The sequence below is a fragment of the Mesorhizobium sp. Cs1299R1N3 genome, assembly GCF_037179625.1.
Lineage (GTDB): Bacteria > Pseudomonadota > Alphaproteobacteria > Rhizobiales > Rhizobiaceae > Mesorhizobium > Mesorhizobium salmacidum.
This window is the reverse complement of sequence record NZ_JAPYKQ010000021.1, coordinates 1-85642: the sequence shown is the minus strand read 5'-3', so window position 1 is coordinate 85642 and position 85642 is coordinate 1. Positions and strand designations below refer to the sequence as shown.

The following is an 85642-nucleotide window of genomic DNA, read 5'->3' as shown; positions in this document are numbered from 1 at the left end:
TCTTGAATTTCGTCGAGGGCAGTCTTAGAAGCAAACTTCTTCGTCGCCAGCGGCGCACCGCCCTCGTTCGTGAGGCGTATATAGTCGCCACCCCGACAAACTGTCAACACCGATCTCAGATGTTTTTGAACTTTTTACGACAGAAATTTCGGCCGGGCCTTGTCGATAGCCGACTGCCGCAGGGGAACAGGGGATAACAGGAGGAGGAGGCCACGAAGGAGCCCTATTGCCGCCGCATTGCCGTTCGACACCAAGGCCAAACAAAGAGGCGCGAGCACAGCCGTGCAATGGCCTCTTTTACGAGCCTCGTAAGGAAGCGCGCGGCAAGCCTTATAGATGAAGGCACGCCGCCCGCTTTTCACAGTGCTCTATAAGAGAAGTGCACGAGGGGAATTCGACCGGGGCCTGAGGCTTCGTTGACTTAACCTGCCGTGACAGGCAAATGTCATGGCCACAACAAAAGCGACAAGCCGTTCCGCCCGGGGAAGAAGCAGCCTTTCTGGATGCCAGATACGGAAGATGTCATAGCCGAACTCGGCAATGAGCCGCCGCTTATCGCGGACGGCCGCAGCGGCCCGCCCGATCGGCGTGAGGTTTCTGCGCGCTGGCTGTCGGGAACATTTCTCACTGGCGTGACCTCGAGCGTGCTGATGGGCGTCGCGCTGTTTGCCGCCCTCGACGGGCGCCAGCAGCTGGCGACACCACCCGAGATCGCGGAACTAATCGGACTTGCCAGCAATGGCGATTCCGGCGAAGTGGCCAAGACCACCAGGCTGGTGGCGCCGCGCCAGATTGCCAAGGCCAAGGACCGTCGTCGCATGGAAGTGTCGATGGTCACCAAGGTGGGCGACCGCGACGTCATCCACACCATGCCTTTCGTGCAGATCAAGATGGCACTCGCCGCCGGCCACACGACCAGCCGGGCCTACCCGCCTTTCGACCCGATGCAAGTGTTCGGCGACGACGGCGACGATGCATCGGCGCAGCCGGCGACGGCCTCGGCCGCTTCCGGCCAGATCTACGGCGCCAAGGTCGAAAGCGAAATGAGCCTCAAGACGGTCGATTTCCCGATCGAGACGGCTTCCTTCGACGAAAAGAGCGACCTGTCAGCCGACGAAGTTGAAAAGGTGGTACGCGAAGCCGGCACCGACCTCAGCGACGGCGCCGTGCAGGTGGCTTCACTCCATTATGTCGATCCGCAGCGATTCGGCGAAGCCTTTGCCGAGAGCATGGCCGGCTCCTATGACGTGAAGATCGTGCCGGAAAACGTCTCGGTGTCGCCGCGTGCGAACGCTGACGACCAGGCGCCGGCTTTCGCCGAGGAAATCATCCCCTTCACCAAGGACACCGACCTCACCGAGGCCTTTGCCGATTCGGGCTATACGGGCGACGATGCCACCGGCATGGCCGAAGCGATCGCCAAGCTGCTCAACGCCCCGGCGCTCAAGGCAGGAACCGTGCTGCGCGTCGGTCTCGAGGTTCACGGCGATGCCGCCAAGGTCGTGCGCACCAGCGTCTACGACAAGACCACGCATATCGTCACCATCGCGCTCGACGATCGCGGCCAGTACGTGCCGGCGCAGGAGCCGGAGCCCAATCCCGAATTGTTGACGGCATTCGACGATTCATCGGCGCCGGTGGTGGTGCGCGGCAATCTGCCCAACGTCTATGACGGCATCTACCGCACCGCCTATTCCTATGGCATGTCCAAGGCGATGACCCAGCGGCTGATCAAGCTGCTGGCGTCTGGCGTCGACTTCCAGTCGCGACTCAATCCGTCGGATCGCCTCGAAGTGCTGTTCTCGCAGCCTGATGGCGACGACCAGACGTCGGACAATTCCGAGCTTCTCTATGTCTCGGCAACCTTTGGCGGCACGACGCGCAATTTCTACCGCTTCCAGATGCAGGACGGCAGCACCGACTATTTCGACCAGGATGGATCGAGCGCCCAGCAGTTTCTACTGCGCAACCCACTGCCCAACGGGAGATTCACCTCCGGCTTTGGTGCGCGCAAGCATCCTATCCTAGGCTATGTCCGCATGCACACAGGCACCGATTGGGCTGCCCCGATCGGATCGCCGATCATCGCCGCCGGCAATGGCGTCGTCGAGAAGGCGGGCTGGGCCGGCGGCTATGGCAAGCAGATCATCCTGCGCCATGCCAACGGCTACGAGACCTCCTACAATCACCAGAGCGCCTTTGCCAAAGGTATTGAGCCGGGCGTTCGGGTTCGCCAGGGCCAGGTCATTGGTTATCTCGGCCAGACCGGTCTCTCCACCGGTCCGCATCTGCACTACGAGTTGATCGTCAACGGCACCAAGGTCGATTCGATGCGCGTGCGTCTGCCGGTCGGCAAGGTGCTGAAGGGCGATGATCTCGTCGCCTTCAAGCGCGAACGCGAGCGCATCGACGATCTGCTGAAACAGGAAGACGGCAATTCGCTGAAGGTCGCCAGCGCCAAGATCGAAGGCTGAGTCAGTCGCGCGAATTCTCCGTTTGCGCCGGCCAGGGCGACGCTTGCCCAGGCACCGTAATCCAGGCGACGATCGCCGACAGCAGGCAAAGGAGCGCCGTGACCACGGCAACCGCCGCAAAAGCCGAATCGCCGGCGGCAACCCTTATTGCATTGATACCCGCTGCAAGCCCGGCCGGCGGCGGCTCGCCGAAACCGGGGATTCCGGACGCGTGGCCCACGCCCAGCGCATAAACCCAAGCGGCGAGCGAGCCCATCGCCGCCACCGCGATCAGGCCGCCGACGCGCGAGACGGCGTTGTTGATGCCGGACGCGGCACCCGTATCCTTATCCTCGACCGAAGTCATGATCGCTGTCGACAGCGGCGACACGACCAGCGCCATGCCAAGCCCCATCACCGCCATAAGCGGAAAGGTGCCGGTCCAGAAATTGTGGATGCCGGCATAGGTAAGCAGCGCAAGGCCGGCAAAAGCGATGGCGACGACGAGACTGCCGGCGGCGATCGGAAAGCGGGGGCCGATCCGGTCCGACCACTGCCCGATCGGCCCTGACAGCAGCGCGATCAAAGCCGACAGCGGTAGGAAGATGAAACCGACCTCGGCCGAACTCAGCCCCCAGCCGGCGATCAAGAGCATCGGCAGGTAGAACAAATTGGCCGACAGCGCAAAATAGAGGAAGAAGGTCGCCAGGTTGGCGCCGGCGAAAGCCTTGACGCGAAACAGGCTGAGATCGATCATCGGCTCGCGCTGCCAGCGCTCGTAGAGGATGAAGACGACAAGCAGCACCACGCCGGCAACGATCGCCGGGCCCGACATCAGCCCGCCCCCCTCGGCGCTCATCGCCGTCAGCCCGTAGGCCAGCGATCCGAAGGCCAGTGTCGCGAGCCCTGCGCCGCCGAGATCCAGGCTGCGCTTTTCGGCTGGCTGGTCCGCCGGGATCTTGGCCAACAGCAGATAGATCGAAACCAGCCCGAGCGGCAGATTGATGGCGAAGATGGCGCGCCAGACGCCGTTTCCGAAGGTCGAAAGCACGAAACCGCCCAGCACCGGGCCAAGCGCCGTCGTCAGCGCCGAGGCCGCCGCCCAGATGCCGATCGCGCGGCCGCGTTCCTTCTTCGGATAGGCCTTGGCGATGATGGCGAGACTGCCTGGCACCATGATCGCGGCACCGATGCCCTGGAGAGCGCGAAACGCGATCAGCACGACAGCGTTCGGCGCCAGCGCACAGGCAAGCGAGGTGGCGACGAACAGGCCAATGCCGGCCACGAACGCACGGCGCAGCCCGAACCGGTCGCCCGCGGCACCGCCGGCGAGGATCAGCGCCGAGAGCGTCAGCGCGTAGGCATTGGAAATCCACTGCGCTTCCGCCAGGCTGGCGCCAAGATCGGCGCGCAATGCCGGCATGGCGATCGCCAGGATGGAACCGTCGATGAAGCCGAGCGCCGAAGCCAGTATAGCCGCGATCAGCACGTACCTGCGCTGCGACTGCGGACAGAACGTACCGTTCGCGACCGGAGCGGTCAGCTGAACGGCGGCGGCTTCATTGGGCGAATGCATGCCACCCTAATTAGACCGCCGACGCGCCGGCAACAACCAGCCAGAAGCTTGTTGTCCTTGAAACCAGCCATATTGCTAGGGATCGCATCTGCCCCGATGCAAACCGCCGCAGTCATGCTAGATTTCCCAAGAGCCGCAGGCGGGAGAAATCGATGAAGCGTCCACTCGAAGCATCGGTTGAGGGGCGCGGCCGTATCGTCGGTATCACCGATGGCGTGTTCGCCATCGCACTCACCCTGATCGTGCTCGAGATCAGGGTGCCGGTACATGAGGCCATCCATTCCGAACACGATCTTCTCGTCGCCGTCGCTGCATTGGCGCCCCGCTTCCTCACCTATGCCTTGAGTTTCCTGACCCTGACCATCTTCTGGTTCGGCCAGCAGGCGCAGCATGGTTTGATCGCCAATCCGACAGACGGCTGGCCACGCTGAACCTCTGCTTTCTCGCCTTCATCGCGCTCTTGCCGTTCTCAACCGACCTTCTGGCCGACTTCCTCGAGTTCAGGACCGCGGTGCTGGTTTACTGGCTCAACCTGTTGATGCTCGGCATCACGCTGTTCGCCAGCTGGCGTTATGCGGAGAAGAGCGGCTTTGTCGCGGAGGATGTCGATGCGCAAACGAAGCGCACCGTCTACCTGCGCATCGTCAAGGCGCAGATCCTGTGGGCTGTCGGTGCCGCACTTTGCCTGATCACCCCGCTGCTGAGCGTCGGCTTCATTCTGGTGATGCAGTTGATCTATGCGGCAACGCCGAATGTGAAGTGGGTGCGCAGGATCATTGGTTGAAATTTGGCGAAGCTGACTTGGGATGCGTTGAGATTCAGGTCAGGCCGAGTCGAAAATGGTTGATACCGAGAACCGGAGCGGAGCGTATTTTCGGGTACGTGGACACCGGAAGTGCGGCCGGCATCACCTGACTATCGACATACCCTATTCGACGAACTCCACCGGCACGCCCGGCGAGACCAGCTTGGCGAGCTCCCGTGCATCCCAATTGGTCAACCGCACGCAGCCATGGCTTTCGGTCTTGCCGATCTTCGACGGCTCCGGCGTGCCGTGGATACCGTAGGTCGGCTTGTCCAGGGCGATCCACACCGATCCGACCGGACCATTGGGCCCAGGCGGAATGGTCAGGATCTTGTTGTTCTCGCCCTGTTTGAAGTTGATGTTGGGATTGTAGGTGTAGTTCGGATCGAGCGCGACACGCGACACGGCATGGATGCCGGTCGGGGACGGCGTGTCCGACGAGCCGATGGTGGCGGGATAGGCCGCGACCAGCTTGCCCGACGCGTCATAGGCGAAGACTTCCTTCTTGCCCTTGTCGGCAACGATGCGGGCAACCGGCGTCGAGACCAGTCTGCCGAAATTCGCGACCTTGACGATCGTGCCGGGACGATTGAAGTTGGCGTCCGGATTGAGCGCCTTGAGATAGTTCTCGTCCATGTGGAAGCGCTCGGCCAGCGCCTCGGTCACTGACGTATAGCCCATGCGGTCGAGCTGCGCCTTCTGGCTGTAGTCTTCCGGGATGGAGGCGACATAGGGACCGGCTGCGTCCTCCGCCGTGATGGTATAGTTGGCGAACGCGTCGCCGCCGGATTGCGAGAGTGCTGACTGGATGCCGACCGCATCGGTCGATTTGAGGCTGCTGCCGTTGATCTGGTTGTAGGCCGCCAGCGCCTTGTCGACATTCGAACCGAAGCGCCCGTCGATGACGCCCGGCGAAGCCCCACCCCGGTCGAGCAGCACCTGCAGTGCTGCCACATCCTGGCGTGCGCCCAGTGAAAGCGACGGATCGACCGACGTCTTGCCGCCAGCATTTGGCGGCAGTGCCGCCTGGTCGGAGGGCGCCGCCTCTTCCGTCGGGACTGTCGGCTGGACGGGGTTTATCGACGCCTCGTTCAGCGGTTGGCGCTGGATGGTGTTCGGCTGCGGCGCATCAGGATAATTGTTGTCGTAACTGCCGTCGTCCTGCGGCGCCGGCGGATAGGCATCGACGGAATTGTTGTTGTCGGGATCATATTCGTCGGCTGGCGGCGGGATGACCCGTCCTTCCTCTTCCAGCTGCTTGCGGCGGAAGCGGGCCATGTCCTGGGGATCGTCGAGATAGTAGCGGTCGTCGTCGGCGGGGGCACGGCCTAGTTGACGCAGCCTTGTTTCGCGGCGTAGCGCGCGTCGGTCAAGCCGTGTCTGCGGCGGCTGGATGGCGATCACCTTGCCGGTATCCGCATCGACGATGACGCGATTGCCCCTGGCATCGTAATAAATATCGAGATTGCCGTCCTGGGCGAGCAGAATGCCGCCGCTCCCGGCCGCGCGGACAGGCTGGGCTGCGCCGTCCCGCGTCGGCGCCGCGAACGCGTTGGAAAACACCAGTCCCGCAACAAGCGCCGAAAGGGTGAAGATAGTGCGCAGCATCGTGGCGAAACTCTCCGGTCCGTATGTGCCGCCGCCCGGCATTGTCCAGTTCGGCGAACCCCTTCGCCAGCAAACCAGTTACCCACCATATGGTTCCGATATGAACCGGGCATGAAGATGGCGGTTTTCCGGCGCCTAGAGGAATATTGGCTAGCCTGCGCCAAGCCCCAATTCCTTGCGCGCCTGCTTCGTCAGCTTCAGGGCAACCAGGCGGTGGCTCTCGCGCAGATAATCCTTCAGCGCACCATCATCCATGCTCTGGCTTGTCTGACGCTGGATCCATTTCATGCCGCGCGAGGCCAGATAGGGTGCGGGCCGCAGGCCCGGCTGCTCCTTGAGCACGTCATAGGCGATGTCGGAACATTTGAAGGTGACGAAGAGCTGCTGGCCCTGATCCCAGCCACCGATCGCAAACACCTTGGTCCCGACCTTCCAAACATGGGCGCCGCCCCATTGCACCACGTGGTTCGTTGCAGGCTGCGAGGCGCAGAAGCCGTTGTAATCGTCCAGCGTCAATCCTGCCCCCCACTTCTCATAGAAAACGCCGCGCATCCGGAATGGACGCGCGGCACTCCAAAGCGCGGCGCGCTTCAGATCTTTGTCTTGTGCATGTCGTTGTCCCAAAAGCGAGGTCACTTTTGGGCGACATGCATCGATCAGGCGGCCGCCTCGGCCGCCACGATCGTCGGCTTGGAGCGGAAATTCAGCCGGTCGGAACCGGCTGTGACCTTGACCGTCGAGCCGTCCAGGATCTCGCCGAGCAGGATCTTTTCCGCCAACGGATCCTGCAGTTCCTTCTGCATCACCCGCTTCAGTGGCCTCGCACCATAAGCGGGGTCGTAACCCTTGGCGGCCAGCCACTCGATCGCCTCGGGATCCAGCGACAGCGTGACCTTGCGATCGGTCAGCAGGCTCTCCAGCCGCTTGAGCTGGATCTCGACGATACGATCCATGTCCTTGCGGCGCAGCCGGTGGAACAGGATCACCTCGTCGACGCGATTGAGGAACTCCGGCCGGAACGATGCCCTGACCACGCCCATCACTTCGTCTCGCACGGCATCGACATCCTGGTCCTCGCCGAGATTGACCAGATATTCGGCGCCGAGATTGGATGTCATGATGATCAGCGTGTTGCGGAAATCGACGGTGCGGCCCTGCCCGTCGGTGAGCCGGCCGTCATCGAGCACCTGCAACAGAACGTTGAACACATCGGGATGGGCCTTTTCGATCTCGTCGAACAGCACGACCTGATAGGGCCGGCGCCGCACCGCTTCGGTCAGCGCGCCGCCTTCCTCATAGCCGACATAGCCGGGAGGCGCGCCGATCAGCCGGGCGACGGAGTGCTTCTCCATGTACTCGGACATGTCGAGGCGCACCAGCGCCGTCTCATCGTCGAACAGGAAGTTGGCCAAAGCCTTGGTGAGCTCCGTTTTGCCGACGCCGGTCGGGCCAAGGAACATGAACGAGCCGATCGGCCGGTTCGGATCCTGCAGGCCCGCACGCGCGCGCCGCACCGCCTTGGAAACCGCCTGCACCGCCTCGCCCTGGCCGACGACACGCTTGCCGATCTCGTCTTCCATGCGCAACAGCTTGTCGCGCTCGCCCTGCAGCATCTTGTCGACCGGAATGCCGGTCCAGCGCGACACGATATGGGCGACGTGGTCGGGCGTGACCACTTCCTCGACCATGCCGGCCTTGCCGTCCTGGGCCTCGGCCTCCTTCAGCTTCTTTTCCAGTTCGGGGATCTTGCCATAGGCAAGCTCCCCGGCGCGCTGGAACTCACCCTTGCGCTGGGCAATGGCAAGGTCGTTGCGCGCCTCGTCGAGCTGCTTCTTCAGGTCGGCGGCAAGCCCAAGCTTCTGCTTCTCGGCCTGCCACTTCGAAGTAATCTCGGTCGATTCCTCCTCCAGGCCGACAAGTTCCTTTTCCAGCCGGGCGAGCCGGTCCTTCGAGGCTTCGTCCGTCTCGACCTTCAGCGCTTCCCGCTCGATCTTGAGCTGCATGATGCGGCGGTCGATCTCATCCAGCGCCTCAGGCTTGGAATCGACCTGCATCCTGAGCCGCGAGGCGGCTTCGTCGACGAGGTCGATCGCCTTGTCAGGCAGGAAGCGGTCGGCAATGTAGCGGTTGGACAGCGTCGCCGCCGCCACCAGCGCCGAATCGGAGATACGCACCTTGTGGTGCTGCTCATATTTCTCCTTCAGGCCGCGCAGGATCGAGACCGTGTCCTCCACCGTCGGCTCGTCGACGAAGACCGGCTGGAAGCGGCGGGCGAGTGCGGCATCCTTCTCGACATGCTTCCTGTATTCATCGAGCGTGGTGGCGCCGACGCAGTGCAGTTCGCCGCGCGCCAGGGCCGGTTTCAGAAGGTTCGACGCATCCATGGCGCCGTCCGCCTTGCCGGCGCCGACCAGAGTGTGCATCTCGTCGATGAACAGGATGATGTTGCCACTTGCCGAGGTGACTTCGGAGAGCACGGCCTTCAGCCGCTCCTCGAACTCGCCGCGATATTTGGCGCCAGCGATCAATGCGCCCATGTCGAGCGCCATCAGCTGCTTGTCCTTCAGCGATTCCGGCACGTCGCCATTGACGATACGCAGCGCCAGGCCTTCGGCGATTGCCGTCTTGCCGACGCCCGGCTCGCCGATCAGCACCGGGTTGTTCTTGGTGCGGCGCGACAGCACCTGGATGGTGCGGCGGATCTCGTCGTCGCGGCCGATGACCGGATCGAGCTTGCCCGCGCGTGCGTCCGCAGTGAGGTCGCGCGCATATTTCTTCAGCGCGTCATAGCCTTGTTCGGCACTCGCCGAATCGGCGGTGCGGCCCTTGCGGACGTCGTTGATGACCTGGTTCAGCGCCTGTGCGGTGACACCGGCCTTGGCCAGGATTTCGGCCGTTTTTGCCGATTTTTCCATGGCAAGCGCCTGCAGCAGCCGCTCGACGGTGACAAAGCTGTCACCGGCCTTCTTGGCCAGGTCCTCGGCGGTCGAGAACACCTTGGCCAGCGGCTGCGCCAGATAGAGCTGGCCATTGCCACCCTCCACCTTGGGCATCGCCTCGAGCGCCGTCTCGACGCCGAGCTTGACGTCGCGGACATTGCCGCCGGCACGCTCGATCAGCGACGCGGCCAGGCCCTCGTCATCGTCGACGAGGACTTTCAGAATGTGTTCGGGAGTGAATTGCTGGTGGTTCCGGGAGAGCGCCATCGTCTGCGCGGACTGGATAAAGCCGCGCACGCGCTCGGAGTATTTCTCGAGGTTCATATTTGTCTCCTTCCATCACCGGCCCGCTTTGCGGCACCGGATCAGATTGCGGTGACGGACCCGCCCATTCGAGCCGGATCCTGTTCAGGCCAGATATGGTGCACGGACCCTGGCCCCTCAAGACGTCGCGACATGGCAGGTGCATAATATTCCACGTCAGCCCAAACGAAAACGGCGGAGATTTCTCTCCGCCGTCCAGTGCCTCGAAATGCCGTTCGCTCAATTGTCGATGTCGGAAACCACGGGTTCGGCACTGCCGCTGTCGACCGGAGCCGCCGCTGTCTCGCCCGCAGCCCCATTTTCGCTGCCGCTCTCGACTTGATCGGCATTGGTGCGCGGACGGCGCGGACGCCGTGGGCGGCGGGCAGCACCGCTCTCGGCGGCCGCCTCATTGAGTTCGGCCTGGGCGGCCAGACCTGCCGGTGAAAAATTCTCGAACCGTGGAGCCGGCTCGGCTGCCGCGACAGTCTCGGACGGCGAAGCGGGCTCTGCCTGAACTTCTGTCTGCCCCGAGGCCTCGTTGCGCTGCTGCTGGCCGCCTTGTTCGGCTGAAGAAGCATAATCGCGCTGGCCGCTCTGGCCGTAGCCGCCGTTAGGGCGGCGATCGCGATGACGCCCGCCACTGTTGTCGCGGCCGCTATTGTTGCGCCCGCCACTGTCGCGGTTGTCACGACCGCTTTCCCGGTTCAGCGCAACTTCCGCTGGCATGCCCTCGATCACTGGCTGAGGGCCGGCGCCATGGTTGACCACCGGAATTTGCGCATCGGAACCGGCATTGCCGCTGCTATTGCCCGCCCCGCTATTGCCTGCCCCGCTATTGCCTGCCCCGCTGTTGACGGCCCCGCTGTTGACGGCATTGTCAAACTCGTCGCGATCCTCATCGCCGTCCTCGTCGAACTCGTCGCGCGACTGCTGGACGTTCTGGATCGGCATCTGCGCCTGCGCGGCGGCGATGATGCGGTTGTAGTGTTCGGCGTGCTGGAGATAGTTCTCCGCCATCACCCGGTCGCCGGAGCTGTGCGCGTCACGGGCAAGGGTGGCGTATTTTTCGGCGATCTGCTGAGCCGATCCACGGATTTTCACGTCCGGGCCGTTGCTCTCGTAATTGCGCGTTAGCGGATTCGGGCCCTTGCGGTTGTTGTTATTGTTATTGTTATTGTTGTTCCCACCGCCGCCGCCATTGTTGTTGCGACCGCGCATGCGCCTGTTCTGCTGTTGTGGCCTCATTCGACTCTCTTCATCTTGAAATTTTCGAAAAACTCTTCACGAACGGAGGCGCTCATGCAGCCAACCGTTTCGTTTCTTCACCGGCGTTCGCCCGCATCGATTGCGTTGGCGCCACGTGTCATCCTGTTCCGGTTACATCACTTGCCGGACGATTCCCGCACGAAGCTTGGGCGTCGTTTGCGCAAGAAGGCAGCTATTTCCAAGGAAACCGAATCGCTAAGAGCACTGCCTGCTTCGTCTCATCCGGTAAGGCGACCCTAGCCGCATTCCCCGGTATTGCCAAGCGCTTTTTTTGCACTGCGTCAAGGCGTTGCCCGTTGAAAAACAAGAACCCTGTCGTTTCCGCCGAGATCGCCAAACACCTCGCCGCCCGTGTAACCGGCCGCGCGAAATATATCGTTGACGTCGTTGCTTTGTGTGTGGCCGATCTCGACCGCAATCCTGCCTTCGGCTTCCAGAAACCTTGCCGCCTCGGCGGCGATGATCCTGTAGGGGTTCAGCCCATCCACGCCGCCATCCAAGGCAACACGCGGATCGAAATCGCGGACTTCGTCCTGCAGATTTCCAATCTCTCGAGTTGGTATATAGGGAGGGTTTGCGGCAATTACATGGTACCGGCCGGAAACTTTTTCGAACCAGTCCGACTGAACCGTCGTGAACCGGCCGCCGAGCCCGAATTGCCCGGCATTGCGGGCTGCCATTGCCAGCGCGCCGGCGGAAATGTCGACACCGGTGGCGGTCGCGGCCGGCACGACGCTCAGCAGCGCCAGGGCGATCGCGCCGGTCCCGGTGCCGAGATCGAGGATGCGGCATGCCCCCTCCCGCGCGACCATCGCCTTGACGAAAGGCAGCACCGCCTCGACCAGCGTTTCGGTGTCCGGCCGCGGCTCCAGCGTCTCCGGCGACAGCGACAGGCGCAAACCGTAGAATTCGCGATAGCCGAGGATGCGATGCACCGGTTCGCCACCAGCTCGCCGTCTCAGGGCGCCGTCGATCGCGGCGATGGCGTCGCCGTCGATCTTGCGCCCGGGGTCGGCAATGGCCTGGGTGCGCGTCGTGCCGGAATAGTGCTCGACGATCAGCCGCGCATCGAGCGCGGGATCATCGATACCGGCTGCGGCAAGCCGGGTCCGCGCTTCCCGCAGCAGCGGCCCCAGCGCCTCGGGCAGATGGTCAGCCATCGAGGCCGATATCGGCCAGCAGCTTCGACTGGTGATCGGCAATCAGCGCGTCGACGATTTCGTCGAGTTCACCCATCATCACCCGGTCGAGCTTGTAGAGCGTCAGGTTGATGCGATGGTCGGTGACGCGGCCTTGTGGAAAATTATAGGTGCGGATGCGCTCCGAGCGGTCGCCCGAACCGACCTGCGACTTGCGCGATTCGGAACGCTCCTCGTCCGCCTTGCTGCGCTCCATGTCGTAGAGCCGGGCGCGCAGGATCTGCATGGCCTTGGCCCGGTTCTGGTGCTGCGACTTCTCCGCCTGCACCACCATGATGCCGGTCGGCAAATGGGTGATGCGGACCGCGGAATCGGTGGTGTTGACGTGCTGGCCGCCGGAGCCGGAGGCGCGCATCGTGTCGATGCGGATGTCTTCGGCCCTGATGTCGATGTCGACCTCTTCCGCTTCCGGCAGCACGGCGACGGTGGCGGCGGACGTGTGGATGCGCCCGCTGGCCTCGGTTGCCGGCACACGCTGGACGCGATGCACCCCGGACTCGAATTTCAGATGGGCGAACACCCCCTTGCCTGAGATCGTGGCGATGATTTCCTTGAAGCCGCCTGCATCGCCGTCGCTCGCCGATACCGTTTCGAACCGCCAGCCGCGTTCGGCGGCGTAGCGCTCATACATGCGAAACAGGTCGCCGGCGAAGAGTGCTGCCTCATCGCCACCGGTGCCGGCGCGAATTTCGAGGATGGCGTTCTTGTCGTCGGCGGCATCCCTGGGCAGGAGCAGGATCTGGATGTCCTTCTGCAGCGCCTCGATGCGCTCCTCGACGCCGGGCAGATCGGCTTCGGCGAGCGCCCGCATCTCGGCGTCGGTGCCTTTATCGGCGAGCATCGCTTCGAGATCGGCCTGCTCATGCTCGGCCGAGCGCAATTCCCTGACCTTGGCCACCATCTCCTGCAACTCGGCATATTCGGATGCCATCTTCACATAGGCATCCGGCGCCGGTCCGGCCGACATCTGCGCTTCGAGCATCTCGAAACGCTTGACGACTTGATCCATACGATCGCGGGGCAAATTGATCATGATGAGGGTGCTACAACGGGATCGAGCGGTCGTCGGCGAAGGCCTGCAGCAGCGCCCGCATCGGCAGCCCTTGCGCCGGCGCCATCAGATTGTCTTCGAAGAAAGCCTCCAACTCCTCCAGCGGCAGCTCCGTCAGCATCGCCTTGACCGGACCGATCGAGGCTGGCGACATCGAGATCGAGCGGAAACCAAGCCCGATCAGCGCCATCGCCGAAATCGGCTTGCCGGCGAGTTCACCGCACAGGGTGACGGGCGTATGATTGCGGACGCCGGCGTCGGCGATCTGCTTGAGCACGCGCAGGAACGGCGCCGACAACGTATCGAAGCGGTTGGCCAGTTGCGTGTTGCCGCGGTCGACCGCCATGACGAACTGGAAAAGATCGTTCGACCCGACCGAGACGAAGTCGACCGCCTTCATCAGTTCGTCGAGCTGGAACAGAAGCGACGGCACTTCCAGCATGGCGCCCAGTTTGAGACTGGTCGGCAGGTGGTGGGCGAAGCGTGAGAGATGCCGCACCTCGCGGTCAATGATTTCGCGCGCCTGGGCGATTTCGCCAAGCTCGGTCACCATCGGCAGCATCAGCTTGAGCTCGCGCCCGCCGCTGGCCTTGAGCAAGGCGCGGATCTGTGTGCGCAGCAAGCCCGGCCGGTCGAGCGTCAGGCGGATTGCCCGCCAGCCGAGCGCCGGATTCTCTTCCTGGATCGCGCCCTTGAAGTAGGGCAGCACCTTGTCGCCACCAATGTCGATGGTGCGGAAGGTGACCGGCTTGCCGCGTGCGGCCTCGAGCACGTCGCGATAGAGCTTTTCCTGGGCTTCGGCGCGTGGAAAGGTCGAGGCGACCATGAACTGCAGTTCCGTGCGAAACAGGCCAATGCCGGCAGCGCCCGCCTCCGCCAACTGCGGCAGGTCGACGGCAAGCCCGGCATTCATCAGCAGGTCGACCTGGACACCGTCCCTGGTCGTCGATGGCTTCTTGCGCAGCTCGCGGTAGACCTCCTGCCGGCGCGCCCGGAACCGTACTTTTTCGGCATAGGCGGCTTCGAGATCGGATTGCGGCCGCAGATGGATCGCGCCTTCCTCGCCGTCGACGATGATGGCATCGCCGTTTTCCGCCATGGAAACGGCGCCCTTCATCTGGCCGGCGACGGGAATGCCCATGGCGCGCGCGACGATGACGACATGACTGGTCGCCGCGCCATCCTCGAGCACCAGGCCACGCAGCTTGTCGCGGGGATAGTCGAGCAGTTCAGCGGCGCCCATCGAGCGGGCGACGATGATGGCGTCCTTCGGCAGCGAGGCCGCGACATCCTCGGGTCCGCGTCCCATCAGCTGGCGCAACAGCCGGTTGGCGAGATCGTCGAAATCGCTCATCCGCTCACGCAGGTAGGGATCGGTCATGTGCAGCATGCGGGCGCGCATGTCGCTCTGCACCTTTTCCACCGCCGCTTCCGCTGTCAGGCCGTTGCGGATCGCCTCTTCCAGCCGCCGGACCCAGCCGCGGTCGTTGGCGAACATGCGGTAGGCTTCCAGCACCTGGCGATGCTCGCCCTCGAAGGCGACATCGCGGCGCTCCAGCATGTCGTCGATCGAGAGCCTGAGCGAACCGAGCGAGGCTTCGAGCCGCCGGACCTCTTCCTCGCTGTCCTCGTTGAACAAATTGGTGACGACGATGCGCGGCTCGTGCAGCACGACATGGCCAAGCCCGACGCCGTCGTTGAAGGACAGGCCGGTGAAGCTCACAGGTCGGCGCAGGTCGAGTTCGAGGCCTGGCCGGGTCAGCCGCGCCAGATCGCCGGTGGCGATCATCTCGGCGATGACCATGGCCGTGGTTTCCAGCGCCTCGACCTCATCGTCGCGGTAGTGGCGCATGGTCTTGTTCTGCACAACCAGGACGCCCAGCGTGCGCCCTGCCCTGAGCACCGGGACGCCGAGGAAGGAATTGTAGATCTCCTCCCCGGTCTCCGGCAGATAGGCGAAGGCCGGGTGTTCCTGCGCGTTGGACAGGTTGAGCGGCCTGGCACTTGCTGCGATCGTGCCGACCAGGCCTTGCCCCAGCCGCAACTGCGCCAGGTGGACGGCGTTCGGGTTCAGACCTTCGGTGGCGTAGAGTTCGAGCACCGAATCGGCGCGCAGCACATAGAGCGAACAGACTTCGGCGACCATGTTGGAGGCGATGTCGCGCACGATCCGGTCAAGCCGCTCCTGCGGCTCCAGCGGCTCCTGCATGAGCTCGCGGAGCCGTTTCAGCAAAACGCGCGGGCCGCTGGCCTGGTCACGCATCGCGGCTTCTTCTCCAATAAACTTCTTGCCGGGCGCAGTTTCCGCCGCGGCCGGCATGCACGCAACAACTGATTCAGTCTTGCTACTGCTTATCCAGACCGTAGACGGAATGCAAAGTGCGAACCGCAAGTTCCGTATACGGACCGTCGATCAGTATCGAAATCTTGATCTCGGAGGTGGTGATGGCGCGGATGTTGATCGCCTTGTCGGCCAGCGCCTTGAAGGCGGTGGCGGCAACACCCGCATGGCTCCTCATGCCGATACCGATGACCGAAACCTTCGACATGCCGGCTTCCGACTGGACGACATCGTAGCCGATCTCGGCTTTCAGCCGGTCGAGCACGGCCAGCGCCTTGTCGACATCGCCCGACGGCACGGTGAAGGTCATGTCGGTCAGCTTGCCGTCCTCGGAGATGTTCTGGACGATCATGTCGACATTGATGTTGGCTTCGGCCAGGGGACCGAAGATGCCGGCGGCGACGCCTGGCCGGTCGCCGACACGGCGCAGTGAAATCTGCGCTTCGTCCTTGGCGTAGGCAATTCCGGTGACGACCTGCTGTTCCACGATCTCTTCCTCGTCGCAAATGAGCGTTCCCGGAGGATTGAGCAAATCCCCCATTCCGGGCGCATCGGGATCGTCGAAGGACGACCGCACGAAGGTACGCACCCTGTGCACCATGGCAAGCTCGACCGAACGCACCTGCAGAACCTTGGCGCCGAGCGAGGCCATTTCAAGCATTTCCTCGAAGGAGATCTTGGCCAGCCGACGCGCCTTGGGCTCGATGCGCGGATCGGTGGTGTAGACCCCGTCGACGTCGGTGTAGATGTCGCAGCGATCGGCCTTGACCGCGGCGGCGATCGCCACGGCGCTGGTGTCGGAGCCGCCGCGGCCAAGCGTGGCGATGCGGTTGTCCGGCCCGATGCCCTGGAAACCGGCGATGACAGCCACCTGCCCTTCGCCGAAGCGCTTGACCAGGAAGGCACCGTCGATGTCGAGAATGCGCGCCGCGCCATGCGCGTTGTCGGTCTTGATCGGGATCTGCCAGCCTTGCCAGGAGCGCGCATGCACGCCCATGTTCTGCAAGGTGATGGCAAGCAGGCCAGCCGTGACCTGTTCGCCGGAAGCGACGACCGCGTCATATTCGCGTGCGTCATGCATCGGCGAGGCTTCGCGCGTCCAGCCGACCAGTTCATTGGTCTTGCCGGCCATCGCCGAAACCACCACCGCCACCTCGTGGCCGGCGTCGACTTCGCGTTTGACGTGACGCGCCACATTGCGGATGCGGGCGATGTCGGCGACGGAGGTTCCGCCGAATTTCATCACGATACGCGCCATGGAAGCGAAATGCCTTTGACTGGAGCCGGCCCGAGGCCGAAAACGGAAGAAAAGCGCCCGGCTGGCGCCGGCCGCTCAATGCGCGGCCTCCTTAACCAAATGAGCAAGGTTTCGCAAGGCTGACGGCGGATTGCGTAACAACAGGGCATATTGCCTTCCAGGCCGGTGCCGCTTACCAAATGCTGCCCGCGGGAATTCCTCTTGGTTCGGCATAACAGATGATTGCTCGTCTTCGGCGCGCCATGCGACTGCAATCGCTCCCGATTATCGCCGGCTTCGCCGCGCTGGCGCTGATCGTCGGCGCCCGTGCCGTGCTCGTCGAGAGCCAGAGGGCCAATCGTGCCGCCGCGCGCGAGACAATCGAATACCAGGAGCAGCTTTCCGGGCTGCTTTCACTGGCGCAAGACGCCGAGAGTGGTCAGCGCGGCTACCTGCTGACAGGTGAAAAATCCTATCTGGAGCCTTATCGGAAGGCCATCGAGGCAATTCCTGGACAACTGGCGCGGATCGAGAGCGCGGCCGCTCCCGACGATCAGATCGTCCAGCAGATCAGCCACATCAAGCAAGCGCTTTCGCAAGAGCAGGCTGTCCTGTCCCAGACGATCGCCCTCTATGATCGAGGCGACGCGGCAAAGGCCCTGCAACTGGTCCGCAGCGGACAGGGCAAGTCAGCCATGGACGAAATCCGCGCCAGCATGGATACGATCCGGCGTATCGGCGCCGCCGCGGTGGCCGCGCGCGACGAGCATACCGATCGGGTCGAGGCCTGGTTGCGCATCGGCTCGCTGGGTGCGTTGCTGGGGATTTTCCTGCTTGGTGTCTACACTATCCGTCAATCCCGCCGCCGCTTCCGCGAGGTGCTCGTCGCCCAGGAAGAGCTGATGCGCAAGAACATCGAGCTCGGCAGTGAGATCCAGACGCGTGAAAATGCCGAATCCCAGATACGCCAGATGCAGAAGATGGAAGCCGTCGGGCAGTTGACCGGTGGGATCGCCCACGACTTCAACAACATGTTGGCGGTCATCCTCAGCGCCATGAACCTTGCCCAGCGCAAGCTGAAGCGGGGCGAACATGACATTGAAAAGCTCGTCGAGGCCGCGACGGACGCGGCCAGCCGTGCGGCCAATCTGACCTCCCGCCTGCTTGCCTTCTCCCGTCTGCAGCCTCTGGCGCCGCAGGTTGTCGACACCAACCGGCTGTTGACCGGCATGTCCGATCTTCTGCGCCGTGCCCTGGGTGAAGGCATCCGCATCGAAACCGTGCTGGCGGGCGGCCTGTGGAAAATCCACGCCGATCCCAACCAGCTCGAGAACGCGATCCTCAATCTGGCCGTCAATGCCCGCGATGCCATGGACAATGACGGCAAGCTGACCATCGAGACCGTCAACAGCCACCTCGACGAGGCCTATGCATCGACGCACGCTGACGTCGCGCCTGGCCAATACGTGATGATCGCGGTTACCGACACCGGGGCGGGCATGTCGCCCGAGATCATCACCAGGGCCTTCGAGCCCTTCTTCACGACCAAGCCGGTCAATAAGGGCACGGGGCTTGGGCTGAGCCAGGTGTTCGGCTTCGTCAAACAGTCGGGCGGCCACGTCAAGATCTACTCCGAGCCCGGCGAAGGCACGACAATCAAGATCTATCTGCCCCGACTTTTCGGACCTGAGGAGCCGGCGGTTCCAGCCGGGCGCGACAAGGGCGCCGCCACGGTCACCGAGACGATCCTCGTCGTCGAGGACGACGCCCGCGTGCGGGCTTCCACGACGGACGTCATGCGCGAACTCGGCTACACCGTCATCCACGCGGCAGGCGGACAGGAGGCCCTTCAGAAGCTCGCCGCGACACCCGGCATCGCCCTGCTTTTCACCGACATCGTCATGCCGGTGATGAACGCCCGCAAGCTCGCCGAGGAAGCGCTCGCGCGCCAGCCCGGGCTGAAAGTCGTCTTCACCACCGGCTTCACAAGAAACGCCGTGGTCCACAACGGCGTGCTCGACCATGACGTGCACTTCCTGGCCAAGCCATTCACCATCGATCAACTGGCAGCGAAGCTGCGCGACGTGCTGGACACGAAATAGGCGGCGCCGGAACTCGCATCATCCTGACCCAGTCCCGCTTGTCCATAGGCCGGGGTAGTCGACAACGAAGCCGTGCGGCGAGACGCCGAGGATTTCGTCATAGCCGAATAAGGGCGCGGCGTAGGCGTAGCGCGTCTCATCAAGACGCCGATAGGTCTGTTCGAGACGCACCAGTTCCAGTCTGGGAAAGGTCAGGTAAGCAGCCGGAGCGGGCGTCGTTGCGCCGATGCCAAGATCGAACCGGCGGATCGCAAGCAGATTCGACGCGGGCGTGAAACCGAGGTCAACGTCGATAAGACCGGTCACATCATGCTGCGGTTCGCCGTTCAGCATCCACCGGCCGTCGGAATCCCGTTCGATCGCGTGGTGCAGCCTGTTTCCGCCCAGAAAGCCGTCGACGCGCGCCGACTGGGTACGCCAACCGGTATCGCAGTCTACCCGATAGGCAAGGCAGCATGGCTTGTCGTCCTGGATGAAGATGGCCTGCCCCTCGAGGCTGTGACCGCTATCGGTCAGCGAAAGCAGGCATCCGTCATGCCCTTCGAGGTCAAGCCTCCGCCAAAGGATCGAAACCGGCGTCGCTGTCATCGCTCACTCACTCCTCTGGTTCAAAACGATGCTTCTCATTCGTCCGCGAGGCCGATCGTGTTTCATGGCGATGCTCGGCAGCTGACATGGCCTGACATGGAGCGCCGCGATGTCAGCAGGGGAAAATGTTGCCTTGACATTCGATGCCTCACGCCCGACTTCCTAGCGTCCGAGGAGACCGACCGATGCCTGAGCCCCGACGATCGACGATCGATGCCGGAGAAGTGGAACGCTTTTCCGCCCTTGCCGCCGAATGGTGGAACCCGAACGGCAAGTTTCGTCCGCTGCACAAATTCAACCCAATCCGGCTTTCCTATATCCGCGACCAGATCGCGGCGCGCTTCGGCCGCGATCCGCGCGCGGCGCGGCCGTTCGAGGGCCTGCGTATCCTCGACATCGGCTGCGGCGGCGGTCTTTTGTGCGAGCCGATGGCGCGGCTCGGTGCCGAGGTGGTCGGAGCGGACGCCTCCGAAACAAACATAGAAGTGGCGAAACTGCATGCCGCCGAAGGCAATGTGAGCATCGACTATCGCGCCACGACGGCAGAAGATCTCGCCGAGGCCGGCGAGAAATTCGATGTCATCCTCAACATGGAAGTGGTCGAACATGTCGCCGACATCGACCTGTTCGTCGCCAAATGCGGCGAGATGGTCAAGCCCGGCGGTATCATGTTCGTGGCCACCATCAACCGCACGCTGAAGGCGCTCGGCCTGGCCATCATCGGCGCCGAATATGTGTTGCGCTGGCTGCCGCGCGGTACCCATCAGTTCGGCAAGCTGGTGCGCCCGGAAGAGCTGGAAAAGGCGCTTGGCGGCGCCGGCCTGACCATCATCGACCGCACCGGCGTCACCTACAATCCGCTTGCCGACCGCTGGTCGCGTTCGAAGGACATGGACGTCAACTACATGGTGCTGGCGGAAAAGGGATCGGTCTGAACGGCCAATCCTCAGCCGCGCCGATACCCATAGCCCGAGCCCGGTGGCGACGCCGGCGACAATGCGAAATAAGCCCGAACCCGTCAGGCTTTCTGGCTTTGCGCCCTGGTGGTGATGAACACGCCGGCGGTGATGATGACGGCGCCGATCCAGGTCAGCAGCTGATAGTGTTCGCCAAGGAAGATCGTACCGGCAAACAGCCCGACGGCCGCCGCGACATAGCCGATCTGGCTGAGATAGACCGGACCGCCCACCGCCTGCAGCCGGAAGAAGAAAGCAAACATCGCCGATGCCGAGGCCATCTGCGCCACCACGGTGAGCGGCACGGTGCCGAGCTGGATGAAGGCCTTGCCGCCAAGCAAGATCAGGATGCCGACGAGCAGCATCGTCGCTGACGCCAGATGGCTGCCGACCGCGAGTTCGATAGGACCGGTTCCTTCCGGCCAGTCGATGGTGCGGTAGATGTTGCCGGCAGCGAGACTGACAGGAATGAGCAGGCCCAGGACGACCCAGAAGATTTCGGCCGCCTGGCCGGCCTCGCCGCGCGTCACCGCTACCATGACCGCGCCGACGAAGCCGACGGCGATGCCGATGATGCCCAGCATGTTGGGGCGCCGCACACCGAGCAGGATTGAAAACACCAGCGTGATGACCGGCGACAGCGTGAACATGATGCCGGTGTAGCCGGCGCCCAGATGCGGAATGGCCGAAAACATCAGGAGATTGGGGACGGCATAAGACACCGCGGCGGTGACGAAGAAATAGCGCAGTTTGTGCCCGGTGAGCCGGATGCGCTGGCCGCGCAGCAGCAATACGACGAGAAGCACACCGCCGGCGCCGAGCGAGATGACGAAGGCCCAGACCATGGCCGGCACGCCGGCCGCCGTGGCGAGCTTGCCGAAAGGCAGCGTCAGGCCAAGCAGGCCGCCGGTGACGACCAGCAGGCCGAGCGCCGAATCCCAGAGAAGCTTCATCATCGAGCCCTGTCGCGTGCGGCCCTTGGCCGGCATTACATCTTCGGGTAAGATAGCGGAAAGATTCTTAGCGTCAAGATACATTACGGTGAGATAGATGGACCGTGCAGGGAAAGCCATCGAGCAATGGCAGCGGGAACGACCGGACCTAGACGTGTCGCCGATGGCGGTGATCGGGCGCTTGAATGAGGTCTCCTCGCTGATCGCGCGCGAGCGCCTTGCGCCGCTCTTTGCCCGCTTCGGACTGCAGGCGGGAGAGTTCGATGTGCTGGCGACGCTGCGCCGCTCAGGCTCGCCTTACGCGCTGACCCCGACAGCGCTTTACGAGGCGACGATGGTGACCTCCGGCGCCATGACCAACAGGCTGGATCGGCTTGAAACATCCGGATTGATCCAGCGCGCGCCACACCCCAACGACCGGCGCGGCATCGTCGTGCGGTTGACCGAAAAGGGGCTCGCCTTGATCGACGAAGCTGTTGCCGCCCACGTGGCCAATGAGCACCAGATCCTGTCCGGCCTGACACAGACCGAACGAGAAACACTTTCGCGTCTGCTGGAAAAACTGATCGGCAGCGTAAGCTAATCGCTAGCTAATTGCGGTCGTCCGGGAACACCGGGATCGGCATGAAATCGACGCCGTCCTCGGCCAGGCCCTTGGCCTCTTCCAGCGTCGCCTCGCCATAGATACCGCGCGCATCGGTTTCGCCGAAATGGATCTTGCGCGCTTCCTCGGCGAACTTGTCGCCGACATAGTCGGCATTCTCGCGCACCTTCTCGGCCATCGCCTTCAGTTGTGCCATGGCCTGCTTCTGCGCCTCGCCCATGGCAAGGGCTATGGTTTCCTGCTTGCGGGCCGTGGAAACGGCGGGCGCCATCAGGGCCTTCTCGACCTTGTGCGAGCCACAGCTGGGGCAATCGACAAAGCCGCGCTTCTTCTGCGTATCGAAATCGTCATTGCTGCGAAACCAGCCCTCGAACTCGTGCTCGTTTTCGCAGATGAGGGAAAAGCGGATCAAGAGGCGGCACCCCTGAGACGCGGCGCCTCGCCGGCGTTGATGGTGAAATCCCGCGCATTTTTCAAATTGGGGATCTTCTTGCGCGCGGCAATCGACTGCGCCGGGTCGATCTCGGCGACGATCACGTCAGGTTCGTCATGCGCGGCTTCCGCGATGATGCGGCCCCACGGATCGACGATCAGCGAATGCCCATAGGTCTCGCGGCCGTCCTCGTGCAGACCGCCTTGCGCGGCGGCCACGACAAAGGCGCCGTTCTCGATGGCGCGTGCTCTGAGTAGCACATGCCAGTGCGCCTCGCCGGTCTGGCGGGTGAAGGCGGCCGGCACGGAAAGCAGGTCGGCGCCGGCCATCGCCTCGGCGCGGAACAGTTGCGGAAAACGCAGATCGTAGCAGACGGCAAAGCCGAGCTTCGCCCCCCCGATCCCGGTGACGACGGCCTCTGTGCCGGGCTCGTAGGCGGCCGATTCACGCCAGCTCTCGCCATTGTCGAGATCGACGTCGAACATGTGGATCTTGTCGTAGGTGGCGAGCGTCGCGCCATCGGGTCCGAACAGGAGCGCGCGGTTGGCGAGCTTGCCGTCGGCGCGCAGGATGGCGGTCGAGCCAATATGCAGGAACACGCCGAGTTCGCGCGCCAGTCTGCGCGCGGTCGAGACGATGATGTCCTTGTCCTCGGAGGTGAAGGAGGCGACACGCGCTTGCCTGTCGCGGATCAGCGCGCCGGTCATCTCCGGCGTCTGGATATAGGTCGCGCCCTGGACTGCCGCCTCGCGCACCATCCGCTCCATATCGGCCGCATTGCGCTCGGGGCTCTCGCCTGAACGCATCTGCACTGCCGCTGCCTTGAAGACACCCATTGTCACACCCTCAAATCGACGCGCCGTTGGCGAGCAGTTTGTCCAGCCGGCCTTCCGCCTCCAGTTCATGGAGGTCGTCGCAGCCGCCGACATGCGTGTCGCCGATGAAAATCTGCGGAAAGGTCGTGCGCCCGTGAGCCCGCGACATCATCTGCTGGCGCAGTTCCGGCGAGAAGGACGCGTCGTGCTCGGTATAGGCGACGCCTTTGCGCTCCAGCAGCCGCTTGGCCGCCGTGCAGTAGCCGCACATCATACGCGTATAGATCGTGACATCGACCATGACGAATTCCGCTTCCGTTGCCGACTTATATAGTCGCGGACTCGTCCGCCCGGAAGTCCCCCGGCAACACGCGGGCAAAGTCAGCACGTCGACGGCGGCGGCGCCTCCCTTTTTCAGCGCCTTGGTGGCGGCACGCACGGTTGCGCCAGTGGTGTAGACATCGTCGATCAGAAGCACCCTGCGGCCGGCAATCTCGATCTCGGCCTCGGCGGGCACGCGAAAGGCGGCGCGCACGTTCTCCTCGCGCTCGTGCCGCTCCAGCCCGACCTGCTGGCGGGTGAGTTTCACGCGATGCATGGCGGAAGGCGCGAAAGATAGCCCGCTGAGCTCGCAAACCGCGCGCGCCAGTTCCGCCGATTGGTTGAACCGCCGCCTGAAAAAACGGCGCCAATGCAGCGGCACAGGCACCACCACATCCGCGTCGGCGATGAGGTCGGCGCCCACGCGGACCATCCAGCGCGCCATCCAGGGAGCGAGATCGGTGCGATCCTGGTATTTCAGCCCTTGCACCATCTGGCGGGCGACGCCGGAATAGGCGACCGCTGCCCGCGCCCGCTCAAAGGGCGGCGGATCGGCGATCGCCTCCGCCGACAGGAAACCCTCGCCCATGTGATGGGTGAACGGCGTGCCCATTACCGGGCACCAGGGCCGCTCCAGGAGCCGCAGCTTCGGCCAGCAGGCGCCGCACAGCACGCCGGGCTGCGAGACCTGCCGGCGGCAACCGGCGCAGACCGGCGGAAACAGGATACGCGCCGGCCAGCCAAGAGCCGACCGGGCTGCCGACCCGGCCAGCTTCCTGATCTCGTCGGACTTGATCTTGCGCATCGGATCGGCCACGTGGTTGGTTTCTCGTCGCCACCATACGAACCATATCAGGGCGCGGATATACAAGGACCCATCCCTTGCAACCTATAATGGATACCTCTGTTTGGTTGGCGCACAAGCGGCGTGCGCTCATCCATCCGGTTGAGGGTGCCGACTTCCTCATGCATCGCGCCGTCGAGGACCTTGCCGACCGGCTGGGCGCCGTCGAGCGCAGGTTCGCCAAGGCGGCGGTGCTGTTTTGCCAGACCTCGGCCGCGGCCGACGTCCTTGCGCGGAGCGGCAAGGTAGCCGACATCGCCCGTGTCGAGGCGGATGCGGCTTTCCTGAATGGTGCCGCCGGCCTGATTGCGCCGCTGGAGACCGTGCCGTTCGAGCCGCAGGGTCTCGATCTGGTGGTGTCGCTTTTGTCGCTGCAGACGATGAACGACATCCCGGGCATGCTGATCCAGATCCGCCGCGCCCTGCGACCGGACGGACTTTTCCTTGGCGCCTTCGCAGGCGCCGGCACGCTTGCGGAACTGCGCGAAAGCCTGCTTGTCGCGGAGACCGAACTCTACGGTGGCGCCAGCCCGCGCGTCATCCCGTTCACCGATGTGCGCGATGCCGGCGCACTGCTGCAGCGCGCCGGTTTCGCACTGCCGGTCGCCGACGTCGAGACGGTGACGGTGCGCTATGCCAACCTGTTTGCGCTTATGGCCGATCTGCGTGCCATGGGCGAAACCACCGCGCTTGCCGACCGCAGCCGGCGGCCGGGGTCACGAAGGCTGTTTGCCCGCGCCGCGGAAATCTACGCCGAACGCTTTTCCGACCCCGATGGTCGCATCAGGGCAAGCTTCTCGATTGTCTGGATGTCCGGCTGGGCGCCCGACGCGTCGCAGCAAAAGCCGCTGAAGCCCGGTTCGGCCAAGGTTTCGCTAAAGACGATATTAGAGAAGCCCGAAGGACACTGACCCGTTCGCGGGCATCAGCCCCAGAGCAATCCAGGAAACTGCGTAGCGGTTTCCCCGGGAAAACGCGTAGCGCTTTCCCTTGCGGAATTGCGTGAAAACAGGAGTTAGAGCGGTTCGGCGGTTCTATCAAACAATGACCGCGCTACTGGGCGAAGGCGTTGGCGAGTCTACTGGAATTGTCGCTGAACAACCAAGTGATCGCGTTGAAGACCTGATTGATGCCGCCGACGATCGTCAGCGACAGCACGGCAATGATCAGACCATATTCGATGGCCGTGGCCCCGTTTTCGTCCTTCAGAAAGCGTAGCAGCACTGTTTTCATCACGTTCATCCCTCTTGCCGCAACCCTACCGCCGACCTGTTAAGAAAGGTTAACGGCACAGGCTTAACAGGCGATGAAATCGCCACCTTTCGGAAATGTCTTAACCTTGTCAGCACTCGCCACTGCTTTTGCCGTCGGAGCGGATAATGCAGACCCCGCCGGGCTCGGCCTGCAGCACGCTGCGGCGCACTGTATAGGTGCTGCGATGGCTGATCGAACCCGTAGCCGTCATGTCGAGGCCGGGGAAATCTTCGCGGGCCGATTGCGAGCGCGTCTGACTGTCGAGGAAGGGGGTCGCGATCAGCGCCAGCGCCACTGCGGCCGATCCGAACAGCAACGTGATCCGCAGGACGCTCATGCCGGCATCGGCGGCACGAAAACCGCGGTCGGGCCGAATCGTATCCCAATCCCTGTCCAGGCTCATTCTATCGCTCCCCAGCGCATTGCGGCCGTACCAGAACGGCCATCCATCAATTTTTCATGATGAGATAAATCTTCCATTAATGCTGGCTGATATGGACCGTGGTCCAATCAGCTCTCACAGGAGATCGATCAGGAACGGGATCAATGGCGCGTCGGCCGGCGGCATCGGATAGTCGCGCATCTGTTTCGGCCGCACCCATTTCAGCGCCTGCCCTTCCCTCGGCTGGGCGATGCCGCGGAAGCGGCGGCAGACAAACAGCGGCATCAGCAGATGGAAGTCGTCATAGGAATGGCTGGCGAAGGTCAGCGGCGCCAGGCATGGGATCTCGGTTTCGATGCCGATCTCCTCATGCAGTTCACGGATGAGGCATTGTTCCGGCGTCTCTCCGGCTTCGACCTTGCCGCCGGGAAACTCCCAGAGGCCGGCAAGTTGCTTGCCTTGCGGCCGCTGCGCCAGCAGCACGCGACCGTCGGCATCGACCAGTGCGCAAGCGGCGACCAGGAGCAGGCGCTTGCCGCTGGATATCACATCATTCATGTCCGGGCGGCCGGCGGTAATGATAGCGATAGACTTCCTCGAAGCCGAGCGCGCGGTAGAGCGCCAGCGCCGGCGCGTTACCCGCCTCGACCTGCAGCCAGGCTTCCCGCGCGCCGCGCAGCCTCGCCCATTTCAGCGCCGACAGGATCAGGTTGCGGCCGTGGCCCTTGTTGCGCGCCGTCTTGTCGGTGGCGACCTCGAACAGGCCGGCCAGATCGCCGTCATGCACGCAGATCAGCGTCGCCAGCGGCTCCGCCCCATCCTCGAGCGCAAACAGCCCGGCCTCGGGCTGGATAGCGCCGATGATCTCCGACAGGCCCGGCCGCAGCGATACGTCAGAGCCGCTGACCTTGAGCAATGCGCCGATGAAGCGGCTAATGTCCTTGAGCGGGATCTGGTCCATGGCGGCGTCGAGATGCGCGTCGGCCAACGGCAGCCGCATGACGAGCGATTCGTCGAACCGGCTCCAGCCCTCCTTGTCGAGATGGCTGGCAAGATCGGGCCCGGAGAGTGGCGACATGCGGAACGTCAACGGCCGGCCATAGGCATCGAAACGGCGGCTCGCGCGACCGATGCGGTCGGCGATGTGCTGGATGTCGCCGGGATCGAGCGGATTGACCGAGTTCAGCCGCTTGGCCGGATGGCCGGCGGTCAGGCGCACCACCCACGTGCCGTCATAATGAACGGCGGCCGCGGGCCAGGCGCGAAAGCCGGCCGCCTCGTAGCGGCGCACTGTCGCGAGCATGCTTGCAGGATGACGCGAACCCAAGGCAATCAGCTCCGGTAGTCGCCGTTGATGGCGACATATTCCTTGGTGAGATCGCAGGTCCAAACCGTCGCCTTGCCACGGCCGATGCCGATATCGGCGCGGATGCGGATGTCGTCGCGTTTCATGTAGGCCGAGGTCGCTTCTTCCGAATAGCCGGGGTCGCGCTCGCCCTCATGCGCCAGCCTGTTGTCGCCGAACCAGATCGACAACCGGTCGCGATCCGCGGGCTCGCCGGCCTTGCCGACGGCCATGACGACGCGGCCCCAATTGGCGTCCTCGCCGGCGACCGCCGTCTTCACCAGCGGCGAATTGGCGATCGACAGCGCGATGCGCTTGGCCGAGCGGGCCGACTTGGCCCCGGTGACGGTGACCTCGACCTGCTTGCGGGCGCCCTCGCCGTCGCGCACCACCTGCAGCGCCAGCGACTTCAGCACCTTGCCGAGCGCCCGGCGGAACTGGCCAAGGCGGGCATCTCTGGGATCGGTGATTTCAGGCGCGCCGCGCTTTGCCGCCTTGCCGGTAGCGAACAACAACAGCGTGTCGCTGGTCGAGGTGTCGCTGTCGACGGTCACCGCGTTGAACGTCTTGGCCGTGCCGCGCGACAACAGGTCCTGCAGGACCGGCGCCGCGATCGGCGCGTCGGTGGCGATGAAGGACAGCATCGTCGCCATGTCGGGCGCGATCATACCGGCGCCCTTCGAAATGCCGTTGATGGTGACATCGGCGTCGCCGAGCTTGACCGTCTGCGTCGCCACCTTCGGATAGGTATCGGTGGTCATGATGGCCTTTGCCGCCTCGGTCCACAGGTCCGGCTTGCCGTCGCTGACCAGCCCGGCGAGCAGATGGCTGAACTTGGTCGTGTCGAGCGGCTCGCCGATGACACCGGTCGAGGCGAGGAAAACCTCAGCTGCCGTGCAGCCGGCCGCCTTGGCCGCCGCTTCGCCCGTCATCGCGGTCGATTCGCGGCCTTTCTTGCCGGTGAAGGCGTTGGCGTTGCCCGAATTGACGACCAGCACCCGCGCCTTGCCGGTGCCAAGGTTCTGCCGGCAGAAATCGACCGGCGCCGAGGGACATTTCGACTTGGTGAACACGCCGGCGACCGCGGTACCGGCGTCGAACACCATGGCCAGGAGATCCGTACGGTTCTTGTACTTTATTCCCGCTTCGGCGGTGGCGATGCGCACCCCTTCGATTTCCGGCATTTTGGGGTATTTCTTTGGCGCGAGCGGCGAAATCGTCGTGGACATGGGACCTCGGGCGGGAAAATCGCAAGGGGAAGGCCGGTTTGCCCGATACGGCGCGCCGGTGCAAGCGCCGTTTTCGTCGCTCCCGCCAGGCAAACACGTTCAGGATCAAGCTTGCATTTCAAATCTGTTGGCGTCGCCAGGGTCCATGGCGCTATGATCCTCCCCATGGGCAGGCTTGCGATCCTCGCTTGGGCATTTCTGGGACTTTTGCTGCTACGCGCCGACGCCGAGCCGGCGCGGCGCGTGGCGCTCGTCATCGGCAACGGCACTTATGCCGAGGCCGGCACGCTGGCCAACCCCGTCAACGACGCGCTCGACATCGCCGACAAGCTGCGTTCCATCGGCTTCGAGGTCATCGAAGGCAACGATCTCGGCAAGCGCGAGCTTGAACGCAGCATTGGCGAGTTCTCAGATGCGCTCGAAGGTGCCGGCGTCGGGCTTTTCTATTATGCCGGCCACGGCCTGCAGGTCGAAGGCCGCAACTATATCGTGCCGGTCGACGCCAGGCTCGACATGCCGGTGAAGCTGCAGCTCGAAGCAGTGCCGATCGACGAAGTCCTCGACATCATGGAACAACAGACCAAGGTCAGCCTGGTCTTCCTCGATGCCTGTCGCAACAACCCGTTTGCCCGCGGCTTGAGCCGCACCGCCTCCACCCGCTCCGCGGCGGCGCTGGCGGGTCTGGCGCAGTTCGATTCGACGCGCGGCTCATTCATCGCCTTTTCGACCGCGCCGGGTGCTGTCGCCATGGACGGCAGCGGGCGCAACTCGCCCTTCGCCCAGGCCCTGCTGCGCCACATCGCCGAACCCGGCCAGAGCATCAACGACATGATGATCGCGGTGCGCCGCGACGTGGTTTCGCAAACCCGCGATGCCCAGCGCCCCTGGGAGCAGGGCTCGCTGCTCGAACGCTTCGAATTTGTGCCCGGCGAAGGACCGGAAAAAACGCCTGCGCCGGCCACGCCACCCGCGCCCTCGACGCAAGTGGCTACGCTCGAGCGTTCGGTCGGCGACGACAGAAGCGCGATCGAGAAATTCTTGCGCGACGACTACCTGTCGCCGGACGTCAAGGACATGCACGCGGCTGTCCAACGGCTTTACGGACCATCGGCCACCATCTTCGGCACGCCTTACGATGCCGAGACGCTTGTGAAGGTAAAGAGCGACTGGTTCGCGCAATGGGCCTCGTGGTCGCTCGGCCTGGAACCGGGCAGCCTGGAGGTCACACCGCATGGCGAGGGCAGCGCCCAGGCCGTCTTTGCCATGAACTACGACTACAGGCCAAAGGACAAGTCCGCGGCACCTGTGGCCGGCAAGGCGCGGGTGACGCTGGAATTGGTCAAGACCGACAAGGGATGGCGCATTGTGTCGGAGACATCGCGGGCGATGTGAGAGTCACCGCTTGATGACCGCGGCGCCCCTGCGTCACAAAACGGGTCGTTTCGTTTCATCGCCGGATCGCTTATCATTGCCAGCGAATTCAAATGAGGACCACAGGAATGGCCGAGGAGGCTGATACGGCGCGCAAATCGATCGGTGCGCGGCGCAATCCCGACAGTGCGGACGCCATACTGGAGGCGGCCGAGGCAGTCCTTGTCGAGGCCGGTTATGCCGGTTTCTCGATCGAAGCGGTGGCGCGGCGCGCACGCGCCGGCAAGCCAACTATCTACCGCTGGTGGCCAAGCAAGGCGGCGCTGCTGCTGGAGGTCTATCAGCGCCAGAAGCGCGTCGACGTTCCCGATACGGGAAAACTGGAGGAGGACCTCGTCGGCTTTTTGATGAACCTGTTCTCGCACTGGCGCGAGACATCGTCGGGCAGCGTGTTCAGGTCCCTGATCGCCGAGGCGCAGTCGGATGAAACCGCCGCCGAAGCCCTTGCCGATTATGCTGGCGGACGCCGGGCCCACACCCGCCAGATCATCGAACGCGCCAACGCAAGGGGCGAGATCGCCAGCGACATCGATCCGGCCGTGGTCGCCGATCTCGTGGCTTCCTACGCCTGGCGGCATCTCCTGACCAACCGGCTCGGCGAACCCGAAGCGACGATCCGCAAGGTGGTTCGATATCTCCTGCAAGGCATAGCAGCGCCCGGCAGGTAGGCACCGCTGGCACGTGCCAACGAAAAAGGGCGCGGCGCCTTTCGGCTGCCGCGCCCTTTTTCGAGCTGTTCGGGCTTACTTGGCGCTTTCCAGCGTATCGACGGCCTTCTTCAGCTTGGCGTCGGGGATCTCGACCTTGGCACCAGCGCGCAGCGACTTGACCAGCGCGAAATACTTGTCCCGGATGACAGCCTGCTTGGCCTGGTCCTTGACCTCGTCGAAGGCCGGCGGCTGCTTGGCGCGCTTGTCCTCGAGCTTGATGACGTGCCAGCCGAACTGCGACTGGACCGGCTGCTCTGTGTACTTGCCGACATCGAGCGCGAACGCCGCCTTGTCGAACTCCGGCACCATCTGGCCAGGTCCGAACCAGCCGAGGTCGCCGCCATTGGACTTGCCCGAGGGATCGCTGGTGTGTTCGTTGGCGAGCTTCTGGAAGTCGGCGCCGCCGTCGAGCTGCTTGATGATCGCCTCGGCCTCTTCCTTCGTCTTCACGAGGATGTGACGGGCATGCACCTCGTTGACCGGCGGCGTGTTGGCGATTTCCTGGTCGTAGCGGGCGCGAACCTCGGCGTCGGTGACCTTGTCGACGACGCCCTTCTCGACCATTTCGCCATGCAGCGCGCGCTGCTGCAGGAAGGCCATGCGGCGCTGGAAGTCGGGATCCTTGTCGAGGCCAGTGGTGACCGCCTGGGCGGCCATGACGCGGATTTCGATGGCCGCCGAAAGTGCCGCGGCGCGGCGCTGCTCGGGCGGCAACTGCGCGAACTGCTGCGACAGCTCGCCCTCGGCAAGCACCAGATCGGCTTCGGTCAAGGGCTGGCCATTGACGGTGGCGATCACGGTATTCGGGTCGACCGGCGCCGCGGCCGGTGCGGCCGCATCCGCCGGGGCAGCCGGTGCGGGAGCGGTCTCCTGCGCCATCGATGGCGACAGGCAAAGAGCCGACAGGCCGAGGGCAAGGCCAAGGCTGGCAAGCGACGCACGGCTGAACAACAAGGACATAAGGATGACTCCGGTGAGGGATTGTAAGGAGGGCGGCTTCCAGATCAGCCAGATTGTGGCGGAATTTGACGCGACCGGCAGGGCCAGCGCGGCGTTGACATCAGTTGAGCCCCCTCTTATCTGTCCATCGACTTGGCGTCCAGAACCGTTTTCCGGGCGCTTTTTGTGTTTGCCCGCATTCAGGCGGTGCGTTCACGTGGATGTGATGGGGCCGGCCGGCGCCTGTCTCAAGATTGAGAATTCTATCGAAAGGACCATTGGATGGTCAGTCTCGGCGGTCTCGCCCGTAAGGTTTTCGGTTCCTCCAACGACCGTCGGGTCAAATCGACCCGCCCCCGCGTCGAGGCGATCAACGCCATGGAAAACGAGATGCGGGCACTCTCCGACGCCGAGCTTGCCGGCCGCACGGAAAAGTTCCGCCAGGATATCGCCAACGGCGCCAGCCTTGACGACCTGCTGATCCCTGCCTTCGCGACCGCCCGCGAGGCGGCGCGCCGCGTGCTCGGCATGCGCCCCTTCGACGTCCAGCTGGTTGGCGGCATGGTGCTGCACAATGGCGGCATCGCCGAGATGCGCACCGGCGAGGGCAAGACCCTGGTCGCGACGCTGCCGGTCTATCTCAACGCGCTTGCCGGCAATGGCGTCCATGTCGTCACCGTCAACGACTATCTCGCCACCCGCGACTCCGAATGGATGGGCCGCGTCTACAAATTCCTCGGCCTTTCGGTCGGCGTCATCGTCCACGGCCTGTCGGACGAGGAGCGCCGCGTCGCCTACGCCTCCGACGTCACCTACGCCACCAACAACGAGCTCGGCTTCGACTATCTGCGCGACAACATGAAGTATGAGCGCGCCCAGATGGTGCAGCGCGGTCACAATTACGCGATCGTCGACGAGGTCGATTCCATCCTGGTCGACGAAGCGCGCACGCCGCTGATCATTTCCGGTCCGCTCGAGGACCGTTCGGAAATGTACAACACCATCGACACCTTCATCATCCAGCTGCAGCCGCAGGATTATGAAATCGACGAGAAGCAGAAGACCTCGATCTTCACCGAGGAAGGCACCGAGAAGCTGGAGAACATGCTGCGCGATGCCGACCTGCTCAAGGGCGAGTCGCTCTACGACGTCGAGAACGTCGCCATCGTCCATCACGTCAACAACGCACTGAAGGCGCACCGGCTGTTCCAGCGCGACAAGGACTACATCGTGCGCAACGGCGAGATCGTCATCATCGACGAGTTCACCGGCCGCATGATGCCGGGCCGCCGCTATTCGGAAGGCCTGCACCAGGCGCTCGAAGCCAAGGAGCATGTGGCGATCCAGCCGGAGAACCAGACGCTCGCCTCCGTCACCTTCCAGAACTATTTCCGCCTCTACAAGAAGCTTTCCGGCATGACCGGCACGGCGCTGACCGAGGCCGAGGAATTCGGCAACATCTACGGTCTCGAAGTCACCGAGATCCCGACCAACCTGCCCGTTATCCGCAAGGACGAGGACGACGAGGTCTACCGGACGGTCGAGGAGAAGTACAAGGCGATCGTCAGGGAGATCCGCGAAGCCAGCGCCAAGGGCCAGCCGACGCTGGTGGGCACGACGTCGATCGAAAAGTCCGAGCAGTTGGCCGAGCGCCTGCGCAAGGAAGGCTTCACGGATTTCGAGGTGCTGAACGCCCGCCACCACGAGCGCGAGGCGGCGATCGTCGCCCAGGCCGGCAAGCCCGGCGCCATCACCATCGCCACCAACATGGCCGGCCGCGGTACCGACATCAAGCTTGGCGGCAATGCCGAGATGCGCATCGCCGACGAGCTGGGCGACATGCCGGAGGGTCCCGAGCGCGAGGCGCGTGAAAAGGAGATTTATGCCGACATCGAGCGCCTGAAGGAAAAGGCGCTGGCCGCCGGCGGCCTTTACGTGCTCGCCACCGAGCGCCATGAGTCACGCCGCATCGACAATCAGCTCAGAGGTCGTTCGGGCCGCCAGGGCGATCCCGGCCGCTCGAAATTCTTCCTGTCGCTGCAGGACGACCTGATGCGCATCTTCGGCTCCGAGCGCATGGATGGCATGCTGCAGAAGCTCGGCCTCAAGGAAGACGAGGCGATCATCCACCCGTGGATCAACAAGGCGCTGGAAAAGGCGCAGAAGAAGGTCGAGGCGCGCAACTTCGACATCCGCAAGAATCTGTTGAAATATGACGACGTCTCCAACGACCAGCGCAAGGTGGTGTTCGAGCAGCGCATCGAGTTGATGGACGGCGAAGGCCTCTCGGAAACCATCGGCGAGATGCGCGAAGGCGTCATCGACGAGATCGTCGCCAAGGCGATACCCGAAAACGCTTATGCCGAGCAGTGGGACGTCGCGGGCCTGAAGGCCGAGGTCGCCGAATTCCTCAATCTCGACCTGCCGGTCGAGGACTGGGTGAAGGAAGAAGGCATCGCCGAGGACGACATCCGCGAGCGCATCTCTGCCGCCGCCGCCGACGCCGCCAAGGAGCGCGCCGACCGTTTCGGCCCCGAGGTGATGACCTATGTCGAGCGCTCGGTGGTGCTGCAGACGCTCGACCATCTGTGGCGCGAGCACATCGTCAATCTCGACCATCTGCGCTCGGTCGTCGGCTTCCGCGGCTACGCCCAGCGCGATCCGCTGCAGGAATACAAGAGCGAGGCGTTCGAGCTGTTCCAGGCGATGCTGGGCAATCTGCGCCAGGCCGTTACCGCGCAGCTGATGCGCGTCGAACTGGTCCGCCAGGCCGCCGAAGCCCCACCGCCCGAAGCGCCCGACATGTTCGGCACGCATATCGACGGCACCACCGGCGAGAACGATTTCGATGGCGGCGAGACCGCCCTTCTGGTGCGCCCCGACACAACCGCCATCGTCGCGCCCGAAGACCGCGACCCGAACAACCCCGCAAGCTGGGGCAAGGTCGGCCGCAACGAGGCCTGCCCCTGCGGCTCCGGCAAGAAATACAAACACTGCCACGGCGCGTTCGCCTAACGCGGCTCTTTCCTTCTCCCCGTGAATGGGGAGAAGGTGGCCAGAAGGGCCGCGATGGCTACCGAAATCAGCCAATCTTCCTGAAAGGAAAGGCGATTATCCGGTTGACAAACCCAAACTGATTACGTAGGGTAAGGGCATAGGAGATTTCCATGTCCATTCTGTCCCGCCCCGAATTCCACGACGAAGCCAAGGCTTTCGAGCATGTGGAATCCATACTGTGGCCGAACGGTCCGGTTTGCCCCAAGTGCGGTAGCGTTGATCGCCACTACGCCTTGAAGGGCGTTCGCACCAAGCCCTCCAAAAAGAACCCGCACGGTGTCGAGCGTCATGGCCTGTACAAGTGCAGCGCCTGCCGTTCGCAGTTCACCGTCCGCATGGGTTCGATCTTCGAGGAAAGCCATTTGCCGCTGACCAAGTGGCTACAGGCTATCCACCTTATGTGCGCCTCTAAGAAGGGTATCAGCGCCCACCAGATGCACCGCATACTCGAATGCACCTATGAGGCCGCTTGGTTCCTGTGCCACCGCATTCGCCTCGCAATGGCCTCTGGCGAGCTTGCTCCTATGGGCGGCAACGGCAAGACCGTGGAAGTTGACGAAACCTACGTTGGACGCCTTGCCAATACCCCGGTGAAGCGTGGCGGCGGCGCACACAAGAACACTGTTGTCACGCTGGTGGAGCGTGGTGGCCGTGCCCGTTCCTTCCACGTCGATACCGCCCGCATTGGCACCGTCATGCCTATCGTTCGCGCCAACATCGCCAAGGAAAGCGCGTTGATGACTGACCAGGCTGGCATGTATCGCCGCGTCGGCCAGGAATTCGCCTCGCATGATGTCGTGACGCATTCCAAGGACGAATATGTTCGCTACGAAGGCGAAAAGACCGTCCATACGAACACCGTGGAAGGCTTCTACAGCATCTTCAAGCGCGGCATGAAGGGCGTCTATCAGCATTGCGGTGAACAGCACCTGCACCGCTACCTTGCCGAATTCGATTTCCGCTACAGCAACCGCATCGCCATGGGCGTTGATGACGGAACTCGCGCTTTCATCGCCTTGAAGGGCGCCGCCGGTAAGCGCCTCACCTATCAAAGACCTGACTGACGCAAAGCGAACGCATTTCCGCAAGCCGGTGCAGTTGGAATTGCCACTGTGGCGTTACGCGAGGCACCGCAAGAAAAAGCCGGGGATCTAGTCCCCGGCAATCAGGTTGATCGGGCGGCTAAGCGGCTACGCCGCTGTTGCCGGTCTTATCGGCTGCGATAGTGGCCGCATACGGATTCGGTGCGGCCGAAGCGGAAACGCAAGTATGGGTCAACCCAAACCATAGCGAACCTCTTTCAGAGCGAGGGGCCTTGAAAAGAGGCGACAGAAGTGCGATTCTAAGGTGTGAACTCCAGTGATCGCGGGTCTTCTATCGCCCCTTGTTCGGTTGCTGGTCATTTGGGCCGCATTCCCGTTGAAGCCGGGTTTGCGGCCTTTAATTTTCCTGCCCGCTCGTACGCCAATGACCTGTTGCGTGAGGGGCAGCGCTATATTCTCGTCATCTTCGCCTCCGTGACGCGTTTCTGATGCGCGTGACACCTAATATATGCCGGTTCATCTGGATCGCGCAAGATACCCATGAATTCCACGCTTCGACGCGGTATGGTTAAGGAATCCTTTCCTTGCCCGCTTTGATACATTGTGATACCTGTCCGGCAAAGGATAGGAGGCGGCGATGGATCGCGCTTACGCTAATGCATTGAAACGCAAAGAAGAAATCGAGGCTGAGCTGGCGCGGATCGATTCATTCTTGGACCTATATAGGCACTTCGCAGGACCAGAAGGGGAACAAGTTGAACCCTTGCCGGATGGCATATCAAACGAGGAGCCGGCGCAGTCTCGCGTGACTCGTTTTCCAAAACCAAGCGAAATTGCTGATATGGCCGAACGCGTGATTCGTGGCGCGGACCATCCCTTGACGCGGGCCGACATTGTGTCCCGGCTGGAAAGCGCAGGAGTTAGTCTCAACAGCGATGACAAACCGCGATATGTAGGGACGATCCTTTGGCGGGAGAAGGCGCGTTTCACGAACATCCCCGGCCAAGGCTACGTTATGGCTGATATGGCGACACCCGAGCAACACGCAATGGATCTAATTGAACGCGGGAGCGGCAAGGAACCAGAGGATGAAAAAGAAAAGTCAGCCTTCGAGTGACGGGGCAAGCCAGATCGACAAGTTCCGCGAAGCCGCCCGTGCGCTGAAGAGTGTGGGAGACGAGGAGTATGACGACGCCGTTGCGAGGGTCGCGAAGGCCGAGAAGCTTTCGGATGAGCAGATAAAGGAATTGGTGCGGCGGAAGCGCGAAGAGGCTAAGCGCTAGGAAATTACGAAGTCGGCGTGAGCCCTTAACTCGCGGCGTGCGCCCTTATGTCCAAGGGTGCAAAGCATCACCTTGACGCCTTCGCGCCGGACGAACTTGAAGGCCGGGACAAAGTCACTGTCGCTAGTCACAACGACCACTGCTCGAACCATGTCCCGTAGCGCCAAACGCGCCATGTCTAAGCCGATTCGAATGTCCACACCCTTCTGGTTGATGTCTAGGGCAAAGTCGCCATCCACCAGGTCACGCGATTTTTTGATTAGTTGGGCCGCCTTTTGTGGCTTCAGCTTCCAGTGAAAGGGCGTCAGGCGGGTTTCGCCCATACGAAGCGCGAACCCTTCCGTAAGTTCGAGCTGGTCGTAAAGGCTTTGCGCGTGGCGCGCTCTGTCGGTCGCGGCTAACGGATGTTCCGTGCCGCTCACTGGTAACTTGACAGTTTCCAGTGAAGGCGGTGCGTCATAGTAGTAGATCCGCATAAGCTCGTAGCTGGCCAGATGCGGATTCGACCGAATTTCGTCGCATAGGGTGACGACATCTGCTGCTGTTGGGGGCGCCCCAAGCTTTTCGCTCAGCTTCCGGGTGACGAACCCGCCGTCTAGGAGAATGGCGTAGCGAGCTTGTAGCATCTATAAAACGGAACCAGCCCATCCAAGCACCGCGATCGCGGAAACTTATCGGATGGGCTGGCTCACTGTTTATCTCGTGGCCGCCGAAGCGGCTTGTATGGGGTTTAGGAGTCGGCGGTTACCAAGTCAATAACACCGATAGGCCGCTGACAAATAAATGTCCCAAAAGCGTTAATCGCTCAGCCAATCCTATAAATGGGAAGCGGTAGCGCCTTCGGAAAGGGCCTCGCGGCCTGTTTTTGGCTGTAATCGATTATAGCGCACCTCTTACCTTCAGAGGTTACCGCTACAGGGCCTGTAGCCATTCCCCTACGGCTAGGTAGCTATTCACCATTCCTTCACCATATCAGCACATGCTTATAAGCGGACATGCTCATGTAAAGCGTACATGTCAAAAGCCCCGGTGCAGACCCAAGCGCCGGGGCTTTTCTATGGCTGGCTATCGTCCGGCTCTCCGGTGATCTGGCTAATCGCCACTCCCGAAAGTTTGTGATCCGCCAGCTGTTGAATGAACCATTGGGCATGTTCGCCCCATTCGGCAGGCGAGACGTTGTTGTCGCGGACAGACTTCATGAAAGCCTCGCGTAGCGCGTCGAGATCGAAGATGGAAATGTCCCTACCTGGCATATACGGGGATATGCGGGCCGAAGCCGGGGCTGCAAGGGAGAGATTGCAAGATTAGTTAATGCCGGCCATTCCCCTACGGCTGGGGAGCGCTAGCGTGAAAGAACAGCGCCGCTCCAGCTATGGCTACGGCCACGAACAGCAGCACATAAGCGTAGGCGATCGTGGGTTCTGAAGCGCTCCGCCACGTCTTCCCGTCAAAGAGGTCGTAGCGCTCGACTAGGAAGACTGCCAAACCCGTAAGAACGATTACCGCCAAAATCAGCATGGATTCCCCGTCGCTTCCTGAAGGCACAGCCGCACCGGCAGTTTTGATTAAAGACATACCTTGTGGAAGGGCCGGTCATTCTGGTGCGGCTGGCCTGCTATAAGGTCGCCCGCAAGTTTGGGTTTGTCAACCGTATAATCGCCAAAGGAAATGGGCAGCGGGCGGCGAGGGACGCTGTCTCGCCGACTACGCCGCCTTCAGCCGCACCATTTCGGCCTCAAATTCGAACTTCAACTGCGCCGCTTCTTCCTCCGGCAGCCAAAGCGCCATCTGGGGCACGATCTTGCGATAGAGCCGGGTACTGTCCTGATCCCAAGGCAATGCGTCTGCGCTGCGTGCCTCAGCGATAAGCCTGTGCAATCGCGCACGCACTCTGTCCGCATCGCCATGATAATAAACGATCGGCGCATCTTCGTCGAACAGCTCGGATTGCTCTTCGGAACCAAAAAGGTCGAGTTGATTTCTTGCCATGTCCACGGCCGTACGAGTTCGATTCGAACTATGCCTCATCCGGTTTAGTGAAGCGACCATCCCCGACTAGCTTATCCCCGTATTCCTGACATGCGTGTCAGGGCTTTTCCACGCCGTCGGCTGCGAGCGCCGATTGGAGGTGCGCGACCTTGATCAACTCGGTATTCAGGATGCGCTCCATGAGATCGGCCTGTGCCGGTTCCAATGCGACTAGGCGGCCCAGCACGTTGAGCAGATCGATCAGATCCGACGTGTACTCGGCGAGCCAGTGATCCGGCTGGATGAAATCGAGCTGCGATGGCGGTCGCTTGTCGCCGATCTGCGGCCGGCTCCGATCACGCTTGCGGTAGCTGAACCAATGCCACACCACCTGCTTGCCCGAGACCTCGTAGTTCCACATCTCTGGGGAAACGTTGTCCACGAATCCCTTGCCTACATGAAGTCGGCGCTTGACGGGATCATATTCCATCGTGTCGGGCAGTTGCTCCGGTGCATTAGGGATCGCGCCACCGGCGGGAATCGTCGGTGCAGAGTCCTTGGCCATCTTAGGAGGCGCCTTTGCCCTGTTGGCGGTGGGGTCGGAAAAGCGCTCGCCATAAGTGTGCAGCCAGATCACCTCGCGACCGAGTGCGACGGCTTCGAAGAACATCGCCGGATCAGCAGTTAATGGTACACGCAGGCCGGGCTGCACGAGATCGGGCAGGAAGCGTTTTGTAAAAGCTGGATGAGCCATTACGGCGGCTAGATAGGCCATCACATCCTCGGCTGAGACGGGTTGGCCATAAGTATCCGCAAGCAATCCGAGTAGCTTCGTTGGAATGTTCGGCTGCTTGGCCATCCCATCTCGCCAAAGCGGACGGGCGCGACCAGCGAAAGAACCTTTGTAGTAATCGTGATCTGGCACGATACCAGAAAAGGTGAGTGCAGGGCCTGAGGACGGCGAGTGCCGTTCCAATGCAATCAGATAAATCTGTTTCGATGAATAGCAATTCCACAGCGCAGGGTTCGGTCTATTTACAAGCCGCGCGTCAGGAATAATCCATTGCCGGTCGAATGAGCGGAAGCCATAACGGGTCGGAGAGATCACAGGTTGCGGATCATTCCTGACTGCCTCCGGACGATATTCGTGTCCCACTAATCCGGCCTGCGACTTCTTGGAAACGGTCTTGTCGCCGCCAAGGTGCGGATGGAACAATTCCTCTTTCTTCGCCGCGTCCTTTTCTCCGATCAGCCTTGTCCAACGATCCAGCAGAGACTGCCGGTCCGGCGCGATAATCCATGTGCGTCCCGGCATGACACCAGAGCCGTCATACTCGAAAAACCATCTTAGCGGCGGGAATGTAGCCCAGACCCCGCTCGGGGCCGGGAAGAACGGCGCGCGCCAGTCGGATGGGCAGTCTTCCCAGTCGGCTGGATCGAGCGTCAGTTCTTCCAACGCCTTGAATTTCTCCTCCCGTCGGCCTTTCGGCAGAGCCCGAAAGCGCACCTGCGCAGGGTCTTCCTTGTTTTTGCCGAGCTTCTTGGCTGCCAGCACGATGCATACAGGCTGCTGAACGTCTTGGAAAATGCGTGTTCTAACCTCCGGCTGATGACCATCAGGTGAGCAGTCGATGACCCATATGTCAGAGCAGGTCTGCCGGAGGTCGTCGCGCATCCGTTCGAAGCCGGGACCGTTGAGAAAGCCAGCCACCGAGATGAAGCAAACGATGCCTTCTTCGTCCTTGTCGGGAAAACCGGTCGCCGCGTAGTTTCCTGTCCCGAACACTTTCCACGTCGCCCAACGCCAGAAGTAGACGTAAAGGTTCTTCAGGTGCTTAGTGTGCGCGCCTACGCCCCAGGCGCGCGGTGGCGTCCACCAATCCATTGGAGCGACCATCTTGCCGCCAGAGCCGGCCTCGATCCAGCCGCCGCGTCCCTTGGCCTTTTCCTTATAGGGTGGGTTTCCGATGACCACTGTGATCGGCTGTGTCTTCTTGATCGTGTTGGCGTCACGCCGCGATTTCGCCACCGCTCCTACCTGAGTGAATGTCTCTTCCTCGATGAAAGGATTACCCAACGTATTGGTGACGAACAGTTTGAGTTCAGGAATCGGCATTGCGATTCCTTTGGTCGTCATGAGCGCCTGAATTTCGGCTATCAGCCGCAGCTGCGCCACAGCGAACGGTCCAAACTGTAGCTCAAAGCCGATCAACCGTTGCGCTGCCGCCTCAATAGCACCGCGTACCGCGCCTTCACCCTGGTCGTTTGCCACAGTCACAGCAATGCGGCGAAGCACGCCCAGTAGAAATGTACCTGTACCGACCGCTGGGTCTGCCAGTGTCACATCGGGGGATGCGAGTCCGGCGTGGCGCTCAAACAAAGGGCCGCGCAGCGCCTCGTCCACGAGCTGTACCATCGCGCTGACCACTTCCGGCGGCGTATAGTAGGAGCCGGTCTTTTTCCGCAACGTGTTATCGTAGACCTCAAGGAAGTCCTCGTAGAAATACAACCACGCTTCCGGCTTGTCCTTGCTGATTGTGTGCCAGTTCACTTTGTCGAGCACGCGGGTCAGCGTTTGTAGCGATGTCTTCAATGCCTCCTGGTTGGCTTCGTCATCAGTCAGCAGTCCGAGCGCCGTTCCGATAAGAGAATTCGTTTTTCTCAGTTCGTGCGCCGCCTGATAGATTCCACCTGCCAATGGGATATCGAGAGCTCGCGCCACTAAAAGCCCGAACGTCACCGCCTGTGCATAGCCGTCAGCGAATTGGGCGTCATCCGCTTCAGGGAAAAGCAGTTTGCGCCAGTCTTTGGCCAACGCCGTCAGGCCTGCACTTTCCAAAGCCAGTTGTTCGGTGACCTCATCGCGCAAAAGCCGACAAAGCCGCGCGCTAACTTCCGCTAACCGCCTGGCGTTTGGAGGCGAGATCGGCGCCCAAGTCAGAAAGTTATTGATCAGCGGAAGAAGACTGCCCGGCGCAACCAGCTTAGCCCCTGAAGAGACGACATCCCCCTCCAGCGAGACAACTTTGCCCTGCAGCACTCCATCTTGCCAAAGGCTGAACGCATTCCCGTCGGTGTAAAGCAGGTTTGGCAGCGACTTCAGCTTGTTCCACTGGTCTTTATCGTGAGTGTCACTGAAATGGCGCGGGTCCGCACCCTTTCCAGGTTGCTTGACCTCGATGAAGCCGACGAGGGCATTGTTGACAGTGACGGCGAAATCCGGGCGCGTCTTGATGTCTGCAAGGCTTGTCTCGCCCACCAAATGAACTGATCCGGCGGCATGACCAGCGATTGCAGCAAGCTCACGGACCAGCGTTTCGAGCGGTCCACGCAATTGATCTTCCGGCGCACCACCAATCGCGGGGTTTGTCAGCTTCGGCTTCAGCGATGCGCCATATACGGATATGGCATCGGCGAAAGTCTTTTCCGTCATTTCTCCCCCGGCCGCGCAAGAGCTTGAATAGTTTTGTTCCGCTTCAAGCGCGAATCAAAACATAGCTGGGAAGTCTGCCCATGCCAGCAGATTATTCACTGGTCGCGCACCGGCGGCTCTGCCGACCTCTGCTACGGCGCACCCCACCCCCCACCCACGCTTTCTTAAGGTGTCTTCGCTACACCAAAGCCTGAAAAGAGGCGGAAAACGGAGAGAAATCGGGGTGCGCTTTTCCGCGGCCACGACTGCCGGGCGGTTCTTGCCGCAGCGTTTGGCGCTGGGGCCGCTGCTCGACCGCATCGACGCCGTGCTGTTCGTCGCCGACGAGCGCGTCGTGGCTCGCGCCGCCGTCGGTCCTTGCGAAAGCCTGCTCACCATGGGCGGCAACCAGAATGTCCGCGCAGCCGTCCATGCCGTGACACTGGCCTTCAACATCGGGCTCATCGTGGTGCTGATCCCGTTTTTCGGCCCGTGGGGCGCGGCCGTGGCCACCGCATTCGCCATGATCTTCGAGGCCGGCGCGCTGTCCTTCACGGTCCGGCGCAAGCTCGGCATCGTCATGGCGAGCTTCGTGCCAGCCAAAGGAGCCGCCTGATGGCCGCCATCCCCTTGCTCGAGGAAACCAGCGGCGGTTCCGCCGGCGCCATGGTGTCCGGCCTTGCCGGGCTGGCGCGCGACGCCGACCCGGCCCATATCGAGATCCTCGCCAACAACCGGCCCGAGCGCAAACTCGCCATCTACCCGGCATCGGCTGGCTTCGACCTGGTCGAGGAACTCGATTATCTCTGCGCCCGCACGATCGAGCCGAACGTCTTCTTCAACCCACGCTTTCTGGCGCCGGCCATGCCCCGGCTGGAAGACCGCGAGGTGCGCCTTGCAGTGATCCGCGACGGTGATGAATACCGCAACCGGCTGCGCCTGCTGGTGCCGATCTCGGTGGAACGGCCGGTGGTACCGCTGGGCGTGCCGGTCATGCGCACATGGTCGAGCCCGTTCGGCCCGCTCGGCACGCCATTGATCGACCGCGACGATCCGGTCGGCGTGGTCGAGGATTTCTTCTCGATGCTGTCGCGCCCGCATTTGAAGTTGCCGAAAGTCCTGGTCCTGCCCGACATCAGGCTGGACGGTCCGGTGGCGAGCCTGATCGGCACCGTGGCCGAGACGCGCAGCCTGATGCTGGTCACCACGGGCCAGACCTCGCGCCCGGTGCTGGAGAGCGAACTCGACGGCGACGACTATCTGAAGGCTTCGCTGCGCGCGCACCATTATCGCGAGTTCCGCCGCCTGAAGCGGCGCCTGGGCGATCTCGGCAAGCTCGAACATGTCGTGGCACGCGGCCCCGACGAAATCCGCCACGCCATCGAGCACTTCCTGACGCTGGAAGCGTCCGGCTGGAAAGGCCGCGAGCGCACCGCCATGGCGATCGACCGCTTCCGCGCCGCCTTCGCCCGCGAGGCGGTGCACCGGCTGGCCGAACAGGACATGTGCCGCATCCATTCGCTGACGCTCGACGGCCGCACCATCGCTTGCCTGATCGTCTTCGTCGAAGCTGGCGTCGCCTACACCTGGAAGACAGCCTATGACGAGACGCTGGCCGTCTATTCGCCCGGCACGCTGCTGATGATCGAGGTCACCAGGCAGCATCTCGAAGACCCCAACATCATGATGACCGATTCCTGCACCGTGCCCGATCACCCGGTGATGAGCCGGCTGTGGAGCGAGCGCAAGCCGGTCGGCACGCTGGTGATCGGGTTGACTCGCGACGCCGACCGCCTCGCCCGCCAGGCCGCCTCCCAGTTGCACCTCTACCGCGAGACCCGCAACATGGCGCGACTGCTGCGCAACCGGATGAAGAGTTTGCTGAAAAGGCGGTAAGGGGTCCGTCGAGACGAGCCTGGTAGCGGTCAATCAACCTGTCGCGCAGCCGGCGTATCGCGTTCTGCAATGGAGGTCGCGGTGTGTTGACAACAGCATTAATTCAGCTTGCCAAGAGTTGTGTCCAGCGACCACTCTCGAAGTGAAAAACAGATTCAGCCATTGAGTCGCCGATGACGAAACAAGATTCCGTCCCGATGAACGACCTCAAGCGACTGTATCAACGATACCAGGTCGAAATCGAACGTGAAGTAACAAGCACACTGCGCTCCGGATGGTGGCTCAATGGCGCGATGGGCAAGAAATTCGCCGCCAACTTTGCAGGCTTCATCGGCGTCTCGGATTGCGTTCTTGTGGCCAACGGAACGGACGCTCTCGAACTGGCCTGGCCGCGGTTGTCGCACGCAATGGCGCTCGGGGACGCGAAGTCATCATGGCTGCCAATGCCGGCGGCTACGCAAGTTGCGCCTGCTGGCACAACGACCTTGTCCCCCACTATGTCGACGTCGAGGCAGCCAGCCAGTTGATCAGCGTTTCATCGGTGCTGGCCGCGGCCGGCATCGATACCGCTGCCATCGTCGTCACGCATCTTTATGGCGGCGTCGTCGATGTCGGCGCCATCAAAAGCGCGCTTGCCGAGACCGGGCTCTCACATATTCCAATCGTGGAGGATTGTGCGCAGGCACATGGCGCACGTATCGGCGGGCGCGTGGCGGGTTCGCTCGCGGACGTGTCGACTTTCAGCTTCTACCCAACCAAGAATCTTGGCGCGGCGGGTGACGGAGGCGCCATTCTGACGTCGGACCCGGCGATCGCCGAACATGTGCGGCGGCTGCAGCAATATGGCTGGATTTCAAAATACCATGTCGGCGTACCGTATGGCCGGAATTCCCGCATGGATGAGGTCCAGGCGGCCATTCTTGATGTCCTTCTGCGCGATCTGGCCGATAGAAACGAACAGCGCCGTGCTATTCTGGGCCGCTACAAGTCGGCCGCCGGGCAGCGGCTGCAGTTCGTGGAAGGCGGTGACGGCGCGGTCGCGCACCTTGCCGTCGCCCTGTGCGACGAGCGCGATGCATTCAGGATTTTCATGAAGGAGCGTGGCGTCGACACCGAGATCCACTACCCCGTCCTTGACTGCGATCAGGTCGGCTGGGCAGGACTGCCGATGAAAGGAAACGAAAATCTGGTGGTCTCACGGGCCAGCGTCAACCGTCTCTGCACCGTGCCATGCTATCCCGACATGACGAATGACGAGGTCGGCCAGGTCTGTCTGGCGCTCGCCCAATGGGAGGCAATGTGACGACACGCTCGATCGTTTTTCCGATCTACCGCAATCAGGCGAATATCCCCTCCCTGATGCAGGCGGTCGCCAATTTTCATGCCAGATATGAGGGCGATATCGAATTCGTCTTCGTCATCGATGGGTCGCCGGATGAATCGGGGCCCCTGCTTCTCAATGCGCTGAAAACCTCCGGCTTCGACTACAAGATCATCTTTCACAGTCGGAATTTCGGCTCTTTCACCGCCATTCGAACCGGTCTCGAGCATGCTTCTGGCGATCATGTCGCCGCCATGGCCGCCGACCTCCAGGAGCCGCCGGAACTGATCGTGGAGTTCTTCTCGATCCTGGATAAGGATGGCGCCGACGTCGTATTTGGACGCCGGACCGGCCGCAATGATCCGCCGATCACACGGTTTTTGTCGAAAGCTTTCTGGGCGGCCTACCGCAAGCTCGTCCTGCCCAGCATGCCAAGCGGCGGGGTCGATATTTTTGCCTGCAACCGCCAGGTGCTGGAAGCGATCCTGTCCATCGAGGAGCCCAACTCCTCGCTTGTCGTGCAATTGTTCTGGGTTGGCTTCAGGCGGGAATTCGTGCCCTATCGCCGCCGCGAACGAGAGCACGGAACGAGTGCCTGGAGCATGGCCCGTCGCTTCAGATACATGATGGACAGTATCTTTTCGTTCTCCGACTTCCCGATAATTCTGACCCTTTGGGTGGGCTTTGCGGGCTGCCTGCTCAGCCTGCTCTTTGCCGCCGTTACCGTCGCGGCGCGGTTGCTCGGCAACATTGACGCGGCCGGGTACACAACGCTGGTGCTGCTGATCGTGGGCTTCGGATCGGCCAGTCTGATGGTCCAGGGCATTCTGGGCTGCTATCTCTGGCGGGCGGTTGAAAACACCAAGTCACGGCCCCTCCGGGTGATCAGCCGCGTCGTCGAGGGGACATCGAAATGACCGACAAGGCATTTTTTGTTCATGAGCAGGGCATCTGCGAAAGTCCGCATATCGGCCAGGGAACACGCATCTGGGCGTTTGCCCACGTTCTGCCGGGCGCCGTTATCGGTGCGGGCTGCAACATTTGTGATCATGTTTTCATCGAGAACGACGTGGTGATCGGTGATGACGTGACCATAAAAAGTGGCGTTCAATTGTGGGACGGCCTCCGCCTTGGGAACCGCGTGTTCGTTGGTCCAAACGCGACATTCACCAACGATCGTTTCCCGCGCTCGAAAGAGTATCCCGAGGCATTTCTTCTGACGACGGTGGAGGACGGCGCATCGATAGGCGCCAATGCGACCATCCTGCCAGGCATAGTCATCGGACGTCAGGCGATGATCGGCGCCGGCGCGGTGGTGACCAAAAACGTCCCCCCCAATGCCGTGGTGGTCGGAAATCCAGCCATCATCATCGGCTACCAGACCGGTCCGCAAATCCAGCCGACAGTGACCCAGACATTCCCCGATACGCCCGGCGAAAGAATGCCGCTTGGCATCGGCGGCGGCGAACTTTGGCGGCTGCCGCATTTTGGCGACCTGCGCGGCGAGATCGCACCGCTGGAGTTCGGTTCGAACCTACCCTTCAAACCGGCACGCTCCTTTCTGGTCTACGGCGTGCCTTCCGATAAGGTCAGAGGCGAGCACGCGCATCGCGAATGCCACCAATTCCTTATCGCCGCCCACGGCCGGCTTTCGGTTGTCCTCGACAACGGCCATGACAGAAAAGAGGTTTCGCTGGCCGAACCGTCGATCGGGCTCTACATGCCGCCAGGCATCTGGGGAATCCAGTACAAATTCCAGCCAGACACGGTCCTGCTGGTCATGGCTTCGCATCACTATGACGCCAGTGACTACATCAGGGATTATGCGGATTTCCTCAGCGTAGTCAGGCAGGACGGCCGCTGACCGAATGCGCGCAGACGCTGTCCGCTTCCTCGTCGCCGGTGGTCTCAACACAGCTTTGACCAGCCTCATCTATTTTGCCGGCCTCGTTGTCCTGCCTTCAGGTCTTTCCTATGCCATTGCCTGGCTGGCCGGTTTGTTGTTCGTCATGATGTTCTATCCCGAGCGTGTCTTTCCCGGAGGACGCACCGGTTTTGCCGATCGACTGGCGATGGGGGGCTCGATCATTGTCGTCTTCCTGATCGGATTGGCGAGTCTTCACTTTCTGCGAAGTATCCTGCAGAAGACCGCGGTCGCGTTCTTCCTGACCCTTGCCGTCACGACGATCCTCAACTTCCTGATTTCCCGATGGATACTTCGCCGACCATGCAGATAGGCAAACGCGCGACCAAGCCGGCGATCATCGCTGCCCACCTCCCGAAACGCTCAATGCGACACCCGTATGTGAATATAGGCTAGCTATTCCGGAACATTTTAGCAGAGCTGGATGTTGGATGTCATGACGGGGCGTGCTCGCCCTGCTTTCGACAGACCATCGAGGAGAGAACCATGGATTGGAACCGCATCGAAGGAAACTGGAAGCAATTCAAGGGCAAGGTGAAGGAACAGTGGGGCGACCTCACCGACGACGATCTCGACCAGATCGCCGGGAGGCGCGACCAGCTGGAGGGCAAGATTCAGGAACGCTACGGCATCGCGAAGGATCGCGTTCGCCAGGAGGTCGACGACTGGTATCGCCGCCAAAGCTGGTAGTTCGTTCAAACGTCCATTTTTTTGAGAGGGCGCCGGCATGGGCCGGCGTCCTTTCTGCGTCCTGGGCAGATGGCTGCGGTGTCCTCAGCTTGGTCTTGCGGATCGAGAACTGGCTAACGCTGGCAAACTCCGGCCACACGGGCGCCTTCCGCTTTGAAAGCCTTCCGCGCGCAACCTCCGGTGAATGCTTCCTGAACTTCAAACGGCGTGTTGGTCGCGATGATCAAAACAAACGGCCATGGTCCGACCAGTTGCGAATTTGACAACCGCCTCCACCAGGGCGTCATCGCTGCATGGCCGGTCCGGCGCCAGGCGTCGAACCTCCGCGATCACTTCCCGTGTGGAGATTGTCGCAAATGCCTCCCACCCCGATAGCGTCATGGAAACAAGCTCTTCGCTTGTCAGGCGGGGTAATATCCGATGCCGCGTCATGTTCACCGCGCTTCCTCCCAACGATGAACGTCAAAGATAGAGCCTAGCGCGAAGCCCCGAGGTCAGCGAGCTAAAATGTGGTCTGACCAAAATGGCTCACGCCCACGGTCTTGGGATTGGATTTGGACATCAAAGCGATCAAATGGTGCCCCTAGCCGGGATCGAACCAGCACTCCTTGCGGAACTCGATTTTGAGTCGAGCGCGTCTACCAATTCCGCCATAGGGGCTCAGGCCGGGCGGCCTGGATGGGCGCGGACTATACGGTCGGAGGCCCGTTCGTCAACTGGCCAATTTTCGGTATCGCACTGGATGCGACCAATCTTCGCCTTTCGATTTCGTGGCGGTGCTGCCATTGTGCAGCGCGGAAAATCTTTCTAGACAGGCGGCGAGACATGCTGCGGCGCGCTTTGCGTCCTTGCTTTCATCCATGCCCTTGTCCCAGGGCGGCCGTGCGGTTTTGGGTCACTTGCGCTAGGAGAGCCGATGCTTCGCGGACTGTACGACTGGACCCTGTCGCTGGCGGCCCGCAAATCGGCCGAATGGTGGCTGGCCTTCATCGCTTTCGTCGAAAGCTCGGTGTTCCTGGTGCCGGCCGACGTGCTCTATCTGCCGATGGCATTGTCGCGGCCGGATCGCGCCTATCGCTATGCCTTCATCGCCACCGTCGCCTCGGTGCTGGGCGGCATTGCCGGCTGGTTCATCGGCCACTACGCCTATGACGCGGTGGCGCGGCCCATCCTCGAATTCTATGGCAAGTATGACGAATTCGAGCAGTTGCGCTCCTCGGCGGGCGTAAGCATCGAATTCATCGCCCTGATGCTGGTCACCTCGGGTGCCGCGCATCTGCCGCCCATCAAGGTGGTGACGATCCTGTCCGGCGCCCTCGGCGTCAATCTGGCGCTGTTCATCGTGCTGGCCATCATCGCGCGCGGCGGCCGCTTCCTGCTCCTGGCATGGCTTTTGCGCCGCTATGGCGAGCCAATCCGCGAATTCATCGAAAAACGCCTGGGCCTGATCGCCGGCGCCGCCGCGGTTGCCCTGATTTTGCTCTATATCCTGATCAAATACGCTCTCTGACGCTTGTCGCTCAAACCGCGCAACGGTTTCGAGAGCGAGGCAAGCAGATCTGGCGGACGGCGAACACGATGGACGAGAGACCGATGACAGCGACCATGAATGCCGATACCGGACGCCAGCGGACACGAGCTGCCTTGTTTCTCGCGGTCGCGATGGCCGCGACCGTTGGTTCGGCGCTCGGTTTCCAGCACATCGGCGGCTACATACCCTGCCATCTCTGTCTGGAACAGCGCACCCCATATTACATCGGCGTGCCTTTGATGGTGCTGGCGGTGATCGCATCGATGCTGCGCGCACCGGCATGGCTGACGCGCGGCCTGCTGGCGATCGGCGGCCTCTTGATGCTCTACGGCCTCTATCTCGGCGTCTATCACTCCGGTGTCGAATGGGGCTGGTGGCAGGGCCCCGCCGATTGCACGGCGGGCGCCGGCCCGGTCGACACCGGCGGCAAAGGCGTGCTCGACGCGCTCGACAAATTCGTGCCGCCCTCCTGCGATAAGGCCGCCTTGCGCATTCTCGGCCTGTCCCTGGCCGGCTGGAATGCCATCGCCAGCCTGATCCTCGCCGCCGTCGCCTTCCGCGGCGCTCTGTCTCGTGACTGACACAACAGCGCCGTCGCGAGATCATTCAAGAATTCGGCAGATTGAGTGACCCATTGTGGTCGGAGAAGTGGGATTTATGCGCCGGTCTGCTTGTGGGCGAGCAGCATCGTTATCCGGCCGACCGCTCAGGATTGAACGTCCATGACACGATGCGGCGCTCGGTCGATATGCCTTCGCACTACCGGAATTTAGCGCACGAGGGAGCACCGATGGCGACGATGCGTGAAATCCTTTGCAGGTTTCTGCCCCGTTGCCGCTCAGGCCCAAAAAACACTTCAGGCGGCCAGCCTGCCGAATTCTCGAACGGACTCAAGGCTCCAGTTCGACATCCCAGTAGAGATAATCCATCCAGCTTTCATGCAGATGGTTGGGCGGGAAGAGGCGGCCGTTATTGTGCAGATCGTGCACCGTTGGCTGATACGGCTTCTGCAGCGGCCACATCTTTGCCTGCGACGGCATCATCCCGCCCTTCCTCAAATTGCAGGGCGAACAGGCGGCGACGACGTTCTCCCATGTCGTGGCACCGCCGCGATGGCGAGGGATGACATGGTCGAAGGTCAGGTCGTCGGGCGTGCTGCAATACTGGCACTGGAAACGATCGCGCAAGAAGACGTTGAAGCGGGTGAAGGCCGGATGCCTGGACGGCTTCACATAGGCCTTCAGGCTGACCACGCTCGGCAACTTCATCGAGAAGGTCGGCGAGGATACCGCATGCTCGTATTCGGCGACGATGTTCACCCGGTCGAGGAACACCGCCTTGATGGCATCCTGCCAGGACCAGAGCGACAAGGGGTAATAGCTGAGCGGACGGTAATCCGCATTCAGCACCAGCGCTGGAAGCCCATCCGGAGATACGGCAACCGTCACCTTGTTGACCTCCTTGGTTCGCACATGATCCCGAAAATCGAATTCGACTTTCGGAAAGGATCATGCGCTGCTTCAAAAGCCCGACCGTTCGGCGCGGATACTGTAAGCCTGACATGACAGGGATGTGAAGCGGATTGTCGCTCGCGCGACGTGCCAAAAACGCATGATTTTTATGCTTTTTTGCAAATTCAGGCCGGCGGTGCGGCGTCCCGGCCCCTGGTTTCGCGATAATAGGACCAGAAAAGCCGCGATGCGACACCTCGCCACGGGCTCCATGATTCGGCCAATGCGATCAGTGTTTTCTCCGCTGGACGCGGGTCGATGCCCAGCGCGTGGCCGACAGCGCTCTGCAGGGCGACATCGCGCGCCGGGAAAATATCGGGGTGCCCGGCGGCAAACAACAGATACACTTCCGCCGTCCAGGGACCGATACCGGGCACGGCCGTCATCCTGGTGATTGCCTCCCCAGCGTCGAGCGAACAAAGGTGATGCAGGTCGAGCCCGTCGGCTACGGCTTGGGCGACCGCGACAAGGCCACGCTGCTTGGGCCGCGACAGGCCGGCCTCGCGAAACATGTCCTCGCCGGCGGCCAGGATCGCCTGCGGCGTCAGCGGATCGACCAGTTTCGTCAGCCGGCCGAAGATGGCATCGGCGCTGGCCCGCGACACCTGCTGCGAGACGATGATCGAGGCCAGGCTCCGAAAGCCGGGCTCCGAAAGCCTGAGCGGCACCTCGCCAGCCATGCCGCGCACTTTTTCCAGGCGCGGGTCGATGAGGCAAAGCGCGTCCAGTCCCCGCTCAACGTCGTCCACTGTCGCGATGCGCTGCATGATATCCTTGTCCGAAAATGTGCTGCAAAGTAGCAACGGCCAAAACCGCAGCACAACCCGATTGCCGCCTGAGACATGACGCTCCTGACATTCCGCTTCGCGCCCAGCCCCAACGGCGAACTGCATCTGGGCCACGCCTATTCGGCGCTGCTCAATCAGAAGCTGGCGATGCATATGGGCGGCCGCCTGCTGCTTCGTGTCGAAGACATCGACACCACGCGCTGCACGCCGGAGTTCGAGGCGGGCATGTTCGCCGACCTGAAATGGTTGGGCCTGGGCTGGGAAGAGCCGGTGCGCCGGCAATCCGAGCATTTCGCCGACTACGAAGCGGTGCTGGAACGGCTGATCCGCGAGGAACTGGTCTATCCCGCCTTCATGAGCCGTGGCGAGATCAGGGCTTTCATCGCCGACAGCGAAAGGCGCGGACGCGACTGGCCGCGCGATCCCGACGGTGTGCCGCTCTATCCCCCGGCCGACAAGGCATTGCCGATGAAGGAACGCAAACGGCGCATCGCCGAGAACGCGCCTTTCGCCTGGCGGCTGGACGTCGGCGCCGCCATGGCGCGTGCCGGCAAGGACCTCACATGGGCCGAATTCACCGATGAGACGCTTTCCGCGACGCGCCCGGTCGAAGCCCGTCCGCAGGACTGGGGCGACGTGATCGTGGCGCGCCGCGACATCCCGACCAGCTACCATCTCGCCGTCGTCATCGACGATGCGCTGCAAGGCGTCAGCCATGTCGTACGCGGACAGGACCTGTTTTCCGCGACCGGGGTGCAGCGGCTGCTCCAGGAGACTCTGGGGTTGCCACGGCCGGTCTATTTCCATCATCGGCTGATCCTCGGGCCGGACGGGCGAAAACTGTCGAAGAGCCTCAGGGATACCGGTCTCGCCGCCTTGCGCGAAGCCGGCGCTTCGCCGGACGATGTCAGAAAGCTGGTCGGACTATAAGGGGCATGCCGACGTCATATCATCATGTCAAACTTCGTCGGGCCATTGCCGCGCACCATGCTGAACAAAGAGAACCTCGATCTCGTTGTCCTTGACGCGGTAAGCAACAATGTAGGGTGTGCTCGGGACCAGTTCGCGCGTACCATTGATTTCGCCGGTGCGGCCAATGAATGGGTTCACCGAAAGAAGGCGACCGGTTTTGCCATGGATTTCATTGACAATGCGGGCAGCGGCGCGTGGATTGCGTTCGCTGATGTAGTCTCCTATAGTTTCAAGCTCCGTCAGGTAGCGTCTGGTCCAGATGATGCGCATGATCGCCCGGCTTACGCCTGGCTGTATTTGTTGAGCACCAAAGCAATTTCTTCCTCCGTGGCGAACTCGCCACGGTCGGCCTCTTCAAGTCCGGATTGGACGCCAGCGATCCAATTTTCTTGCCAGGCGAGCGAGCGTCCGCGCGCAAGCGCGTCTTCAATGATCTGGGCACGCGTCAGCGTCGAGCGTGCCGTTAGCGCATCGATGCGCCGCATGAGGTCGTCTGAGATGCCGTCGTTCTTGTCCATACGGCTATTTTGCCACAGACGCGGCTGCCTCGCCAAGAAAATACCGTCCGGGCGTCGCCGCAGGCAGGGAGCCGTCGGGCTTTGATCTCAATCGCGATCGAAGATCGTCAAATCGATCGGGCACGTTGAATCCCCATGACGCATGGATCAATCGTTTCGTTTTGCGTGCAGGGTTGAACCGGATTAGAGCATCTCGACGGGTCAATTCTCACCAGCGCGGCGGTTTCCGGAAAATGTCCAGCCTCAAGCGGTTCATCCCCGCCACCTTCGTCGTCCTTTGGGCGACCGGCTTCATCGGTGCGCGTTACGCCATGCCTTGGGCGGAGCCGTTCACCTTCCTCGCGGCGCGTTTCGTGCTGGCCGCCATCCTGCTTGGCGTCCTGATGCTGGTGCTGGGCTCGAAACCAGCCACCCGCATCGAGGCGCTGCATGCCACCGGCGCCGGCGTGCTGATGCATGGCGTCTATCTCGGCGCCGTTTTCTGGGCCATTCATAGGGGCATGCCGGCCGGTTTTTCGGCCCTGATCGTCGGCCTGCAGCCGCTGGTCACCGCGGTGCTCGCTGGCAAGTTTCTGGGCGAGGCCATCCTGCCGCGCCACTGGCTTGGCCTTGTTATCGGCCTTGTCGGCATCGTCATCGTGCTGTGGCCAAAACTCGGGGCGCTCGGCGGCGGCGTGACGGCGGCCACGCTGATCGCCTCCCTGGTCTCCGTACTCGGCATGAGTGCCGGCACCATCTGGCAGAAGCGTTTTGCTTCCGGTGGTGATCTCGTGGCGGCCACCATGTGGCAATATGTCGGCGGCGCTTCGCTGATGATCCTGGCTTCGCTTGCCTTCGAAACGCAAACCGTCGTCATCAATGGCGAATTGATCTTCGCCATGGCCTGGCTGCTGCTGGTGCTGTCGCTCGGCGCCATCTTCCTTCTGATGGTGATGATCCGCGACGGCGAGATGTCGAAAGTGGCGTCGCTGTTCTACCTCGTGCCGGCGGTGACGGCCATCATCGCCTGGGCCCTGTTCAACGAACAGCTCAACGCACTTCAGATCGCCGGCATGGCGATCACCACACTCGGTGTCGGCCTGGCAACGGCTCGTCAGACCAAGGGAAGAATTGAGGAATTGAGGAATTGAGGAATTGAGGCCTATCTCGCGCCGTGTACTTCTCTTCAACTCTTTAATTCTCCAGTTCTTCAATTCTCCAGTTCTTCAATTCCCCATTTCTTCAATTCCTCAGTTCGGTCAACCGACCCGGGCGCGCGCCTCCAGATAGCGGCTGATCGCGGCGTTGAGCTCGCCGCCGAGGATGAAGATCGCGGAGACGATGTAGAGGAAAACCACCGCGATCATGATCGAGGCGAGACCGGCATAGGTCGTCACATAGGACGAGAAGTGGTCGAGATAGGTGGCAAACATCGTCGAGCCGATAAGCCATGCGGCCAGCGTGAAGATGATGCCGGGTATCAGCGATACGAAACGGCGCTTGCCGGCCGGCAGCCAGTAGTGGACGGCAAAAAGTCCTCCGATGATAACCGTTGAGGCAATGACGTAACGCCACAGTGTGCTCGTGCCCGTATAGGGTTTGATCCATTCGAAATGAGCTTCCGCCAGCCGCGCCAGCAGGGGCGCGAACACCAGGAGCACGCTGATAGCCAGGAACCCGGCGGTCGCGATCAGCACGAAGAAGATGCTCTGCACCCGGCGATAGATGATGCCGCGCGTCTCGGTGACCCGGTAGGCGCGGTTGAGCGACGTGCGCAGCGCCTCGATGCCGTTAGAGGCAAAATAGGCGGCAAGCAGCACGCCATAAGTCAACAGGTCGGTGCGCCTGACAGTCAGAACGTTCAGCACCTCGCGCGCGATCGGCTTGGCGATCTGCTCGGGCCATGTGTCGAAGACCAGATGCACGGCTGTGTCGGCAAAGGCCTGGGCGCCAAGGAAGCTGGCCAGCGTCGTGGCGAAGATCAGGAACGGAAACAGCGCCATCAGCGAGGTGATCGCCAGATGGCTGGCCATCGCCCAGCCGTCATCGGTGTTGAAATGGCCGAGCGCGTCGTAGAGCACGCGGCGCAGGGCGACAATATTCCGCAGCAAGAACGCGCGCTCCCTTCGATTGTCTCGACGCCGCGAATATGGGAAGGGAATGCGACAAATGGCAACCCTTCGTCAAACCTCGAATTCTCCAGCGGCAGAGTTGCGCACCATCATCGTCACCGGTGCGTCTTCCGGCATAGGCGCCTATTGCGCCCGTGCGTTGAAGGCCGAGGGTTGGCGGGTGTTCGCGACGGCGCGCAAGCCGCAAGACATCGCCGCGCTCGAAGCGGACGGCATCGAGGCCTTCTATCTCGATTACACTGAACCGGCATCGATCGCCGCCCTGGTGGCGGCAGTGCTCGACCGCACTAGCGGCAGGCTCGACGCGCTGTTCAACAACGGCGCCTACGCGCAGGCAGGCGCCGTCGAGGATCTGCCCGTTGCGGCGCTCAAGGAGCAGTTCGAGGCCAATTTCTTCGGCTGGCACGACCTGACCCGCCGTCTGGTTCCGGTGATGCGCCGCCAGGGCCACGGCCGCCTCGTCCATTGCTCGTCGATCCTGGGTCTCGTGCCTGTGCGCTTCCGCGGCGCCTATTCGGCGTCCAAACATGCCTTGGAGGCCTTGATGCTCTGCCAGCGCCAGGAACTGGCCGGCAGCGGCATCCATGTCTCGCTGATCGAGCCGGGGCCGGTGAAATCCAAGATCGCCAGCAATGGCCTGCCCTGGTTCCTCAGGAATATCGATCACGAGAATTCCGTGCATCGCGCCGACTATGCCGCGCAGCTGGAACGCATGCGCGCCGGCGGCAGCCAATCGGCACTGAAGCCCGGGCCGGAAGTGGTCCACAAGGTGCTTTGCCATGCACTTCTGTCGCGGCGCCCGCGCCCGCACTATGTGGTAACAATATCGGCCAAGATCGGGGCCATGCTCAAACGCATCCTGCCGGCCTCGATGCTCCACCGCCTGCTCGCCAAGCGCGCCTGAACAAGCAAAGAACTGGAAACACAAAATGGCCACTGCCTTCAACATCCTTGCCATTCTGGTCATGGCCGCCGTGGTGGTCGTGCTGATCAGGGGCCTCATCAACATGATGCGCGGCGGCTCCGGTGTGACCTCCAACAAGTTGATGCAGGCGCGCGTTCTGCTGCAGGCCGTGGCGCTGGCGCTGATCCTGCTGGCCGTGTATTTCACCCGCAAGTGAGGGCCTTCGGGAGGCGATGTGGTCAAGCTCAACAAGATCTACACCCGCACCGGCGATGACGGCACCACCGGGCTCGGCACTGGTGAGCGGCGGCTGAAATCCGATCTCAGGGTGGATGCGTATGGCACGGTCGACGAAGCCAATGCCTGCATTGGCATGGCTCGCGTGCATACCGCACAGAGCTATCAGGCGATCGACGCCATGCTTGCCCGCATTCAGAACGACCTTTTCGACCTCGGCGCCGATCTCGCAGTGCCTGATGACGGCAAGCCGCTTGACTACGAGCCGCTGCGCATCGTTGCCGCCCAGACCGACCGTGTCGAGCACGACATCGACCTCCTCAACAAAGACCTCCGGCCGCTGAAATCCTTCGTGCTGAACGGCGGCACGCCGGCGGCGGCCGCCCTCCATCTTGCCCGCACCGTGGCCAGGCGAGCCGAGCGGCTGATGGTCGCCCTGGCTCAGGACCCGGCCGAACACGTCAACCGCGACGGGCTGAAATACATCAACCGCGTCTCGGATTTCCTGTTTGTCGCCGCCCGGGCGGTCAATGACAATGGAAATGCCGACGTGCTATGGGTTCCCGGCAAGAACCGCTGAACGGACTGAAAGGCGGGAGGAGGCCAACGACAAATGTTCATCCCGCTTTACGACACCAACAGGCTGCGCCACATCAGGCTGCAATATGTGACGATCGGGCTGATCGTCGCCAACGCCGTGGTCTATTGCGCCACGGCGCTCGGCGGCGAGAACTTCACCAATGCCGCCATGCTTGGCCTCGGCTTCATCCCCTCCGTCGTTCACGACACGGCCGAGCTTGACCCTCGCTTTATCATCATCCCCGAGAGCCTGAGCTACCTCACCTATTCCTTCCTGCATGCCGACATTTTCCATCTCGGCGGCAACATGCTGTTCCTTTGGGTGTTCGGCGACAATGTCGAGGACGCGCTCGGCCACATCCGCTACCTGATCTTCTATCTCCTCTGCGCCATAGCCGGAGCCGCTTTCCAGGGGCTCATCGCCTGGGATTCGCAAGTACCGCTGATCGGCGCCTCGGGCGCCATTGCCGGCGTGGTCGTCGCCTACCTGATCCTCTATCCCAGGGTGAAGGTGTGGGTGCTTGCGTTTGCCCGCATCCCCTTGCGTATTCCAGCCTTCATTCCGCTCATCCTGTGGGTGCTGTTCCAGGTCGTCATGTTCGCGGCCGGTGGAGAGGATCAAATCTCCTGGGCCTGCCACATCGGCGGCATCATTGCCGGCGCGGTCCTGGTGCTGGTCCTGCGCAGTCGCGGCGTGCCGCTGTTTGCCCCCGCTGACGAGGACGCCGTGGTTCCGACCCCCGAACAGCCTCCGGCCGTTGGCGAACCAGCGACACCCCAAACGTCCGTCACTGCGGCGCGCTGGGGCCGCGGAAACCCTTCTGGCCCAAACTGAACCGATTTGAGCAGCTTCCAGCGTATTGACGACAAGGGTTGCCACAATTACGGAAACGTCTCCGTCGCAGCCCAAGGCGGTTAAGGAGCAGCCGCAAGGCGGGCAAAGACCAGAATTTCCATCCGGAATGTCGGCTTTCGACAACTCAGAAAGGGCGCAGGCTGCTATAGCGCGCCCAACTAGCGTGAAGAGGTGACAGGCAAATGAAGATCCTTGTGCCCGTGAAGCGGGTTGTGGACGCGAATGTGAAGGTTCGCGTGAAGGCCGACGGTTCGGCGGTGGAACTCGCCAACGTCAAGATGGCGATGAACCCGTTCGACGAGATCGCGGTCGAGGAAGCGATCCGGATCAAGGAAGCCGGCAAGGCCGAAGAGATCATCGTCGTGTCGATCGGCCCGCAGCAGGCGCAGGAAACACTGCGCACCGCGCTCGCCATGGGCGCCGACCGCGCCATCCTGGTCAAGACCGACGAACAGACCGAGCCGCTCGGCGTCGCCAAGGTGCTGAAGGGCGTGGTCGAGGCGGAGAAGCCAGGCCTTGTCATTCTCGGCAAGCAGGCGATCGACGACGATTCCAACCAGACCGGCCAGATGCTGGCCGCCCTGCTTGGCTGGGCGCAGGGCACCTTCGCCTCCAAGGTCGTGCTCGAGGGCGACCATGCCAAGGTGACGCGCGAGGTCGACGGCGGCTTGCAGACGGTGGAGTTGAAGATGCCGGTGATCGTCACCGCCGACCTTCGCCTCAACCAGCCGCGCTATGCCTCGCTGCCCAACATTATGAAGGCCAAGAAGAAGCCGCTCGACGAGAAGTCGCCCGCAGACTACGGCGCCGACGTCAAGCCACGCCTGACGGTTATCAAGACCGAGGAGCCGAGCGGCCGCAAGGCGGGCGTCAAGGTCAAGAGCGTCGCCGAACTGGTCGACAAGCTCAAGAACGAAGCCGGCGTGTTGTAAACGATCGGGAAAGGAACAGAAATATGACCATTCTCCTCATCGCAGAACACGACAACGCAACTCTTTCCGACCAGACCGCCAAGGCGCTTTCGGCAGCCCTGCAGATCAACTCGGACGTTCATGTGCTGGTGGCCGGCAAAGGTGCCAAGGCTGCTGCCGACGCAGCCGCGAAACTGAAGGGCGTCGGCAAGGTGCTGCTCGCCGAGGCCGACGAACTCGCCGAGCGCCTGGCCGAGCCGACGGCGGCACTGGTCGTCTCGCTGGCGGGCGCCTACGACACAATCATCGCGCCGGCGACGTCCGCGGGCAAGAACGTCGCGCCGCGCGTGGCGGCCCTGCTCGATGTCGCGCAGGTCTCCGAGATCATCGAAGTGGTCTCGCCGGATACCTTCAAGCGGCCGATCTATGCCGGCAACGCCATCCAGACGGTGCAGTCGAGCGACGCCAGGAAGGTGATCACCGTGCGCACCGCCTCCTTCCAGGCGGCACCCGAGGGTGGCTCGGCTTCGGTCGAGACGGTTCCTGCGGCTGCCAATCCCGGCCTGTCCACCTTCGTCGAGAACAAGCTGTCGGAGACCGACCGTCCGGAGCTGACCTCGGCCAAGATCATCATCTCGGGCGGCCGTGCGCTCGGTTCCTCGGAAAAATTCCAGGAAGTCATCCTGCCGGTCGCCGACAAGCTCGGCGCCGCCGTCGGTGCTTCCCGCGCCGCCGTGGACGCCGGCTATGCGCCGAACGACTGGCAGGTCGGCCAGACCGGCAAGGTCGTCGCCCCCGATCTCTACATTGCGGTCGGCATCTCCGGCGCCATCCAGCACCTCGCCGGCATGAAGGACAGCAAGGTCATCGTCGCCATCAACAAGGACGAGGAAGCGCCGATCTTCCAGGTTGCCGACTACGGCCTCGTCGGCGACCTCTTCGTCATCCTGCCGGAGTTGCAGAAGGCGCTTTGACGCTTCCGCGCAACCGTATTAAATTGCCAGGGGTGGGGTAGACGAAGTCGCCCCACCCTTTTAGTTTGCACCGCACAATAAGCAGGCCACAAAGGCTGAGAGCAATTCCAGCGGCAGTGCGCAGGTTTTTTGCGCCGGGAATTGCGGGAAAACAAAGAGATGGGGCGGTTCGCGATTCTGGCGAAAAACGCTCCGGACGGGATCGGGTAATGAGCAAGATCGAGACGATCGGCATCATTGGTGCGGGCCAGATGGGCGGCGGCATAGCGCACGTCTCCGCGCTTTCGGGTTACAAGGTTCTGATCTACGATATATCGCCCGACCGTATCGAGAAGGGCATCGCCACCATCAGCGGCAACATGGCCCGTCAGGTGGGGTCCGGCAAGCTCGACGAGAAACTCCGTAACCAGGCCATGGCACGCATCGCGTCGGCACCGACCATGGCCGATCTTGCCGGCGCCGATCTGGTGATCGAGGCGGCGACCGAGGACGAAACCGTCAAGCGCAAGATCTATGCGCAGCTCTGCCCGCAGCTTAACCCCGAAGCGATCCTGGCGACCAACACCTCGTCGATCTCGATCACGCGGCTAGCAGCGCAGACCGACCGGCCGGAGCGGTTCATCGGCATACACTTCATGAACCCTGTTCCGCTGATGAAGCTGGTCGAACTGGTGCGCGGCATCGCCACCGAGGACCAGACCTTCGAGGCGGCGAAGACCTATGTGAAGCAGCTCGACAAGACGATCACGGTCTCGGAGGATTTCCCGGCCTTCATCGTCAATCGCATCCTTCTGCCGATGATCAACGAGGCGATCTACACCCTCTATGAGGGCGTCGGCTCGGTCGATGCCATCGACACCGCCATGAGGCTCGGCGCCAACCATCCGATGGGACCGCTGCAGCTTGCCGATTTCATCGGTCTCGATACCTGCCTGTCGATCATGCAGGTGCTGCATGACGGCCTGTCGGATTCGAAGTACCGTCCCTGCCCGCTGCTGGTCAAATATGTCGAGGCCGGCTGGCTCGGCCGCAAGACCGGGCGCGGCTTCTACGACTATCGCGGCGAGCACCCCGTTCCGACGCGCTGACGCGTCCGGTCACGAGGCCGCGGCGAGCGGCTTGGGTGGTTCTGACCTGTCGTCGGCGGTTTTGCCGTCGGGTGCCACGCAAACGCATCCGCGCCCGGCCGCCTTGGCCGCATAGCAGGCGGTATCGGCCCTCGCGATGATCTCGTCGACTTCGCCGCAACTGGCGCAGATCGCCGTCAGCCCGATGCTGGCGCCGATCGCGTGCGGCCGGCCCTCCCAGGTGAAGTTGAGGCCGGCTATCGCATCGATGATGGAACGCGCCGCGAGCCGCGCGCCAGCGGCAGAACCGGACTTCAGGATAACAGCGAATTCGTCGCCACCCAGACGCGCGACGATGTCTTCAGAACCAAGCACGCCGCGCACTGCCTCCGCGACCCGCTTCAGCAGGGCGTCTCCCGCAGCGTGACCGCCCGTGTCGTTGACCAGCTTGAAATGGTCAAGGTCGATGAACATGAACTGATGGCGGTCCCCGGCCCTCGTGCCGTCCTTGCGCGCCTGATCGACCAATCCCTCCATGGCGCGGATGAAGCTCGAGCGGTTGGCGAGCCCGGTGAGCGCATCGTGCGCGGCGGCATGGGCAAGCTGGCGCTGCAGGGCGCGCGCATCGGTGAAGTCCTGGAAGACGATCACCAGCCCGCCGAATTCGTTGCGCTCGTTGATGATCGGCGACACGACCTGGCGGATGCTGCAGCGTGTGTCGTCGCGCCGGATGAGGACCGCGCGGCTGTTCTGGTCGGAGCGCGCCTCTTCGCCTGTCACGGGCCGCGTCATGCCGATCCTGTGGCCGGTCTCCTCGTCGACCGCCCAATAGACATGGCTCAGCGTCTTGCCGAGTGCCTCGTCGCCGGAAACGCCGGTCAGCTTTTCGGCCACCGGGTTCATGAAGGTGACGCGGTTCGCGGCATCGGTGCAGATAACCGCATCGCCGATCGATTGCAGCGTCACTCTTAGCCGCTCCTTCTCGCCGGCCAGCATCGCCGCTGAGACGATGAGCCGTTCTTCGGCCTGCTTGCGCCGGGTGATGTCGGTCAAGCTGCCGATCGCTCTGATCAGCTGTCCGTCCGCATCGCGCTCGATGGCCTTGCCGCGGTCGAGAATCCAAACCCAGCTGCCATCCTTGTGGCGCATCCTGAACTCGGCCTCGAAAAATTCCGTCTGGCCATCGAGATGGGCGCGATCAGCCTCCGCGACCGCGACGCGGTCGTCGGGATGGATCATCGTCAGCCAGCGATCGGGGTCGCCATCGAGCTCGCCATCCCCGTAGCCCAACATCTTGACCCAGGTGGGGGAATAGGTGGTGCCCCCCTTGCGCATGTCGAAATCCCAGACACCTTGACCGGCGCCGGCCAGCGCGAAATTCCAGCGCGTTTCCGCCTCCGTGATGCGCGCCTCGGCCTGCTTGCGCGCGTCGATATCCTCGATCTGCGAAACGAGATAGAGCGGCCGGCCGCTTTTCTCGTCTCGGATGACGGAGCCGGCAAGATTGGCCCAAATGGGCGCGCCATCCTTTTTGAGGTAACGCTTCTCGAATTGGAAGGCGTTGACCGTGCCAGCTCTCATGCTTTCCATGGTTTCCCGCCCGAGACGCAGATCGTCGGGATGCGTGATCTGGAAGAAGGTCAGCGCCTCGATTTCCTCGCGGCTATAGCCAAGCATGGCGGCGAAGGCTGGGTTGGTCTGGAGAATACGCCCGTCGAGGCTGACGATGGCGATGCCGATGGCCGAATCTTCCATGGCTCGGCGGAACCGCTGCTCGCTCTCCGCAATCTGCCGCCGGTCATCAGAGATGCGCGTGATGAACAGATAGGCCAGGAAAAGCGCGCAGACCGTAACCGCGACCGATATTTGAAGGCAAAGTCTGAGGGCTTCCGCGCCAAGGTCCAGCCTTGACGGCACAAGCGAGGCGGCCACCACGGCAAAGCCGGCCACAAGCAGCGCCAGAGCTGCATGCTTGTACTGTCCCGGCCCGATGATACTTCGCAATGTCACGATTTATGCCACCCCCGTGGGCAATCGCTTTTTTCCGTTAAGACCCTGAAGGATCGATTTTAAGGAAAGGTTGCGACCGGGGCATCGGCGACATGGGAAACCGGCAAACAATTGCCGGCATGATTAAGGACCGGTATTAACGGGGTGTGGGCGCGGGTATCCTGTTACCATCGCACGAAAAACCGCCCGCCGAGCGCGCCGAGCAAAGCGAGGGCCGCGATGGCGATCGTGTACCAGGTGGCAACGAAAAGCGGCGAATCGTCGAAGCAGTGCGCCGCATAGAAGGTCGCCGCCAGCCCGCCGGCAAGCAGCCCCGCGACGGTGCCGGCAAGCATCGGCCGTGTCGGCGCACCATAGCGCAGCATCCACAGGAAGATGGCCAGCGGGCCGATGCCGATCAGCGGGATGAAGCTCATGCAGATCATCATGTTCGATCCGATCATGCGCGTGCCCCATAGCGCCTGCGGCACCATGAAGAGTTCCAGCACCACGGCCACCGCGACCAGCAGCGGCGCGGCGATCATCGCCGCCATTGCCCGGCCTGTCGCCGCACCCGGCGTCGACAGGGCACGGATCAGGGCGAAGGCGCTGATGGCGAGCACGACGGTGAAAACAAACTTGGACAGGAAACGGATCGTGTGCGCGGCAACCATGAAGTCGGGGCGCGGCCCGATTGTCATCATGAAAACAGCGGCCGCGGCGACGACGGCCGCACCGGCCGCCAGCCACCAGGCCGAGCGCAATGGCATCGCCTTGCTGCGGGCATCGGCGTCGAGCGCCTTGATGAGATCGTCGGTCTTCATGTCATTCCCGTCCGAACCGCCCCTGTCCGAATCGCTTGGCTATGGCGGTAAGTCCCCGGTGCAGCGACACACGCACCGCCGTCTCGCTGATGCCGAACTTCGCCGCTGTCTCACCGATGGAACGGCCCTCCACGGACACGGCCGAAACCACGGACCGCTGAGCCGGCGGCAGCCCGTCGAGGGCCCGGTTGATGTCGCGCTCGCTGACCGTCTCGGTTTCCGGCTCGGCGAAAGTCTCGGCGATGTCGTCGACATCGATTTCGATGCGCCGCCCGCGCCGCCGGAATGCGTCGATCAGCTTGAAACGGGCAATCGCATAGACCCATGGCAACACCGGCGCGTCCTGGCGCCAGGTGTGTCGTTTGACATGAATGGCCAGCAAGGTTTCCTGCACGACATCCTCGGGATCGACCCCGCCCTGCACGATCTTGCGCCTGACAAAGCCGCGGATCAGCGCGGCAATCCGGTGCAGAAAGTCGGCGTAAGCCCTTTCATCTCCCGCGATCGCGGCCCGCATCAGCCGGGAAAGCTCGGCCTCGTCCTTGCCGCTCACAAGAGTTCACTCCCCGATCTTCGCGCCTCGGCACTGATTTGTTACGTGGCCGGCGAAATAATGTCCAAGCCAAACTACGGGCAAATCACGAAAGTTTGCGGGATGGCCCGCGAAAATTCCCTGACGGTTTCCCTGGTTCCCGGTCCGGGGCGTTGGGAACAGCGCTGGCCAAGCTTTGATTGACGTAAGGTAAACCCTTCTGTAGCGTCAAGGATCGGAGGGAGGCCGAAATGGATTTCATTGAACGCATTTTTGGATTTTCTCCCGACAATGGCTCGGGAACTTTCGAGAGCGGCCTTGTCATTGCGGCCATAGTCTTTGTCGCTGCCATCTACTTCTACGGAAGACAGGGATCACTGAAGAAATAGCCGGGGAACCGGCGGGGACACGTTTGCCAGGAAAACACTACCGTTGCGTCCTCTCAGCGTGGGAAACACGACATGGCAGGATCTCTGGTCAACCACGTCAGAACCGCGGCACTGCTGTTGTTCGCCGCCGAATTCTGGAAGCGTCTTGCCGTCGGGCTGAACGTGCTGTTTGCGACGATTCGCATGCTGCTGTGCCGGTTGGCCAAGCGCCAGCGGCTGCCAGGCCCCGCGCAGAACGATTGCTGCATCCAGCTGCCGCCCGACATCTACAAGCGCGCCGATCCTCTTCTCTATGCCCAGTACTATCTTATGGCGCAGGGTCTCGCGGTCACCTGGGACAATCCCGACATCGACATTTTCGACGGCGCCGCGCCAGTCACCGGTGCGCTGCAGCCCTCTCGCACCTATCGCGTTCGCGTGCGTGTCTGGAACGGGTCCTATGATGCGCCGGCCGTCGGCGTCGGGGTGGCGCTGTCCTACCTGTCCTTCGGCGCACAGACCGTTTCCCGTCCGATCGCCAACCTCGCCGTCAATCTCGGGGCCAAGGGCACGATCGATTGCCCTGCCTACGCCGAATTCAGTTGGACCACGCCCGCCACCGGCGGCCATTACTGCCTGCAGGCACAGCTTTCCTGGGGCGATGACGCCAACCCCGGCAACAACCTCGGCCAGAAGAACGTCAACATTGCCGAGATGCGCTCACCGGCAAAGTTCTCCTTCAGCGTCCGCAACGAGGCCTCGGTCGTCCGGCGTTTCCAGATCGAGGCGGACTGCTACGGCCTGCCGAAGCTGCAACCATGTACCCCGCCACGCGGCCAAGGTCGAGACGAACGCACGGACACCCCGCAGCCGAGGCTCGCGGAGAGCAAGGCGCGCTGGGCCAAGGCGCTGGAGGAACAGGCCTATGGCCGGTTTCCCGTTCCCGATGACTGGTCGGTCAGGATCGTTCCAAGAACGCTTTCACTGCAGCCCCGCCAGATAACCGAGATCACCGTCGAGATCGAACCGAGGGACGCCGCCTTCCGTGGCTCAAAGGCCTTCAACGTCCATGTCTTCACGATCGGCGAAAGCGGATCGCGCACCATGACCGGCGGCGTGACGCTCACCGCCACGAAAGGCTGAGGCGCTCCGATGGCCTACAAGCACTATACGAGCTGCTTTCTCTATCCGGCCGGTGGCAAGCCCTACAATGAGGACGACCGGCTGGCTTTCCTCGCCGGCCAAGCGCTGCAGATCATCGTCATCACCGGGGTGGCAGCCGCCTTCGGCTTGCTGCTGGGGCCGGTCGGCGCAGCACTTGCCGCGGCAATCGCGTTTCTGGCGTCCGCCACCGCGACGATCGACAAGGCCGCCGGGGAATGGCTCAACCATCGCCTGGTCTGCCTCGACAAGGACAATCCGAAATGCGCCCTCGGCATCGTCTCCTACAATCCGTTCCGCAGCGATCTCGGCGCCTTCGACAACGACCAGTATTTCGACGTCATACTGATGCCGCATCCGACGACTGAAATTCTCAACGCCGAAACCAATGAGGCCGCTTTGGCCGCCGCCAATCGCTACAATGGCGACGGCACCGTCGTCGCGGAATTCGCCGCCAACATCACGGCCCATCCGGCGAACGACATTCTCAATGACGGCTTTCAGGGTCATGAACTGCTGTTGCCGCGCGATGACCTGAAGACGGATCTGGGCTACGCACCCGCGGACGATCATGCCCGCTGGGCCCTGCACTGCGAGGCCGAGGGTGACTTCTGGATCAAGATGCGCCAGTTGGCGCCGGCCATTGTCATCCTGCTGGCGGCGGCTCTGGTCGTCACGGCGGCCGCGGCGGCCGCCGGCGCCAGTGTTGGGGCGGCTGTCGGCTGCGCCATAGGGTCGTTCTTCCTGGGTGCGCTGGGCTGCGCCATCGGCTCGTTCCTGGGAGGATTGCTCGGAGCGGCCATTGGCGGCGCCATCGGCGGAGCGGCGTCCTACTTCGGCGGGGTCAAGCCGGTCCTGCAGGGACTGTTCAACTGGAATCCCGGCAATGTCGAGGACGCCAATGTCGGCGACAAGGCGCTCGGCCCCATCAGGATGGGCGATCATGTCGCCGTCCTCGGCGAACATGTCTATGACGGCTATCACAAGGGCTGGCATGAGTTTCATCCGCTGATGACGGTGGTCAAATTCGATGCGGCGGCCGGTGTCGACGCAAGACACTATCTTCAGTGGAATCCGGATTTTCCCGACACGGGCACGGTCCCGCCCAAACCGCCGGGCGAGGCCATCGACCTCACCGCGCAGGATATGCGTGACGGGCTTGGCAGCGCCGCGTTCAGGACACGCTGCGAGAATCTGCGCAGAACCTGGTGCGCCATGCTGAACGAAGCGTTCGATCCGGAGACCAAACGAACGCAGCAGGGCCTGGACCAGCGCTGGACCATTCATCCGATGGTCGATGGTTGCATTCCGCAGGAGCAGCCACCAGCACCGCATATCGGATGATGCCATCAGCGTCCGATACGCGAAACCGTGATGGCGCCGATTGCCTTTCAATCTTGACTAACCCATTCATGAATTGATACTCGGACGCACCCGCAGTGCGGGCAACCCGAGGAGTACCTTATGAAATCCCCCCTTCTTGCCCTGGCCAGCGTAGCGGCGCTTGCAATCAGCCTGGCCGCCGGTCCGGCGACGGCCGAAGATGCCGGCATCATCGTCTATAACGCCCAGCATGAAAGCCTGGCCAAGGATTGGGCCGAAGGGTTCACCAAGGAAACCGGCATCAAGGTTACCTTGCGCAATGGCGGCGACAGCGACTTCTCCAACCAGATCGTCGCCGAAGGCGCCTCCTCGCCCGCCGACGTGTTTCTGACGGAAAATTCGCCGGCCATGGTGCTGGTCGAGAATGCCGGCCTGTTCGCGCCGGTCGACGCCGACACGCTCGCACAGGTCCCGCAGGACTATCAGGCCGCCAGCGGCAAATGGGTGGGCGTGGCCGCGCGCAGCACCGTCTTTGCCTATAGTACGACCAAGCTCAAGGCCGACCAGTTGCCCAAGTCGATGATCGACCTCGCCGACCCGAGTTGGAAGGGCCGCTGGGCGGCCTCGCCATCTGGCGCCGATTTCCAGGCTATTGTCAGCGCATTGCTGCAGCTCAAGGGCGAGGCCGGCACGGCCGATTGGCTGAAGGCGATGAAGGCGAACTTCACCGCCTACAAAGGTAACAGCACGGTGATGAAGGCGGTCAATGCCGGCGAGATCGAAGGCGGCGTGATCTACCACTATTACTACTTCGGCGATCAGGCCAAGACCGGCGAAAACTCCAAGAATGTCGCGCTGCACTATTTCAAGAACCAGGATCCGGGCGCTTTCGTATCGGTCTCCGGCGGCGGCGTGCTCGCCTCGAGCAAGCACCCCAAGGAAGCCCAGGCCTTCCTGAAATGGGTGACCGGCAAGGGTGGCCAGGACGTGCTGAAGAACGGAACTTCCTTCGAATACGCGGTCGGCAAGGGTGCGCAGTCCAATCCGAAGCTGGTGCCGCTGGTCGACCTGCAGGCGCCGAAGGTCGACGCCGCGACGCTGAACTCCAAGAAGGTCACCGACCTGATGACCGCAGCCGGCTTGCTTTAGTCGTCGTTCTTCCTAATAAGGACGTCAAACCGTGCTCCTGCGGGAATTCACCTTCCGCGGGAGCGTTTTGTTCCGAGATGCATTCGTCCATGACGACACGCTTCGTTCCTGACCGCGACCGTGGTCCCCTGATTGCCGCCGCCACGCCGCGATGGCATGGCGCCTGAGCTGATGCAGCCCGCGGTCGATCTCGCGCACCCTGGCCTACCGCCGAAGATGCGCCGAAGGACGCAGCGGCGTGTGGCGCCCTGGCTTGTCATCGCCGCCATATCAGTCTCCCTGCTGGCATTGGTGCCGCTTGCCTTCATCATATGGATCGCGGTGCAGACCGGTTGGGACACTGTCGCGGCATTGGTCTTCCGGCCACGTGTCGGCGAACTGCTGGCAAACACCGGCCTGCTGGTGCTGCTGGGCGTACCGATCGCCATCACCTTGTCGGTGACGCTGGCCTGGCTGACCGAACGCAGCGACCTGCCTGGTGCCCGGCTCTGGTCCTGGCTCTGCGTGGCGCCGCTCGCCATCCCCGCTTTCGTACACTCCTATGCCTGGATCACCATGGTGCCGGGGCTGCACGGCCTCTGGGCTGGCGTGCTGGTATCCGTCATCGCCTATTTTCCTTTCCTCTATCTGCCGGTGTCGGCGGCGCTGCGCCGCCTCGATCCCGCCCTGGAGGATGCCGCGGCGGCACTTGGTCTCGGACCCTGGCGTGTGTTCTGGCGTGTCGTGTTGCCGCAGCTCAGGCTCGCCATCTGCGGCGGCTCGCTGCTGGTCGGCCTGCATCTGCTGGCCGAATATGGCCTCTACGTCTTCATCCGCTTCGACACCTTCACCACCGCGATCGTCGACCAGTTCCAGTCGACCTTCAACGGTCCGGCCGCCAACATGCTGGCCGGCGTGCTGGTGACCTGCTGCTTCGTGCTGCTCGGCCTCGAAGTGCTGGTGCGCGGCGAGGAGCGTTATGCCCGTGTCGGCTCGGGTGCCGCGCGATATCAGCAGCGGATGAGCCTCGGTCGCGCCACCCTGCCCAGCTTGCTGCTGCTCGTCGTCACCACCCTGCTGGCGCTTGGCGTGCCGTTCATCACCATCGGCCGCTGGCTCATCGCCGGTGGCGCCGATGTCTGGCGTCTCGATGAGATTGGCCTGGCACTCGGCCAGACACTGTTCCTATCGCTTGCCGGCGCGTTGCTTGCCACCGTCGCTGCCATGCCGATGGCCTGGATCTCGATCCGCGCGCCCGGTCCGTTGCAGCGCCTGCTGGAGGGATGCAATTACATTGTCGGCTCGCTGCCGGGTGTCGTCATTGCGCTGGCGCTGGTCACCATCACCGTGCGCATCGCCCTGCCGCTCTACCAGACCCTGTTCACCATCCTGGTCGCATATGCCCTGATGTTTCTGCCGCGTGCCCTGGTCAGCCTGCGGGCGTCGATCGCCCAGGCCCCGGTCGAACTCGAGCGCGCCGCGTCCAGCCTCGGCCGGCGGCCGCTCAACGCGCTGTGGTCGACGACAATCCGCCTGTCGGCGCCGGGTGCGGCGGCCGGCATGGCGCTGGTGGCGCTCGGCATCATGAACGAATTGACCGCGACGCAGATGCTGGCGCCGAACGGCACCCGCACGCTGGCCATGGCGTTCTGGTCCTATAGCGGCGAGATCGACTACGCCTCGGCGGCCCCTTACGCCTTCATCATGGTGGCGATGTCGCTGCCCCTGACCTGGCTGCTCTATGTCCAGTCGAAGCGGATGGCCGGACGATGAGCTTTCTTGAACTCGGCAATCTGCACAAGCACTACGGCGCGGTCGCCGCACTTGCCGGCGTCGACCTGAATGTCGCCAGTGGCAGCCGCACGGCGATCGTGGGACCTTCCGGCTGCGGCAAGACGACGTTGCTGCGGTTGATCGCCGGTTTCGAGGCGCCCGATCAGGGCCGCATCGTGCTCGACGGGCAGGTGCTGGCCAATGGCGGCGCCGCTGTGCCGGCGCATCGCCGCGGCATTGGCCTGGTGGCGCAGGACGGCGCCCTGTTCCCGCATCTGACCATCTCGGACAATATCGGCTTCGGCATGGCACGGGACGATGACAAGCGCGCCGAGCGCATCATCGAACTTGCCTATATCGTTGGACTGGACAAGGCGATCCTCAAACGCCGTCCGCACGAGCTCTCCGGCGGCCAGCAGCAACGCGTGGCGCTAGCCCGCGCCATGGCGATGAAACCGCGGCTGATGCTGCTCGACGAGCCGTTCTCGGCCCTCGACACCGGTCTGCGCGCCTCGATGCGCAAGGCGGTTGCCGAGCTTCTGGAAGGGGCCGGCATCACCACCATATTGGTGACGCACGACCAAGCCGAGGCGCTGTCCTTCGCCAGCCAGGTGGCGGTCATGCGCGACGGGAAATTTTCCCAGGTCGGCACGCCGCGCGAGCTTTATCTCAAGCCGAAGGACAGGATGATCGCCGAGTTCCTCGGCGATGCCATCATCCTGCCCGCGAGCATTTCGGGCGGCTTCGCCAGTTCGCCGCTGGGCCGCATCGCGGTCGACACGCCGGACAGCCGCGATGTCGCCCGCATCATGTTGCGGCCGGAGCAGATTGGGCTCAAACGCACCTCGCGCGAGGGCATGTCGGGCACACCAGACATGCCCTTCGGCGAGGTGACGGAATCGGAATTCGCCGGCTCGACATGCACGATCGCGGTGCGACTCCTAAACAATTCCGATCCGCCGGACGCCGCCGCGATCGGCGGCACGCCGCTGATCCTGCGCAAATCCGGCATGGACGCGCCGGCGGTCGGCGAGATCGTGCGGCTGACCGTATCGGGCAAGGCGCACGTCTTCGCTTGAGGCCTTAAGGCGCTGAACCCACGCGAAGTGGCCGGTTCACGCCGTGACGCGTTCGCCGGTTTCCGCTGAATAGATCGGCCATTGCTCGAGAAAATCGCAACCGTGCACCACCACGCACTCGTTGGCGCTGTCGATGAGGATGACGGCGTAGGACGGCGGCGCCTGTTCGACGATCTCGCTCGATCGGTCGAGGGCAAGCTCGAACCGGGCATGCAGGCCCCGCTGCGCCGAGAACGGAATGCCGGCGACGGTTCCCGCGATATCGCGGTGAACGTGGCCGAAGAAAATATGGCGAACGTTGCCATGATCCCGCAGCAGGCCGAGCAACCGCTCGGGCCGTTCGAGCGCCAGCGGATCGAGCTGCGGCAGGCCGAGCGCGACCGGCGGATGATGCAGGAAAACGTAGGCGGGCCTGCCGCCTGATTGTTCGAGCCGGGCTTCGAGCCAGGCAAGCCGGCTGTCGCACAGTTCGCCCTCGATGCGTCCTTCCGCCAGGCAGTCGAGAAACAACAGCACTTCGTCGCCGGTATCATGGACGGACTGCACGAAGCCGTTTTTGTCGACCGGAACTTCGGGAAACGCGGCGATGAGATTGGCCCGCCGGTCATGGTTGCCCGGCAGCAGCCTGTACGGCATCGACAACGTTCCGAGCGCACCGCGCAGATCGGCATAGCTCTGCGGCGCGCCGGTCTCCGTCAGGTCGCCGGTGAAGACGCAAAGTGCTGCGTCGGCGTGATTCGCATTGATGTGCGCAATGCACTGATCGAGCCGCTCATGCAGGTCCGCCCCATAGCGGCGCTCACCTTGCCGGCCAAGATGCACATCGGTGACCTGGATGATTTTCATGTGCGTCTCTTTGGCTGCGCGTGTTTTCGGAAATCAAAGCGCCGGTTCGGGCACGGAAGCCTTGAAGACATCGAGACGGGTGCCTGTCTCCGACGAGAAGAAGTGCATGTCGTCCGGGGAGATCTTCAAGCCGACGGTGCTGCCGGGCTCGGGGTGAACGGCCTCCGAGGTCATCACCGAGAACGGCGCGCCGTCGAGGTCGACATAGATGACCCGCCCGGCGCCCAGTTCCTCGACGAGATCGACAGTGGCATCGAGCGCGCCGGCCGTTCCCGGTGCGACCAGCCGCACCGCTTCCGGGCGGATGCCCATCGCCACCTTCGTGGCGACCGGCAGACCGGCGCGCGCCATGGCCAGGCGCCGGCTGCCGCCGAGCAGCGACAGCCCGTCGAGTTCGACGGTGCCTTCAAGGATGTTCATGGCCGGCGCGCCGACGAAGGTGGCGACGAAGCGGCTGGCCGGGCGGGTGTAGATTTCACCTGGCGTGCCGACCTGTTCGACCCGTCCGCCATTCATCACCACCAGCCGGTCGGCCAGCGTCATCGCCTCGACCTGATCGTGGGTGACGAAGACGGAGGTGGCATTCAGCCGGCGATGCAGCTTGCGGATCTCCGAGCGCATCTGGACGCGCAGCTTGGCGTCGAGATTGGACAGCGGCTCGTCGAACAGGAAGACTTTCGGCTCGCGGATCATGGCGCGGCCCATGGCGACGCGCTGCCTCTGGCCACCCGAAAGCGCCATCGGCTTGCGATCGAGCAGCTGCTCGAGCTCCAGCGTGCGCGCAACCGCCTGGATGCGCTGGTTGCGCTCGGCCGCGGGAACACCGGCGACCTTGAGCGAATAGCCGATGTTCTGGGCCACGCTCATATGCGGATAGAGCGCGTAGTTCTGGAACACCATGGCGCAGCCGCGCTCGCGCGGCTCGAGCTTGTTGACCACCATGCCGTCGATGGCGATCGTACCGTCGGAAATCTCTTCCAGCCCGGCGATCATCCTGAGCAGCGTGGACTTGCCGCAGCCGGACGGCCCGAGAATGACGACGAATTCGCCAGAGGCGAAGTCGAGATCGACGCCATGCACGACCTGCGTCTTGGCATAGTTCTTCTTGACGCCGCGTATTGCGATGGAGGCCATTTTTTGTCTCCTTGTTACTTCTCGGTGGCGATCAGGCCGCGCACGAACCAGCGTTGCATGAGCACCACCACGATCAGCGGCGGCAGCATGACGATAAGCGTTCCTGCCATGGCGATGTTCCATTCCGGAATGCCGCCGACATTGGGGATGAGCTGCTTAAGCTCGGTGACGGCCGTCGCGTGCGACTGGTCGGTGGTGATGAGCAGCGGCCACAGATACTGGTTCCAGGCCCACAGGAACATGATGGTGCCGAGTGCCGCCATGTTGTTGCGCGACAATGGCAGCAGGATATCGATGAAGAAACGCAGCGCGCCGGCACCGTCCATACGCGCCGCCTCGGTCAGCTCGTCCGGCACGGTCAGGAAGAACTGCCGGTAGAGGAAGGTGCCGGTGGCGGTGGCGATCAACGGCAGGATCAGTCCGGTATAGGAATTGAGTAGCCCTAGGCTGAGCGAAACCTGCACGCCCGAGACCTTCTCGACCAGCCAGCTCAGCCCGGTGATGTCGAGGATGGTCTGGTAGGGCGACAGCACATTGGCGACGACCGCGTAGGTCGGCACGATGCGCACTTCCAGCGGCAGCATCAGCGTCACGAAGATCAGCCAGAAGATGAAGGTGCGGCCGGGATAGCGGAAATAGACGATCGAGAAGGCGGTCAGCGCCGAGATGATCACTTTGCCGGCCGCGACGCCGGCAGCCATGATGAAACTGTTGAGCAGCTTGGGGCCAAGGTCGGCCGTCGTCCAAGCCGTCTTGATGTTTGTCCAAAAGTCGCTGCCCGGCAGCAGCGACATCGGCACGTCGTTGACATCCCTGAGATTGTGCGACGCGGCCACGGCCACAACCACGAACGGGGCGATGCAAAGTACAAAGCCGACAAACAGGATCAGATGCGTGAAGAAATTGAGGAACGGGGTGCGCTCGACCATATCAGTCTCACCTGTAGTGCACGCGCCGCTCGATGAAGCGGAACTGGAAAATGGTCAGCACCACGATGAGCAGCATCAAAATGATGCTCTGCGCGGCGGCGCCCGAATAGTCGAGGCCTTTGAAGCCATCGGAATAGATCTTGTAGACCATCAGATTGGTGGCGTTCGCCGGGCCGCCCGACGTCATGATGTCGACGATGCCGAATGAATCCTGGAAGCTCTCCGTGATGTTGATGACCAGCAGGAAGAAGATTGTCGGCGTGATCAGCGGGAACTGGATGTCCCAGAAACGCCTCATGACGCCGGAGCCGTCCATCGCGGCGGCTTCGATGAGGGAGCGCGGGATGGCCTGGAACGCGGCGAGGAAGAAGATGAAATTGTAGCCGACATATTTCCACGAGAAGGCGATGATGATCGAGGCCATGGCATCAGCGCCATCGAGCCCGGGATCCCAGAAGCCGGGCCAGACTTGGTTGACCACGGCCATGAAGCCGGCTTCCGGCGCCAGGATGAAACGAAACGCCATCGCCAGAGCCGGTGCGGCGATACCGTAAGGCCAGATCAGCACCACGCGATAGAGACGCGAGCCGGCAAGCTGGCGGTCGGTGAGCGCGGCGAGCACAAGCGCGACGAACATTGCAAGCCCAGTGCTGATGCCGGCAAAGACAAGGCTGGCGGTGATCGAGTTCCAGTAATCGGCGTTGGCCAGGATCGAGCGGAAATTGTCGAGCCCGACCCAGATGTTGCCGCCGCCCCAGGGCTGTTGCAGCGTCAGCGACCAGTATACGGCCTGGCCGGCAGGCCAGTAGAAGAACGTGAAGATCAGGAGGAGCTGCGGCACCGCGAAAAGGATGCCGATTGTCCAACTGCTGAAGGTAACGCGTTTTTCCATCGGTCCGCCGTGGCCGCGGAACGGCCAGCCCAAAGCAAGATAAGATTATATACGAAACGGCCGCCCGTCGAATTTCGGCGGGCGGCCTCGGCAATCTTCGAAATCAGGGCAGGGTCTTGCCCGGATAGGTCTGCTGGAAGCGGTCGAGGATGGCGTCGCCATTCTTGACCAGCGTGTCGAGGCCCTGCTGCACGCTGACCTTGTTGGCGAAGATCGCCTGCATCTGTGTGCCGAACTCGGCGCGGATCTGGGTGAAGTTGCCCAGGCGTATACCACGGGTGATTTCGGTCGGCTCCGACGCGGTCAGGCTGGCGATGGCGACTTCACGGCCCTTGTAGGGCGCCTTGTCGTAGAAGCCGGTGGACTTCATGTAGTCGAAGCCCGACTTGGTCACTGGGATGTAGCCGGTGTTGGTCGACCAGAACAAAGCGGTCTTGGGGTCGTGGATGAAGTTAAGGAACGCGGCCGCGCCCTTGTACTCAGCGTCCGACTTGCCGGAGAGCACCCACAGCGAAGCGCCGCCGACCAGCGAATTCTTGCGCTCGGTACCGGCATAGGCCGGCAGTTCGGCGACATCCCACTTCATGCCTTCCTTCTGCGTCTTGCCGACCGTGCCGTGATCGCCGACCGAGGTCATGATCACCTGGCAGGTGCCTGAGGCGAAGGCCTGGACCATATCCTGGCCGAGATCCTTGGACTTGATCTTGATCAGGCCGGCATCGTACCATTTCTTGAGATCGGTGACGTACTGGACGAACTTGGTCTTGTTGACTTCCAGACGCGCGTCGAGACCGTCATAGCCGTTGTTCTTGGTGGCGATCGGCTGGTTGTGGATGGCCGAGAACTGCTCCATCAGCTGCCAGCTTTCATTGGCCGAGATGTTGATCGCCATCGGGCATTCATAGCCGGCGTCCTTCATCGCCTGCAGGTCGGCGCCGACGTCTTCCCAGGTCTTGGGCGCCTCGGTCTTGCCGATCTTGGCGAAGGCGTCCTTGTTCCAGTACATCAGCGCGGTCGAGGAATTGAACGGGAAGGACAGCATCTCGCCCTTCGAGGTCGCGTAGTAGCGGGCGATGCCTGGGAAATAGTCGGCGTAGTCGATCTTGTAGCCGTTTTCTTCCATCAGCTTGTCGGCGGGCTTGTAGGCGCCCGACAGCATCATCGTGGCGGTGCCGACGTCGTAGACCTGCACGACGGCGGGCTGTTTGCCGGCGCGGAAGGCGGCGATGGTGTTCTGCAGCGTGGCGTCGTAATTGCCCTGGCTGGTGCAGACGACTTCATAATCCTTCTGCGAGGCGTTGAAGTTCTTGCACAGCGTGTCGACGACGCGGGCGAGGTCGCCCGACAGGCCGAACCAGAAGTCGAATTTCACCGGCTCCGCAAAGGCAGGAACCGCCAGCGCGGTGCTGAGCGCGCCTGCGGCAAGGGCAGCGAGGCCCCGCTTGATGATCGTCATGGTTTCTTCCCTCTTGAATGACTGTTGACAAGGGTCTTGCGCAAGTCCTTGCCCGCTCTCTTAGAGAAGGTATGTGACAGTTCTGTTGTGGCCTCCCGGGCCTGTGGACAGCTGGTCTTTCCTCCCCCTCGGCGGTGGCGCCGGCATGAAAACGTCATACCGGCGCCTTAGGTAGCTAGGGCGGCTCTCGAGGACGTAAAGGTCGTCATGGTTATCCGGCTAAAGGGATGATGAAATGCGGGTGGAGCAGCTGACGAGACCTGACCGCCGGCCACGGCAAGCGCATTGCGATGCGCACCGACCGCCACGATGTCAGCCTCATATTGCTCAAGCCGAGCGTGCGCTCGGCCTGATTGCTCACGACCCGAGCGCCGTGTCTACCAACCGCTTGGCGTCGGGCCCCGACCATTCGGCCGGGCCGTTCATATGGGCGATCAGGCAGCCTTCGCCATCGATCAGCATGGTGACGGGCAAGCCGAGCGCCAGACCGCGCGCCTTGAGGTCGTTGAACAGCGTCATCGTCGAATCCCGGTAGTAGCCGAGCGTGTGCACACCGGTATCGGCGAGAAACTTCTTCGGCTTCACATCGTCGCCGGCATCGACGTTGACAGCGACGACCTGAAAGGCGTCGCTGCCTTTCTCCTTTTGCAGCGCATCGAGCGCCGGCATTTCGGCACGGCATGGCGCGCACCATGTGGCCCACAGATTGAGCAGCACCGTCTTGCCGCCATGGTCGGCGATCGTCATCGGCTTGCCGTCCGGGCCGTTGAAGGCGAGGCTCCTCATCGACTGCGGCGGATCGGCCGGCAAAAGTGCCGCGACCTCGCCGGTGGCCGCGGCCGCGATCTTCTTGGCGCGGTCGCTCTTGGCGGCGCAGGCGACGTCGTCCTTGCTGTCGCTTGCGGCTACTTGGGGCGCGGCGTTGTTGCCAGACCGGCTCTCGCTGACATATACCGCGACCGCGCCGGCCAGCGCTCCCGCCACCAGGGCGGCGAGGATCAGGCGCGGGGCCGGGAAAAATCTGTTTCCGTCTGCCATTTTCTCAAACTGCTCCGTAGCACGGGTTTTATAGCCATGAGCGACAAGAAGACCAGCAACCAGATGTGGGGCGGACGATTTGCCTCGGGTCCGGCCGCGATCATGGAAGCGATCAACGCGTCGATCTCGTTCGACCGCAAACTCTATGCGCAGGACATAAGAGGCTCGATCGCCCATAGCGAGATGCTGGCGCAAACGGGCATTATTTCGGCGGCCGATCAAGAAAAAATCGCTCACGGGCTGAACACGATCCTGAAAGAGATCGAAGCCGGCAGCTTTGAGTTTTCGACGCGGCTGGAAGACATCCACATGAACGTCGAGGCCCGCCTCGCGGACCTTATCGGGTCGGCGGCCGGCCGGCTGCACACTGCCCGCTCGCGCAACGACCAGGTGGCTGTCGATCTGCGGCTCTGGGTCAAGGACGAATGCTTTCGTGTCGCCGAGGCGTTGAGAGGCTTGATCATGGCCCTCCTGGCGCGAGCCGAGGAACATGCGGCGACCGTCATGCCGGGCTTCACCCATATGCAGGCGGCGCAGCCGGTAACCTTCGGCCATCACTGCATGGCCTATGTCGAGATGTTCGCGCGCGACCTGTCACGCGTGCGCGACGCCATCGAACGCATGGACGAGAGCCCGCTCGGTGCCGCGGCCCTTGCCGGCACCAGCTTCCCGATCGACCGCCATCAGACCGCCAGGGCGCTCGGTTTCCGCGAGCCGATGCGCAATTCGCTGGACAGCGTCTCCGACCGCGATTTCGCGCTGGAGTTCCTCGCCATGGCCGCGATCTGCGCCACGCACCTGTCGCGGCTGGCGGAGGAAATCATCATCTGGTCGACGACGCAATTCGGCTTCATCAGGCTGTCGGACAGCTTTTCCACCGGATCCTCGATCATGCCGCAGAAAAAGAACCCCGACGCCGCCGAACTCGTGCGCGGCAAGACCGGCCGCGTCAACGGCCATCTGGTCGGCCTGCTGACGGTGATGAAGGGCATGCCTTTGACCTATGGCAAGGACATGCAGGAAGATAAGGAATCGGTGTTCGATGCCGCCGAGACGCTCGACCTGATGCTTGCCGCGATGACCGGCATGGTCTCGGACATGACAGTCAATGCCGCCGCGATGAAGAAGGCTGCCGGCTCCGGTCACGCCACCGCCACCGACCTCGCCGACTGGCTGGTGCGCACTTTGGGCTTGCCGTTCCGCGAGGCGCATCACGTCACCGGCCGCGCGGTCGCGCTGGCCGAAGACAAGAAGGTTAGCCTGGAGAAGCTTTCGCTGGAGGATCTGCAATCGATCAACCCAGGCATCACGGCGGACATATTCTCGGTGCTGGCGGTGCAGAACTCGGTCAAGAGCCGCACCAGCTTCGGCGGCACCGCGCCATCGGAAGTGCGGAAGCAGATACGCGCCTGGAAAAAGCGCATCGCCAAGGCGTGATGCCGGATATTGCGACCAGCAATATCCGGGGTGCAATGCGCCGAGAACTCGGCTAAAAGCGGCGGCTGGCAAACGTTTCGGACGGATGGATCGATGACCGGAAGCAGGATTTTGGTAACGCTGACGCTGCTTGCGGCGCTTGCCTTCGTGACCGCCTGCGGCCGCAAGGCCGGTCTCGACACGCCCTACGAGGCGGCCGTCCAGGCACGCAAGGATGCCGAGAAGGCCCACCAGCCCGTGCCGCCGGAACCGGAAAAACCGGTCGTGGACAAGAAGTTCATCCTCGACCCGCTGATCTAGCTCCGATGAAGGCGGGATTGGTCTTTCCAAACCCGATCGCATCGTGCCCCAACTTCCGGAACCACTCTCGTGAACCATTTCGACTACCGCGACGGCGTGCTGCATGCCGAGGACGTGGCGATCCCTGATATCGCCGCGCAGGTCGGCACGCCGTTCTACTGTTATTCGACGGCGACCCTGACCAGGCACTACCGTGTCTTCGTCAAGGCCTTTGCCGGGCTCGACACGCTGGTCTGCTACGCGATGAAGGCCAATTCCAACCAGGCCGTGCTGCGGACCCTGGCCAAGCTCGGCGCCGGCGCCGACGTGGTCTCGGAAGGCGAATTGCGCCGGGCACTGGCCGCCGGCGTCCCGCCCAGCAAGATCCTGTTCTCCGGTGTCGGCAAGACGGCGCGTGAAATGGACTTTGCGCTCGAAGCCGGCATTCTCTGCTTCAACGTCGAATCCGAGCCGGAACTCGAACTCCTGTCGGCCCGCGCCTCGGCTCTCGGCAAGATGGCGCCGGTCTCGCTGCGCATCAATCCCGATGTCGACGCCAGGACCCACAAGAAGATCTCAACCGGCAAGGCCGAGAACAAGTTCGGCATTCCGTGGCAGCGTGCGCGCCAGGTCTATGCCCGAGCGGCAATGCTTCCCGGCATCAAGATCACCGGCATTGATACCCATATCGGCAGCCAGATCACGGAACTGCAGCCGTTCGACGATGCCTTCGCCCTGCTGGTCGACCTGGTCGGTGCGCTGCGCGGCGACGGCCACGCCATCGAGCATATCGACCTCGGCGGCGGCCTCGGCATTCCCTACCGCGTCGACAACAACCCGCCCCCCTTGCCCGACGCCTATGCCCAGATCGTCCGCAAGCATGTCACCAAGTTGGGTCTGAAGGTGATGTTCGAGCCAGGCCGATTGATCGTCGGCAATGCCGGCATCCTGGTCTCGGAAGTGATTTTCGTGAAGGAAGGCGACGCCAGGAACTTCCTCGTCGTCGACGCCGCCATGAACGACCTGATCCGGCCGACGCTCTACGATGCCTTTCATGAGATCAAGCCGGTCGTGCAGCCGCCGGCCGACACGCCGCGCATGATGGTCGACGTGGTCGGCCAGGTCTGCGAGACCGGTGACTATCTCGGGCTCGATCGCGACCTGCCCCGGCTGAAGGCGGGCGATCTCGTTGCCGTTTCCACCGCCGGCGCCTATGGCGCGGTCCAGGCCGGCACCTACAACACCCGCCTGCTGGTGCCGGAGGTGCTGGTCGACGGCGACCGTTTCCACGTCGTGCGTCCGCGGTTGACCTATGAGGAACTGATCGGGCTTGATTCGGTGCCAGACTGGCTTGCATAAAAGCCGCCTGGCCGTGACGCTATAGCCGGTTCTGGATGAGCGCCCTTGCGTCGGCGATCCTGTCCTCGTCGCGGCGGTAGAAGGTCCATTGCTTGATGCGCTTGGTTCTGAGCAGGCCGGCCTGGGTAAGCATACGCATATGCTCGGAAAGCGTCGCCTGCGTGATGCCGAGCTTCTCGGCGATCAGCAGCGCGCAGACGCCGTCCTCGACCAGATCGCCATCCGCCTGTGCCCGGAAATGCGCACGCGGATCCTTGAGCCAGTCGAGAATCTGCAGCCTGCGTCCGTTGGCGATCGCCTTGAAGACATCAACCTCTTGCATTTAGCCATTTTGCCAAGTTACTAATTACTGTCAATCCCGAGGAGATCTTGATGTCGCAGGACAACACCGTCACACGCGAACGCATCGCCGCGATGGAACCGCGCATCCGCCCCTATATCAGGCACACGCCGGTTCTGCGCGTCGACATGGCCGACTTCGACCGGCCGCCATTGGCGGTCGACCTCAAGCTCGAATGCCTGCAGCATTCCGGCTCGTTCAAGGCGCGCGGTGCTTTCACCAACCTTCTGGAGCGACCGGTTCCCGAGGCCGGCGTCGTCGCCGCGTCGGGCGGCAATCATGGCGCCGCTGTCGCCTATGCCGCCATGCGGCTTGGCCACAAGGCGACCATCTTCGTTCCCGAAGTGAGCCCGCAGGCCAAGCTCGACCGCATTCGCGGCTATGGCGCCGACCTCGTCGTCGGCGGCGCCCGCTATGCCGAGGCGCTGGCCGCCAGCGAACGTTTCGCTGAGGAAACCGGCGCCTTGCAGATCCACGCCTTCAACCAGGAGGAAACGCTGATCGGCCAGGGCACTCTCGGGCTTGAGATCGAAAACGATCTGCCTGAGATCGACACGCTGCTGGTTGCCGTCGGCGGTGGCGGCCTGATCGGCGGCGTCGCCGCCTGGTACGCCGGCCGCATCCGCATCGTCGCCGTCGAGCCCGAGGGCGCGCCGACGCTTCATCGCGCCTTCGAGGCCGGCCATCCGGTCGACGCGCCGGCCGAAGGTATCGCCGCCGATTCGCTGGCGCCGAAGCGCGTCGGCGAAATGATGTTCCCGATCGCCGAAGCCTTCGTGGAACGCTCCATCCTGGTCAGCGACGACGACATCATCGCCGCCCAGAAGGCGCTCTGGAACAGCGTGCGCATCATCTCGGAACCAGGTGGTGCCGCCGCCTTCGCCGCGATCCTGTCCGGCCGCTACGCGCCGGCGCCGGGCGAACGGATCGCCGTGCTGGTCTGTGGCGCCAACGCGAACCCTGCCAATTTCTGATTGCAACCAATTCGGCAGGCTTCACGTTTTCTCAAACTGCCTCGCCTTTGCCGTGTTTGCTGGTATTCTTCGAGTCGTGAGGCTTGGGCTATCCCGCCCCGCCTGGCAGCATGATCCCGAAAAGTGGAGTCCGGTTTTCGGAACAGATCATGCTCAAAGAGATAGAGCCCCATTCCGGTCCTTTCAGGCGGAACAGGCTCTAGGAAGGGCCGATGACGCAACGACCCATCTTCAGCAACGATCGCGGCCTGGCCGGACGCCTTGCCTTGAGCCGGCTGGCGACGCGTGTCGCGATGACCGTCGAGCGCGGCTGGCCGCTGCTGCTCCCGCTCACGGTTATTGCCAGCCTGTTCCTCAGCGTCTCCTGGTTCGGTATTTTCCCTCGGCTGCCGGATGTGGCGCGCATCGGCCTTATCGCCGTTTTCGGCCTGGCAGGGCTGGCCGCGCTTTATCCGCTGCGCTTTTTCCGCATGCCTGGCGCCACCGAGGTCGATCGCCGCATCGAGGCCGCCAACAGATTGCTGCACAGCCCGGTACAGGTGCAGAGCGACCGGCCCAGCGGCCAGGAAAGCAGTTTCTCGCAGGCGCTCTGGCGCGAGCACCAGAAGCGCATGGCTGGGAAGCTCGGCAGTCTGGGCGCCGACCTGCCGCGCGCGCGCGTGCCGGAGCGCGATCCGTGGGCACTTCGCGCCGCGGCGGCGCTCCTGCTGGTCATCGCCTTCGCCTTCTCCTTCGGGCCGACCGGCGGCAGGATAGCAGACGGTTTCAGCGGACACGGCACACTCGACACCGTGCCGCCGCGCATCGACGCCTGGGTGACGCCGCCGGCCTATACCGGCAAGCCGCCGATCTTCTTGACCGCTGATGCCAACCAGGCGACGCCGACCTTCACCATTCCGGAAGGCAGCGATGTCTCACTGCGTGTGACCGGTGGATCGGGCGAGGAAACGCTTGCCTATGCCGACAAGGATGGCAACGCGCGCGCTATCGACCCGCAAGCCGTCGCCAAGCCGGCGGCAAGCCCGGCGGTGCCGGCCCCCGCCTCATCCTCGAAGATACGCCAGTTCATCGGCAAGCTGACCGGCGACGGCACGCTGACTCTGAAGTCGGGCGACGACCAGCTTGCCCGCTGGGCCTTTGCCGTGCTGCCGGACAAGCCGCCTCAGATCCGCTTCGTCGGCGAGCCCAAGCGCGCCGCCAACGGCGCCTTCGAGCTCAACTACCAGATCGACGACGACTACGGCGCCGCCACCGCCAAGGCGGTGTTCGCGCTGGCCGATCCGCAGGCGCCAGATGCGCATCCGCTCTATGGTCCGCCTGACATGCCGCTGACGCTGCCGCGCCGCGGCGGCAAGGCGAATGCCGCCCGCACCACGAAGGATCTGACAGAGCATGTCTGGGCCGGCGGCAGCATCAAGCTGACGCTGGTCGCCACCGACGACGCCGGACACACCGCGTCCAGCGAGACAAAGACGCTGGTGATGCCCGAGCGGCCGTTCGCCAACCCGCTGGCGCGCGCCGTGATCGAACAGCGCCGCCTGCTCGCACTCGATGCCAATGCCAAGCCGCGCGTGCTCGACCTGATGGACGCCATCACGCTGCGGCCCGAAGACACGTTCGACAACATGTCCCACTACCTCGCCATCATGAGCGCGATGAGCCGGTTGAAACTGGCCGGGAACGACGATCAGCTGCGCAGCGAGGTCGCCTATCTCTGGGAGATCGCGCTCGGCATCGAGGAGGGCAACCTGTCTGCCGCCGAAAAGCGGCTGCGCCAAGCGCAGCAGGCGCTGCAGGACGCCATCAAGAACGGCGCCAGCGACGCCGAGATCGAGAAGGCGATGAAGGAACTGCGCGAGGCGATGAACCAGTTCCTGCAGGAATTCGCCGAACGCGCCAAGCAGAACCCGAACGCGCCGCAAATGCAGCAGAACGGCCAGGAACTGCGGCAGAGCGATATCGACCGCATGATGGACCAGATCGAGAACCTGGCCAAGTCGGGCGATCGCGACAAGGCGCAGCAATTGCTGTCGCAGCTGCAGGACATGATGAACAACCTCCAGGCCGGCCGCCAGCAGCAGGGCGGTGAGCAGGACAGCCAGATGCGCCAGCAGATGGACAAGCTCGGCGAGATCCTGCGGCGCCAGCAGGAGATGATGAACGACACGTTCCGCATGGACCAGATGCAGCGCGGCGAGCGCCAGCGTGGCGAGAACCGCGACGAGCAGCTTGGCCAGGGCGGCGGCGAGGACCAGGACAAGCCAAGCGTTGGGCAGGACCGCGATCCGCTTGCCAGGCCGAAGCCGATGACGCCGCAGGAATTCGCCGATGCGCTGAAGCAGTTGCAGGAAGGCCAGGGCCAGCTGAAAAGCGATCTCGAGCAGCTGAAGAAGGGCCTCGAAGGCATGGGCATGGAGCCCAATGAAGGATTTGGCGAGGCTGGCAAGTCCATGGGCAGCGCCGAGCAGGCGCTTGGCGAAGGCCAGGGCGACGAGGCGGTCGGCCACCAGGGCCGGGCCCTCGAGGCGCTGCGCAAGGGCGCCAAGGACATGATGAAGCAGATGCAGGCCATGCAGGGCGACCAGGGCGGCAGCCAGCAAGGCGGTCGTCAGCAGGACGCCGACCGCGACCCGCTCGGCCGGCCGCGCGCCAGCCAGGGTCCTGATTTCGGCGATTCGGTGAAAGTGCCCGACGAGATCGACGTGCAGCGCGCCCGCCAGATCCTGGAAGCGATCCGCAAGCGGCTCGGCAACGCGCTCAGCCCGGATATCGAGCGCAGCTATCTGGAACGGCTGCTGGAGCTGAAGTAGGGATTGCTGTCCGACCTCCACCCCACCCGAAAACCCTATCGAACGGCTGCAACACCATGCCAAAACTCGGTGCGACTACCCCCATCCTGCGCATCTTCGACATCGCCAAGGCGCATGAATTCTATCTCGGCTTTCTCGGTTTCGAAGTGCAGTTCGAACACCGCTTCGACGACAACGCGCCGCTCTACACAGGCGTTTCCCGCGACGGCTGTATCTTGCATCTGAGCGAACATCATGGCGACGGCGCGCCGGGCTCTCACATCCGGATCGAGACGGCGGACATCGCGGGGCTGCACCATGAGTTGACCGCCAGGAAGTACCGCTTTGCCAGGCCGGGGTTGGAGCAGACGCCTTGGAAGACGAAGGAGATCACGGTCGCCGACCCGTTCGGCAACCGCCTGACCTTCTATGAGGATGTGAGAGACTGACCTTGCCCGTTGGAGAACGCCTCGCGGATCGCCTCCTGCATGCCGTCGATCGCCTCGCCTGACGCATTCGGATTGCGGTGCATCACCACATTCGATGAATCGATATCGCCAAAGCCGTCCGCGGATGTCAGTTCGCGACAGCCGGCCGGAATGTTGCTGCGTGAGATCGGCGCAATCGCTAGAGCCTTTCACGTTTTGACGGAAGCGTATCCTGCGTTTTCGAAGTAGTTCTTACATTCGGCTGCCTCGATGGTTTCGACGAGATGTCCGATGTGGCGCCACGTGTCCTCGACGGTGCGTTTC

Annotated in this window: 80 protein-coding genes, 1 tRNA gene and 6 pseudogenes; 44 read left to right on the top strand and 43 right to left on the bottom strand. The window is 62.8% G+C overall.

Annotated elements, in window-relative coordinates; translation table 11 throughout:
• Positions 1-503: 503 nt before the first annotated feature.
• The gene (locus tag O7B34_RS28685; RefSeq protein WP_337138902.1) at positions 504-2474 is read left to right on the top strand and encodes a M23 family metallopeptidase; all 1971 of its coding nucleotides are present in this window, start codon (positions 504-506) and stop codon (positions 2472-2474) included.
• Between the two features lies 1 nt (position 2475).
• On the opposite strand, the gene O7B34_RS28680 is transcribed toward O7B34_RS28685, so the two are convergent.
• Positions 2476-4029 (bottom strand): MFS transporter, encoded by a 1554-nt coding sequence (locus tag O7B34_RS28680; RefSeq protein WP_337149166.1) that lies wholly within the window; start codon positions 4027-4029, stop codon positions 2476-2478.
• A 152-nt stretch (positions 4030-4181) separates the two neighbouring features.
• On the opposite strand from O7B34_RS28680, the gene O7B34_RS28675 reads away from it, so the two are divergent.
• Positions 4182-4460, top strand: a complete 279-nt coding sequence (locus tag O7B34_RS28675; protein ID WP_337149165.1) for a TMEM175 family protein — start codon at positions 4182-4184, stop codon at positions 4458-4460.
• A 29-nt stretch (positions 4461-4489) separates the two neighbouring features.
• The gene (locus O7B34_RS28670) at positions 4490-4813 is read left to right on the top strand and encodes a hypothetical protein (RefSeq protein ID WP_337149164.1); all 324 of its coding nucleotides are present in this window, start codon (positions 4490-4492) and stop codon (positions 4811-4813) included.
• A 144-nt stretch (positions 4814-4957) separates the two neighbouring features.
• Here the strand turns inward: O7B34_RS28670 and O7B34_RS28665 are convergent, their stop codons facing one another.
• The 8 genes from O7B34_RS28665 to O7B34_RS28630 form a co-directional block, all read right to left on the bottom strand.
• On the bottom strand, positions 4958-6442 hold the full coding sequence (locus O7B34_RS28665) for a L,D-transpeptidase family protein (protein ID WP_337149163.1): 1485 nt from the start codon (positions 6440-6442) through the stop codon (positions 4958-4960).
• 150 nt (positions 6443-6592) lie between these two features.
• The gene (locus O7B34_RS28660) at positions 6593-6958 is read right to left on the bottom strand and encodes an MmcQ/YjbR family DNA-binding protein (RefSeq protein ID WP_337149174.1); all 366 of its coding nucleotides are present in this window, start codon (positions 6956-6958) and stop codon (positions 6593-6595) included.
• A 140-nt stretch (positions 6959-7098) separates the two neighbouring features.
• The gene (gene clpB / locus O7B34_RS28655) at positions 7099-9705 is read right to left on the bottom strand and encodes an ATP-dependent chaperone ClpB (RefSeq protein ID WP_337149162.1); all 2607 of its coding nucleotides are present in this window, start codon (positions 9703-9705) and stop codon (positions 7099-7101) included.
• A 219-nt stretch (positions 9706-9924) separates the two neighbouring features.
• The gene (locus tag O7B34_RS28650; protein ID WP_337149161.1) at positions 9925-10932 is read right to left on the bottom strand and encodes a DUF4167 domain-containing protein; all 1008 of its coding nucleotides are present in this window, start codon (positions 10930-10932) and stop codon (positions 9925-9927) included.
• A gap of 302 nt (positions 10933-11234) precedes the next feature.
• Positions 11235-12113, bottom strand: a complete 879-nt coding sequence (gene prmC, locus O7B34_RS28645) for a peptide chain release factor N(5)-glutamine methyltransferase (protein ID WP_337149160.1) — start codon at positions 12111-12113, stop codon at positions 11235-11237.
• Positions 12106-13185, bottom strand: coding sequence for a peptide chain release factor 1 (prfA, locus tag O7B34_RS28640; RefSeq protein ID WP_337149159.1), 1080 nt, complete (start codon positions 13183-13185; stop codon positions 12106-12108). Before prfA ends, prmC begins: the two co-directional genes overlap by 8 nt.
• Positions 13186-13195: 10 nt before the next feature.
• Entirely contained in the window at positions 13196-15466 is a 2271-nt protein-coding gene (ptsP, locus tag O7B34_RS28635) for a phosphoenolpyruvate--protein phosphotransferase (protein ID WP_337138909.1), read from the bottom strand.
• An 82-nt stretch (positions 15467-15548) separates the two neighbouring features.
• Entirely contained in the window at positions 15549-16802 is a 1254-nt protein-coding gene (locus tag O7B34_RS28630) for an aspartate kinase (protein WP_015315600.1), read from the bottom strand.
• 242 nt (positions 16803-17044) lie between these two features.
• Between O7B34_RS28630 and O7B34_RS28625 the strand changes: the two genes are divergently transcribed.
• Positions 17045-18883, top strand: coding sequence for a CHASE3 domain-containing protein (locus tag O7B34_RS28625; RefSeq protein ID WP_337149173.1), 1839 nt, complete (start codon positions 17045-17047; stop codon positions 18881-18883).
• A gap of 18 nt (positions 18884-18901) precedes the next feature.
• On the opposite strand, the gene O7B34_RS28620 is transcribed toward O7B34_RS28625, so the two are convergent.
• A complete protein-coding gene (locus O7B34_RS28620; RefSeq protein ID WP_337149158.1) occupies positions 18902-19471 on the bottom strand; it encodes a putative glycolipid-binding domain-containing protein in 570 nt (189 codons plus the stop codon).
• A gap of 185 nt (positions 19472-19656) precedes the next feature.
• Here O7B34_RS28620 and ubiG point away from each other — a divergent pair, with 185 nt between their 5' ends.
• Positions 19657-20406: a bifunctional 2-polyprenyl-6-hydroxyphenol methylase/3-demethylubiquinol 3-O-methyltransferase UbiG gene (gene ubiG, locus O7B34_RS28615; RefSeq protein ID WP_337149157.1), complete on the top strand. Its 750-nt coding sequence runs from the start codon at positions 19657-19659 to the stop codon at positions 20404-20406.
• Between the two features lie 83 nt (positions 20407-20489).
• On the opposite strand, the gene O7B34_RS28610 is transcribed toward ubiG, so the two are convergent.
• Positions 20490-21380 (bottom strand): DMT family transporter, encoded by an 891-nt coding sequence (locus O7B34_RS28610; protein ID WP_337149171.1) that lies wholly within the window; start codon positions 21378-21380, stop codon positions 20490-20492.
• A gap of 97 nt (positions 21381-21477) precedes the next feature.
• Between O7B34_RS28610 and O7B34_RS28605 the strand changes: the two genes are divergently transcribed.
• Positions 21478-21963 carry a MarR family winged helix-turn-helix transcriptional regulator gene (locus O7B34_RS28605; protein ID WP_337149156.1) on the top strand — a complete coding sequence of 162 codons (486 nt, stop codon included), beginning with the start codon at positions 21478-21480 and terminating at the stop codon, positions 21961-21963.
• A gap of 7 nt (positions 21964-21970) precedes the next feature.
• Here O7B34_RS28605 and O7B34_RS28600 read toward each other — a convergent pair whose 3' ends face one another.
• From O7B34_RS28600 to O7B34_RS28585, 4 genes and pseudogenes are all read right to left on the bottom strand, one after another.
• Positions 21971-22396: a DUF1178 family protein gene (locus O7B34_RS28600; protein ID WP_140503195.1), complete on the bottom strand. Its 426-nt coding sequence runs from the start codon at positions 22394-22396 to the stop codon at positions 21971-21973.
• Positions 22393-23253, bottom strand: coding sequence for a carbon-nitrogen hydrolase family protein (locus O7B34_RS28595; RefSeq protein WP_337149154.1), 861 nt, complete (start codon positions 23251-23253; stop codon positions 22393-22395). The genes O7B34_RS28600 and O7B34_RS28595 overlap by 4 nt, the downstream gene beginning before the upstream one ends.
• Positions 23254-23263: 10 nt before the next feature.
• Positions 23264-23512 (bottom strand): annotated as a pseudogene (gene grxC, locus O7B34_RS28590) (glutaredoxin 3); the annotation flags it as partial.
• A 46-nt stretch (positions 23513-23558) separates the two neighbouring features.
• A pseudogene (locus O7B34_RS28585) lies at positions 23559-24370 on the bottom strand (ComF family protein).
• A 65-nt stretch (positions 24371-24435) separates the two neighbouring features.
• On the opposite strand from O7B34_RS28585, the gene O7B34_RS28580 reads away from it, so the two are divergent.
• Positions 24436-25308 (top strand): methyltransferase domain-containing protein, encoded by an 873-nt coding sequence (locus O7B34_RS28580; protein WP_337149153.1) that lies wholly within the window; start codon positions 24436-24438, stop codon positions 25306-25308.
• Between the two features lie 142 nt (positions 25309-25450).
• Here O7B34_RS28580 and O7B34_RS28575 read toward each other — a convergent pair whose 3' ends face one another.
• From O7B34_RS28575 to argJ, 5 genes are all read right to left on the bottom strand, one after another.
• Positions 25451-25630, bottom strand: coding sequence for a Flp family type IVb pilin (locus O7B34_RS28575; RefSeq protein ID WP_337105307.1), 180 nt, complete (start codon positions 25628-25630; stop codon positions 25451-25453).
• 109 nt (positions 25631-25739) lie between these two features.
• Complete coding sequence (locus O7B34_RS28570; RefSeq protein ID WP_337149152.1) at positions 25740-26054, bottom strand: hypothetical protein; 315 nt, start codon at positions 26052-26054, stop codon at positions 25740-25742.
• A gap of 114 nt (positions 26055-26168) precedes the next feature.
• Complete coding sequence (locus tag O7B34_RS28565) at positions 26169-26591, bottom strand: (deoxy)nucleoside triphosphate pyrophosphohydrolase (RefSeq protein WP_027143436.1); 423 nt, start codon at positions 26589-26591, stop codon at positions 26169-26171.
• Entirely contained in the window at positions 26584-27336 is a 753-nt protein-coding gene (locus tag O7B34_RS28560; protein ID WP_337149169.1) for a GNAT family N-acetyltransferase, read from the bottom strand. The genes O7B34_RS28565 and O7B34_RS28560 overlap by 8 nt, the downstream gene beginning before the upstream one ends.
• 29 nt (positions 27337-27365) lie before the next feature.
• Complete coding sequence (gene argJ / locus O7B34_RS28555; protein WP_337149151.1) at positions 27366-28607, bottom strand: bifunctional glutamate N-acetyltransferase/amino-acid acetyltransferase ArgJ; 1242 nt, start codon at positions 28605-28607, stop codon at positions 27366-27368.
• Positions 28608-28772: 165 nt separating this feature from the next.
• On the opposite strand from argJ, the gene O7B34_RS28550 reads away from it, so the two are divergent.
• Positions 28773-29999 carry a caspase domain-containing protein gene (locus O7B34_RS28550; protein ID WP_337149150.1) on the top strand — a complete coding sequence of 409 codons (1227 nt, stop codon included), beginning with the start codon at positions 28773-28775 and terminating at the stop codon, positions 29997-29999.
• Between the two features lie 107 nt (positions 30000-30106).
• The gene (locus O7B34_RS28545) at positions 30107-30706 is read left to right on the top strand and encodes a TetR/AcrR family transcriptional regulator (RefSeq protein ID WP_337138918.1); all 600 of its coding nucleotides are present in this window, start codon (positions 30107-30109) and stop codon (positions 30704-30706) included.
• Between the two features lie 75 nt (positions 30707-30781).
• Here the strand turns inward: O7B34_RS28545 and O7B34_RS28540 are convergent, their stop codons facing one another.
• Positions 30782-31708: a peptidylprolyl isomerase gene (locus O7B34_RS28540; protein ID WP_337130480.1), complete on the bottom strand. Its 927-nt coding sequence runs from the start codon at positions 31706-31708 to the stop codon at positions 30782-30784.
• A gap of 261 nt (positions 31709-31969) precedes the next feature.
• On the opposite strand from O7B34_RS28540, the gene secA reads away from it, so the two are divergent.
• The 4 genes from secA (at position 31970) to O7B34_RS28520 (ending at position 37070) form a co-directional block, all read left to right on the top strand.
• A complete protein-coding gene (secA, locus tag O7B34_RS28535) occupies positions 31970-34702 on the top strand; it encodes a preprotein translocase subunit SecA (protein WP_337149149.1) in 2733 nt (910 codons plus the stop codon).
• Positions 34703-34854: 152 nt separating this feature from the next.
• Positions 34855-35808: an IS1595 family transposase gene (locus tag O7B34_RS28530; RefSeq protein ID WP_337149148.1), complete on the top strand. Its 954-nt coding sequence runs from the start codon at positions 34855-34857 to the stop codon at positions 35806-35808.
• Positions 35809-36424: 616 nt separating this feature from the next.
• Complete coding sequence (locus tag O7B34_RS28525) at positions 36425-36904, top strand: hypothetical protein (RefSeq protein ID WP_337149147.1); 480 nt, start codon at positions 36425-36427, stop codon at positions 36902-36904.
• Positions 36876-37070, top strand: a complete 195-nt coding sequence (locus tag O7B34_RS28520; protein WP_337149145.1) for a hypothetical protein — start codon at positions 36876-36878, stop codon at positions 37068-37070. The genes O7B34_RS28525 and O7B34_RS28520 overlap by 29 nt, the downstream gene beginning before the upstream one ends.
• Here the strand turns inward: O7B34_RS28520 and O7B34_RS28515 are convergent.
• The 4 genes from O7B34_RS28515 to O7B34_RS28500 all read right to left on the bottom strand — a co-directional run bounded on the left by O7B34_RS28515 (position 37067) and on the right by O7B34_RS28500 (position 42471).
• On the bottom strand, positions 37067-37696 hold the full coding sequence (locus O7B34_RS28515) for an NYN domain-containing protein (protein WP_337149144.1): 630 nt from the start codon (positions 37694-37696) through the stop codon (positions 37067-37069). The two genes, O7B34_RS28520 and O7B34_RS28515, sit on opposite strands and share 4 nt — an antisense overlap.
• 429 nt (positions 37697-38125) lie before the next feature.
• Positions 38126-38269: a hypothetical protein gene (locus O7B34_RS28510; RefSeq protein WP_337149143.1), complete on the bottom strand. Its 144-nt coding sequence runs from the start codon at positions 38267-38269 to the stop codon at positions 38126-38128.
• A 505-nt stretch (positions 38270-38774) separates the two neighbouring features.
• Complete coding sequence (locus O7B34_RS28505) at positions 38775-39059, bottom strand: hypothetical protein (protein ID WP_337149142.1); 285 nt, start codon at positions 39057-39059, stop codon at positions 38775-38777.
• A 97-nt stretch (positions 39060-39156) separates the two neighbouring features.
• Positions 39157-42471 carry a type ISP restriction/modification enzyme gene (locus O7B34_RS28500; protein WP_337149141.1) on the bottom strand — a complete coding sequence of 1105 codons (3315 nt, stop codon included), beginning with the start codon at positions 42469-42471 and terminating at the stop codon, positions 39157-39159.
• A 328-nt stretch (positions 42472-42799) separates the two neighbouring features.
• Here O7B34_RS28500 and O7B34_RS28495 point away from each other — a divergent pair.
• From O7B34_RS28495 to O7B34_RS28465, 8 genes and pseudogenes are all read left to right on the top strand, one after another.
• Positions 42800-43066 (top strand): annotated as a pseudogene (locus O7B34_RS28495) (lipopolysaccharide biosynthesis protein); the annotation flags it as partial.
• Positions 43066-44346 (top strand): GNAT family N-acetyltransferase, encoded by a 1281-nt coding sequence (locus tag O7B34_RS28490; protein WP_337149140.1) that lies wholly within the window; start codon positions 43066-43068, stop codon positions 44344-44346. The pseudogene O7B34_RS28495 and the gene O7B34_RS28490, both read left to right, overlap by 1 nt.
• Before the next feature lie 173 nt (positions 44347-44519).
• Positions 44520-44723 (top strand): annotated as a pseudogene (locus tag O7B34_RS32240) (DegT/DnrJ/EryC1/StrS family aminotransferase); the annotation flags it as partial.
• Complete coding sequence (locus O7B34_RS28485) at positions 44624-45649, top strand: DegT/DnrJ/EryC1/StrS family aminotransferase (protein WP_442921010.1); 1026 nt, start codon at positions 44624-44626, stop codon at positions 45647-45649. The pseudogene O7B34_RS32240 and the gene O7B34_RS28485, both read left to right, overlap by 100 nt.
• Positions 45646-46584, top strand: coding sequence for a glycosyltransferase family 2 protein (locus tag O7B34_RS28480; RefSeq protein WP_337138925.1), 939 nt, complete (start codon positions 45646-45648; stop codon positions 46582-46584). Before O7B34_RS28485 ends, O7B34_RS28480 begins: the two co-directional genes overlap by 4 nt.
• Entirely contained in the window at positions 46581-47531 is a 951-nt protein-coding gene (locus O7B34_RS28475; protein WP_027143447.1) for a WxcM-like domain-containing protein, read from the top strand. The genes O7B34_RS28480 and O7B34_RS28475 overlap by 4 nt, the downstream gene beginning before the upstream one ends.
• Positions 47532-47535: 4 nt before the next feature.
• The gene (locus O7B34_RS28470; protein WP_198028765.1) at positions 47536-47904 is read left to right on the top strand and encodes a GtrA family protein; all 369 of its coding nucleotides are present in this window, start codon (positions 47536-47538) and stop codon (positions 47902-47904) included.
• Between the two features lie 173 nt (positions 47905-48077).
• Positions 48078-48281, top strand: coding sequence for a CsbD family protein (locus O7B34_RS28465; protein ID WP_027143449.1), 204 nt, complete (start codon positions 48078-48080; stop codon positions 48279-48281).
• A 575-nt stretch (positions 48282-48856) separates the two neighbouring features.
• Here O7B34_RS28465 and O7B34_RS28460 read toward each other — a convergent pair.
• A tRNA-Leu gene (locus tag O7B34_RS28460) sits at positions 48857-48941 on the bottom strand.
• Positions 48942-49197: 256 nt separating this feature from the next.
• Between O7B34_RS28460 and O7B34_RS28455 the strand changes: the two genes are divergently transcribed.
• On the top strand, positions 49198-49791 hold the full coding sequence (locus O7B34_RS28455; protein WP_135867533.1) for a YqaA family protein: 594 nt from the start codon (positions 49198-49200) through the stop codon (positions 49789-49791).
• An 83-nt stretch (positions 49792-49874) separates the two neighbouring features.
• On the top strand, positions 49875-50393 hold the full coding sequence (locus O7B34_RS28450; RefSeq protein WP_027143452.1) for a disulfide bond formation protein B: 519 nt from the start codon (positions 49875-49877) through the stop codon (positions 50391-50393).
• 309 nt (positions 50394-50702) lie between these two features.
• Here O7B34_RS28450 and O7B34_RS28445 read toward each other — a convergent pair whose 3' ends face one another.
• Positions 50703-51260: an HNH endonuclease gene (locus O7B34_RS28445; protein WP_027143453.1), complete on the bottom strand. Its 558-nt coding sequence runs from the start codon at positions 51258-51260 to the stop codon at positions 50703-50705.
• Between the two features lie 188 nt (positions 51261-51448).
• Complete coding sequence (locus O7B34_RS28440) at positions 51449-52090, bottom strand: DNA-3-methyladenine glycosylase family protein (protein ID WP_337149137.1); 642 nt, start codon at positions 52088-52090, stop codon at positions 51449-51451.
• A gap of 75 nt (positions 52091-52165) precedes the next feature.
• On the opposite strand from O7B34_RS28440, the gene gluQRS reads away from it, so the two are divergent.
• A complete protein-coding gene (gene gluQRS, locus O7B34_RS28435; RefSeq protein WP_337149136.1) occupies positions 52166-53041 on the top strand; it encodes a tRNA glutamyl-Q(34) synthetase GluQRS in 876 nt (291 codons plus the stop codon).
• 27 nt (positions 53042-53068) lie between these two features.
• Here gluQRS and O7B34_RS28430 read toward each other — a convergent pair whose 3' ends face one another.
• The gene (locus tag O7B34_RS28430) at positions 53069-53353 is read right to left on the bottom strand and encodes a type II toxin-antitoxin system RelE/ParE family toxin (RefSeq protein WP_337149135.1); all 285 of its coding nucleotides are present in this window, start codon (positions 53351-53353) and stop codon (positions 53069-53071) included.
• Positions 53354-53364: 11 nt separating this feature from the next.
• A complete protein-coding gene (locus O7B34_RS28425) occupies positions 53365-53601 on the bottom strand; it encodes a CopG family ribbon-helix-helix protein (RefSeq protein WP_337149134.1) in 237 nt (78 codons plus the stop codon).
• Between the two features lie 233 nt (positions 53602-53834).
• On the opposite strand from O7B34_RS28425, the gene O7B34_RS28420 reads away from it, so the two are divergent.
• Positions 53835-54731: a DMT family transporter gene (locus O7B34_RS28420; RefSeq protein WP_337149133.1), complete on the top strand. Its 897-nt coding sequence runs from the start codon at positions 53835-53837 to the stop codon at positions 54729-54731.
• 108 nt (positions 54732-54839) lie between these two features.
• Here O7B34_RS28420 and O7B34_RS28415 read toward each other — a convergent pair whose 3' ends face one another.
• Positions 54840-55691, bottom strand: coding sequence for a YihY/virulence factor BrkB family protein (locus O7B34_RS28415; RefSeq protein ID WP_027143458.1), 852 nt, complete (start codon positions 55689-55691; stop codon positions 54840-54842).
• A gap of 58 nt (positions 55692-55749) precedes the next feature.
• Between O7B34_RS28415 and O7B34_RS28410 the strand changes: the two genes are divergently transcribed.
• From O7B34_RS28410 to O7B34_RS28380, 7 genes are all read left to right on the top strand, one after another.
• The gene (locus O7B34_RS28410) at positions 55750-56616 is read left to right on the top strand and encodes an SDR family oxidoreductase (RefSeq protein ID WP_140747852.1); all 867 of its coding nucleotides are present in this window, start codon (positions 55750-55752) and stop codon (positions 56614-56616) included.
• Positions 56617-56641: 25 nt separating this feature from the next.
• Positions 56642-56833 (top strand): twin transmembrane helix small protein, encoded by a 192-nt coding sequence (locus O7B34_RS28405; protein ID WP_015315567.1) that lies wholly within the window; start codon positions 56642-56644, stop codon positions 56831-56833.
• 18 nt (positions 56834-56851) lie between these two features.
• Positions 56852-57433 (top strand): cob(I)yrinic acid a,c-diamide adenosyltransferase, encoded by a 582-nt coding sequence (locus O7B34_RS28400; RefSeq protein ID WP_337149132.1) that lies wholly within the window; start codon positions 56852-56854, stop codon positions 57431-57433.
• A gap of 33 nt (positions 57434-57466) precedes the next feature.
• Positions 57467-58267, top strand: a complete 801-nt coding sequence (locus O7B34_RS28395) for a rhomboid family intramembrane serine protease (protein WP_337149131.1) — start codon at positions 57467-57469, stop codon at positions 58265-58267.
• A gap of 203 nt (positions 58268-58470) precedes the next feature.
• Positions 58471-59220: an electron transfer flavoprotein subunit beta/FixA family protein gene (locus tag O7B34_RS28390; RefSeq protein ID WP_337149130.1), complete on the top strand. Its 750-nt coding sequence runs from the start codon at positions 58471-58473 to the stop codon at positions 59218-59220.
• 23 nt (positions 59221-59243) lie between these two features.
• The gene (locus tag O7B34_RS28385) at positions 59244-60173 is read left to right on the top strand and encodes an electron transfer flavoprotein subunit alpha/FixB family protein (protein WP_337149129.1); all 930 of its coding nucleotides are present in this window, start codon (positions 59244-59246) and stop codon (positions 60171-60173) included.
• 209 nt (positions 60174-60382) lie between these two features.
• Positions 60383-61261 carry a 3-hydroxybutyryl-CoA dehydrogenase gene (locus tag O7B34_RS28380; RefSeq protein WP_015315562.1) on the top strand — a complete coding sequence of 293 codons (879 nt, stop codon included), beginning with the start codon at positions 60383-60385 and terminating at the stop codon, positions 61259-61261.
• A 9-nt stretch (positions 61262-61270) separates the two neighbouring features.
• Here O7B34_RS28380 and O7B34_RS28375 read toward each other — a convergent pair whose 3' ends face one another.
• From O7B34_RS28375 to O7B34_RS28365, 3 genes are all read right to left on the bottom strand, one after another.
• Complete coding sequence (locus O7B34_RS28375; RefSeq protein WP_337149128.1) at positions 61271-63250, bottom strand: PAS domain S-box protein; 1980 nt, start codon at positions 63248-63250, stop codon at positions 61271-61273.
• Positions 63251-63414: 164 nt separating this feature from the next.
• Positions 63415-64053: an NrsF family protein gene (locus O7B34_RS28370; RefSeq protein ID WP_337149127.1), complete on the bottom strand. Its 639-nt coding sequence runs from the start codon at positions 64051-64053 to the stop codon at positions 63415-63417.
• Position 64054: 1 nt separating this feature from the next.
• Positions 64055-64606: a sigma-70 family RNA polymerase sigma factor gene (locus O7B34_RS28365; RefSeq protein WP_337149126.1), complete on the bottom strand. Its 552-nt coding sequence runs from the start codon at positions 64604-64606 to the stop codon at positions 64055-64057.
• Between the two features lie 230 nt (positions 64607-64836).
• On the opposite strand from O7B34_RS28365, the gene O7B34_RS28360 reads away from it, so the two are divergent.
• The 6 genes from O7B34_RS28360 to O7B34_RS28335 all read left to right on the top strand — a co-directional run bounded on the left by O7B34_RS28360 (position 64837) and on the right by O7B34_RS28335 (position 71417).
• Positions 64837-64974, top strand: coding sequence for a hypothetical protein (locus tag O7B34_RS28360; RefSeq protein WP_337149125.1), 138 nt, complete (start codon positions 64837-64839; stop codon positions 64972-64974).
• 72 nt (positions 64975-65046) lie between these two features.
• The gene (locus O7B34_RS28355) at positions 65047-66096 is read left to right on the top strand and encodes a hypothetical protein (RefSeq protein WP_337149124.1); all 1050 of its coding nucleotides are present in this window, start codon (positions 65047-65049) and stop codon (positions 66094-66096) included.
• A gap of 9 nt (positions 66097-66105) precedes the next feature.
• Complete coding sequence (locus O7B34_RS28350) at positions 66106-67458, top strand: hypothetical protein (protein WP_337149123.1); 1353 nt, start codon at positions 66106-66108, stop codon at positions 67456-67458.
• A gap of 120 nt (positions 67459-67578) precedes the next feature.
• Positions 67579-68586, top strand: coding sequence for an iron ABC transporter substrate-binding protein (locus tag O7B34_RS28345; protein ID WP_337149122.1), 1008 nt, complete (start codon positions 67579-67581; stop codon positions 68584-68586).
• Positions 68587-68757: 171 nt separating this feature from the next.
• A complete protein-coding gene (locus O7B34_RS28340; protein WP_337149167.1) occupies positions 68758-70338 on the top strand; it encodes an ABC transporter permease in 1581 nt (526 codons plus the stop codon).
• A complete protein-coding gene (locus tag O7B34_RS28335) occupies positions 70335-71417 on the top strand; it encodes an ABC transporter ATP-binding protein (RefSeq protein ID WP_337149121.1) in 1083 nt (360 codons plus the stop codon). The genes O7B34_RS28340 and O7B34_RS28335 overlap by 4 nt, the downstream gene beginning before the upstream one ends.
• Before the next feature lie 36 nt (positions 71418-71453).
• On the opposite strand, the gene O7B34_RS28330 is transcribed toward O7B34_RS28335, so the two are convergent.
• The 6 genes from O7B34_RS28330 to tlpA form a co-directional block, all read right to left on the bottom strand.
• Positions 71454-72263 carry a phosphodiesterase gene (locus tag O7B34_RS28330; protein ID WP_337149120.1) on the bottom strand — a complete coding sequence of 270 codons (810 nt, stop codon included), beginning with the start codon at positions 72261-72263 and terminating at the stop codon, positions 71454-71456.
• A gap of 33 nt (positions 72264-72296) precedes the next feature.
• Positions 72297-73397 carry a sn-glycerol-3-phosphate import ATP-binding protein UgpC gene (locus O7B34_RS28325; RefSeq protein WP_337149119.1) on the bottom strand — a complete coding sequence of 367 codons (1101 nt, stop codon included), beginning with the start codon at positions 73395-73397 and terminating at the stop codon, positions 72297-72299.
• 14 nt (positions 73398-73411) lie between these two features.
• A complete protein-coding gene (locus tag O7B34_RS28320) occupies positions 73412-74326 on the bottom strand; it encodes an ABC transporter permease subunit (RefSeq protein ID WP_337149118.1) in 915 nt (304 codons plus the stop codon).
• A gap of 7 nt (positions 74327-74333) precedes the next feature.
• Positions 74334-75218 carry a carbohydrate ABC transporter permease gene (locus O7B34_RS28315; protein ID WP_140503269.1) on the bottom strand — a complete coding sequence of 295 codons (885 nt, stop codon included), beginning with the start codon at positions 75216-75218 and terminating at the stop codon, positions 74334-74336.
• Positions 75219-75321: 103 nt separating this feature from the next.
• On the bottom strand, positions 75322-76674 hold the full coding sequence (locus O7B34_RS28310; protein WP_337105259.1) for an extracellular solute-binding protein: 1353 nt from the start codon (positions 76672-76674) through the stop codon (positions 75322-75324).
• A 357-nt stretch (positions 76675-77031) separates the two neighbouring features.
• Positions 77032-77712, bottom strand: a complete 681-nt coding sequence (gene tlpA / locus O7B34_RS28305; protein ID WP_337149117.1) for a thiol:disulfide interchange protein TlpA — start codon at positions 77710-77712, stop codon at positions 77032-77034.
• A 36-nt stretch (positions 77713-77748) separates the two neighbouring features.
• Between tlpA and argH the strand changes: the two genes are divergently transcribed.
• From argH to lysA, 3 genes are all read left to right on the top strand, one after another.
• Entirely contained in the window at positions 77749-79149 is a 1401-nt protein-coding gene (gene argH, locus O7B34_RS28300) for an argininosuccinate lyase (RefSeq protein WP_337149116.1), read from the top strand.
• A gap of 93 nt (positions 79150-79242) precedes the next feature.
• Positions 79243-79449: a lipoprotein gene (locus tag O7B34_RS28295; protein ID WP_023770782.1), complete on the top strand. Its 207-nt coding sequence runs from the start codon at positions 79243-79245 to the stop codon at positions 79447-79449.
• 69 nt (positions 79450-79518) lie between these two features.
• Positions 79519-80787 carry a diaminopimelate decarboxylase gene (gene lysA / locus O7B34_RS28290; protein ID WP_337149114.1) on the top strand — a complete coding sequence of 423 codons (1269 nt, stop codon included), beginning with the start codon at positions 79519-79521 and terminating at the stop codon, positions 80785-80787.
• 19 nt (positions 80788-80806) lie between these two features.
• On the opposite strand, the gene O7B34_RS28285 is transcribed toward lysA, so the two are convergent.
• Positions 80807-81109 (bottom strand): ArsR/SmtB family transcription factor, encoded by a 303-nt coding sequence (locus O7B34_RS28285; protein ID WP_337149113.1) that lies wholly within the window; start codon positions 81107-81109, stop codon positions 80807-80809.
• Positions 81110-81159: 50 nt separating this feature from the next.
• On the opposite strand from O7B34_RS28285, the gene O7B34_RS28280 reads away from it, so the two are divergent.
• From O7B34_RS28280 to O7B34_RS28270, 3 genes are all read left to right on the top strand, one after another.
• Positions 81160-82101, top strand: coding sequence for a threonine/serine dehydratase (locus O7B34_RS28280; RefSeq protein WP_337149112.1), 942 nt, complete (start codon positions 81160-81162; stop codon positions 82099-82101).
• 212 nt (positions 82102-82313) lie between these two features.
• On the top strand, positions 82314-84911 hold the full coding sequence (locus O7B34_RS28275; protein ID WP_337149111.1) for a TIGR02302 family protein: 2598 nt from the start codon (positions 82314-82316) through the stop codon (positions 84909-84911).
• A 56-nt stretch (positions 84912-84967) separates the two neighbouring features.
• Positions 84968-85339: a glyoxalase superfamily protein gene (locus O7B34_RS28270; RefSeq protein ID WP_140747895.1), complete on the top strand. Its 372-nt coding sequence runs from the start codon at positions 84968-84970 to the stop codon at positions 85337-85339.
• Here O7B34_RS28270 and O7B34_RS28265 read toward each other — a convergent pair.
• Both O7B34_RS28265 and O7B34_RS28260 read right to left on the bottom strand, forming a co-directional pair.
• Positions 85318-85521 (bottom strand): annotated as a pseudogene (locus O7B34_RS28265) (LysR family transcriptional regulator); the annotation flags it as partial. The gene O7B34_RS28270 and the pseudogene O7B34_RS28265 sit on opposite strands and share 22 nt — an antisense overlap.
• Positions 85522-85527: 6 nt before the next feature.
• Positions 85528-85642, bottom strand: a pseudogene (locus O7B34_RS28260) (IS630 family transposase); the annotation flags it as partial.

Excerpts from the sequence above, each read along its gene's own strand:
- O7B34_RS28685 (WP_337138902.1), top strand. The coding sequence starts at position 504 with ATGCCAGATACGGAAGATGTCATAGCCGAACTCGGCAATGAGCCGCCG.
- O7B34_RS28680 (WP_337149166.1), bottom strand. The coding sequence starts at position 4,029 with ATGCATTCGCCCAATGAAGCCGCCGCCGTTCAGCTGACCGCTCCGGTC.
- O7B34_RS28675 (WP_337149165.1), top strand. The coding sequence starts at position 4,182 with ATGAAGCGTCCACTCGAAGCATCGGTTGAGGGGCGCGGCCGTATCGTC.
- O7B34_RS28665 (WP_337149163.1), bottom strand. The coding sequence starts at position 6,442 with ATGCTGCGCACTATCTTCACCCTTTCGGCGCTTGTTGCGGGACTGGTG.
- clpB (WP_337149162.1), bottom strand. The coding sequence starts at position 9,705 with ATGAACCTCGAGAAATACTCCGAGCGCGTGCGCGGCTTTATCCAGTCC.
- O7B34_RS28650 (WP_337149161.1), bottom strand. The coding sequence starts at position 10,932 with ATGAGGCCACAACAGCAGAACAGGCGCATGCGCGGTCGCAACAACAAT.
- prmC (WP_337149160.1), bottom strand. The coding sequence starts at position 12,113 with ATGGCTGACCATCTGCCCGAGGCGCTGGGGCCGCTGCTGCGGGAAGCG.
- prfA (WP_337149159.1), bottom strand. The coding sequence starts at position 13,185 with ATGATCAATTTGCCCCGCGATCGTATGGATCAAGTCGTCAAGCGTTTC.
- ptsP (WP_337138909.1), bottom strand. The coding sequence starts at position 15,466 with ATGCGTGACCAGGCCAGCGGCCCGCGCGTTTTGCTGAAACGGCTCCGC.
- O7B34_RS28630 (WP_015315600.1), bottom strand. The coding sequence starts at position 16,802 with ATGGCGCGTATCGTGATGAAATTCGGCGGAACCTCCGTCGCCGACATC.
- O7B34_RS28625 (WP_337149173.1), top strand. The coding sequence starts at position 17,045 with ATGCGACTGCAATCGCTCCCGATTATCGCCGGCTTCGCCGCGCTGGCG.
- O7B34_RS28620 (WP_337149158.1), bottom strand. The coding sequence starts at position 19,471 with ATGACAGCGACGCCGGTTTCGATCCTTTGGCGGAGGCTTGACCTCGAA.
- ubiG (WP_337149157.1), top strand. The coding sequence starts at position 19,657 with ATGCCTGAGCCCCGACGATCGACGATCGATGCCGGAGAAGTGGAACGC.
- O7B34_RS28610 (WP_337149171.1), bottom strand. The coding sequence starts at position 21,380 with ATGAAGCTTCTCTGGGATTCGGCGCTCGGCCTGCTGGTCGTCACCGGC.
- O7B34_RS28605 (WP_337149156.1), top strand. The coding sequence starts at position 21,478 with ATGGACCGTGCAGGGAAAGCCATCGAGCAATGGCAGCGGGAACGACCG.
- O7B34_RS28595 (WP_337149154.1), bottom strand. The coding sequence starts at position 23,253 with ATGGGTGTCTTCAAGGCAGCGGCAGTGCAGATGCGTTCAGGCGAGAGC.
- O7B34_RS28575 (WP_337105307.1), bottom strand. The coding sequence starts at position 25,630 with ATGAAAACAGTGCTGCTACGCTTTCTGAAGGACGAAAACGGGGCCACG.
- O7B34_RS28570 (WP_337149152.1), bottom strand. The coding sequence starts at position 26,054 with ATGAGCCTGGACAGGGATTGGGATACGATTCGGCCCGACCGCGGTTTT.
- O7B34_RS28565 (WP_027143436.1), bottom strand. The coding sequence starts at position 26,591 with ATGAATGATGTGATATCCAGCGGCAAGCGCCTGCTCCTGGTCGCCGCT.
- O7B34_RS28560 (WP_337149169.1), bottom strand. The coding sequence starts at position 27,336 with ATGCTCGCGACAGTGCGCCGCTACGAGGCGGCCGGCTTTCGCGCCTGG.
- argJ (WP_337149151.1), bottom strand. The coding sequence starts at position 28,607 with ATGTCCACGACGATTTCGCCGCTCGCGCCAAAGAAATACCCCAAAATG.
- O7B34_RS28550 (WP_337149150.1), top strand. The coding sequence starts at position 28,773 with ATGGGCAGGCTTGCGATCCTCGCTTGGGCATTTCTGGGACTTTTGCTG.
- O7B34_RS28545 (WP_337138918.1), top strand. The coding sequence starts at position 30,107 with ATGGCCGAGGAGGCTGATACGGCGCGCAAATCGATCGGTGCGCGGCGC.
- O7B34_RS28540 (WP_337130480.1), bottom strand. The coding sequence starts at position 31,708 with ATGTCCTTGTTGTTCAGCCGTGCGTCGCTTGCCAGCCTTGGCCTTGCC.
- secA (WP_337149149.1), top strand. The coding sequence starts at position 31,970 with ATGGTCAGTCTCGGCGGTCTCGCCCGTAAGGTTTTCGGTTCCTCCAAC.
- O7B34_RS28530 (WP_337149148.1), top strand. The coding sequence starts at position 34,855 with ATGTCCATTCTGTCCCGCCCCGAATTCCACGACGAAGCCAAGGCTTTC.
- O7B34_RS28525 (WP_337149147.1), top strand. The coding sequence starts at position 36,425 with ATGGATCGCGCTTACGCTAATGCATTGAAACGCAAAGAAGAAATCGAG.
- O7B34_RS28520 (WP_337149145.1), top strand. The coding sequence starts at position 36,876 with ATGAAAAAGAAAAGTCAGCCTTCGAGTGACGGGGCAAGCCAGATCGAC.
- O7B34_RS28515 (WP_337149144.1), bottom strand. The coding sequence starts at position 37,696 with ATGCTACAAGCTCGCTACGCCATTCTCCTAGACGGCGGGTTCGTCACC.
- O7B34_RS28510 (WP_337149143.1), bottom strand. The coding sequence starts at position 38,269 with ATGAAGTCTGTCCGCGACAACAACGTCTCGCCTGCCGAATGGGGCGAA.
- O7B34_RS28505 (WP_337149142.1), bottom strand. The coding sequence starts at position 39,059 with ATGGCAAGAAATCAACTCGACCTTTTTGGTTCCGAAGAGCAATCCGAG.
- O7B34_RS28500 (WP_337149141.1), bottom strand. The coding sequence starts at position 42,471 with ATGACGGAAAAGACTTTCGCCGATGCCATATCCGTATATGGCGCATCG.
- O7B34_RS28490 (WP_337149140.1), top strand. The coding sequence starts at position 43,066 with ATGGCCGCCATCCCCTTGCTCGAGGAAACCAGCGGCGGTTCCGCCGGC.
- O7B34_RS28475 (WP_027143447.1), top strand. The coding sequence starts at position 46,581 with ATGACCGACAAGGCATTTTTTGTTCATGAGCAGGGCATCTGCGAAAGT.
- O7B34_RS28470 (WP_198028765.1), top strand. The coding sequence starts at position 47,536 with ATGCGCGCAGACGCTGTCCGCTTCCTCGTCGCCGGTGGTCTCAACACA.
- O7B34_RS28465 (WP_027143449.1), top strand. The coding sequence starts at position 48,078 with ATGGATTGGAACCGCATCGAAGGAAACTGGAAGCAATTCAAGGGCAAG.
- O7B34_RS28455 (WP_135867533.1), top strand. The coding sequence starts at position 49,198 with ATGCTTCGCGGACTGTACGACTGGACCCTGTCGCTGGCGGCCCGCAAA.
- O7B34_RS28450 (WP_027143452.1), top strand. The coding sequence starts at position 49,875 with ATGACAGCGACCATGAATGCCGATACCGGACGCCAGCGGACACGAGCT.
- O7B34_RS28440 (WP_337149137.1), bottom strand. The coding sequence starts at position 52,090 with ATGCAGCGCATCGCGACAGTGGACGACGTTGAGCGGGGACTGGACGCG.
- gluQRS (WP_337149136.1), top strand. The coding sequence starts at position 52,166 with ATGACGCTCCTGACATTCCGCTTCGCGCCCAGCCCCAACGGCGAACTG.
- O7B34_RS28430 (WP_337149135.1), bottom strand. The coding sequence starts at position 53,353 with ATGCGCATCATCTGGACCAGACGCTACCTGACGGAGCTTGAAACTATA.
- O7B34_RS28425 (WP_337149134.1), bottom strand. The coding sequence starts at position 53,601 with ATGGACAAGAACGACGGCATCTCAGACGACCTCATGCGGCGCATCGAT.
- O7B34_RS28420 (WP_337149133.1), top strand. The coding sequence starts at position 53,835 with ATGTCCAGCCTCAAGCGGTTCATCCCCGCCACCTTCGTCGTCCTTTGG.
- O7B34_RS28410 (WP_140747852.1), top strand. The coding sequence starts at position 55,750 with ATGGCAACCCTTCGTCAAACCTCGAATTCTCCAGCGGCAGAGTTGCGC.
- O7B34_RS28405 (WP_015315567.1), top strand. The coding sequence starts at position 56,642 with ATGGCCACTGCCTTCAACATCCTTGCCATTCTGGTCATGGCCGCCGTG.
- O7B34_RS28395 (WP_337149131.1), top strand. The coding sequence starts at position 57,467 with ATGTTCATCCCGCTTTACGACACCAACAGGCTGCGCCACATCAGGCTG.
- O7B34_RS28390 (WP_337149130.1), top strand. The coding sequence starts at position 58,471 with ATGAAGATCCTTGTGCCCGTGAAGCGGGTTGTGGACGCGAATGTGAAG.
- O7B34_RS28385 (WP_337149129.1), top strand. The coding sequence starts at position 59,244 with ATGACCATTCTCCTCATCGCAGAACACGACAACGCAACTCTTTCCGAC.
- O7B34_RS28380 (WP_015315562.1), top strand. The coding sequence starts at position 60,383 with ATGAGCAAGATCGAGACGATCGGCATCATTGGTGCGGGCCAGATGGGC.
- O7B34_RS28370 (WP_337149127.1), bottom strand. The coding sequence starts at position 64,053 with ATGAAGACCGACGATCTCATCAAGGCGCTCGACGCCGATGCCCGCAGC.
- O7B34_RS28360 (WP_337149125.1), top strand. The coding sequence starts at position 64,837 with ATGGATTTCATTGAACGCATTTTTGGATTTTCTCCCGACAATGGCTCG.
- O7B34_RS28355 (WP_337149124.1), top strand. The coding sequence starts at position 65,047 with ATGGCAGGATCTCTGGTCAACCACGTCAGAACCGCGGCACTGCTGTTG.
- O7B34_RS28350 (WP_337149123.1), top strand. The coding sequence starts at position 66,106 with ATGGCCTACAAGCACTATACGAGCTGCTTTCTCTATCCGGCCGGTGGC.
- O7B34_RS28345 (WP_337149122.1), top strand. The coding sequence starts at position 67,579 with ATGAAATCCCCCCTTCTTGCCCTGGCCAGCGTAGCGGCGCTTGCAATC.
- O7B34_RS28340 (WP_337149167.1), top strand. The coding sequence starts at position 68,758 with ATGCAGCCCGCGGTCGATCTCGCGCACCCTGGCCTACCGCCGAAGATG.
- O7B34_RS28335 (WP_337149121.1), top strand. The coding sequence starts at position 70,335 with ATGAGCTTTCTTGAACTCGGCAATCTGCACAAGCACTACGGCGCGGTC.
- O7B34_RS28330 (WP_337149120.1), bottom strand. The coding sequence starts at position 72,263 with ATGAAAATCATCCAGGTCACCGATGTGCATCTTGGCCGGCAAGGTGAG.
- O7B34_RS28325 (WP_337149119.1), bottom strand. The coding sequence starts at position 73,397 with ATGGCCTCCATCGCAATACGCGGCGTCAAGAAGAACTATGCCAAGACG.
- O7B34_RS28320 (WP_337149118.1), bottom strand. The coding sequence starts at position 74,326 with ATGGTCGAGCGCACCCCGTTCCTCAATTTCTTCACGCATCTGATCCTG.
- O7B34_RS28315 (WP_140503269.1), bottom strand. The coding sequence starts at position 75,218 with ATGGAAAAACGCGTTACCTTCAGCAGTTGGACAATCGGCATCCTTTTC.
- O7B34_RS28310 (WP_337105259.1), bottom strand. The coding sequence starts at position 76,674 with ATGACGATCATCAAGCGGGGCCTCGCTGCCCTTGCCGCAGGCGCGCTC.
- tlpA (WP_337149117.1), bottom strand. The coding sequence starts at position 77,712 with ATGGCAGACGGAAACAGATTTTTCCCGGCCCCGCGCCTGATCCTCGCC.
- argH (WP_337149116.1), top strand. The coding sequence starts at position 77,749 with ATGAGCGACAAGAAGACCAGCAACCAGATGTGGGGCGGACGATTTGCC.
- O7B34_RS28295 (WP_023770782.1), top strand. The coding sequence starts at position 79,243 with ATGACCGGAAGCAGGATTTTGGTAACGCTGACGCTGCTTGCGGCGCTT.
- O7B34_RS28285 (WP_337149113.1), bottom strand. The coding sequence starts at position 81,109 with ATGCAAGAGGTTGATGTCTTCAAGGCGATCGCCAACGGACGCAGGCTG.
- O7B34_RS28280 (WP_337149112.1), top strand. The coding sequence starts at position 81,160 with ATGTCGCAGGACAACACCGTCACACGCGAACGCATCGCCGCGATGGAA.
- O7B34_RS28275 (WP_337149111.1), top strand. The coding sequence starts at position 82,314 with ATGACGCAACGACCCATCTTCAGCAACGATCGCGGCCTGGCCGGACGC.
- O7B34_RS28270 (WP_140747895.1), top strand. The coding sequence starts at position 84,968 with ATGCCAAAACTCGGTGCGACTACCCCCATCCTGCGCATCTTCGACATC.